Origin of the sequence: Pseudomonas sp. LSJ-87 (assembly GCF_032971465.1) — a bacterium.
Lineage (GTDB): Bacteria > Pseudomonadota > Gammaproteobacteria > Pseudomonadales > Pseudomonadaceae > Aquipseudomonas > Aquipseudomonas putida_Z.
Window position 1 is genome coordinate 1 of sequence record NZ_JAWJYQ010000025.1, and the last position, 115,343, is coordinate 115,343.

Genomic DNA, 115,343 nt, shown 5'->3' on the forward strand with positions numbered 1-115,343 from the left:
GACACAAGGCCGCTCCCACAGAGTTCGCGCAAGCCTTTGACGCTTGCGCAAGACAGCAGGATCAGGCAGAAGCAAACAGCTCGTTGGCAATCTGCGCCTGGGCAGCATCGATCGCCTGGCTGCGGTGCTCAGGGCCATAGGCCAGGCCATGGGCGCGGACGATTTCCAGGTCGGTGACACCGATGAAGCCCAGGAATACCTTGAGGAAGTCCTCATGCCCGGCGCCAGTCGGCTGGCCAGCGTGCAGGCCACCGGCGGTGGACACCAGCACTACCTTCTTGTTGCCGCACAGGCCTTCCGGGCCGGCTTCGGTGTAGCGGAACGTCTTGCCAGCGACGGCAACGCGGTCGATCCAGGCCTTGAGCTGGGTCGGCACGGTGAAGTTGTACATCGGCGCACCAATCACCACGGCATCGGCAGCCAGGAACTCTTCCAGGGTTTCCGCGCTCAGCTTGGCTTCGAAGGCCTGGGCTGCGTCGCGCATGTCTTCCGGGGTGCCAGCCGCTACCAAGGTAGCCGCGGAGAAGTGGGCGATGGCGTCAGCGGCCAGGTCGCGGTACACCACTTCCACGCTCGGGTCGGCGGCTTTCCAGGCTTCGACCACTTCGCGGCTCAGTTGGCGGGAGGCGGAATTGTCGCCCAGGATGCTCGAATCGATATGCAACAGTTTCATGGGACTCTCCTGTGAATGAAGACCGCGACGTTGGGCGATCACGATGGGGAGAATCCTACCGACATCAACAATAGCTGATAAGGCAGCAAAAATGCGTTAGTTTGTCCTATAGGTGGAACAGTGAGACATTCCCATGCAAGACCTCAACGACCTCTTCTACTTCGCCCGCGTGGTCGAAGCCGGCGGTTTCGCCGCAGCCGGCCGCCAGCTGGGCATCCCCAAGTCGCGCCTGTCGCGGCGTATCGCCGAGCTTGAAGAACGCCTGGGCACGCGCCTGCTGCAACGCACTACAAGGCAACTGAAGCTCACCGCGGTGGGCGAGCGCTACCTGCACCACTGCCAGGCCATGCTGCTGGAAGCCGAAGCCGCCGACGAGGCCGTGGCCAGCATGAGCAGCGAACCGCGCGGGCGCTTGCGGGTGTCCTGCCCGGTGGCATTGGCCCACGCCTTTCTGCCGGATGTGATCAGCCGCTTTCTCGCGCAGTACCCGCTGGTGCAGCTGGACATGGTGCTGCTCAACCGCCGGGTCGACCTGATTTCCGAAGGTATCGACGTGGCGCTGCGGGTACGCGACCTGGGCGATGAAGACCCGGCCCTGGTCACCCGCCGCCTGCGCCAGGCGCAGATGCAGCTGGTTGCAGCGCCCGGTTTCGCCGACCACATCCGCGAACCGGGCCAACTGGCATCATTGCCGGTGCTGGGCGCTGCCGAGGCGGACCGGCTGGTACACTTCCGCCTGTTCGGCCCCCATGGCAAACAGCAGGAAATCGCCCTGGAACCGCGCCTCGCCATCGATGATTTCGTAGTACGTAATGCTGCTGTACGGGCAGGCCTCGGGTTTACCGCGCTGCCCAGCATGTTCTGTGAAGAAGAACTGGCGCGCGGCGAACTGGTGCGCCTGCTGCCGGACTGGTCGCTGCCGGGTGGCTACCTGCAGGCGGTGTACCCGCACCGGCGCGGCTTGCTGCCTGCGGTACGGGTATGGATCGACCACCTGGCGGCGTCGTTCGAGGCCTGTGGAGAAAAGTATGTCTGAGCGGAACATGAGCGAAGCCCAGGTGGCAGCGTTCTGCCTGAGCCTGCCGGGTGCGCGGGAAGACTACAAATGGGGCGGCATCCGGGTGTTCTCGGTGGCGGGCAACAAGATGTTCGCGGTGCTCGACCTGGCGGGTGCGGGGCTGTCGTTCAAGGTGGCCGACGAACTGTTTCTCGGCTATTGCGATCGCCCGGGGGTGCGGCCTGCGCCGTACCTGGCGCGGGCGCGGTGGATCAGCATGGCATCGCCCTACCCCATGGGGCGTGAGGAGCTGTGTGATCTGTTGCAGCGCTCGCACCAGCTGGTGGTGCGGCGGTTGCCTAAGCGATTGCAGGTGGGGCTGGTGTTGTGAATTCCCTGTGCTGGCCCTTTCGCGGGTAAACCCGCTCCCACAGGGTTCTCCACTGGCCTCAAGACTTGTGCTGTACCTGTGGGAGCGGGTTTACCCGCGAAAGGGCCAGCACAGTCAAACATCAACTGAAAGGCAGATACCGCCCACCAAGAAACAGCCAGTCCGCCCAGAACAACTGGTGCACCAGCACAATCCCCCAGAACACCAGCTGATACGACACCTTGCGCGTCTTGTGCCGATACAGCTGCTGCGCCAGCAGTGCCCCCGGCCAGCCGCCCAGCAGCTCACTGGCATGCAGCACCTTCTCGGGCGTACGCCAGGCCTGGGTACGCGCCTGCTGTTTGTCCTGCCAATACAGCAACAGGCTGATCAGGCTCATTGCCGGGTACAGCGCCAGCGGCCACCAGGCCTGGTCGACCCAGGCCATGCGCGCCGCGCCCAGGCCCGGCAGCAGGCACAGCAGGCCCAACAGCAGCAGCTTCAAGCGCACATTACGTACGCCCTCCCCCCTTTGCCCCCGCGCTGCCTCAGCCATGTGCCGTCGCCCAGTCGACCCAGCCGAACTGCCAGGTCGCCAGGATCAGCAGGCCAAAGGCAATGCGGTACCAGGCGAACACCGCGTAGCTGTGGTTGGCAATGAACTTGAGCAAGCCACGCACGGCAATCATGGCAAAGATGAACGAGGTCACGAAGCCGATGGCAAATACCGGCAGGTCGCCGGGCTGGAACAGGTCGCGGTACTTGTAGCCCGAATACACCGCCGCACCGACCATGGTCGGCATCGCCAGGAAGAACGAGAACTCGGTCGCTGCCTTGCGCGACAGGCCGAACAGCAGGCCACCGATAATGGTCGAGCCGGAGCGCGAAGTGCCCGGGATCATCGCCAGGCACTGGATGAAGCCGATCTTCAGCGCGTGGCTCCAGCGCATGTCGTCCACGTGGTCCACCTCCACACGGTGCTCGCGGCGCTCGGCCCAGAGCATGATCACCCCGCCCACCACCAGCGCAGCCGCCACGGTGATCGGGTTGAACAGGTATTCGTGAATCAGGTCGGCGAACAGCACGCCCAGCACCACTGCCGGCAGGAACGCCAGCAACAGGTTACCGGTGAAACGCCGCGCCGTGGGCTGGCTGGTCAGGCCGAAGACCACATCGAAGATCTTGCCGCGAAACTCCCACACCACCGCCAGGATCGCCGCCAGCTGAATGATGATGTTGAAAGCCATGGCCCGTTCGCCACCAAACCCGATCAGGTCGGCGACGATGATCTGGTGGCCGGTACTGGAGATCGGCAGAAACTCCGTCAGCCCTTCGACCACGCCTAAGATGATTGCCTGGAAGGCAGTCCAAAAATCCATCGTTCCCCCGATGGAGCGCTGCTCGTGCAGGCCCCTTGTTCTTGATTTGCTTGAAGTTGCCGCACGCGGCCCGGCTGTTTTACAGCGACTGTTGGGCGCAATGCCAGTAGAAAAGTTCACGCCGCCTAAAGGTTTCATCTTGCGCGGCCGAAATCCTGGCAGAGCGCCTTTGCAATCGCCTTGTACAAACTGCTGCAGACTATTGGATGGATAGCACTTAGCCATTAGTCGAGTGGGGGCGTGGCGCAAAGCATGCTTGGATGCGCCTGAATAAAAAGAACAATGCGGGAGCTGTGGTATGAAAACCCTGAGATCGATGTCTATCAGCCGCCGTCTGTGGCTGATCCTTTTGGTGGCGGTGGCCATGCTGGTGGTATTGGGCCTGCTGATGCTGCGCCAGATCCACGGTGACCTGTACCAGGCCAAAGCGGAAAAGACCCGCCACGTGGTACAGACCGCAGCTGGTGTGTTGGCCTATTACCAAGGCCTGGAAGCAGCCGGCACACTCAGCCGCGAAGCGGCCCAGCAACAGGCGCTGCAAGTGGTACGCGCGCTACGCTACGACCAGAACGACTACTTCTGGATCAACGACCTGGGGCCGAAGATGATCATGCATCCGGCCAACCCCAAGCTCGACGGCCAGGACCTGTCGGCCATCCGCGACCCCGACGGCTTTGCCGTGTTCAACGAGATGGTCGCCCTGGCCCGGCAGCAGGACGCCGGGCCGGTCAACTACCGTTGGCCCAAGCCCGGTGCCAGCGAGCCGGTGGCCAAGACGTCCTACATCCAGCTGTTCAAGCCCTGGGGCTGGATCATCGGCTCAGGCGTGTATGTCGACGATGTACAGGCCGAATTCGCTCGCCAGTTGCGTGACGCCTCGCTGGTAGGCGTGGCCATTGCCCTGCTGATGGCGCTGGTGGTCATGCTGATTGCCCGCAGCATCGCCCGCCCGCTGCAGGAAGCGGTGCAGGCCATGGGCAACATCGCCAGCGGCGAAAGCGACCTGACCCGGCGCCTGGACACTCACGGCCGTGACGAAATCACCCACCTGGGCGAACACTTCAACCGCTTCAACGGCAAGCTGCAAGGCGTGGTCGGCCAGTTGCAAGGGGCGGCCCATGCCCTGGCCCGGTCCGCCGGGCATGTCGGCGACAATGCCGGTGCCGCGCAACAGCACAGCGCCCAGCAATCGCTGCAGATGGACCAGGTGGCCACTGCGGTCAACGAAGTGACCTACGCCGTGCAGGACGTGGCCAAGACCGCCGAACAGGCCGCTGGCGAAATGCGCACCGCGCAACAGCAGGTGGCACACGGCCAGGAGGCCATTCACGGCAGCCTGGCGCAGATCGACCGGCTGTCGCTGACCATCGACCAGGCCGTGCAGGTGATCCGCGACCTGGCCGGGCACAGTACGCGCATCGGTGGGGTGCTGGACGTGATCCGCTCCATCGCCGAACAGACCAACCTGCTGGCGCTGAACGCAGCCATCGAGGCGGCGCGGGCCGGCGAGCAAGGCCGTGGCTTTGCCGTGGTCGCCGACGAGGTGCGCCTGCTGGCCCAGCGCACGGCGCAGTCGACGGCCGAGATCCATACCATGATCGAGCACCTGCAAAGCCAGTCGGACGCTGCGGTCAAGGCCATCGACACCAGCAGCGAGGCCTCGCGCCAGACCGTCGAGCAGGCCCGCGAGGCCGGTGCCAGCCTGGATGCCATCAACCAGTCGCTGAACAACCTCACGGCGTTGAATGCCTCCATTGCCAGCGCCACCTTGCAACAGTCGCACGTGGTCGAAGAGATCAACCGCAACGTGCTGGATACTGCCGGGTTGTCCCAGCAGACCGCCGATGCGGCACGGCAGTCCAGCGATGCCGGGATGGCGCTGGGGCAGCTGAGCGAAGAGCTGGAGCAGTTGTTGCGGCAGTTCCGGGTGTAAGACCAGCCCCTGTGGGAGATGGCCGAGCCCTTTGGGCTGCGCTGTCGCCTAGATAACTGAAATTGCAAGCAATCCGCGTACCCTGTGGGAGCGGCTTTAGCCGCGAAGAATCCAGCGCGGTGCTTGGCACCGGCTGCGCCGGTGTTCGCGGCTAAAGCCGCTCCCACAGAATCCCTGCTGACTCAAAGCTATGTGCAGTCCTGTGGGAGTGGCCTCAAAAGCCCCAACGCCCTACACCTTCGCCGGCCGACCCGCTACAATCGCGCCCCTCCCCCGCAGTCTCCAAGGATCGCCGATGTCCGGCCTTGAACTCATCGCCGCCGTCCTCGGCGTCACCGCTGTCTGGCTCACGGTCAAGCAGAACGCCTGGTGCTGGCCGATCGGCCTGGTCATGGTGCTGATCTATGGCTGGCTGTTCTACGAGGTGAAGCTGTACTCGGGCATGCTGCTGCAAGTGGCCTATGCCATCCTGCAGGTCTACGGCTGGTGGCAATGGAAGCGCCCGGGCCATGCTGAAGACGCCCGCCAGGTCACCCGCCTGCAGCGCCCGGCATTGCTCGCCGGCCTGGCCGGCGGGGTGCTGCTGAGCGCCGCCCTGGGCGCGGCGATGGCCACCTGGACCGACGCCGCCCTGCCCTGGCTGGACGCTACCCTGACCGGCTTCAGCCTGGTGGCACAACTGTGGATGGCGCAGAAGCGCCTGCAGTGCTGGCCGCTGTGGGTGGTGGTAGACATCATCTACGTGGGCCAGTACCTGCACCAGCAGCTGTACTTCACCGCAGGCTTCTTCGCCGTGCTCACCCTGATCGCCGTGCGCGGCTGGCTGGAATGGCGCCGTGACCCGGCGTTGGTGCAGCCATGAGCGCGGCACAATCCATGAAAGTACTGGTGCTGTGCGGCCCGGAATCCAGCGGCAAGAGCTGGCTCAGCGGGGTGATCCAGGCGCATTTCGGCGGCGTGGTGGTGGCCGAATACGTGCGCCACTTCATCGACCAGGAATGCCGCGACACCTGCTATGCCGACATCCCTGCCATCGCCCGCGGCCAGCTGGCCTGGGAAGACCACGCCCGCGAGCAGGCACCACCGCTGCTGATTCTCGACACCCATCTGCTCAGTAACATGCTCTGGAGCCACGCCCTGTTCGGCGACTGCCCGGCCTGGCTGGAGCAGGCGCTGCTGGCACGGCATTACCACCTGCACCTGCTGCTGAGCCCGCAAGGCGTGGATTGGGTTGCCGATGGCCAGCGCAGCCAGCCCGAACTGCGCGACCGCCAGCGCTTTTTCGACGACAGCCTGCACTGGCTGCAACGGCATGACCAGGCGTACAAAATAATTGAGGGCAATTGGCCACAACGCCAGTTGCTGGCACTACAAACAGTGGCTAAGCTCATTGGTAGCGATGCGCCATCCTGCCCTACCGAGTGTTAATCCACCGACACACCCCTGTGGGGCGAAGCCCCTGAAAACATGGGTTTTTGCGGGGCGTCAAAGGTAGTGTCAAGGCGCTGAAACAGTCCTGCAAAAACCCTTCCAATCAAGGCCAACACTGGCTTTGCCTGCACCGATCGCCGCTGCCTGTTTCAACCCTGAGACAGAATACGCCGCAGCTTGTCATGGTACACACCTTAAGCTTTTGATCTGAAAACGCTTCTCAAAAGCGGCACACCTTCTGCTGCCTGGTTCGCATCGCTGAACCGGGCCAGCGCTCATTGAAGGAGTTGCCGTCGTGAGGAAAACTGACAAACGCCTCTATTACCTGTTGCTGATGGGCTCTGTGCTGGGCTCGTTGAGCCTGACGGCCCAGGCCGACAACGGCATTATCGTGATAACCCGTGACGTGCAGACACGCAACGCCGTTGTCCCGCCGTTACGACCCGACCCCAACCCCACCACCGTCAATGCCAACCCTTCCGCGCACATCCTCAAGCAAACCAACGAACTGAGTGATGGCGACTTCGCCGACATCACCAGCGGTGCGGGTATCAGCACCTTGATTACCCAGCAGACCAACAACCTGGGCGGCAACCTAAACAACCAGACCCAATTGCCCAACCTGGCCGGTGGCCGAGGCACGGGCTCGGGCAATGGCATCTCGAACATGGTCAATTCGAGCGTGCAGCGCGGCCTGGCGCCGCTGCAGATCCTGACCGGAGGCAAGTGAGATGAAGCACACGCTGCTGATCCTGATCACGCTGTGCAGTACATCGACCTTCGCGCAATCCCCGGTTCCCGTGATCAACAACGCCGATATCGACAATTCGGGCAGCCGTTACCAGGGCAACCTGTCGGTCAATCAAGCGGCCGGTGACCAACAGCAACAGGCCAACGCGCGCGCCTTCGCCGTTGGGCCCGAGGCCAGCGCCACCACGCAGATCCGCCAGCGCCTGAACACCCCTGCAGACCCCGCAATGAACGCACGCTCGACCATACAGGGCGACGCCTTCAGCAACGGTAGCGGCGCCCTCGGGATCAACCAGAGCGCCGGCGCCAACACCCAGCAAGCGAACGCACTGAGCATCAGTATCGGTGCCCAGCCGCAAAGCATCGACGACAGCGTCCTCATGCAGCAGAACGTGGCGCTGCTCAACAACTCCGGTCCGATTGACACTTCAACTGGCCATCGCCAGGTCACCACCAGTGACCAGGCCTTCACCGGTAGCCGTGGAGTGATTCAGTTGAACCAGAGTGCCGGGGTGGGAAACCGCATGGCCAACACCCTGAGCATCCGGGTCGCGGATTGACCCTACCAGTCAAGAACGACACTTAACCTAAACGTACGGAGAATCACCATGAAACCCTCGATGGCAATCAAGCCTCTGGTTTTCGCAATTGCTGCGGTCATGGCTGTTGCTGTACAAGCTGATCAGAACGACCGGCGTGGCGGGCACCACAACGGTCACCATAACAACGGGCAGCACACGCCTCCTCCCACCAGGATCCCTGTGTATGCCACTGCCAATGCCATTGACAGCCAGAGCAGTACGGGCAATACCATCACCAACCAAGGCACCATCAACGAAGCCGAGATGAGCAGCTCGGCTTCGGGTGCCAGCGGCAACGTAGGTGTCAACGTGGCGGCCGGTAACGGCAACCAACAGGACAACGCTGCGGCCATTGCCAACGCATCGTCCGAATCCAGCCTGGACAACAGCTTCGTGTTCGGCTCCGCCGAAGCCACCGCTGACGTTCGCCAGTTCAGCAACAACAACCGTGTCGACAACTGGTCCACCCAGAACTCGGCGGTCATGACTGGCTCGGCCGATGGTGCAGAGGGTAACGTCGGCGTCAACATCGCTGGCGGCGACCTGAACCAGCAGAAAAACACCATGGCCATCGCCAACACCGGTGCCCCACTGGGCAATGCCACTGCCACCGCCTCTGCCGACCAGAACGGCCCAGGCCTGACGGTGAACAACGGCGCCGACCGCACCTACCGGGTGGATACGCTGACCATCACCACCACCAAGAGCGGCTCCAGCTCGCGTGAGGGCACGTTCAACTCGACCGACGACCGCAGCTCGTCCTCGAGCTTCAGCGTGGCCGGCTCGCAAAGCGCCAGCTCCAGTGGGGCCAGTGGCTGGAACTCCAGCGGTTCGAGCAGCATGAACGCCAGTGGTTCGCGCAGCTCCACTGCCAGCGGCTCCAATAGCTGGAATGCCAGTGGTTCCATGGCCAGCAACGCCAGTTCGTCCAGCAGTTCCAGCCTGAACGCCACCCTGGCCGCTGCTGCCGATGCGACCCGTACCGTGACCACCGATGACGGCCGTCGCGAGCGCACCCGCACCGATAGCTTCGATGCCTCGCTCAATGCCTCGCTCAATGTAGATGTCGACCGTTCGCGGGAAAGCTCGCACGACGCGTCGTTCGAGAAGGCGTTCGACTCGTCGTACGACAAGGCCCGCCAATCGAGCTACGAGAAGTCTCGCGACTCCTCGTATGAGAAGGCTCACGAGTCGTCCTATGCCAATGCATCGGAATCGGCGTTTGAAAAGTCTGGCGAGAAATCGTCTCAATCGTCGAACGACGTGTCGAAGAGCTACAGCGAAAGCAGTGCCTACGACTTGAGCAATACCGTGTCCTTCCAAGTGCTGACCCCGACCGGCTGGGCCAACCCTGTTACCAACACTGCAACCCTTAGCGGTTCGGTGAACGGTGGCAGCGGCAACCTGGGCGTGAACGTGGCAGCCGGTGTGGGCAACCAGCAGAGCAACTCGCTGGCCATCTCCAACACCTCGTTCTGATCGCTGTGCTTGAGGCCCCCTTCGGGGGGCCTTTCTTCAACAGAACCGGAAGGCATCCGATCATGCGCATCATTGCCCTGGCGTTTTTGCTGTGCCTGGCCAGCGTGAGCGAAGCGGCGCAAATGCCGCTGTCCGTGCTGCCGGGCGGTGCCGTGGTGTTCAAGCCCATCCAGAGCGTACGCGAGCGCAAGTTCGCCGACCTGGTGCAACAGAAGACCGACTTCAGCTGCGGCGCCGCCGCGCTGGCCACCATCCTGCGCCAGGCCTACTGGCTGGACGTGGACGAGCAACAGATCATCGAAGGCATGCTGGCCCACGCCGACCAGGACCTGGTGCGCACGCAAGGCTTCTCGATGCTCGACATGAAACGCTACGTGGAAAGCCTGGGGATGCGAGCCCGCGGCTACCGGGTGGCGCCCGAGACCCTGCACAGCGTGCGCATCCCGGTCGTGGTGCTGATGGATGTGCGCGGCTACAAGCACTTCGTGGTCATGCAGAAGGTCGACAAGGGCTGGGTGTATATCGGCGACCCGGTACTGGGCCACAAGCGCTACAAGGTCGACGACTTTCTCAAGGGCTGGAACGGCATCATCTTCGCCGTGATCGGCCAGGGCTACGACAAGAACAATGTGCTGCTCGACCCGCCCCTGCCCCTGACCGCCAAGGGCCGGGTGAGCAACTTCACTCCGGTACGCGATGCAGAACTGCTGGACTTCGGCTTCATCAAAAGCGACTTCTTCTAACGACGCTTGCAACGACAAGGAGCACGAGGCTCCGGGGAGCACCCCAATGAAGAATGCATTCTGGCTTGCAATCGCATGCCTGACCGTCAGCCTTCCTACCCAGGCCGAAACGTTCAAGCCCATCGAGCTGAAGGACCATGAGCTGGCGACCTTGCGTGGCCGCTACGTGATGCCGGGGCGGATCGTGAGTTTCGGTATTGTCATGTCCAGCACCTGGCAGAATGCCAAAGGGGACGTGATCGGTGCGACGAGCACGATGCAGATTCAGCAGTCGACCATCAAACCGCAATTCTACGTGTCGTTGATCGACGAAAGCGGCACTGGCACAGCGTCAGCTGGAGCCACGGCACCGGGCACCGGTACCGTTACAGGCGGTGCCGGCCTCAACACCACAGAGGGTGTTACCCAGGTGGTACGCGCAGCTGGCGACAACAATACCGCCTACAACAATGTCGCCATCAATGTTTCCAAGGCCGACCAGGCGCCCACCGTGCAGCCACAGGGCCAGGCACTGGCCAACGGCCAGACACTGACAGGCGCAAACGGCGCAGGGGCGCTGAGTGTGTCCGCCAGCGGCGTAGGGGTGCAGTTCAATATCAGTGCCAGTAACAACCAGGGCAGCAGCGTGCAGCGCCTGGCGCAGGGTGGCCTGATGCAGAACTCGACGCTGCTGGGCAATGGCAATCGGGTCAATAACGTCACCACGCTCAATGTGGTGATGCGCGAAAGCGTGCCGACAGCCGCTTCGCTGAACGGTAGCCTCGATCAGCTCAAAGGTCTTCGCACATTTGGATACTGATCTACGCTCAGTCTCATCAAAAGTAGTCGGCAGGGACGGCAATTCCATGCACCGATCTTTATCGCTCAAAGCTTTTGTGTGTTTGACCACCTTGACCCCGGCCACATTGCTTTACGCCGCAGCCGACCCTCAGGTCGAGGCTCTCAAGCAGGAACTGATGGAACTGAAACAACGCTACGAAGCCCAGCAGCAAGCGCTGATGGTGCTGGAGCAGCGCGTGCGGCAGGTAGAAGAAACCCCGGCAGCCCCCCCACCCAAACGCCTGGTCAGGTCCCCGGCCGAAGGGGTCAAGGGCGCACAGACGGTGGCTTCGGGCGCACCGGGCACCACCGGCAGCTCCTATGGCCAGGCACTGACCGACGACGCGGAGCCTGCGCAAAGCGTGTCCAACCTGTACGACGAGGCCAGCGGCTTCTTCGGTGGCGGCAAGTTCAGCTTCGAGACCGGTGTCACCTATACCCACTACGATACCCGGGCGCTGGTGCTCAACGGCTTCCTGGCACTGGACTCGATCTTCCTCGGCAGTATCAACCTTGACCGGGTGAAGGCAGATAACTGGACCCTGGACATGACTGCCCGCTACAACCTCGCCCAGCGCTGGCAGTTCGACATCAACGTCCCGGTGGTGTACCGCGAATCCACCTACTCTTCCGGCGGTGCGGGCGGCGCCGGGGCAAGCACCTCGGACGAAACCGTAACCCGCGACCCGGAAATCGGCGACGTCAACGTCGGTGTCGCCTACAAGTTCCTCGACGAAGACGAGACCTGGCCTGACGCCGTCGCTACCTTGCGCATCAAGGCGCCGACCGGCAAAGACCCCTATGGCATCAAACTGCGCCAGGTAGAGGGCAACGACAACCTGTCGGTACCGGAAAGCCTGCCGACCGGCAACGGCGTCTGGTCGATCACGCCGGGCATCTCGCTGGTCAAGACCTTCGACCCCGCCGTGCTGTTCGGCAGCCTGTCCTACACCTACAACATGGAAGACTCGTTCAGCGACATCAGCCCACAGGTCAACAGCAAGGTGCCGGGCGATGTGAAGCTGGGCGACTCGTGGCAGATCGGCGGCGGTATCGCCTTTGCCCTGAACGAGAAGATGAGCATGTCTTTCTCGGTGTCCGACCAGTTCGCCCGCAAGAGCAAGATAAAACCGGATGGCGGCGACTGGCAGTCGATCTCCAACAGCGACTACAACGCGGCCAACTTCAACATCGGCATGACCTTCGCCGCCACCGACAACCTGACCATCGTGCCCAACCTGGCCATTGGTCTGACCGATGACGCGCCGGACTTTTCCTTCAGCCTGAAATTCCCCTACTACTTCTGATACTTGCCAGCGGCCGGGCCCTCGCGAACGGGCCCGGCTTTTGGTTACCAGCCTTGTCCCGGACCGCCTTCCCTGCCACGGCCTGTTATCATCAAGCACAGTTGCATGACGATTTAATGGCAAAAGGGATGTTTTTGTGAAGAACCTGTCAGATTACCCACGTACCCGGCTTGTCGCCCTGGCGACCCTGGTACTGGTGATCCCACTGGGTACGCGCGCCATGCTGGGTTGGTCCAACCCACTCGGTTACCTGTCCGACCTCGCCCTCGGCAGCTTGCTGGTCTTGCTGCTGCACCGTCGGCCGTGGTGGCTGGCGTTCCCCGTATTGCTGGCCTGGGCGGCCCTCTGGGTGGCTTCGGCCGAACTGGTGAGCGCGGTGGGCCGGTTGCCCACCAGCGCCGACCTGACGTACCTGCTCGACCCGCAGTTCATGGAAAACTCGACCGGTGGCGGCCTGGCCCATGCCTGGCTGCCCTGGGCCATGGGCGCCGGCCTGCTGGCCTGGCTGGCCAGCGCCTGGCGCAGCCGTACCCAACCCAGCCAGCCGCTGCCACGCACGGCCTGGACCATTCCGCTGCTGCTTTTCGGCGCGCATTGGGGCAGCCAGCAACTGGTACCTTCCGACGCCGACCAATGGCGGCAATACAACCTTACCCACCAGCTGCTGTCGGCCGGGGCCGGCAACCTGCAGCGCCAGGTCGAAGGCTGGATGGGCCGTACACAAACCTTCACCCCTCTGACCAGCACCGGCCTGACCCAGTCCGACCTGCATGGCCAGCGCCTGCTCGCCGGGCCAGGCAACGCCCGCAACCTGCTGGTCATCACCGTTGAAGGCATCCCCGGGGCCTACCTGCGGCCCAACCGCCAGGCCCTGCACAGCCGCTTCGACGAAGAGCTGATGCCCAAGCTCAGCCAGTGGGCCGAGCGCGGCATGAACACCCCGGACTATGTGCTGCATACCCACCAGACCATCCGTGGCCTGTACGCAATGCTGTGCGGTGACTACGACAAGCTGGCCAACGGCACGCCCAAGGGCATGGAACTGCTGACCCAGAACGAACGCAACCAGGCCTGCCTGCCGGCGCAGTTGCGCCAGGCCGGCTTCACCACCCACTACCTGCAGGGCGCCGGCCTGCGCTTCATGGCCAAGGACCGCATCATGCCGCACATCGGCTTTGACGCGGTGCACGGCCAGGAGTGGTTTCGCAACAAGAACTACCTGGACTTCCCCTGGGGCAAGGATGACCGAGCCTTCTTCGAGGGTGCGCTGGATTACGTCGGCCGGCTGCAAAAGCAGGACAAGCCATGGATGCTGACCCTGCTCACCGTAGGCACCCACCAGCCCTACTCGGCACCGGCCGAGTACCTGGAGCGCTACGACACGCCGAAACAGGCGGCAGTCGCCTACCTGGACGACGCACTCGGTGCATTCCTCGACAACCTCGAACGCCAGGGCGTACTCAAGGACACCCTGGTGGTGGTGACTTCCGACGAATCCCACGGCATCGACGGTGTGCGCCTGGCCTCGTCCTGGGGCTTCAACCTCACCCTGGCGCCGGAGCAGGCGCAGTTGCCACGGATCAAGCGCGGTACCTATGGCCATATCGACCTGGCCACCTCCCTGCTCGACTACTTTGCCCTGCCCATCCCCATGGCGCTCGGCGGTCGTTCGCTGTACCGCGACTACGACAGCGGTCGCGAGATGATCTCCTACACCAACGGCATGCTGCGTTATCACGACGGCCAGGGTGTGTTCACCGAATGCGACTTCCAGCAGCGCTGCCGGCGTTACGCCAGCGAGGGCTTCATCGCCGACCAGGCACGTTACCTTGGCCCCGGCGACAGCCTGCTCGGCCAGCAGCTCGGTGCCCTCGCCGGGGTGCTCGACCAGTCCCTGCTGCAGACACCACTCAACCTGCGTTACCAGTTCGGTGGCCCATCGCCGATCCGGCTGCGCAAGCGCATCAAAGATGACTGGGCCGACAACCTGATCGGCGCCCAGTACCTGGAAATGCCAGAGGGTTCGCATACCCGCGTACGGGTCAAGGTACGTTCGCTGGACCCCAAGCGAGCAGCCTATATCCAGCTCAAGGCCAAGCAGCTGGAGCAGGACGTACCGCTGGGCTTGCCTGACGAAGTGAAAGTCACCGCCGACGAGCCGCTGGAGATGGAGTTCAGCTTCGACAACCCGACCGCGCGCAAGGCGTTTTCCTTCCATTTGCTGGGCTATGGCGGTGGCCAGGTGGAAGTCAGCGACTTCAGCGTGATCACCGCGCTGCCTGGGGAAGACGAAGCAGCGGATGAACTGACCGAAGGGCATATCGCCCATTCGGGCTGAACAGTACCACTCATCGCCCGGCCGCCGCGGCCTGTCGATTCGACCCGCCCGTGCTCGACTAGTGTGTGAATCCCCCAATGTGGAGACAGCACCATGAGCACGAGCGAAAGCAGGCACCCGGTGGTTTCCCGCAGCCAGTGGCTGGCGGCCCGTCGGCAGCTGTGGCTGCACGAAAAAGCGTTTACCCACCACCGCGACGCGCTGTCCGCAGCCCGTCGCGCCCTGCCCTGGGTCAAGGTGGAGCACGACTATCGCTTCCAGGGGCCGGACGGCGAACTGAGCCTGGCCGACCTGTTCGCGGGCCGCAGCCAGTTGCTGGTTTACCACTTCATGTTCGCCGAGGGCTGGAGCGAAGGCTGCCACGGCTGCTCGTTCCTGGCCGACCACTTTGACGGCGCCAACCTGCACCTGGCGCATCACGACGTATCGCTGGTGGCGGTATCACGGGCACCGTATGCCGAGTTCCAGGCCTTCCGCGGGCGCATGGGCTGGCAGTTCCCCTGGTATTCGTCACATGGCAGCGGGTTCAACGAGGACTTTGGCGTCAGCGTTGGCAGCGAGGGCCAGCGGCAGTACAACTATGAGCCATACGAGGGCGATGAAAGCGAGCTTCCCGGGCTGAGTGCGTTCTATCGCGAGCCGGATGGCAGCGTGTACCACACCTACTCGACCTATGCCCGCGGGCTGGACATCCTGGTCAACACCTACAACTTCCTCGACATTGCGCCACTGGGGCGCAATGAGGCCGGGACAATGGACTGGGTGCGGCACCATGACCTTTATGAAGGGCAGCCGGACAAGCCCAACTGCTGCCACAAATAACGTGAGGCAACACATATCCCTGTGGGAGCAACTGTCTTGCTCAAATTCCCAAAGGCGGCGCGACCTCTGTGGGAGCGGCCTTGTGTCGCGAAAGGGCTGCAAAGCAGCCCCAGCAATTTCAACTGTTGTGAATCAACCCTGGGGCCGCGTTGCGGCCCTTTCGCGACACAAGGCCGCTCCCACAGGTATAGCGACAACCTCGAGAGCAACGCTGTACCTGTGGGAGCGGCTTTAGCCGCGAAGAAGCCAACGCGGTGGGTGGCACCGGCTGCGCCGGTGTTCGCGGGTAAACCCGCTCCCACAGGAATTGCGCCATGATCCAGACTGCGCCCGTTACATCACCCGCGCACGCCCAGCATCCCGCGCTCGACAATGAAGTCGATCACCGCCTGCAGCCCCTCACCCTTCTTCAGGTTGCTGAAGGTCCATGGCCGCTGCGGGCGCATGCGCTGGGTATCGCGCTCCATCACTTCCAGCGAAGCCCCCACATAGGGCGCCAGGTCGGTCTTGTTGATCACCAGGAAATCCGACTTGGTAATCCCCGGCCCACCCTTGCGCGGGATCTTCTCGCCTTCGGCCACGTCGATCACGTAGATGGTCAGGTCGGCCAGCTCCGGGCTGAAAGTGGCACTCAGGTTGTCACCGCCGCTTTCGACGAAGATCACCTCGAGGTTGCCAAACTTGCGCGCCAGGGCTTCGACCGCCGCCAGGTTCATCGAGGCGTCTTCACGTATCGCCGTGTGCGGGCAGCCGCCGGTTTCCACACCGACGATGCGCTCCGGCTCAAGGGCCCCGGCTTCGGTGAGGATGCGCTGGTCCTCCTTGGTGTAGATGTCGTTGGTGACCACTGCGATCTGGTAGTGATCGCGCATGGCCTTGCACAAGGCTTCGAGCAGCGCCGTCTTGCCGGAGCCGACCGGGCCGCCGACACCGACGCGCAGGGGTTGTTGATAGCTTTGCATGCAGGCAGTCCTCAGGAACGGAACAATCGGGTGTATTGGGTTTCGTGTCGCGATGAGGCAATGGCCAGCAACGGCAGGCCGCCGCCAAGCTGGTCATCACCCAGGCCCAGTGCCTGGTCGAGGGCCGCGGGCAGCCCTGCCCCCAGGTCGCGCAGCAAGGTCTGGGCAGCCTGCTGGCCGAACGGCACCAGCTTGACCCCGGCCATTACCGCGCCTTCCAGCCAGGCAAAGCCATGGCCCAGGGCCAACTGGCGCAGTGGGATCGCCCAGTGCGCAGCCAGCCAGGCCATACCGCCCAGCTGGGTGAGTTCGAGGCTGGCCCGCCAGGCCGGTGCCTGGCCCAGTTGCCAGCCGTCCAGCAGCCGTGCCAGCGCCGCGCCGCGCTGCTGTTCTTCCAGGCGCAGCTCGGCGGTTTCGCGGTTGGCCAGCAGAAAGCGGCTCCAGTGGCCGAAGGCTTCGGCGTCCTCGGCCTGGCAGGCGTGGTACAAGCGCGCCAGCACCGGCCAGTCGAGGCAGGCCAGGGTGTCGTCGATCTGCTCGCGCTGCCAGGCAGCGAAACCATCCACGCCCCGTACCCAGCCCGCCTCGACCGCCCACTCCAGGCCTTGCGAGTAGGTGAAGCCACCCACCGGCAAGCCAGGGCTGGCCAGCTGCAGCAGGCGCAACAACGCCAGGTCACTGTCCATCAACCGGCCAGTACCAGCGCGGCGCCGGCCAGCAGGCCACCACCAAAGGCCTTCTGCAGGCCGCTATGCCTGCGCAACAGGCAACCGACCGCAAAGCCGGCCGCCAGCAACAGGCCGCTGACCGTGACGAAGCCGGCGCTGAACTGCCAGAACGCGCTTGGCGTGGCTTCCACGCCATGGGCCCAGCCATGGAACAGGGCGAACACCGGCATGGCCATGGCCAGCAGCAGTTGGCGGCTGGGCAGCAGCACGGCACCGGCAGCCACCAGCAGCGACACGGCGATCAGGGTTTCCATGCCCAGCACATCGCCGAACAGGTGGCCGCACACCGCGCCGCCGAACATCGCCACCAAGGTTGCCAGGGGTAGCGTCAGGCTGCGCCGGGTCAACGCGGCGAGTACACCGGTGCCCAGCAGCATCAGCAGGTGGTCAAGACCGGTCAGCGGGTGCAGCAGGCCGTCCTGCAGCGGGTTGGCGTCGTGCCCGGGGTGGGCGAAGGCAGGCAGAGCCAGCATCAGCAGAAACAGGGCGAAAGTCTTTTTCATCGGTTGCTCCAGGCAGTTCAGGAATGGGCAGGCAGGCGCACGAACGGGTGATCGTGGCTGTGGGCATGGCTGTGGCTGTGGCTGTGGCTGTGGCTGTGGCTGTGCGGCGCGCTCTGGTAGGCGCCCGCTTCAGGCTCGAACGGCGCCTGTTCGGCCTCTACTGTCAGGCCCAGGCCGCGCAACATGTCGTCCAGCACGTGGTCGTGCTGGAAGCGCAACAGGCCGGGTTCGATCTGCAGCGGCACATGGCGGTTGCCCAGGTGATAGGCCGCGCGGGCCAGCAGGTGCGGGTCGGCGCAGCGCACCGTGGACACCGCCTCGGGCGCCGCCAGCACGCGGATCAGCTGGGTGCCCTCGGCATCGGCCAGCAGTTCGCCCCCGCGCAGCAGGTGGCCGCGCTCGAGCATCAGCCCGGCCTCGCGACCATCATCCAGGGTCACCCGCAGGCGGCTCTTGATGCGGCTGTCCACGTCCAGGGTAACGGTGCCGGTTTCGCCCAGCTGGCCGGGGTCGGTGATACGGCGGGTCAGGACAATCATCGGGGCTCCTTCAGAACAGGAAGTAACGCTGGGCCAGCGGCAGTTCGCGGGCCGGCTCGCAGACCAGCAGTTCGCCGTCGGCACGCACCTGGTAGGTCTGCGCATCGACTTCGATCAGCGGCTGCAAGGTGTTGTGGACCATGTCGGGCTTGCGCACCTGGCGGCAGCCGTGGGCCACGCCGATCAGGCTGCGCAGGTTCAGCTCCTCGGCCAGGCCACGGTCCATCGCCGCCTGGGGCAGGAAGGTCATGCGCGTGGCATGCCGTGCCGCGCCCAGGGCGCCGAACATTGGGCGGTAATGCACCGGTTGCGGCGTGGGGATGGAACCGTTGATATCCCCCATGGGCGCGGTGACGATCATTCCGCCCTTGATCACCAGGGCCGGCTTGACCGCAAAGAACGCCGGCGCCCACAGCACCAGGTCGGCCAGCTTGCCGACTTCCACCGAGCCCACTTCGTGGCCGATGCCGTGGGTCAGCGCCGGGTTGATGGTGTACTTGGCGATGTAGCGCTTGACCCGGAAGTTGTCGCTGTAGCTGGTGTCCGGCGCCAGTGGCCCACGGCGCAGCTTCATCTGGTGGGCCACCTGCCAGGTGCGCAGCACCACCTCGCCAACCCGGCCCATGGCCTGGGAGTCGGACGAGGTCATGGCAAAGGCGCCCATGTCGTGGAGGATGTCCTCGGCGGCGATGGTTTCGCGGCGGATGCGCGACTCGGCAAAGGCCACGTCTTCGGCGATGCTCGGGTCCAGGTGGTGGCAGACCATGAGCATGTCCAGGTGCTCGTCCACGGTGTTGACCGTGTACGGCAGGGTCGGGTTGGTCGAGGACGGCAACACGTTGGCCTGCCCCGCCGCGCGAATGATGTCCGGGGCGTGGCCGCCACCAGCGCCCTCGGTGTGGAAGGTGTGGATGGTGCGGTCGCCGATGGCCGCCAGGGTATCTTCGATGCAGCCGGACTCATTGAGAGTGTCGGTGTGGATCGCCACCTGGATGTCCATTTCCTCGGCCACGCCCAGGCAGCAGTCGATGGCTGCTGGTGTCGAACCCCAGTCTTCGTGCAGCTTGAGGCCCACGGCGCCGGCTGCGATCTGCTCGCGCAGCGCTTCCGGCCGCGAGGCGTTGCCCTTGCCCAGCAAGCCGATGTTGATCGGCAGGCTGTCGGCAGCCTGGAGCATGCGCGCCAGGTACCAGGGGCCGGGCGTGCAGGTGGTGGCGTTGGTGCCGGTGGCTGGCCCGGTGCCGCCGCCGATGAAGGTGGTGACACCGCTGTTCAGCGCCTCGTCCACCTGCTGCGGGCAGATGAAGTGGATGTGCGAGTCGACGCCACCGGCGGTGACGATCTTGCCCTCGGCCGCGATCACCTCGGTGCCGGGGCCCACGGGCACGTTCACGCCCGGCTGCACATCAGGGTTGCCAGCCTTGCCGATCACCGCGATACGCCCGTGCTTGATGCCGATATCGGCCTTGACGATGCCCCAGTGGTCGATGATCAGGGCATTGGTCAGTACCAGGTCCATGGCTTCGGCAGCCAGCATCTGGCCCTGCCCCATGCCATCGCGGATGACCTTGCCGCCACCGAACTTTACCTCTTCGCCATAGATGGTGAAGTCGCGCTCCACCTCGACCCACAGCGCGGTGTCGGCCAGGCGTACGCGGTCGCCTACCGTGGGGCCGAACATGTCGGCATAGGCCTGGCGGGAAATGCGGCTCATGCCCTGCCCTCCAGCGCGCCCATCACCTTGCCCTGGAAGCCATGGACCTCGCGCTTGCCGGCGTAGGCCACCAGTTGCACGGTACGCGCCTGACCCGGCTCGAAACGCACGGCGGTACCGGCGGGAATGTCCAGGCGAAAGCCCAGGGTCGGTGCGCGCTCGAACACCAGCGCCTCGTTGACTTCATAGAAGTGGTAGTGCGAGCCGACCTGCACCGGCCGGTCGCCATGGTTGGCCACGCTGACGCTGACCGTCGCACGGCCGCTGTTCAGCTCGATGTCGCCGGCGGCGACCTGGATTTCACCTGGGATCATGCGGGGCTCCTGGGCAGTTTCAGACGATGGGGTCATGCACGGTCACCAGCTTGGTGCCATCCGGGAAGGTCGCTTCGACCTGCACGTCGTGGAGCATTTCGGCAATGCCAGGCATCACCTGCTCGCGGCTCAATACTTCGCGCCCCAGGCTCATCAGCTCGGCGACGGTGCGGCCATCACGGGCGCCTTCAAGCACGGCGGCACTGATCAGCGCCACCGCTTCCGGGTAGTTGAGCTTCAGGCCACGGGCCAGGCGCCGCTCCGCCAGCAACGCGGCGGTGAACAGCAGCAGTTTGTCTTTCTCTCTCGGGGTCAGCTCCATGGCGCTCTCTCAGGTGGCCCAGATACGCGGCGGGCAGGCCGGCAGGCCGAGGACGGCCGGGCGCAGCACATGCCACAGGCGTTGCAGGGTGCGTTGCAGGTGTTGGTTGTCATGGTCGAGCACGCGAATCACCAGCAACGACCCAAGCAGGGTCGCGCCGGCCGGGTTGGCCACCTCGTCGAGCAGCGGGCGCACCAGATCCAGCACGGCCTGGTCGGCGGGTGCGGCGCAGAAGGTGGCCAGCAACGGATGCCCGCCAAGCTTGTCCAGGCGCCCGCCTTCGACGCGCAGGCGCTCGTGCAGGCCCACTTCGTCGGGCAGTTCGATGTGCAGGCGGCTGTCGAGGGCACCCTGCTCGAAACGCTCGTTCATCACCGGGCGCCCCAGGCACAGGGTTTCCCAGGCCAGCAGGCGCGCCCCCGGTTCGAGGGTGAAACGGCTGTCGAGGCTGGCGCGGGCGCCGGAGAAGAAGATGCTGTCCTGCGGCAGCCACTCCAGGGTGCTGCCGGCGGCCAGGTGAAAGCGCTGGGCCAGCCGCGCGGTCGGGCCGATGCTGCGGTAGAACTTGCTGGCGCCGGGCATGGTCAGCAGCGCGTGGCTGCCCGGCTCCAGCTGGATATCCAGCTCCAGGCGGTCGCCGGCGACGATCCCACCGGGTGGGTGCAGCACGTAGACATGGCACGGTGCACCTTCCGGATAGAACGGTCGCTGCACCAAAAGAGGTCCGAAATGCCGCCACGCACCAAGGCGGGTCACCTCGTCACGCCTGACGAAACGCAACTGCAGGTGAGCGCTCCAGCCGGCATCGTCGTGTTGTTGTTCGATCTGCTCCGCGAGCGACATCCTGCGGCCCCTGAAATCCGTGGCCTGCTGGCCGTTTAGAGGGGCAGGCACGCACGGCTACGGCGCGCGCGGCCTGACCACTCGATCAAATTCGCAGGCTGGATATAGCAGGTTGCGGGCCAACTCCGCAGGTGAACGAAGATGAAACTTTTGCCCAAGCCGCTCTGGCATCGGGCATACAGGGGGATGGCGCACAAAGTGGGGGCGCACTCAGGCCCTGTTTAGGTGCTGGACTGAGAGAATGCTGGGGCCGCTACGCGGCCCATCGCCGGCAAGCCAGCTCCCACAGGGATCGCGCATGGCTTGAGGTCAGCGCGGTCGGCGTGGGAGCTGGCTTGCCGGCGATGGGCTGCACAGCAGCCCCAAGTGTGACGAAACTCAGTAATCGAAGCGGTCCACCGCACGCCGGCGTTCGTTGTCATCACGCCGGTCATAGATGGCGGTGGTCTGGATATTGGCGTGATGCGCCAGCTTCTGCGCAATCGACAGGTCGTGCTCTTCGATCACCCGGGTGATGAACGCCCGGCGGAAGTCGTGCGGCATGATCTTCACGCCCACCTGCGCACCACGCTGGCGGGCGATGTAGTAAATGGCATGCTTGGTGATGCGCGCCCGGGTGATATGGCTGCCACGGCGGATGCGGTTGAACAGGAACGGGTCGTCTTCGGCCCCTGCCGGCAAGTCCTGACGGCGCAGGTCCAGCCACGCCTGCAACTTCTCGAACGCCCATGGCGGGGCATACTTGATCAGCTGGCGGTTGCCCTTGCCCAGCACCTGCAGGCTGCGCGCCTCGAAGTCGACCTGGTCCAGGTCGATGTCCACCGATTCCGACTTGCGCATGCCGGTACCGTACAGCAAGGCGATGATCGCCGCGTCACGCACACCCTGCGGCCGTGGGTCGGCCGCGCACACATCCATCAGCTCGCGAATCAGGCTGCGGCGCAGGTTGCGCCCCGGAGGCAGGCGGCTGCCGGTGGCCGGTTTGACCTCGCGGATGCGCAACAACTGCTCGTGATCGATCAGGCCCTGGCGCCAGGCTTCGTTCATCACACCGCGGATTGCGTTGACGTACAGCGACGAGCTGTTGGGGGCGTAACCGTCGGCACGCAGCGCCGCCACCAGGGCGATCACATGGCCGGGCTCGAGCCGATGCCAGGGCACATCGACGATATTGCAGTCGACAAACCCCAGCCGGTCGGCAGCGTCCTGAAGGATGTAGCGCATGGTTTGCTGGCTGGATGGGGCCAGGCGGGCCATGTACTGCAGCAGCGGATTTTTCGAGAGGTCGGACAAAACGTGAATCCTGTAGCGAAGCGTTGGCCAGCGGCGAACCGGCCAGACCCTGAAGCAAGTCAATACGACATACAAGCAGGTCCAAATAACAGCAGGAAACGCATGTCATTCGGACCCGGAGAGGTGCCATCACCTTGATATACAAGGGGTTCGGAGCTGGCACGGATCGTGATCTTACCCCAATTGAGCCTACTGAACGAACGAAGGTCCGCCCATGCTTGTGCAGCCGATCGCTTCACGCCCACGCCAGGCCGTCTGGGGCCTGGGTTTCCGCCCATTCTTCCTGGGTGGCAGTTTGTTTGCGCTGCTCGCCTTGCTGTTGTGGGCCGGCGTAATGGCCGGGGCGCTGGAGCCCACGCCACCCGGCGGCATGCTCGCCTGGCACCGCCACGAGATGCTCTATGGCTTTGCTGCCGCCATCATCGCCGGTTTCCTGCTGACTGCCGTGCAGAACTGGAGCGGCACCCCAGGCTTGAGCGGGCGTGCACTGCAGGGTTTGTTCCTGCTTTGGCTGCTGGGCCGGGCGAGCTGGTTCCTGCCATTACCGGGCAGCTTGCTGGTGGTGATCGAGGGCAGCTTCCTGCCACTGGTGGCACTGGCCCTGGCACGGCCGATCGTGCAACGGCGCTTGCGTAACAACTACCCGATCGTCGGCCTGGTGCTGTTGATCGCCGCCTGCCAGTGGCTGACCCTGGTCGGCTGGCTGCGCCAGGACGAACTGTGGCAGCGCCGCGGGGTGTTTGCCGGGTTGTGGCTGGTGGCCGCGATGATGACCGTGCTTGGCGGGCGGGTGATCCCGTTCTTCACCCGGCGCGGCCTGGGCAACATGGCCCCGGCCCCTGCCCGCCCCTGGCTGGACCGGGCCTGCCTGCTGCTGAGCGTGGCGGTACCGCTGGCCTTTGCCTCGGGCTTGGCCGATACGCCACATATCGGCCTGGCCGTGCTGTTCGGCGCCTTGTTCGCCCTGCATACGGCCCGCCTGGCCTTGTGGCATGACCGTGGCTTGTGGCGGGTGCCCCTGCTGTGGTCGCTGCACCTGGCCTATGCCTGGATTGCCATTGCCTGCCTGGGCATGGCGCTGTGGCATGCCGGGGTGGCGGTGAGCCCGAGCCTGGTGACCCACGCCCTGACCGTGGGCGCCATGAGCGGCTTGATCCTGGCGATGATGGCACGGGTCAGCCTGGGCCACACCGGCAGGCCGCTGCAGGTGCCGACCAGCATTGCCTGGGCCTTTGCCTTGATACAACTGGCGACGCTGGCGCGGGTGGTGCTGCCGCTGTTCACGCCGCTGGGGGTGAGCCTTTCAGTATTGTGCTGGAGCCTGGCGCTGCTGCTGTTCCTGCAACATTACCTGCCCATCTTGCTGCGGCCACGGGCTGACGGTATGCCTGGCTAGCCTTGATGCCCAGATTGGGGCCGCTTTGCGGCCCATCGCCGGCAAGCCAGCTCCCACAGGTACAGCGCAGGCCTTGAGGTCGGCGCGGTCGTTGTGGGAGCTGGCTTGCCGGCGATGGGCTGCGAAGCAGCCCCAAGGTTTCAGCGCAGACGCACAAATTGCCGGGGCCGCGTTAACCTCCCGGCGCTGGCCACCACCCCGGGAACATCTGCTGCACCCGGGGTTCGGCGAAGCGCTCGTCAATCAAGACCAGAACGCCACGGTCCTGGTCGCCCCGGATGACCCGGCCTGCCGCCTGGATGACCTTGCGCACGCCCGGGTAGAGATAGGCGTAATCGAACCCCGCACCAAACTGCCGCCCCAGGCGCTGCTTGAACTGCTCGTTGACCGGGTTGACCTGGGGTAGCCCGAGGGTGGCGACAAACGCGCCGATCAGCCGTGTGCCCGGCAAGTCCACCCCCTCCCCGAATGCACCACCCAACACCGCAAAACCCACCCCGCGGCCATCCGCCACAAAACGGTCGAGAAAGCCCTGGCGGGCCGCTTCGTCCATGCCCGGTTCCTGGGCCCACATGGGTATCTGTGCATGCCGCTCGGCCAGCAGCCCGGCCACCTGTTGCAGGTACTCGAAACTGCTGAAGAACGCCAGGTAGTTGCCCGGCATGCGCTCATACTGCCGGGCGATCAGCTCGACGATCGGTGCCAGCGAAGCCTGGCGTTGCTGGTAACGGGTGGATACCTGGCTGGCGATGCGCACTTCCAGCTGTTCGGCGCGAAACGGCGCGGCCACTTCCAGCCAGGCGGTATCGGCCGGCATGCCCAGCAGGTCGCTGTAGAAGTGCCGTGGGCTCAGGGTGGCGGAAAACAGGGTCACGCTGCGCGCCGCCTGCATGCGTGGGCCCAACAGGCGCGCCGGGGTGACATTGCGCAGGCACAGGGTGGCCAGCCGCCGCTTGCGCGGGCCCTGGCGCTGGCTGATGTCGAACAGGAAGTGCTCGTCGAACAGCTCGGCAACCCGGCTGAACTGCAACGCCTGGTAGAAGAACTGCAGCACCTGCGGGTCCATTTGCGCAGGCGTCTGGTTCATTTGTTCCTGGATCAGCCCGATGCATTGCTGCAGGGCACGCAGCAAGGCCTCTGGCAGCGACTCGCTGGCCTGGTACGGCGCACGCTGCTCCTTGTAGAGGGCGTTCCACTGCCGGTTCAGCCGGTCCAGCGCACTGACCAACCCGGGCGGTTTGCTCTGGCGCAGGGCCTGCAATTGCCCCTGGTCGAGACTGGCGCTGTACATGCCGCGGCCGCGCTCGACCAGGTTGTGCGCCTCGTCCACCAGTACCGCGACCCGCCACTGGTTGGCTTGGGTCAGGCCGAACAACAAGGCATGGGCATCGAAGTAGTAGTTGTAGTCCGCCACCAGCACGTCTACCCAGCGCGCCATTTCCTGGCCCAGGTAATACGGGCACACCTGGTGCGCCAGGGCTACCTCGCGTAGCTGGGCGCGGTCGAGCAAGGGCAACGCTGCCGCTGCCTGCCGGGCGGCCGGCAGGCGGTCGTAGAAGCCTGCGGCCAAGGGGCAGGATTCGCCATGGCAGGCCTTGTCGGGGTGCTCGCAGGCTTTGTCGCGGGCGATCAGCTCCAGCGTGCGCAAGGCCGGCTGCGGCGTGGCATCGGTGATCTGGCGCATGGCATCCAGGGCCAGGGCCCGGCACGGGGTCTTGGCGGTGAGAAAGAACAGCTTGTCCAGCTGCTGCGGCACCATGGCCTTGAGCAGAGGGAACAAGGTACCGACGGTCTTGCCAATTCCGGTGCTGGCCTGGGCCATCAGGCAACGGCCGGTACTCACGGCCTTGTACAGGGTTTCCGCCAGTTGTCGCTGGCCCTGGCGGAACGCCGGATAGGGGAAGCCCAGTGCTTGCAGGCCAAGGTTACGCTCGGCCAAGCGCTGCTCCTGCCCTTGTGCCCAAGCCAGAAAGCGTTGGCACTGGGTTTCGAAGAAGGCCTGCAGTTCGGCTGCCGTGCAGTGTTCACTGATCAGCGTCTGGCCATCGCTGTCCACGTCCAGGTAAACCAGTGCCACCTCGATGGCCGGCAGTTGCCGTGCCTGGCACATCAACCAGCCGTAGACCTTGGCCTGCGCCCAGTGCAACTGACGATGGTTGGCCGGTTGGCGCGACAGGTCGCCACGGTGGGTCTTGATCTCTTCCAGGCGGTTGCAGGCGGGGTCGTAACCGTCGGCGCGGCCACGCACTTTCAGGATTTCGAACTGGCCTTCAAGGGCAATTTCCGACTCATAGCCCGCAGCGCGTCGCGCCACCACCCGCCGATGCCCCTCGATCCCCTCCTGGGCGGTGGGTGATGGCGTGAAGCGCAGATCCAGGTCGCCGACCTTGGCGCTGAATTCACACAAGGCGCGTACCGCCACGCTGTAGCTCACGGTGTTTCGCTCCAGCGCACGTGGCACACCGCGACAGGTAGGCCGTGGGCCCGGCAGAACTCCAGCCAGCGCAGCTGGTTGTCCTGCAGGCGGTCGCCAGGGCCCTTGACCTCGACCATGCGGTAGCGGCCTTGCTCGGGCCAGAACTGGATCAGGTCGGGCATGCCGGCGCGGTTGTTGCGGATGTCCTGCAGCAGGCGCAGGAAGCACTGTTTCAAATGGGCCGCCGGCAGGCAGGCCAAGGCTTGCTCAAGCAACGCTTCACTGAGCACGGACCAGAACACGAACGGCGACTGCAGCCCTTGCTTGGCGGCGTAGCAGTCGAGAATCGCCCGGTGATGGCTGCCATCGTCGAGCCGCCCCAGGCAACGTTCGAACAGAGCACTGCGGCGTTGCTGGAAGTCGCTGTCATGCAGGTCCTGCGGGGCGGCCTGGAACGGGTTGAAGAACGCGCCGGGCACCGGGGCGAAGATCGCCTCCCAGCACAGCAGGCCGAACAGGCTGTTGAACAGCGTGTTCTCCACGTAATGCACCGGTCCACCGGCTTCGGCCAGGTGCTGGCGTACCGCCTCCTCCACACCCAGCGCTGCCAGTTCCCGGGGCAGTTCCAGCTCGATCAGCTCCAGGGGCGCGACACGCTGGCGCCGCTGTGGCGGGCCACCGAGCTTGCGTGCCAGGCGTGGCAACATGCGTTCCAGCGCCTGCACTTCCAGGGCGTTGGCCGGCGCCGCCGCCAGTTGCAGCGCCAGTGCATGGGCCTGGGGCCACTGCTCGCTGCGCTCCAGCACCCGCACCTGGCGGATGCGCGCCTGGGCATGGCTGCACTGCGTGTACACAGCCATGGCCTGCGCCCAGTCGCCCAGGCGCTCGCATTGCTGGCCCAGGGCGAATTGCAGGCGCGCATGGCGCCGGGCCAGCCATGGGTTGTCGCTGTGCAGGCCCTGCATGGCTGCCAGGATCGACAGCGGGTCGTCGCCCTGCTCCAGGCGCTCGGCGCACTGGTGCAAGGCCATGGCCAGGTCGACTTCGGCGCGTTGCTGCAGGGCACGCGAATCGGTGCTGAACGGCACCTGTTCGTAGCGCAACAAGCCGAGGTCGGCGAGGACGAAGTCCGACCAGTCCTGGTACAGGTTGCCGAAGAACAGCAGGCGCATGCGGTCGCACAAGGGTTGCAGGCACCACTGGAGGATGCGCACGCCACTGTCCGGAAACCACTCGGCCAATGAACGGGCTTGCAGGCCCAGGGGTTGCAGTTGTGCAAGCAGGTCATGCTTGGCAGCGCGAGGGCGGCTCAGCTGCGGGGCAAAACAACGGGCAAGTTCGTCCTTGCGCAGCAGGGCGAACAGCTGCTGCAGTTCCAGTTGCGCGGGCTCCCGTACCCAGCCTAGGGCCAGCAACGGCTGCAGGGCCTGCCCGGTATCGCCGATTTCGGCATAGTCGAGGCGATCGCTGCGAAACAGCTCGCCCTTGCGCATGACCATGCGCACCATCAGGGCCTGTGCCGGGGCGCCCAGTTGGCTGAAGGTGCGGATGAAAGCGAGTTCCTGATCGTCGAGCAGGTCTTCGTAGCGCTGTTCGACCCACAGCAGCACCTGGCGGAAATTGTGCAGGTAGTAGAACGGGTCGTCGACGGAATGGGCGATCACGGGCTGGGGGTCAGGCGGCTGGAATGGATACTGGTTATACATACAGACCAGTATGCCTGGCAAGTGCCGTGGGTCGCTCAACGATCGGCTGTCGGCTTGGGGGCTGCTTTGCAGCCCAATCGCGACGCAAGGCCGCTCCCACAAGGTATTGCAGTGCTGCTGAAACCAGCGCGATACCTGTGGGAGCGGCCTTGCGTCGCGATTGGGGCGCAAAGCGCCCCCCGGAATTCACACCTGTTCCGTCGCCCCGACCATCTCCGCCGCCTTGACCTTGGCACTGCCAATCGGCGCCTGCAGCAGCAGGAAGTAAGCCACCGCCGAACACAGCGCCACTACCGCACTGATCATGAACGCCGTGGTGAACGAGCCCGAGTACTGGATGCTGAAGCCGGTGACGATCGGCGCCACCGAGCCGGCAATGTAGCCGCCGAAGTTCTGGATCGAGCCAAACGAGGCCACGCGCTGGCTGTCGACGATGGTGTTGACGATCATCCAGGCAGTGGCACTGGCCATGTTGATGCTGAACAGCGCCAGGCACAGCAGGACGATGCAGCCGGTCAGGCCGGTGACGAATGACAGCGGCAGGGTAAACAGCGCCGCCAGCACCAGGCCGGTGATGACGCTGAACTTGCGGCTGGCCAGCACGCTCATGCCGCGCTTCACCAGCAAGTCGCAGAAGCGCCCGGCAACGATCGTGCCCGCTGCGCCAAAGCCATAGGCCAGCGACACTACCCAGGCGGTCTTGTACAGGTCCAGGCCGTGCTCACGCTCGAAGTAGCCAGGCAGCCAGGTCAGGTGCAGCCAGAGCATGTAGATCACGCCCATGAAGCCCAGCACCGCCCCCCAGGTACTGCGGTGCTTGAACAGGTCGAGCCAGCCGGCGAAGTACGAGGCCTTCGGCGCTTGTGCAGTAGCTGCAGGCACCTGCTGCCCACTCGGCAACGGCTTGCCCTCGGCAGCAAGCTCCGCCAGGTAGCGGGCCTTGCTTTTGTAGAAGGTCAGCCAGCACAGCGCCAGCACCACGCCGATCACGCCGGTGATAATGAACATGCCGCGCCAGCCGAAGTTGACCATGAACAGCGTCAGCAAGGGTGGCGCCAGGCACGGGCCGAGGCAGGTCGAGGACCAGACCACGCCGGTCGGGGTGCCGCGTTCGTTGGCATCGAACCACTCCGACAGGGCCTTGGCCGCCGACGGGAACATCGGCGCCTCGCCAATCCCCAGCAGCACCCGCAGGCCCATGAAGCCGGCAAAGCTGTTGACCATGCCGAACGCTGCCTGGGCCACCGACCAGCCCAGCAGCGAGGCGCCGAGGGCGATCTTGCTGCCCAGGCGGTCGATGATCATGCCCATCGGCAGCTGGGCAAAGGCATAGGCAATGGAGAACGCCGACAACAGGATGCCCATCTGCGACGGGCTGATCATCATGTCTTTCTGGATCGAGGTGTTGGCGATCGACAGTGCACTACGGTCCAGGTAGTTGACGATGCCGATCAACAGCAGGAACACGACGGTGATGCGTTGGTACTTCTTCATAGGGTTCATGTGATGACCTTTATTATTATTGTTGCCGCGCTGTCAGCGCCTTGGCGGTCCTTCGTTCATGCTGCGCCCTCCCTGACGCAGCGCGCCGCTCAAGGCTGGCGCGCGGTTGTTGCAACATCCAGCAGCCCGCGCCGGCCGAGGCTGTCGATCAGCGCACGCAGGCCAAAGTGCCACTGCGGTGCCAGGTCGCTGGTGGTCACGCGGTTGCACAGGGTACCCAGTTGCGGGTTGCTGATACTCACCACATCGCCCGGCTTGTGGGTGAAGCCGTTGCCCGGTTGGTCGCGGTCCTGCTTGGGGGCGAACAAGGTACCGAGGAACAGCACCAGGCCGTCGGGGTACTGATGGTTCTCGTTGAGGGTTTGCTGCACCAGGTCCTGCGGGTCGCGGCTGATCTGGCGCATGGAGCTGCGGCCGGCGAGGATGAAACCGTCTTCGCCCACCACCTGCAAGTCCACTTCTGCGGCGCGTACGTCGTCCAGGCCGAAGCTTTCGTCGAACAGGCGCAGCAGCGGGCCAAGCGCGGTGGAGGCATTGTTGTCCTTGGCTTTTGACAGCAGCAAGGCGCTACGGCCTTCGAAGTCGCGCAGGTTGACGTCGTTGCCGAGCATCGCGCCCTTGATGCGACCATCACTCGACACCGCCAGCACCACTTCAGGCTCCGGGTTGTTCCAGCTCGACTTGGGGTGGATGCCGATGTCGGCGCCGTGGCCGACCGCCGACAGCGGCTGGGCCTTGGTGAACACCTCGGCATCCGGGCCAATACCCACTTCCAGGTACTGCGACCACAGGCCCTGCTCCACCAGCACCTTGCGCAGCGCTTCGGCCTGGGCCGAGCCCGGCACGATCTGCGACAGGTCGGCGCCGATGCGGCTGGCCAAGGTGTCACGGATCGCATCGGCCTTGGCCGGGTCGCCCTTGGCCTGCTCTTCGACTACGCGCTCCAGCAGGCTGGTGGCGAAGGTCACGCCAGCGGCCTTCACCGCCTGCAGGTCGATGGGTGCCAGCAGCCATGGCTGGCGTGGGTCGCGCAGGGCCGGGTCGCTGTTGCCAAGCAACGCTGGCAGCCCGATCAGCGGCTCGGCCAGCGGCAGGCTGCGCAGGTAGGCCACCGGGTCGGCCACTTCCAGCAGGGCCGAGACGGTGGCTACATGGGCGCTGATATCGTGCACGGCGCCGGCCTTCACCAGCACCACCGCAGGGCCCTGCTCCGGCAGCCAGACCCGCCCTACCCAACTGCCGCTGTCGAACGCGCTGGCATCGTGATTCAGAGGCAGCGGTCGCTTGCCGTTCGCTCGATCAGTCATCTGTGTACCCTTACTGTCATTCATTGGGAAAGTGCCGGCAGTTGCAGCTGCCCGGCCAGGCGGTCAAGGTCGGCCACCAGTTGTGACGAAAGGCTTGCGCCCTGCTCCAGGGCCTGGCGGCGTAGGGCAAGGCCAGCCTGCCCAGGCAGGCGCACCGGGCGCTCGGGGTCGAGTGGCCGGCTGGCCAGGACCAGCCGGCCGAGGAAGCTGGTTTCGTCGGTGAACGCTTGCAGGCCGCCGAAGAAACGCGGGTCGATGACCACGGCGGTGGCCGAGGCACCCCACTGGTCTGGTGCATCCTTGCGGCCATGGCCGGCCAGCCCCGAGGTCAGGGCTTCGACCAGCAGCGCCAGGGCGAAACCTTTGTGGCCAAAAGCCTGGCCACCCAAGGGCAGGATGCTGCCTTGCGGGCTGGTGAAGAAGTCGCGCGGGTCGTCGCTCAGTTGCCCGTCATTGCTCACCAGCACCGGGTGCGGCAGGCGGCTGCCGGCATCGCGGCACTGGCCGACCAGGCCGAGGGTGACGGTGGACATGCTGACGTCCAGCAGAATCGGCTCGCCCTGGGTCGGGATGCCCGCGGCAATCGGGTTGGGGGTGTACACCGGGTCGGCGCCACCATGGGCGCAGACCAGCCCTACCGATGGGTCCGAGGAATACAGCATGGCTACCAGGCCCTGGTCGGTGTAGGGCTTGAGGTAGGCTGCCAGGCAGCCGATATGCGCGGCACGGCGCACCACGGCGATACCGATGCCCTGCGAAGTGGCGCCCTTTGCCGCGCAGTCCAGGGCACGGCTGACGCAGTACGGCCCCAACACGTAGTGGCCATCGAACAGGCTGGAAATGCCACTGTCCGATACCTGCTCCAGTACCTGCGCGCGGGCCTTGACCTGGCCGCCGAGCATGCCGTCGATGTAGCGGCTGACCAGGTTCAGGCCATGGGTGCGATGGCCCAGCAATTCGCCTTCGAGCAGTACCCGGGTCACTACCTGGGCGACTTCGGCATCGGCGCCGGCCTTTTCGAACAGACGCTCGACGAAGGTGGTGAGCGCTTGCACGTTGTAATGTGTGGTTTGAGTCATTGCGGTTGCCTCGGAAATGGAACAGGGCTGGCGATCAGGTCACGGCACCGATCTGCCATGGCACGAATTCGTTCTGCCCGTAGCCGTGCAGCTCACTCTTGCTGCGCTCACCGGAAGCGATGCGCAGCATCTGTTCGAAGATGAACGCGCCGCGCTCCTCGATGCTGGTGGAGCCATCGGCGATGCCACCGCAATTGACGTCCATGTCTTCTTCCTGGTGCTCGAACACCCGGTTGTTGGTGGCCAGCTTGATCGACGGCGCCGGGGCGCAGCCGTAGGCCGAGCCACGGCCGGTGGTGAAGGCGATCAGGTTGGCCCCGCCAGCCACCTGGCCGGTGGCCGAAACCGGGTCGTAACCGGGGGTATCCATGAACACCAGGCCCTGGGCGCGTACCGCTTCCGCGTACTGGTACACATCGACCAGGTTGCTGGAGCCGGCCTTGGCCACCGCACCGAGGGACTTCTCGAGGATGGTGGTCAGGCCCCCGGCCTTGTTGCCGGCCGAGGGGTTGTTGTTCAGTTCGGCGTTCATGCGCTGGCAGTAGTCTTCCCACCAGCGGATGCGGGCCACCAGCTTTTCGCCGACCTCGCGGCTGACCGCACGGCGGGTGAGCAGGTGCTCGGCACCGTAGATTTCCGGGGTTTCGGAGAGGATCGCGGTACCACCGGCGGCCACCAGGCGGTCGACGGCATTGCCCAACGCCGGGTTGGCGGTAATGCCGGAATAGCCATCGGAACCGCCACATTGCAGGCCGACCACCAGGTGCCGCGCACTGACCGGCTGGCGCTGCACCTGGTTGGCCTCGACCAGCAGCGCCTTGACCTGCTCGATACCGGCGGCGATGGTTTTGCTGGTGCCGCCGATACCCTGGATGGTGAAGGCGCGCAGCTGGGCGCTGGCCTGCAGGCCCTGGGTTTCCAGCAGGCTTTCGATCTGGTTGGTTTCGCAGCCCAGGCCGATGATCAGCACGGCAGCGAAATTGGGGTGTACGGCGTACCCGGCCAGGGTGCGACGCAACAGGCCCAAGGCTTCACCGCTGGGGTCCACCGCACAGCCGGCGCCGTGGGTCAGCGCTACCACGCCGTCGATGTTCGGGTAATCGGCCAGTACTTCAGGGTGGATGTCGCGGCGAAAATGGTCGGCCACGGCCCGGGCCACGGTCGCCGAGCAGTTCACCGAGGTGAGGATGCCGATGTAGTTGCGAGTGGCGACCCGGCCATCGGCGCGCACGATGCCCTGGAACTGCGCCTCGCGGCCGGGCTGGCTGCGGGTGTCGACACCGAAGGCGTAGTCACGGGCGAAATCGCCCATCTGCACGTTGTGCACATGCACGTGTTCGCCGGCGTCGATGGCCTGCGAGGCAAAACCGATGATCTGCCCGTAACGGCGCAGGGGCTGGCCCTGCTCCACACGTTCGGTAGCGAGCTTGTGGCCCGAGGGGATCGGCTGGCGCACGGTAATCGCCTCGGCGTCCAGGCGCAGGCCTTGCGGCAGGGCCTTGCGGGCGATGAGCACGTTGTCCAGCGGGTTGAGGCGGATGACGGCAAGGTCACCGGACTTGGCAATCAGTTGCATGGGACCTCTCAGGGCGGTGCGGCTGGCTTCTTGTTATGGCTGCGACCACTGTAAGAAGCCTTGGGCAACATTCCCAATGAGATGATCCGATCGTGCGATAACCTTGGGTTATCAAAAACAGGTATCAGAGCGCGTTTATCAATCACATTTGAGGGCCATTGGGGCCGCTGCGCAGCCCTTCGCGGGCTTGCCCGCTCCCACACCGACTGCATTGGCATCAAGCCATGCGCTGTCTTGCTCAAATTCCACAAAGTGGCGCGATCGCTGTGGGAGCGGCCTTGTGTCGCGAAAGGGCTGCAAAGCAGCCCCAGCAATTTCAACTGTTGCGCATCAATCCTGGGGCCGCGTTGCGGCCCTTTCGCGACACAAGGCCGCTCCCAAAGGTACAGCGACAACCTCGAGAGCAACGCTGCACCCGTGGGAGCTGGCTTGCCTGCGATGGGCTGCGCAGCGGCCCCATGGGATTTATCTCTGCTCCTGCTGACGGCGCCGCGCGCCCTCCAGCAAAATCTCGACAAAAGCCCGGGCCGAAGCGCTCAGCGGCTCGTCCTTGCGGGTAACCACGCCGTACTCCAGCGCCGCCAGGTGCAAGGGGCTGCGCAGTTCTTTCAGTTGGCCGCTGGCCAGCTGCGCGGCAACCATCGAGCGCGGCAACATGGCGATCATCGGCGCCGCCTGCAGCAATTGCAGGAACATCGGCATGGAGATGGTTTCGACGCTGTCGGCAGGCGTGGCGATGCCGGCAACCCGGAAGGCCTGCTCCAGGCGGTTGCGGATCGGCGTGCCCACCGGGTACAGCACCCACGGCCAGTCGCCCAGCGCTGTCAGCGGTGTGCTTTCCAGCTGGTTGAGCGGGTGCTCGCTGTTGACCACCAGGCTGAACGGTTCCGGCTCCAGGGGCTGGAAGTCGAACAGCTGGCTGAAGCGTTCTTCAGTGAAGCGGCCAATCATGATATCGAGCTTGTTCTGCTCCAGCATGGTCAACAAGTGATCGCTGGAATGCTCCACCACTTCGATCGACAGCAACGGGCTGCGCGCCTTGATCGCGGCGATGGCCTGCGGCAGCACCAGTGCGGTGGCGGCAAAGATCCCGCCGACGCGGATAAAGCCGTGCCCGCCGTTGCGCAGGCGGTTTACCTGGTCGACGAACTGTTGCGACTCGGCCAGCGCGCCTTGGGCATAACGCACCACATATTCGCCCAGTTCGGTGGGTGGCATGCTCCGCGGCAGGCGCTCGAACAGGGCGAAGCCGAACTGCTCCTCAAGGTCACGCAACATCTTGCTCAGTGCCGGCTGGCTCAGGTTCATGCGCGTGGCGGTGGCGTGCATGTTGCGGGTGCGCGCCAAGGTGTCGATCAGCACCAGGTGCTTGTAGCGGATCCAGTTGCAAAAGCTGGAATGGGTCATGTCCGGCGGCATTGACGCAGGGCCTCAGGCAAGTGAAAAGGCAGGGCTATTGCGCCCGCAGGTAGTGCAGCAAGGTGTCCAGGGCAACCGAGTTGGGCCGCGAGCGCAGGGTCAACACGCCCAGGTTGGCCATCGCCAGCGGCAGTTCCACCGGCAGGATGGCGACCATGCCATAGCGGGCATAATGCTTGGCCACGTCATCGGGCACCACCGCAATCATCTCGGAGGCTTCGAGCATTGCGGTGGTAGCCAGGATCGAGGCGGTTTCGACGATATCCAGCGACTGCACCATGCCGCCGGCCTGCAACGCGCTTTCGACGCGGCGGCGCATCGGGCTGCCGATGGGGTGCAGGATCCAGGTCAAGGCCACCAGGTCGGCCAGTTGCAGCCCGGCGGCATTGGCTAGCGGGTGGCTGGCGCGGGCGATCACGCGCATCTGCTCACCGCCTTCGAACAGTTCGATGTTCAGGTCCTGGCTGTCGCTCTGGTCCGGCAGGCGCCCCACCACCATGTCGAAGTCGCCACGCAGCAAGGCCGGCAGCAAGGTGTCGCTGGTGCCGACCTCCAGGGAAATGCGCACTTTGGGGTGGTCGCGCTTGTAGGCCAGTACCGCCTTGGTCAGCACGCCCGGCACCGGCCCCATGACGCTACCCACCCGCACCAGGCCCTGGGCCCCGCGCGCCAGCTCGGCAATCTGCGCCTGGGCGTGCTCGAACTCATGCAGCGCATTCTGCGCATAGCGGATCATCACTTCGCCATACAGCGTCGCTTGCATGCCCCGTGGCAAACGCTCGAACAAGCGTACGCCAAGGCGCTCCTCGAGCTGTTGCAGCAACAGGCTCGCTGCCGGTTGCGTGGTGTGCATCGCCGCGGCCGCACGGCGCAGGTTAGCGAACTCGCCCAAGGCGTTGAGCAGCGTGATCTGCCGGCTGGAGATCTTCAATGCGCCGAGGCTGGCAGGCGCCTGGGCGCTGTCGGGTGGCAAGCGAGACATATCGAATCCGGTATCTCTGGTTAAGATTTGGCGATTATGCCTGTATCGCTCGACAACCTACAGTCAGGCCTCCCAGTGCTTGAACAGAACAAGAGCCGACCATGAGCATACGTATTACCCACCTGAGCGTTCGCGACATTCGTTTCCCCACTTCGCTGTCGCTGGACGGCTCCGACGCCATGAACAGCGCCCCCGATTATTCGGCGGCCTACGTGGTGCTGCACACCGACGCCGAGGCCCTGGAAGGCCACGGCCTGACCTTCACCATCGGCCGTGGCAACGAGATTTGCGCGGCGGCGGTGCAGTCGCTGGCGCCGCTGATCGTCGGCCTCACCCTGGAGGAAATCACGGCCGACATGGGCGGTTTCTGGCACCGCTTCACCGTCAGCGACAGCCAGTTGCGCTGGCTGGGCCCGGAAAAGGGCGTGATCCACCTGGCCACCGCCGCGATCATCAATGCCGTGTGGGACCTGTGGGCCAAGCACGAAGGCAAGCCGGTGTGGAAGCTGCTGGCCGACATGACGCCCGAACAGCTGGTGCGCTGCCTGGACTTCAGCTACGTCACCGATGTGCTCACCCCTGAAGAAGCCATCGCCCTACTGCGCCGCCAGGCCCCGGGCAAGGCCCAGCGCGAAGCGCAGATGCTGCGCGAAGGCTACCCCGGCTACACCACCGCGCCGGGCTGGCTGGGCTACAGCGAAGAAAAGATGCGCAAGCTGGCCCGCGAGGCGGTGGAAGATGGCTGGACCCACATCAAGCAGAAGATCGGTGCGGACCTGGAGGAAGACATTCGCCGCGCCAGCATCCTGCGCGACGAAATTGGCTGGGAGCGCACCCTGATGATGGATGCCAACCAGGTATGGGGCGTCGAGGAATCCGTCGCCAACATGCGCCGCCTGGCCGCCTTCGAGCCACTGTGGATCGAAGAGCCGACCAGCCCGGACGACATCCTCGGGCACGCCACCATCCGCCAGCGCATTGCCCCGATTGGCGTGGCCACCGGTGAACATTGCCACAACCGGGTGATGTTCAAGCAGATGTTCCAGGCCGGCGCGCTGGACTTCTGCCAGCTGGACGCGGCCCGCCTGGGTGGCCTGAACGAAGTGCTGATCGTGCTGCTGATGGCGGCGAAGTACGACGTACCGGTGTGCCCGCACGGCGGCGGTGTCGGCCTGTGCGAATATGTGCAGAACATTGCCCTGTTCGACTACATCGCGGTATCGGCCTCGCTGCACAACCGGGTGCTGGAGTACGTCGACCACCTGCACGAGCATTTCATCGACCCGGTGGTGATCCGCCGGGGGCGCTACATGCCACCGCAACGCCCAGGCTACAGCATCGAAATGCATGCCGAGACCCTGGAGCGCTACCAGTACCCCAACGGCGCGGTGTGGCTCGACATCAACCGTTCCTGACCCACCTACCTGGGTGCGCCGCCTTTGCGCGGCACGCCACCAGCACTTTTCACGGGGAAAAAACAATGACAATCCTCACCGGTACTGCAGCGGCGCCCGCCCCTGCCGCCACCACCGAACAGCGCCTGAACGGCCTGCTGCTGCGCAAATTGATGCCACTGCTCATCGTTGTCTACGTGATGAGCTTCCTTGACCGGACCAACATTGCCCTGGCCAAGGCCAGCATGGGCATCGACCTCGGCCTGTCGGCAGCGGCCTACGGCCTGGGCGCCGGCCTGTTCTTCCTCACCTATGCCCTGGCCGAAGTACCCAGCAACCTGATCATGCATCGGGTGGGCGCACGCTTCTGGATCACCCGCATCATGATCACCTGGGGTCTGCTCTCGGCGGGCATGGCCTTCGTCCAGGGCGAAACCTCGTTCTACGTCATGCGCCTGTTGCTCGGGGTCGCCGAAGCGGGCCTGTTCCCCGGCGTGATGCTGTACCTGACCTACTGGTTCGATCGTGAACAGCGTGCCCGCGCCACGGGTTACTTCCTGCTGGGCGTGTGCCTGGCCAACATCCTCAGCGGCCCGCTGGGGGGTGCCCTGCTGGAAATGGACGGTGTGCTGGGCTGGCACGGCTGGCAATGGCTATTCGTGCTCGAAGGCCTGCCGGCAGTGGCCCTGGCCTATGTGGTATGGAAGAAACTGCCCGATGGCCCGGCCTCGGCGCCCTGGCTGTCGGCCGCCGAAGCCGAGGACATCGAGCGCCGCCTGGCTGCGGAGCGGGCCGCCGCACCGCAGCAGAGCAAGTTGGGGCAGATGTTCCGCGACCGGCAGATCTGGCTGGCGATCGTGGTGTACTTCGTGCACCAGATCACCATCTACACGGTGATTTTCTTCCTGCCGGGCATCATCGGCACCTACGGCGCGCTGTCGCCCTTCCAGGTCGGCCTGCTGACCGCCGTACCGTGGATTGCTGCCGCCATCGGCGCCGCCACCTTCCCACGCCTGGCCACCTCGCCGAGTCGTTGCCGCACCCTGCTGTTCGGCGGCCTGCTAACCATGGCGGCCGGGCTGCTGCTGGCGTCGCTGGCCAACTCGTTCATCGGCCTGATCGGGTTTTCGCTGACTGCCCTGATGCTGTTCGTGGTGCAGTCGATCATCTTCGTCTTCCCCTCCAGCCGCCTGAGTGGCAGCGCCCTGGCGGCAGGGCTGGCCTTTGTCACCACCTGCGGCCTGTTTGGCGGTTTCGTCGGCCCATCGGTGATGGGCCTGATCGAGCAGGCCACCGGCAGTACCCGCAATGGCTTGTGGATCATCGCTGCGTTGCTGGTGGTGGCAGCGCTGGTCAGTACCCGCTTGCGGCAAGGGCAGGAGCAAGCGAATCGCTGACAGGAGGCGTTTGTCTGCCAGGGCCTAATCGCCGGCAAGCCGGCTCCCACAGGTACAGCGACAACCTTGAGTTCAACGCTGCACCCGTGGGAGCTGGCTTGCCGGCGATGGGTTGCAACGCAACCCCGGCGGCTCAAGGTGTAGCGCCGGCAGGCCGGCCACAGCGCAGTTCCAGCACCTGAGCCAGGCGCTCTACCGCCTGTTGCAGCTCCCCCGGGTGATCACCCAGCCACGCCATCGCCAGACACTGCTGGTAGCGGCCCTGCAGGCTGAACTGCTCGCCCGGCAGGGCATGCAGTGCTGAACCAGCCAGCGCTGCTGCAATACCCTCCCACGGCAGCGGCTGGCGAAAGCGCACCCACAGTGTCCGGCCACCCTCCGGCGTTTCCAACACCACCCGCTGGCCGAACTGCAGCTGCAACTCACGCGCCAGGCATTGCATGCGCTTTTGCAGGTCGGTGCGCAGCCGCACCAGTTGCGCCTCGATTTCGCCTTTGCCCAGCATGTGCGCCAGCGCTTGCAGGCGAAGCGGTGCAAGCCGAAATGCACGCTCAGCGAAAGCCCGGGCCAGCACGGCATCATGACCCAGCAGGTAGGCATAGGGCGCCTCGCCCCCCACTGCGGCATCGAACGCCCCCATCACCAACAGCCAACGCGGGTCGACCCAATCGCGCAGGCGCGTATTCGGCGGCCCGCTGTAACAGTGCTCGCTGTCCAGATCGTTCTCCAGCAACCATACAGGGTGCTGGCCCAGCAGCTGGCCAAGCTGCTGCTGATAGTGCAGTGAAACCAGCCGCCCCTGCGGCATGCCAAGGCACGACGGCATGACCAGCATGCACACCGGCTCGTTGGCCAGCAGCCGGGCCAGGGCGCGCAGGTCCGGGTTACCGCGGGTATCCAGTGGTACCTCCAGCACTCGCATGTCGGCACGGGCCAACGCACGCAGCACCTGCCAGCAACAGGGCGAGTGCACCACCACGGTCCCGCCTTGCAGGACCAGCGCCGCCAGCAAAGTCTCCAGCAACGCCTGCACATCTGGCGCCAGCTGGACGTCCTCGGCACGCCAGTACTGGTTGGAGGAACGGGTATAGCGTTCGGCGACGGCATTGCGCAGGCGGGCGCTGCCGGGCGCGTCCCACGGGGCGACACTGTGCGTGCGCTGACGTGCCAGGCGCCGCTCGTGGGTGAACAGGGTGCGCTCAAGCATCGGCTGTGCCGGCAAGGGTGCCTGCCGGGGCATGGCCGCAGCATCCCCCTTGGCAGCGCCCTGTACGTAGTAGCCCGACCTGGGCAGGCACTGCACGCGCCCCTCTTCTTCCAGCAGGCTGTAGGCACTCTGCACGGTGGCCAATGACACCCGTAACCGCCGGGCCAACACGCGCAACGACGGCAATCGGCACGGGCCACTGCGTGGCGCCTGGTCGATCAGGGCTTCCAGGTAGCGATAGACCTTGCGATAGGCGAACTCGCCGGAGCCCGATTGCTCCATCAAGGCGGCCCCGCATGACCACGCCGCCGCCCCGCTGCCCGCCGTGGCAGCAACCTCAGCTGTACATCGCGACGGGCCAGGTGGCTCATGAGGCGCCAGGAGGCCAGCGGCAGGCCTCCGCCATAGATCAACCGGAGTTGCCCCAGCGGCAGGCCGCTGGTATTCACCAGCCAGTTTTTCACCGCTTCAGGGCAGGGTTTACCCTGCAAGGCTCGATGCAGGTACGGCAGCGCCACCAGCATGTCGGCATGCCAGCACTGCAGAAAACGCTCCAGGTTCTTCCCCTGCCGGGCAAACGGGCTGAACAGCAGGCACACCTGTTGGATCTGGTTGATGCCGTATGCCTTGCCGAACTGCAGCTGATGCGTGTCGCGCCGCTTGTTGGCGCCCGGCTGGCCAGCCAGCCGCAATGCCGGGCGACTGCCCTGCGGCTCGAGACTGCGTGCGTGCAGCTCCCGCAGCTGCACCGGGGCCAACCGCTCGACGAACGCGGCCAACGGCCAGGCGTCCTGGCCCCCCTCAAAGCGACAACCGAGCATGAGGTCCAGCTGCTGCTCTTCGAGCAATGGCGGCAGCAGGTCGTCAATGGCAATCAACCGCACCGACGTACTCTGCGGCACGCTCGCCGAGCTCGGCCCCGCCAAGGCCCCCGATGGCAACCCGATACTGCCGTGCAGGCGGCTCAGCCCCTGTGCCAGCGTCGCCAGGCACTGGTGCACCACATGCGGACCACGCTCCCCTGCCAGGCGCAGGCTGCGCCGTGCCCAGGCCAGGTACCGGCGGCGCTGGCGCGCAGGGATGGCGGTGATAAATACATCCGCAGGTGAATGGGCCTGCAGCGCAAAGCCCACGGCCGCCGCCAGTTCCAGGTGCAGGCGACACCCCAGCAGCGCTTCGGGCCTGGCGTCGACCAGGTGACCGAACATCAGCATGGCGTCCCTCGCCAACAGCCAGTTGTCGGGCGCGGCAGGGGCATGCCGGCTGAACGGCACCACTTCACGCCCCTTAATCATCTGCAGTTGCACCCGCGGGTCATCCTGCAAGAACAGCGCATTGAAGCTGCGCTCATGGCATTCGAGCGTGGCACTGTCAGCCACGGGCAGGCTCACCACCAGCACCCGCAGCTGGAAGGTTACCGGCGCACGCAGGGCGATACTCAGTTGTGCGGCACGCAGCATGGCCAGCAGCCGGGCGCTGCGGCGATCATTGCCTTGCAGCACCAGCAAGCGGCAGGTACCGATGTAGTCGGGCCCGCCTGCAGCAACCAGCAGCCGTTGTATCAGCAATTGCAAGGAAGCACGCTGCGCTTGTGACATATGACTGAGCAAGCGCTCGAGTACTTGCTGGTAGATATAGTGCATTGCCTGGTCGTGAATAGCAGTCACGAGATCACCTCATCAACTTCATGCAGTCAGCGCACGTTGATCAGAGGACCTGAACATCAACATGCCCCGAACTTTTCCAGAAGAAATTTCCTACAACTAATTGGAAGTAATGACGTAACCATCACTGTCGCCATGACATCGAGAAAAACCCATCGTCGCGACGCCCCGCCGCTGCCATACACCGCCCTGGCCTGGGCATAGCCATGCTCATTCCACGCTCCTTGCGCAAACTATCATTGAGCCATTATCGAGGGATGCAAAGCGAATAGAAGATACAGATCAGGGTAAAAAAACCATTCAGCGGAAGTGAGAAAACACATTGACTGCCAGGCGGGAACAGTACAAGACAAAAAACTTGGCGGGATATTTCGGCAAGCCACGGAGCAATCAGCTCAAATATAGTCCGCGTCGTATTTAATTGTAGGAAACTTCTTTTTTTAACGTAAAACCAGTCTCTATTAGGCACAAAAAACCCGGGACTCTGCCCGGGTTTCCTGATAGATGCAGACCGCTGTCAGTGCTGCGCCATGTCCAGCACCACACGCCCGCCGCACGGGCATTGGTCCATGTAGCGATGCGCCTCGACCACCTGCTCGAACGGGTACACCTTGATGATCTGCGGTGTCAGCAACTGGTCGGCAGTGAACTGGTTGATATCACGCAGGGCGCGCTGCAGCGCCACCTGGTCCTGGCTGATACCCAGCTCCGGCTTGCCGGTGAAGTTGCCAATGCAGTGCACATAGAACTGGATGTTCTTCTGGAACGCCGCGCAAGCCGGGAACGGCGTCTGATTGCCGCCTTGCAGGCCATACAGCACCAGGCTGCCACGCGGTGCCAGGACATCGCCCAGCAGCGACATCTGCGGCCCGCCCATGCCATCGAGGACCATGTCCACGCCACGGCCATCGGTGTACTTGCCAACCTGCAGCAACAGGTCCTGCTCTTCGGTGACAATCACCTTGTCGGCGCCCAGGCCCAGCAGGTACTCACGCTGATCCGCCTCTTTTGTGGCGGCAAACACCTTCAGCCCCAGGGCCTTGCCCAGTTGCACGAAGGCAGGGCCCGCGCAGTGGCTGGCATCGGTGACCAGCGCAGTCTGCCCGGCCTTGGCCCGGGCCAGGTCGACGTAGGCGAAATAGGCGATCAGCAGCGGCGTGTAGTGCACGCTGGCCTCGATCGGGGTGAGCACATCCGGATAACGGGTAATGGCCGAACGCGGCAGCACGATGACATCGCCATACACCGGGTGGTCGTTGGCACTGGTGGCCGGGAAGCTGGCAACCCGGTCACCCACCGCAATATCCTCGACCCCTTCGCCGACCGCGGTCACCACCCCGGCCATCTCGTGGCCGATCCCCGCCGGCAGGCGCGCCTGAGACGGTGCCAGGTTCTGGCGCCAGAGCACGTCATACCAGCTGACGCCAACCGCCTCGACGCGGATCTGTACCTCGTCCGCAGCAGGTGACGGTTCGGCCTGCTCCTCGCAACGGAGCACATCGGCAGCGCCGAACTTGTGGAAACGGATCATGCGGGACATCGCATACCTCGCCTTTGTGAACCTCTAATTACCACGGACTTTATCCGGGCTTTGCCGGTTAGACCATCAGTGGTCATTAATAGTCGACATGCTTGTCATCGATTGGGCACCTGACTTTCCCTGCGATTGGTCCCCCTAAACCCGTGCAGGGTACCAGCCTTTGGCCTTAAGATTCACCTCTGCCCCACTTTAGGCGAAGCGCACCGATGAATCGAAACGACCTGCGTCGCGTAGACCTCAACCTGCTGATCGTGTTCGAAACGCTGATGCACGAGCGCAGCGTGACCCGTGCCGCGGAAAAACTGTTCCTCGGCCAGCCCGCCATCAGCGCGGCCCTGTCGCGCCTGCGCAACCTGTTCGACGACCCGCTGTTCGTGCGCACCGGCCGCAGCATGGAGCCCTCGGCCCGGGCCCACGAAATCTTCGCCCTGCTGTCCCCGGCGCTGGACTCGATTTCCACCGCCGTCAGCCGCGCTGCCGAATTCGACCCGGCCACCAGCAATGCGGTGTTCCGCATCGGCCTGTCGGACGACGCCGAATTCGCCCTGCTGCCGCAGCTGCTCAAGCGCATCCGCGCCGAAGCGCCGGGTATCGTGCTGGTGGTGCGCCGGGTCAATTACCTGCTGATGCCGACGCTGCTGGCCTCGGGCGAGATCTCGGTGGGGGTCAGCTACACCAGCGAACTGCCAGCCAACGCCAAGCGCAAGGTGCTGCGCCGCAGCATGCCGAAACTGCTGCGCGCCGACAGCGTGCCCGGCGCCATCACCCTGGACGACTTCTGCGCGCGGCCGCATGCGCTGGTGTCGTTTGCCGGGGACCTGTCGGGGTTCATCGACGAGGCGCTGGACGAGATTGGCCGCAAGCGCCACGTGGTGCTGGCGGTGCCGCAGTTCAACGGGCTGGGGAGCTTGCTGGCGGGCACCGATATTGTCGCTACGGTGCCGGATTACACGGCGGATGCGTTGACCGCGGCGGGTGGGTTGCGGGCTGAGGATCTGCCGCTGGATGTGCGCAGTTTCGAGCTGCACATGGCCTGGCGCGGGGCGCAGGACAATGACCCGGCAGAGCGGTGGTTGCGGTCGCGGATACAGATGTTCTTCGGCGACCCTGACAGTCTTTAGGGGCTTCGCGCCGATCGCGTCCCTGGAAGTGGTGTAACTCATCCTGCGGCGCTATTGAGCGTCCTCCCCGCCTATCCTTGATCAGCAGAAACCAAGATTGACCGAGTAAGGATTATTCCTTACCATCCGATCAATACATCCGGGAGAACACTCATGCCTGCCATCCACGAAATCGCCACGTTGACCTCGAAGGGACAGGTCACACTGCCAAAATCCGTTCGCCAGCTACTGGGCGTTGACACAGGTGGCAAGATTGCATTCGACGTGCGCGGGGGTGAAATCGTGGTCAGCCGCGTAGAAACCACCCACGAAGACCCTGCCATCGGTGCGTTCCTGGGTTTGCTGGAGGCTGATATCCGAAACGGACGCAACCTCACCACCCTGCCGGAAGACTTGGCGCAAACCATGCTCGCCAATGCAAACCACCCTGTAAACCTGGACGAAGATATCGACGGTGAGGTCGCGATCTGATGCTGCGACATGGCTGGACACTGTTGTTCCATGAGGGTGTGACTTTACAGCTACGCAAATTGCAAGAAGCCGCCGCCCGGGCCGAGCAGAACGATCCGCAAGGTTTTGAAAGCAACGCCAACGTCAAGCTGCTTCGGGCATTGAGCCATCTGATCATGGAGGCTGTGCCTGCCGACCCGGGCCGTGATGAGTTCCGCCAAGGCAACACGCTGGGCACCGCCTACAGACATTGGCGCCGCGCAAAAATCGGCAGGCGCTTTCGGCTGTTCTTTCGCTACGACTCAAGGTCCAAGGTCATCGTCTATGCATGGGTCAACGACGAAAACACCTTACGGTCCGCAGGCAGCAAATCCGATCCCTACGTCGTATTCGAGAAGATGCTCGGCCGCGGCAACCCTCCTGATGACTGGGATGCGCTGATTACTGCAACGCGTAGCGACTGGGATGAGCCCAAAGCATGAGCTGCGCGACTGGTGAGGGATTGCACGTTTGACACCGGCCCTCCCCTCGGTGCGTGCACTGTAATCCACTCGTAGCTGCTGTAAAAAAGGGTACATCTGGGGTACAAAATCAACTCCCCATTCATAACCTTTTGATTTATATGGATGTCCAAATGTTCTTCGGGGATCCTGACAGCCCCTGAGCACGATCCCCAACACCTCATCGCGCAAATGGCCCAGGCTATGGATCAACAGTGCATAGTGCACCACACAAAGCCCGGCATCATTCGCCAACAGGGCATTGTGCTGGCGCACGAACAGCGGCACGCCGAGACGTTCCTCGATGGTGCTTAATGCACCACACCAGCCAATACAAGCTGACGAAAGTCACCCACAATCGGTCGCAGATCAACACGATGCCAGGCGGCCCAGCGGCCGATGCTTTGCTGCAACCTTGGCCCAGCATGGGCTTTCACGCTTGGCCGGCAAGAACGCCACGCCCCCTGGGGGAGCGGCTTCAGCCGCGAAGCAGGCGCCGCGGTATCACATGGATTTCATCAGTCCCGGTCAATCTTGGCATTTGACAAGGCTAAGGACAGGGTCGATACCAATGACATCTCTGCCAAAGGAGTCACCCATGTCGAAGCTTTATCCCAGCATTGATCCTGAGGGGCTGGTCGAGTACTCGGTGGTGTACAGCGACCGCTCGCTCAATCACATGTCGCAGACGTTTCAAGGCGTGATGAAGAACATTTCCAGGACCCTGAAGCGGGTCTATAACGCCCAGGCTGTTGCGGTAGTGCCCGGCAGCGGTACATTCGGCATGGAATCGGTAGCGCGCCAGTTTGCCACCGGTCAGCAATGCCTGGTGATACGCAACGGCTGGTTCAGTTATCGCTGGAGCCAGATCCTTGAGATGGGCAATATCCCGGCGGCCACCACGGTGCTGAAAGCCCGACCGGTCGACACGGGTCGCCAGGCTGCCTACGCTCCGCCCCCTCTGGACGAAGTGCTGGCGGCGATAAAGGCGCACAAGCCGCAGATTGTCTTCGCCCCCCACGTTGAAACCTCATCCGGGATTATCCTGCCCGACGATTACCTGCGGGCCGTCGGCGACGCTGTGCATGCGGTGGGCGGCCTGTTCGTGCTCGACTGCATCGCCTCAGGCACGATCTGGGTTGATATGCAAAAGTGCGCAGTCGACCTGCTGATCAGCGCTCCACAGAAAGGCTGGAGCGCCTCCCCTTGCTGCGCCCTGGTGATGCTCAGTGCTTTGGCCCTGGAGCGCATCGAGCAGACGCAAAGCAGCAGTTTCGCCTGCGACCTGAAAAAGTGGCTGCAGATCATGCAGGCCTACGAACAGGGCGGGCATGCCTACCATGCGACCATGCCCAGCGACTCTCTCGCGCGATTTAACAAAGTAATCAACGAGATGCGAGCCTACGGTTTCGACAAGGTCCGCGGCGAACAGCAGGCTCTGGGCGATCGAGTGCGCGCCATGTTGACCGGCAAAGGCATCAAGAGCGTGGCCGCCGCCGGCTTTCAGGCCCCGGGCGTAGTGGTGAGCTACACCGATGATGCCGATATCAAGAGCGGTAAGAAATTTGTCGAGCACGGCCTGCAGATAGCCGCCGGAGTGCCGTTGCAATGTGACGAGCCGGCCGACTTCCAGACCTTCCGCATCGGTCTGTTCGGGCTCGAAAAACTGCACGATATCGAGCGCACGGTCAGCACCCTTGAGCAGGCACTGGACGAAGTGATGGTGAACTGAGGCCTCATCCTGGCATTTGCCGCTTTCGTGTCCTCGGTGATCGAAAGCGGCACGCCACCGGCACAGATGGCGGCGATTCGCGAGCGTCTGCGTAAACTTGGCCTGGAACCTTGCGACTGCTTGTTGCCCCCACTCATGGATGCACTCGCGGTTCACGCCGCCAAGCAAAAAGGCACCTACCGCGAATGATGGTGATCTGAACCCTTAAACTGCTTGCAGTTGCCGGTCAGCGTGGTAGGACGAGCGCACCAGCGGCCCGGAGGCCACGTTTCTGAACCCCATCGCCAAGGCCTGCTCGGCAAGCATGGCGAAGGTGTCAGGGTGCACGAAGCGCTGCACCGGCAGGTGGCTGCGAGACGGTTGCAGATACTGCCCCAGGGTCAGCATGTCAACCTGATGCTCACGCATGCGCTGCATCACCTCGACCACCTCGGCATCGGTCTCGCCCAGGCCGAGCATCAGGCCGGACTTTGTCGGTACCGCCGGCAGGCGTTGCTTGAAGCGCTCCAGCAGGTCCAGCGACCACTCGAAGTCCGAGCCCGGCCGTGCCGCCCGGTACAGGCGCGGCACGGTCTCCAGGTTGTGGTTGAACACGTCTGGCGGCTCTTGCGCAGTGATGTCCAGAGCAACGTCCATACGGCCACGGTAATCCGGCACCAGGGTTTCCAGCTGAATACCCGGCGACAGCCTGCGGATCTCGCGCAGGCAATCGGCGAAGTGGCGGGCGCCACCATCGCGCAGGTCGTCACGGTCCACCGAGGTGATCACCACATACTTCAGGCCAAGGTCGGCAATGGCGATGGCAAGGTTCGTCGGCTCATCGGCATCCAGTGGCTTGGGCCGGCCATGGCCGACATCGCAGAACGGGCAACGGCGGGTACAGATGTCGCCCATGATCATGAACGTCGCCGTGCCGCCCGAGAAACACTCCCCCAGGTTCGGGCAGGACGCCTCTTCGCACACGCTGTGCAGCTTGTGCTTGCGCAGCAGGGCCTTGACCCGTGCCACTTCCGGCGTGGTGGGAATCTCCACGCGAATCCAGTCGGGTTTGCGCGGCACCTGCTCGGTGGGCAGGATTTTCACCGGGATGCGCGCCACCTTGTCGGCGCCGCGCAGTTTCACCCCAGCCTGCAAGGGCTGCGAGCGCGTAGGGGCAGTCTGGATTTCACTCATGCTCATGCTCCGACAGTCTGGCCTTTAGCCACGGTAGTAACGTTGCGCCACGAACGGTGTGCGCACCACCTGCATCGGCACGTGCTTGCCGCGTACCAGGGCGAACACTTGCGTGCCCAGCGCTGCCTGCTCGCTCTGCAGGTAGCCCATCGCCAGCGGCGCGCCCAGGCTGGGTCCGAAACAGCCACTGGTGACCCGGCCGATCACCTGCTCCCGAGCATCGACGATCTCTGCCCCTTCACGCACCGGCACGCGCTCTGCAGGCAGCAGGCCCACGCGCTTGCTGGCCACGCCTTCGTGCTGCTGGGCAAGGATGCGCTCGGCGCCGGGGAAGCCGCCAGCGCGCTCACCCTCGGCACGTCGGGCCTTGGAGATCGCCCAGCCCAGGCTGGCCTCGATCGGCGTGGTGTGCACCGCCATGTCATGGCCGTACAAGCACAGCCCGGCCTCCAGGCGTAGCGAATCACGGGCCCCCAGGCCGATGGGCTGGACCTCGGCTTCGGCCAGCATCGAACGGGCAAGCATGGGCGCCGCCTCGACCGGTACCGAGATTTCGTAGCCGTCTTCGCCGGTGTAGCCCGAGCGGCTGACATAACAGTCGACACCCAGCAGCCTCACACTGGCGAACTGCATGAAAGTCATGCCGGCAACCTGGGGCGCCAGTCGCGCCAGTACCTTGGCCGCCGCCGGGCCTTGCAGGGCCAGCAAGGCCCGGCTGGCAAACAGCGACTCGACCTCGCACTGCCCTTCCAGGTGCTGGCGCAGGTAGGTCAGGTCCTGCTCCTTGCAGGCGGCGTTGACCACCAGCAACAGCTCGTCGTCACCCAGCCTGGCCACCATCAGGTCGTCGAGGATGCCGCCGTCGTCATTGGTGAACAGCGCATAGCGCTGCATGCCCACCGGCAGGTCGATGATGTCGACCGGCACCAGCGCTTCCAACGCCCTGGCGGCCTCTGCGCCACGCAGGCGGATCTGGCCCATGTGCGAAACGTCGAACAGACCAGCCTGTTCACGGGTGTGCAGGTGTTCCTTGAGCACACCCAGCGGGTACTGGACCGGCATGGCATAACCGGCGAATGGCACCATGCGTGCCCCCAGCGCCAGGTGCAGGTCGTGCAGTGGGGTTTGTTGCAATTGTTCTGTGGTCATGGCTGGCTCCTGGCCTTCGATGATATGGGCTGCCGGCACACTGCCGGCAGCCGCCAAGCCCTGAGGTCAGGCCGGATAGACAGGGAACAGCTTGCACAGCGCTGCCACCTGGCGCGCCACCTGGGCCTCGACGTCGGCATCACCGAGATGGTCGAGGATGTCGCAGATCCAGGTCGCCAAGGCGCGGCATTCCGCCTCCTTGAGCCCACGGGTAGTCACTGCCGGGGTACCGATGCGCAGGCCCGAGGTCACGAACGGCGACTGCGGGTCGTTGGGCACCGCATTCTTGTTCACCGTGATGTGCGCGCGGCCCAGGGCGGCGTCGGCATCCTTGCCGGTGATGCCCTGGCGGATGAGGCTGACCAGAAACAGATGGTTGTCGGTGCCACCGGAAACCACGTCGAAACCGCGCTGCATGAACACCTGCGCCATGGCCTGGGCGTTGCTGATGACCTGGCGCTGGTAATCCTTGAAACCAGGCGCCAGGGCCTCCTTGAAGCACACCGCCTTGGCCGCGATCACGTGCATCAGCGGCCCGCCCTGCCCGCCTGGGAACACCGCCGAGTTGAGCTTTTTCTCAAGCTCCGGGTCGGCCTTGGCCAGAATCAGGCCGCCACGCGGCCCGCGCAAGGTCTTGTGGGTGGTGGTGGTGACCACATCGGCATACGGCAGCGGGCTGGGGTACAGGCCTGCCGCGACCAGCCCGGCGACGTGGGCCATGTCGACGAACAGGTAGGCCCCGACCTTGTCGGCGATCTGCCGGAAACGCGGGAAGTCGAGGGTCTTCGAGTAAGCCGAGAAACCAGCCACGATCATCTTCGGCTGGTGCTCGACCGCCAGGCGCTCGACTTCGTCGTAGTCAATCAGGCCGTTGGCATCGATGCCGTATTGCACGGCGTTGTACAGCTTGCCCGAGGACGACACCTTGGCCCCGTGGGTCAGGTGGCCGCCGTGAGCCAGGCTCATGCCCAGCAAGGTATCACCGGCCTGCAGCAGGGCCAGGTAGACCGCCGCGTTGGCCTGGGAGCCCGAGTGTGGCTGGACGTTGGCATAACCGGCACCGAACAACTGCTTGGCGCGGTCGATGGCCAGCTGCTCGACCACATCGACATGCTCGCAGCCCCCGTAGTAACGCTTGCCCGGGTAGCCTTCGGCGTACTTGTTGGTCAGTTCGGTGCCCTGGGCCTGCATCACCTGGGGGCTGGTGTAGTTTTCCGAAGCGATCAACTCGATGTGGTCTTCCTGGCGCTGCACTTCACGGCCGATGGCCGCGGACAGTGCAGGGTCGAAATCGGACAGGGTCAGGCTCTTGTGGAACATGGGTGAGATTCCTTGTTGTTCGGTCGGCAAGCACGGCCCGGAAGCGTCCGGGCCAGCAGGGTCAGGCATCTTGATAGCTCGACAGCGGCGGGCAGGCACAGGCCAGGTTGCGGTCGCCGTAGACGTTGTCCACGCGCCCCACCGGCGGCCAGTACTTGCTGTCGCGCAGTTCGGCCAGCGGGTACACCGCCAACTCCCGGGCATAGCCGTGGGGCCATTCGCCCACCAGCTCGGTGGCGGTATGCGGGGCGTTCTTCAGCGGGTTGTCGAGCTTGTCCAGGGTGCCGTTTTCCACGGCGCGGATTTCCTCGCGGATGCAGATCATCGCTGCGCAGAAGCGGTCCAGTTCTTCCTTGGACTCACTCTCGGTCGGCTCGACCATCAGCGTGCCAGCCACCGGGAAGGACATGGTCGGGGCATGGAAGCCGAAGTCGATCAGGCGCTTGGCCACGTCCTCGACGCTGATGCCGCTGCTTTCCTTGAGCGGGCGCAGGTCGAGGATGCACTCGTGGGCGACCAGTCCGTTCTCCCCGGTGTACAGCACCGGGTAGTGTTCCTCCAGGCGGCGGGCGATGTAGTTGGCATTGAGGATCGCCAGCTGCGAGGCGCGCTTGAGCCCTTCCCCGCCCATCATGCGGATGTACATCCAGGTGATCGGCAGGATGCTGGCACTGCCATAAGGCGCCGCGCTGACCGCGCCCTGCGGGTTCGCCAGATGGGCGTGACCGGGCAGGAACGGCGCCAGGTGCGCCTTGACGCCAATCGGGCCGACACCGGGGCCGCCACCGCCATGGGGGATACAGAAGGTCTTGTGCAGGTTCAGGTGCGACACGTCGCCACCGAACTTGCCCGGGGCGCACAGGCCGACCATGGCGTTCATGTTGGCGCCATCCAGATACACCTGGCCGCCGTGCTCGTGAATGATGTCGCAGATGCGGGTGATGGCATCTTCGAACACGCCGTGGGTCGAGGGGTAGGTGATCATCAGCGCAGCCAGCTGCGCCCTGTGCTGCTCGGCCTTGAGCTGCAGGTCGGCGACATCGACGTTGCCACGCTCGTCGCAGTTGACCACCACCACCCGCATGCCGGCCATCTGCGCCGTGGCCGGGTTGGTGCCATGGGCCGACGACGGGATCAGGCATACATCGCGCCCTGCCTCGCCACGGCTGGCGTGGTAGGCGCGGATCGCCAGCAGGCCGGCATACTCACCCTGGGAACCGGCATTGGGCTGCAGCGACATGGCGTCATAGCCGGTGGCCGCGCAGAGCATGGCCTCCAGTTCATCGGTCAGCTGGCGGTAACCCTGCGACTGCTCAGCCGGGGCGAATGGGTGCAGGGCGCCGAACTCGGGCCAGGTGATCGGGACCATCTCGCTGGCGGCATTGAGCTTCATGGTGCACGAGCCGAGCGCGATCATGCTGCGGTCCAGGGCCAGGTCCTTGTCGGCCAGGCGGCGCAGGTAGCGCATCAGTTCGGTTTCGCTATGGTAGCGGTTGAACACCGGGTGTAGCAGGAACGGGGTCGCGCGCAGCAGTGGTACGGGCAGGCAATCGCTGCTGCCGGCGGCCAACGCGGTGAAGCTTGGAAGCGCCTGGCCGGGTTCGGCGAACACCTGCCACAGGGCCTCGACACTGGCCTGTTCGCAGGTTTCATCCAGCGACACACCAACCCGCAGTTCGTCAATCAGGCGCAGGTTCAGGCGTGCCGCATTGGCGGCAGCCAGCACATCAGCCAAAGGCCTCGCGGTGACCACGCTGATGGTGTCGAAGAAGTGCGCCTGCTCGACCTTGTGCCCGAGCTGTTTCAGCCCTTGCACCAGGATCGCGGTCAGGCGGTGCACCCGCCGGGCGATCTGCTCCAGGCCCTGGGGACCGTGGTAGACCGCATACATGCTGGCGATGTTGGCCAGCAGCACCTGCGCGGTGCAGATGTTGCTGGTGGCCTTTTCGCGGCGGATGTGTTGCTCGCGGGTCTGCATGGCCAGGCGCAGGGCCGGCTTGCCGAAGCGGTCGATGGATACGCCCACCAGGCGGCCGGGCATGTCGCGCTTGAACGCATCGCGGGTGGCGAAGTACGCCGCATGCGGGCCGCCAAAGCCCAGCGGCACGCCGAAGCGCTGGGCGCTGCCCAGCACCACATCGGCATCGAACTCACCCGGTGGGGTCAGCAAGGTCAGTGCCAGCAGGTCGGCGGCCACAGCCACCAGCGCACCCGCCGCATGGGCGCGTTGCACCAGGGCGCGGTGGTCGGTGATGGCACCCGTGCTGGCCGGGTACTGCAGCAACAGGCCGAAATAGCCGTCCAGGGCTTGGCCATCCAGCAACGCTTCATCAGCGATGACCACTTCGATACCCAGTGGCTGGGCACGGGTACGCAGCACATCGAGGGTCTGCGGGTGGCAATGGCTGGACGCGAAGAACGCCGGGGCCTTGTTCTTCGCCAGGCGCTTGCAGAAGGTCATGGCCTCGGCGGCGGCGGTGGCTTCGTCGAGCAACGAGGCGTTGGCGATCTGCATGCCGGTGAGGTCGCTGACCAGGGTCTGGAAGTTCAGCAACGCCTCCAGGCGGCCTTGGGAGATTTCCGGCTGGTACGGCGTGTAGGCGGTGTACCAGGCCGGGTTCTCGAGCAGGTTGCGCAGGATCGGCGTGGGCGTGTGGCAAGGGTAATAGCCCTGGCCGATGTGGTTGCTGAACAGCTGGTTGTTCGCAGCGATGGCCTTGAGTGCGGCCAGGGCTTCAGCCTCGCCCTGCCCCTTGCTCAGCTCGAGCACGCTGGTGCCTTTGATGCTGGCGGGGATGACGCTGTCGATCAGGGCTTCCAGTGAGTCATGGCCGACCAGCGCCAGCATGGCGTCGATATCGCCCTCGCGCGGGCCGATGTGGCGGGCGATGAATTCGTTGTCAGTGCCCAGCGGGATGGATGCGTTGGTCATCTCTGCCCCCTGGCTCAGGCGTTGTCGGCCAGGAAGCGGTCGTAGCCGTCCTGGTCCATCAGGCTGTCGAGCTCCGACGGGTTGGCCGCCTGGATGCGGAAGAACCAGCCGTCCTGCATGGGCGAGGTGTTGACCAGCTCGGGGTCGTCGGCCAGGGCCTGGTTGACAGCCACCACGGTGCCGCGCAAAGGCATGGTGATGTTGCTGGCGGCCTTGACCGACTCGAGCACCGCGACTTCGTTGCCCTCTCCGTACTCGCCCGGCTCCGGCAGTTGCACGAACACCACGTCACCCAGGGCCTGCTGGGCATAGCTGGTGATGCCGACGGTCAACTCGCCAGTCGCTTCCAGACGCAGCCATTCGTGTTCAGGAGTAAAACGCAGCGTGCTCATGGATCTTCCTCTCTTGTTATCAGATAGGTCCTGATGCAGGACCGACTGATACAGAGCAAGGCTGATGCCAACTCACTAAAACCCTTATACATCAATGCCTTACTGTTTTATTTCGGTCCATCCCAAGCCTGCGCGATGGAGCGTATTCACTCCGCGGCCTGGGCCCGGCAGCCAACCCTGACAGCACGGGCCAATGAACTCGGGACCACGCCCGCCTGGAGCATAATCACTCCAGCGGAGCGTATTCGCACCGGGCCGGCTACGAGACCCGACTGGCGATGCCGTACTTGCGCAAACGCTGGCCGATCGCCGTGTGCGAAGTCTGCAAGCGCACCGCCAGTTGCCGGGTCGAGGGGTAGCTCGTGTACAGCTTCTCCAGCAAGGATTTTTCAAATGCCTGCACGGCCGCTTCGAGGCTGACGATCTCCTGCCCCTCGGCTTGCTGGCTGCTCAGGGCGGTGCCAGCCAGCTCCAGGTCATCGCAGTCGATCACATCCCCTTCGCTGATGGCCGCCGCGCGGAATATCACGTTCTGCAACTGGCGCACATTGCCGGACCAGCGATTGCCCAGCAGCAGCGGATGGGTGGCCAGCGCCAGCCGGCAAGGGGCGCGCTGGATCTGCGCACAGGCCTGGCGCAGGAAATGCTCGGCCAGCAGCAGGATGTCCTTGCCGCGCTCACGCAGCGGCGGCACCTGCAGGTTGAGCACGTTGAGGCGATAGTAGAGGTCTTCGCGAAAGCCGCCCTCGATCACCATGTTTTCCAGGTTGCGGTGGGTGGCGCAGACCACCCGCACATTCACCTGCACCTCGCTGCCACCGCCCACCCGGCGAAAACTGCCGTCATTGAGAAAACGCAGCAGCTTGGCCTGCAGGTACGGCGACATCTCGCCCACTTCATCGAGAAACACCGTACCGCCATCGGCCAGTTCCAGCAGGCCCGGTTTGCCGCCCCGCTGGGCGCCGGTGAAGGCACCGGCGGCGTAGCCGAACAGCTCGCTTTCGGCCAGGCTCTCGGGCAACGCCGCGCAGTTCAGCGCCAGGAACGAGGCATCTCGCCGGGCACTCAGCGCGTGGCAGGCACGGGCCACCAGTTCCTTGCCCGTACCGGTCTCGCCCTGGATCAATACCGGCGCCTCCAGGCTCGCCACCTTGTGCAGGCGGGCCTTTAGCGCCTGCAGCGCCGCCGACTCGCCCAGCAACGCCCCCAAGCCTTCGCTGTTGTCATGCAGCAGCGAGGCCAGGCGCTCGCCGATGCGGCTGGGTGGGTACAAGGTCAGCAGGCCACCCACCAGGCCATCGGCGCCACCGCTTATCGGCGTGGCCTCCAGCAGCAGGGCCTGGCCCTGAAAGCCCACCTCGCACATTGGCAGGCGGAAGCCCTTGTCGATCAGGGTCTTGGCCAGGTCCGGCTCGGCAAACAACCTGTTCAACGCCTCACCGGCCGGCTCGCGCCCCACCAGGGCGACCAGGGTCGGGTTCGCCAGCAGCACATGACCGCCAGGGTCCACCGCCAGCACCGGGTCGCTCATCGCCGCCAGCAATGCCTCCAGCTGCAGGCGCCGGCGGTGGCCGGGGAGGAAGTCGACCAGCGCCACCTTCTGCACGCCGTCCACGTCCATCAGGGCAGCGTAGAGTTCGTCCAGCACCACCGGGGACAAGGTTGGGGCATCGATGTAGACGTTGGGCGGAATCATCTCCACCGCATCAAGATTGAGGTTGCGCGCCCCAAGCAGCGAGAGGATTTCCTGAGTGATACCGACACGGTCGACAAAGTTGACGTGGATTCTCATAAAGATTCCCTGCTTGGCAAAAAGACGACAGGGGGACAGCGCAGCGCGCCGTCCCCCTTGGGCAGAACGTGAATAGGGTGATCAATCGGCATCGAATGACAGCTGCATGGCCTGCTGCCTTTTCCGCCGGATCGATCGATAGGCCAGGCCCAGCACGGCAAACCAGACCGGCATCAGGTACAGCGCGCTGCGGGTGTCGGCCTCCAGCGCCAGCAAGGCCAGGATGAAAGCGAAGAACACCAGGCACACCCGGCACATGAACGTGCCGCCCGGCATCTTGTACCTCGACGCCTGGTGCAACGGGTCACGCTGCTTGCGGTATGCCAGGTACGACAGCAGGATGATCGACCAGACGAACATGAACAGCAGTGCCGACACCGTGGTGATCAGCGTGAAGGCCTCGAGCATGTTCGGCACCAGGTAGATGACCAGCGCCCCGCCCGTCAGGCACACACAGGAAAAGATCAGGCCGTTGGAAGGTACCGCGCGGCGGGACAGCGCACCGAACTTGCCAGGCGCATCGCCATCCACTGCCAGGCCGTAAAGCATGCGGCTGGTCGAGAAGACGCCGCTGTTGGCCGACGACATGGCCGAGGTCAGCACCACGAAGTTGATGATGCCCGCGGCTGCCGGCAGACCGGCCAGTACGAACAGCTCGACGAAGGGGCTCTTGTTGGCCACCACTTCACGCCAGGGCGTGACGGCCATGATGGCGACCAGCGCGAGCACGTAGAAGACGATGATGCGCAAGGGAATCGAGTTGATCGCCCGTGGCAGGTTGCGTTCCGGGTTCTTGGTTTCGGCGGCGGTGGTCCCCACCAGTTCGATGCCGACGAAGGCAAACACCGCAATCTGGAAGCCGGCAAAGAAGCCCATGGCGCCATGGGGGAACATGCCACCGTCATTCCACAGGTTGGCCAGCGATGCCGCATGCCCGGCCGGCGACTGGTAAGCCAGCGCCACCATGTAGAACCCGGTGCAGACCAGCGCGCAGATGGCGACGATCTTGATCATGGCGAACCAGAACTCCATTTCGCCGAACATCTTCACCGTCATCAGGTTCAAGCTGAGCAACAGGCCGACACACGCCAACGCCGGTATCCACAAGGGGATGTCGGGGAACCAGAACTGCGAATAGGCAGAGATGGCGATCACGTCGGCGATACCGGTGACAATCCAGCAGAACCAGTAGGTCCAGCCGGTGAAGAACCCCGCCCACGGGCCGAGCAGGTCAGCCGAAAAATCGATGAACGACTTGTACTTCAAGTTGGACAACAACAGTTCACCCATTGCCCGCATGACAAAGAACAGCATGAAGCCGATGATCATGTAGACAAAGATGATGGAGGGCCCCGCCAGGCTGATGGTCTTGCCAGAGCCCATGAACAGGCCGGTGCCGATAGCACCGCCAATGGCGATCAACTGGATATGGCGGTTGGACAGGTTACGCTTGAGTTCGTGTGCGTCACCATCAGGCGGGCGGTGACCGTGGGGCAAGTTATTCATTGTTTTCTACCTTGCTAGTCTAATTGTTTTTATAACGTCACAAGTTCAAACCTCGAGACCGGATGAACAACTTTCAAGTCCGATCGCGTGCAAGGTAGCGAGCAAGCTCTGTGCCAAACGCCAATAGCGCTAGTTGGCGGGGTTTTATTCAATCAGGGCTTTCGTGCCTGTAAAGAAGTCACTCCAGAAAACCGTGCCAATCAGGCGTTCGAGCAGCCCCGGGCACACTGAGCGCTGCCCCTCCCCATTTCTGTATCGAAATCATTCCAATGGAGCGCATTCAGTCCGCCAGGCTGACGCGATCCCCTGCAGGAGCGGCCTTGTGTCGCGATAGGGCCGCAAAGCGGCCCCGGCAATGTTCGCTTCTGCGCTGAAATCCTGGGGCTGCTGCGCAGCCCTATCGCGACACAAGGCCGCTCCTACACCGAACGCGTCAGCCCGGCTATTTAGCGGACAGGCATCTCGCGCAGCGGCGCACGGCTGCGTTGCTGCTCCTCCCAGCCCCCCACCAGGCCAACCGGCACATCGCTCGGTGCCAGCGGCTGGCGCCCGCGCACCAGGTCGGCAGCGCGTTCGGCCAGCATGATGGTCGGCGCGTTGAGGTTGCCATTGGGCTCGCTCGGGAACACCGAGGAGTCGATCACCCGCAGCCCCTGCAGGCCATGCACACGCAATGTCGAATCGACCACTGCCATGTCATCCTCGCCCATCCGGCACGAGCCGCACGGGTGCATGGTGCTTTCCATGTTGGCGCGCACGAATGCGTCGATCTGCTCATCGGTCTGCACCTGCGGCCCGGGCGCCAGCTCCTCGCCGCGGAAACGGTCCATGGCCGGCTGGGCGATGATTTCGCGGGTCAGCCGCACACAGCGGCGGAAGCCCTCCCGGTCTTCCTCGCTCTCGAGGTAGTTGAAGCGGATTTCCGGATGTTGGTACGGGTCGGCCGACAACGCCCGCACATGGCCACGGCTCTTGGGCTTGTTAGGCCCGGTCAGCACCATGAAACCATGGCCCTTGAACGGTTTGTCGCCGTCATAGCGCATGGCCGCCGGCAGGAAGTGGAACTGGATGTCCGGCCAGCGCAGGCCCTTGGATGAGCGGATGAAACCGCCCGCCTCAAAGTGGTTGCTGGCGCCCAGACCGTCCTTGAACAGCAACCAGCGCAGGCCGATCATCGCCTTGCCCAGCAGGTTCATCTTGCCGTTGAGGGTCACCGGCTCCTTGCACGCATACTGGATGTAGATTTCCGAGTGGTCCTGCAGGTTCTCGCCCACCCCAGGCAAGGGGTGGCGCACCTCGATTCCAGCCTTCTTCAGCACGGCCTCGGGGCCGATGCCGGAGCGTTGCAACAAGTGCGGCGAACCGATCGGGCCGGACGCCACCAGCACCTCGCGGTTGCACAGGACCTTGTGGGCCTGGCCGCCGTGATCATATTCCACGCCCACCGCCCGCTTGCCATCGAGCAGGATGCGCCGGGTCATGGCATGGGTGATCACGGTCAGGTTCGGCCGGCTCATGGCCGGGCGCAGATAGGCGTTGGCCGTGGACCAGCGCACGCCATCCTTGACCGTCATGTGCATGGCACCAAAGCCTTCCTGCATGTAGCCGTTGCAGTCGTCGGTCTTGATATAGCCGGCTTCGGCACCGGCCTCGACCCAGGCGCCGTACAGCGGGTTCTGCATGTTGTTGCCGTTGTTGGTGGCCAGCGGCCCCATGCCGCCGCGGTAGTCATCACCGCCAAACTTGTACTGCTCGGCACGCTTGAAGTACGGCAGGCAGTTACGGTAGCTCCAGTTCTTCGCCCCCAGGCTTTCCCATTCATCGAAGTCGCAGGCATGGCCACGGATGTAGACCAGCCCATTGATCGAGGACGAGCCGCCCAGCACCTTGCCCCGCGGGCAATGCAGGCGGCGGTTGTCCAGGTGCGCTTCGGCGACGGTCTCGTAGCGCCAGTTGTACTTCTTGGTGTTCATCGGCAACGAGAAGGCACTGGGCATCTGGATCAGCACACTGCGGTCGCTGCCGCCGAACTCCAGGACCAGCACCGAGGTACCGGCGTCTTCGCTCAAGCGGTTGGCCAGGACGCAGCCAGCAGAGCCTGCGCCGATGATGATGTAGTCGTATCGCTTGGTCATGGTTCTAGTCCTGTACACGAAGGCCGGCGGCCTGGATGTTGTGTTCATTACGCTTTGGGTAGCCGCCCCAGCCCAGGCGCGTCGCCAGCAGCCGGGTCAGGCCGTAGTGCACCAGCCCGGCCAGCAGGCAGGACGGCAGCGAGGCGGTGGCGAAGGTGAAGAAGTCGGTATGGGCCAGGGTCTGCGGGTTGAACACCACCACATAGATCGCGAAGCCCGCCACCAGCGCCAGCAGCGCGATGGGGTTGAAGCCTTTGCAGTAGCGCAACGGCGACACGCTCTGTTCGGCGTAGAGCTGGCGCAGGTTCAGGCGCTGCTTGCGCAGGAAGAAGTAATCGGCGATGCCGATGCCGGCCAGGGCGCTGTTGAGCGCGGATGTCCACACCAGGAAGATGAAGAAGCCGTCGTAGATCCCCGGCAGGAACACCACGATCAATACCGGGATGATGCAGAACAGCCCGATCAGTACCCCCCAGCCCACGCTGCGCAAGCGCTCGCCGCCCAGCTGGCGCAAGCCGATCACCGCGGTGTAGAGGATGTTGATCATGCCGGTCAGGTTGGCCAGCGCCAGGAAGCTCAGGGCGATGACGCCGAACCCCATGCCGCCGGCCAGGCGCATCCACGCGGTAGGGTCGCTGCTGCCCAGGGTAGTGGCGGCGAACAGGCTGATTGACTCGCCCAGCGACGCCGCAGCGAAGATGCCCACCAGGTTGGGCCAGAAGGCCGTGCGCTGGTTGCTGCACAGGCGCGACAGGTTGCCGATGTAGGGCCACCAGGAGAAGCCCGCGGCGATGTTGATCTCCACCGCGACCATGAAGTTGACGTGCGGGTTCTCGAACGGTGGCTGCAAGGGCGGCATGGCCAGCAGTTCGTCGAAGCTGTAGCGACCGGAGATGAAGTACATCAGTGCCAGCATGATCAGGATCAGGCTGGGCGCGATCACCGCGCTCAGCCGGCGGATCATGTCCGGCCCGCGCATGGCCACCAGCGCCGCCAGCACGATGGCCAGCAAGCCTCCCGCGGTTACCAGCCAGCCATCACCGTTGGGCTGGCTCTGCTGCACCAGGGTTTCCAGGTTGTCCAGCGCCCGCCCGCACATCAGCCCCAGCACCGCCAGCCAGCCCATGGTCAGCACCACCACCGAGAGGAAGTACACCAGGCGGCTACCATTTAGGCCGAACATGCTGCGCAGGAAGGTGAACTGCTCGACGCCGTACTTGCCACACGGCAGGCAGGTGGACGACGCGGCGAGGACCACGCCGATGATGTTGCCGATGATGATTGCGGCAATCCCTTGCAAGGGCCCGACGAACAGCGCGGTGGCGCCGCCGATCAGGAACACCCAGGTGGCCACCGCCAGCGCCGAGTTGGCGTAGGCAAACCCCCAGAAACCCCAAACCCGCTCATTGGGCAGCAAGGGGGTGTCGCCACGTTCCGCGCTCAGGCGAAATTCTTGCTCGCGGGAAGCACTCATGGCTGGCCTCCCAGGTAGTACGCGCCGGCAACCATCACCAGCGTCAGCAGGGCCAGTGCCACCACGTCGGCCACCGTCAATGCGCCCGGCCAGTGCGCTTTGTTCTCCAGTTCTTCATAGGCACGCAAGCGCCTTTCCAGGTCTTGCGCTCGCTCGATATCCACTTGGCTGTTCATCGGCATCACCTCGACAGGTTCTTGTTCTTGAAATTCGATGCATTCGATAACCTGCGCCGCTCGCCAACCTTCAGCGGCGCAGGACGGCCCTGTTACCTCAGGGCAAGGTGATCCAGACCGCCTTGGTCTCCAGCAGGAACTCCAGTTGTTCTGCGCCCATGTCCTTGCCATAGCCCGACTGCTTGTAACCACCGAACGGCATGGACGGGTCGAGGGTGCTGTGGGCATTGACGTACACCGTGCCCGCACGCAGGCGCGGAATCAGCCCATGGACCTTGCCCAGGTCGTTGGAGTAGATCGCCGCCGCCAGGCCGAACTCCGAATCGTTTGCCAGGGCCAGCGCCTGTTCCTGGGTGTCGAACGGTTGGGTCACCAGCACCGGGCCGAAGATCTCCTCGCGAACCACGCGCATGTCGTTGCTGCAGTTGGCGAAGATCGTGGGCTGCACGAAGAAGCCCGGGCCGTCGAGCGGCTCGCCGCCGTAGTACACCTGCGCGCCTTCGGCCTTGCCCAGGGCGATGTAGTCCAGCACCCGCTGCTGTTGCTGGAGCGACACCATGGGGCTGATGAAACAGCCCGGGTCCAGGCCCGGGGCGATCTTCAGGGTGGCGGTGTACCTGGCCAGCGCTTCGAGGAACGCCGGGTAGACACTGCGTTCGACATACGCACGGGTGCCGGCGTCGCACACCTGCCCGGAGTTGAAGAACACCCCGTTGGCCACGGCTTGCGCCGCTGCCTCGATGTCCGCATCGGCGAACACGATCACTGGCGACTTGCCGCCCAGCTCCAGGGTCAGGCGTTTCATCTGGTCCATCGCCGATTTGCCCACCGAGCAGCCGACCGGTGTCGAACCGGTAAAACTCAGCTTGTCGATGCCCGGGTGACGGGACATCGCCTCGCCGACCACGCTGCCGCGCCCGGTCACGATGTTCACCACCCCGTCGGGAATACCCGAGGCCTGTACCAGCTCGGCAAAGCGCAGCGCCGACAACGAAGTCAGCTCTGCCGGCTTGACCACCACCGTGCAACCGGTCGCCAGCGCCGCGCCGAGCTTCCAGGCCATGGTCTGCAGCGGGAAGTTCCACGGCACGATGGCACCGACCACCCCCACCGCCTCCTTGCGCGTGTACGCCAGGTAATTCCCAGGCAGCGAAGGCTCGACCGTGCGGCCGTGGATCTTGCTGGCCCAGCCGGCGAAATAGCGCAGGGTATCGACCGTGCCCTGGATATCGACCGCCCGTGCCTGGGCGACCGACTTGCCCATGTCGATGGCTTCGATCTGCGCCAGCTCGTCGCCGTGGGTCTCGATCAGGTCGGCCAGGCGATGGATCAGGCGCTCGCGCTCCAGTGGCTTGAGCTGGCTCCAGGCACCGCCATCGAACTGCGCACGTGCTGCGCGCACGGCGCGATCAAGGTCATCCGCAGTGGCCATGGGGATGCGCGTCAGCACACCCTCGGTGGACGGCTCGACCACCTCGGCACTGCCGCCGTCGCTGGCCTCGAGCCAGGCGCCGGCAATGAACATGCGCTGCGGTTTGCCGAGAAAGTGCTGGGTCGCCTCGGATACACCAAAGGCCTGCAAGTAGTCTTTTACCTTGTGGTCCACAGGACAGTCTCCGGGTCAGCGGGCTTTGGCGCGCGCGTGGAAGATGAAGCCGATGCTGTTCATCAGCAGTTGCGCGGCGAGGATCGAGGTCATGCCGGTGGGGTCGTAGGCCGGGGCCACTTCTACCAGGTCCATGCCGACAATCCGGCCGTGGCTGCGCTGCGCCAGAGCCTGGATGATTTCCAGCACTTCGTAGTACAAGAATCCGCCATGGCTCGGCGTGCCGGTGCCCGGGGCGATGGACGGGTCGAAGCCGTCGATGTCGATGGTGATGTAGTAGTTGCGGCCTTCGGGGATTTCCGCCAGCACGCCCGCGCAGCCCAGGCGGCGCACGTCACGTACCGACAGGATCTGCGAACCGGCCTCACGTGCGGCATCGTAGTCGTCGCGGTTGGAGGACGACACGTTGCGGATGCCCATCTGGGTCATGCCGACAATGTGTTCCAGCTCCGAAGCGCGGCGCAGCGGGCTGCCGTGCCCGTAGCGCACGCCATGGCGCTCGTCGACGAAATCCAGGTGGGCATCGAAGTGCACGATATGGATCGGCCCATGGCCTTCGAACGCCTTGATGACCGGGGCGTGCACCGAATGGTCACCGCCCAGCACCACCGGCATGGCCCCCGCTGCAAGGATCTGCCGCACCGCCGACTCGATGTTGGCGTTGCTGCTGGCCATGTCGGTGTGCACGATATCGGCATCGCCAACGTCGACCATGCGGACCTGGTCTTCGGTCAGGTAGGTGGCGTCATCCTCGAAGTCGTAGGCGCCGGCATGGCCGAAGGAGAACAGGGTCGATGCCTCGCGAATGCCGCGGGGTCCGAAACGTGCCCCCGAACGCCACTGGGTGCCCATGTCGTTGGGCGCGCCGAGGATTGCCACATCGGCGTCGATCGCCGCCCAGTCGGTGCACACCGGGGCCTTGGCAAACGTGCAATGGCCCACGAAGGGCAGGTTCAGGCGGCCGGACTCGTAACCGTGCTTTGCCATGTTCTGGTTTCTCCAGTTCTTGTTCTGTTTCAGGAGACGGGGCGACTGCTCGACCACCGTTGCGATCCACTATGGCAACCGTGCCAGCGAGGAAAAATGCGCAAGTGCAGATACATACATCGCCCTATCCGAAGTATCTGCCGGTGGTTGAACCCGGCGATACCAGGCATTGCAGCGGCCAGGTACTCATGGTTAGCTTGCGCGACAAGAACAATGCACGGGTGTTCATATCAGCACTGGCGATGTGACACCCGGCCGGGAGGCTACGGTGATCCAGCTGCACGATGTCGACCTTAAACTGCTCAGGGTATTCACCACGATCGTCAGGTGCGGCGGCTTTTCTGCGGCACAGGCCGCGCTCAATGCCGGCCAGTCGACCATAAGCGAACAGATGTCGCATCTGGAAACCCGCCTGGGGGTCAAGCTCTGCCAGCGCGGGCGCAGTGGCTTTCGCCTGACCGAGCAAGGGGTGGCCATCCATGAAGCGACCCTGCGCCTGCTCAGTGCCGTGGAGAGCTTCTGCATGGACGCCGATGTGCTCAAGCAGCACATCAGCGGCAAGCTCAACCTGGGCATCATCGACTCCACCCTGACCGACCCCGTCTCGCCCCTGCCGCGCACCACCCAGCGCTTTGTTTCGCGTGGGCACGATGCCCACCTGCACATCTATATCGGTGCCCCGGCGAAACTCGAAGAGCGCGTGCTCGACGGCAGGCTGCACCTGGCCATCGGCCACTTCCCATTGCGGGTCGCGGGGTTGTCCTACCAGCCGCTGTATGACGAGGCCCTGGGACTCTACTGTGGCCGGCGCCACCCGCTGTTCGCCAGCAACGCGAGCAACGGTCGGCTGATGGAGGACGTGCGCCAGAGCCGGATCGTGGTGCGCGGCTACATGCAGCAGTACGACCTGGAGCAGTTGGGCATCACCAAGGCCGATGCGACCGTGGAGAACATCGAGGCAGCGGCGATCCTGATCATTTCCGGCGCCTATATCGGCTTCTTGCCGGTGCACTTCGCCGAGCAATGGATCAAGACCGGCGACATGCGCCGCCTGGGTGCCAGCCTGCTGGACCTCTGCTCGCCGTTCGATGTGGTCACCCGCCGCGGCGTGTCGCGCCCACCCATCCTGCAGGCGTTCCTCGAAGACCTCGATGCCTGCGCCTCCCAGCCCGGCTCCCCCTGATTCACCCCGCTACTCGAAACGGACGATCCCCGCCCGCCAACACTGCGCTGCCGGCGTTGCCACCCCCCTGCCCGCCGCCCCAACATCAATGACTGAAGAACCTATGAGGGTATTGGTAAGCGTCAAGCGAGTGGTCGATTACAACGTCCCCGCCTGTGTCGCCGCTGACCGGCTACAGGCCGCAGGTAGCTGATCGCGACCGACCGCTTTCGACCCAGAGCGGACACTGATCCAAAGCTCTGTTGTCAGTACCGGCCTCATCGCCGGCAAGCCGGCTCCCACAGGAATATCACCAGCTTTCAGGCATGCGCTGTACCTGTGGGAGCCGCGCTTGCCGGCGATGGGCCGCGAAGCGGCCCCGGTTACAGGTGTCCGCAATGGGTCGATAGCAGCCGTTCGTGAAAGCCTCTACCGCTAACCGGCAACGCTTGACTCTACCGTAAGGGGCAGACTTTACCCTTGGCACTTCATTACCTGGAGTTTGTCATGAAGAGCAAACGCATGCTCGTAATCCTCGGCCACCCTTCGAACGACAGCTTTTGCGGCGCTGTGTCCGAACGTTATGTCGAGGCCGCCACGCAAGCAGGCCATGAGGTGCGCCTGCTGCGCCTGGACACCCTGGATTTCGATCCGGTCTTGCACGATGGCTATAACCAGGTCCAGTTGCTTGAGCCCGATTTGATCAACGCACAGAACGACATTACCTGGGCCGAACACCTGACATTGGTGTACCCGATCTGGTGGGGCGGCATTCCGGCGTTGCTCAAGGGGTTCTTCGACCGCGTGTTTCTGCCCGGTTTTGCCTTCAAGTACCGCAAGGGCTCGCCCTTCCCGGATAAGCTGCTCAAGGGCCGCACGGCTCACCTTCTGGTGACCATGGACACGCCGCCGTGGTACTACCGGTGGGTGTATCGCATGCCGGGCCTGCACCAGATGCGCAAGACCACCCTGGAGTTCTGCGGCATAAAAACCCTGAAAACCCTGACCTTCGGTCCGGTATTGGGCTCCAGGCCGGAACAGCGTGAAGCCTGGCTCAAACAAGTCCAGGCAGTCGCCAGCCGCTGATCGGCCCCGGTCGTGCCGTGCCCCCGGCACTGCCCAGCCGAGCCTCCCTGCTGCGACACCCTGTCCAACTTGGTTTCCCACCCCCCTGACGCTTGTGCAAAGATGTCGCGCGCCAGTGAGCGCGCGACATCTTTTCGCTTCTGATGCGTCAAAAAAGGGATTTTCATGTACATCGGCAAAGCCGCCCAGCTGTCGGGCACCACCGTCAAAAGCATTCGACATTACGAAGAAATCGGCCTGTTGCCCCCACCGCAACGCGAAGGCAAGTACCGCATCTACAGCCAGCAAAGCGTAGAGCTGCTGACCTTCATCAAATGCGCTCAGCAACTCGGTTTCAAGCTCAAGGAAATGCAGGCCATTCTGCAGGATCATCGCGGCCAGGAGCTGCCCTGGGATCTGGCCATGCAGGCCATCAATAACAAAAAGCAGGAATTGATGGGGCAGATCCAGGCCTTGCAGCAAGTGCATGACGGCTTGGTAGAGTTTGAGCTGAGCCTCAAAGATGCTCAGATGCAATGCCAGTTCGAACACCTGGAAAAAGCCCGCTGAATCCGCACCGCCGCCGCTGAACGGCCATTTCGTCAACGGAGCCGACGGCGGCCAAGCGCAAATCTAACGAGTAAGGCCGCGACAAATGCGGCCTTCCCTCACTATTTGAGGAAGCCTGTCGGTGTCGTCTCGGCCGCCCTCTGGACATTGCACCTTACCTCGAAACATTAAGAAACATCTTTGCTGGAATTTAAGTTGTACGACATCCTATCTACTGTGATCGACTACGCTCCGCTCTCACAAAAAAAACAATGGAGTCACCATGTCGAGCATACCTTCTGTCGAGGGGAAAACTGCCGTAACCCCTCAAAATCGCCTGTCAAAGCTGATCAAATTGCTTGGCCCCGGCGTCATCGCGGTTCTGTCGTGGTTGGGGGCAGGAGATCTGATAACCTCATCTGTCGCCGGGGCGAACTACGGTTACGCCATGATGTGGGTGCTGGCCGTTTCGCTGCTGCTCCGGTACCTGATCGTAAACATCATCGCCCGCTTCCAGCTGTGCAATAACCAAGGGATGACCATTCTGCAGGGCTATGCGCAGCTGCACCCGGTGTTCGCCTGGTTCATGTTGGCCTATGCCCTGTTGATGGGGCACCTGATGAACGCCTACATGATCAAGGGTGCGGGGGAAGCGCTGGCGATGTTGCTGCGGATCGACTACCCACTGCTGTGCTCCATGGCCGTGGTGCTGGCCGTGTGGATGCTGGTGGGGCGCAACATATACGCAATGATCGAAGGCGTCATGAAAGTACTGTTGGCGGTGATGACCTTGGCCTTCCTGGCGCTGGCGGTGATGTCCGGCCCCGACGTGGCGGGCATCGTCAAAGGCACCATCGGTTTCAGCATTCCAGCCGATGAAGGCGTTCACGGCGCACTGCTGGTAGCGGTATCGGTGATCGGTGCCGTGGCAGGTTCTGTAGCCAACTTCGTGCACCCTTATGTCATGCGTGAAAAAGGCTGGGTCGGCCCGCAACACAAACGCATCCAGCGCAACGACCTGCTGTTTGCGGTATTCGTCGGTATCGTCATCAACCTGGCGATCTGGATCGTCGGCGCGGAAATCCTGCGGCCCAACGGCATCGAGGTGAAAACGCTCGGCGATCTGGGCAAGGCATTGGAACTGTTCTTCGGCCCGATCGGCTGGTACATCTTCTTCGTCGGCGTATTCGCCACTTTGTTCGCCAGCATTTCTGGCAAGACCACTGCGTTCCCCATGCTGATCACCGACGCTTTCCAACATGTGAAGCCCGAGCGACGCGAACGCTATGGAAAGGAATTCCACAACGACCCGATGCACAAGTGGTTCATGTTGTTCATCCTGGTGACGCCACTGGTCTGGTCGATCCCGGGCATGCCCGACTTCGTGACCCTTACCATCGGTGTCAGCGCGCTGAACATCATCGGCCTGCCGGTGATCTCGCTGGGCCTGCTGATCATGTCCAACCAGAAATCGCTGCTGGGCAAGGCGTACCGCAACAACTGGTTCGAAAACATCGCGCTGGCATTCGCCACTGGCCTGGCGCTATGGGTAGCCTTCCAGCTGGCAGTGGACCTTATCGCCTGAAGGTAACGCACAGCCCTGGCTCAATGCCGGCCAGGGCTGACCGGCGCTGCGCCTCGGCCTGATACCGGCGTGACCGGTATTTTTCTGCCTGCATTCCAATACGCAGCCTACCACCGGACTTGTTGGTCTGAACTTTGCGGCCCGCCTTGGATTCCCCTGCATATCCATCACGCAAAGATGCCTAGCACAGCAAAGGCTGACATTTTCGAGATCTTCAGGGGTTCGCAAAATGATCGATCAAGCGACAGGTATGAAATCTGGTGAACGCTATCGCGTGGAAAACGTGGAGCGGGCACATCAGTTCCCAGGTTTCTTCCAGGACGGGAAGTACTACCTCGGCCCTGAGCTTCTGACCGCCGTCGGTTGGATCGAGGGCACGCGTTTCATCTACGACAGCGTGGATGCCGAAGGGGAACCCGTGTTTCCGAACCGGGAGGCTGGCACGGTTGAAGGGCTGACGTTGACCCTGGTCGACGGCACCGCTCTTGAAATCTCTCGGATCGAAGCCAGCGAAACGATCGCGCCAGTTGACGACCAGACTACGTCTGGCAAAGAGCGGGAATCGCCCCGGGAGGGCTATCCGAGCAGAGGGCCGCTGCGCGGCAAAGTCGTGGTGATCACTGGCGCTTCCAGCGGGATCGGCCGTGCCGCCGCACACGCATTTGCCTGCAAGGGTGCTCGCCTGGTGCTAGCTGCGCGCGATGAAGAGGCGTTGTTCGAGGTGCTGGATGAATGCACCGACTGCGGTACGGATGCCATAGCAATCACGACCGACGTCACCCACAACGACCAGGTGCAAGCGCTGGCCGCACAGGCAGCAGCATTTGGCCACGGACGAATCGATATCTGGATCAACAACGCCGGCGTTGGGGCGGTCGGCAATTTCGAAGAAACACCACTGGAGGCCCACGAGCAGGTCATCCAGACCGACCTGATGGGTTACCTGCGCGGCGCTTTTGTAGCCCTTCCCCTGTTCAAGGCCCAAGGCAGCGGCATCCTGATCAACACGCTGTCACTGGGCAGTTGGGTGGCCCAACCCTATGCAGCCACGTACTCGGCGAGCAAGTTCGGCTTGCGTGGGCTGACTGAGGCGCTGCGAGGGGAATTGACGGCGTTCCCCGAGATCCACGTGTGCGATATCTATCCGGCCGTCATGGACACACCGGGCTTCCGAGACGGCGGCAACTACACAGGCCATGCGCTGACGCCTCCGGGCCCTGTATATGATCCCGAACTGGTGGCGAAGGCCATGGTGGCCTGCGCAATATCACCACGCGCCCACACCACGGTCGGTGCCACGGCCCGCCTGGCGCATCTGGCCAGTTACCTGGTACCAGGCCTGCCCCTGTTATCGGGGTGGCTGACGCGTCGGGGAATAAACCGCAGTCCCAAAGCCGAAACATCATCAGGCAACCTCTTTGAGCCGCCGAGTGGCAGGAGGAGTATCGACGGGGGCTGGAGGAAATCAAAAGACAAGACGCCTGTACTGATCGGCGCAGCGGCGCTTGGAATGATCGTAGGTTTTGCAATCACCCGTTCACGACGCAGGAGCTGAACGATTGGGCCGTCAAACTCGGCGCAAGGCAGGTCCTTCCCAAAGGTTGGCGTACAAAGCTCTGTGGCGCCACAGTCGCCCGCACGGGTTCTTTCGCGCAACCCGTCGGGACGAGCAGAAAGCAGTGGAGCAAACGCCCCCCTGCCTGACGTCCGAGTTGAACACAGACTTTCCTGTGTGACGACATGAGGTGAAAGATCATGGCTGACAACCAATCCAATCGTGGCCACCAAGGTGGTACCGCACAGAACAACCCAGGCAACTTTGCCAATGACCGTGAGAAGGCATCGGAGGCAGGTCGCAAAGGCGGCCAGAGCTCTGGGGGCAATTTTGCCAACGACCGTGAGCGCGCCTCCGAGGCAGGACGCAAAGGCGGACAGAACAGCCACGGCGGCGGTCGTGGTAGCGAAAATCGCTAACTTGAAATGAGCTCGGCCAGGGTGCACGGCGCCCTGGCTTTTTTTCCAAATTGAACGCAGTGGCCACCAGACGTGCCGCGTCGGTTTCAAATTACACCGAAGCAGTGAGCAGCCCCTTCCACGCTTCGTATCTGGCAAGCAGCGGTTGAACGCTCAAACCGTGCAGCAGAATGCTTAGCGCCACCACCGATAGAACCAGGTTCATGCTCTGCGCGGCTGACGTGGCAAGCAGCCCGTGATTGAGGGCGTAGAACAGATAGTAGAAGCTGCCGATTCCTCGAATGCCAAACCATCCCAATAGCCCACGCTGCCGGATATCCAGCATTCCTCGAGCCGGGAACAGGAGGATGCTCAAGGGACGAATCAGCAGGAAAAGCGCTGCGGCTACGATCAAGGCCCGCCAGTCCCAATGTTCGATGAGTACTACCCCGAGCATGGTCACCAGAAACACCTCCATTGCCCGTTCGATCAAGCTGCCGAAAGCCAGCATATCCCCCAACATGATGCCTGCTGCCACCTGCGAGTCGTCGAGGCCTTGCACATCACCTTTGACGGCCAGCTCCGGGGCCACGTGCTGGTGACCTACCACGGGCTGTACCAGGTGTTCAGCAGCCGGCTCTTCGGGGCCATTGGAGGTCTGAACCTCTGCCTGGCGTAAACCGAGGCCAGCAGCGAACACCGCTAAAAACCCATAGGCCTGAATCGACTCGGCGCTAACATAAGCCAGCGCAATCAGGGCAAGGGCCAGGTAGTCATTGGGCGACACGGTACTGTCGTCGTTGCGCAGGCGCAAAAAGAGCGTGAGCTTGCCCAGGCCGCGCCCCATCCAGTAACCAAGCAACAGGCCTGCGGTCACTGCCCACAGCATGTCCTTGAACAACCAGTCACTGAACCATGCCTGGCCGGTATCCTGCTGAAGGAACAACCCGAGGATGACGAAGGGGAACGCCACGCCATCGTTGAGCCCTGCCTCGCCAGACAAGCTGAAACGCACCGGATCATCATCCCGGGCATCAACCACCTGTACCAGGGTGGCAAGCACGGGGTCTGTGGGTGCGAGTATCGCCCCGATCAATACCGATATGCCCCACCCCAGGTTCAGGCCATGATGCAGCACCAGCGTTACCCCACCGATGCAGACCAACATCACCGGCCCCGCCAGGTAGAAGGCGCCCCACCATCTGCGGTCATGCAAGGGCAGGCGCAACTTCAAGCCACTGAAGAACAGCGAAAACAGCACAGCGACTTCGGTGAGGTGCTCCATCCAGCCGCTCGCCTTGCTCAGGTCCAGATGAAGAAAACCCAACCCCGATGTGCCCAGGCCGATACCCAGGGCAAGGCACACCACGGACGAAGTCACAGGGATCCATCGCAGGTAGGAGGATGAGAGCGCCAGTAGCAGCAAGACGGCGCCCAGCATGGCGAACCAGACGATGAAGGTCATCTGCGCACAAGCCTTGAAAGAGTTTTCGACTACTTTTGGACTTTCTGGCGAAACAGGTCGTTCCGCTGCATTGCACGTAACTCATTGGGCAATGTACCCCGCACCGCTCATCGTACCGAATGCAGATTGAAATCAACAAAACCAGGGCCAATCGTTTCAAACCGGTATTAACGTTCTCAACTGCAGGAGCGACTACCGTGCGAGACTTCCCTACTCCGCCCTTCCCCTCCCAGCCTCAAGACGTCCCCGGTTCTCAGCGGAAGATGGAGCCGTATCCAGACTGCGGAGAGCAGTCGTATACCGGTCAGAACCGACTGGAAGGCAAAATTGCACTTATCACTGGAGCGGACAGCGGTATCGGCCGAGCGGTAGCCATTGCCTACGCCCGCGAAGGAGCCGACGTTGCCATCGCCTACCTCAATGAGCATGAAGACGCGCAAGAAACCGCGCGCTGGGTTAAGGCAGCGGGCCGACAATGCCTGCTGTTGCCAGGGGACTTGGCGCAGAAACAGCACTGCTACGACATCGTCGAAAAGACAGTCGAACAGTTCGGGCGTATCGACATTCTGGTCAATAACGCGGCGTTCCAGATGTCCCACGAAACCCTGGAAGAAATCGACGATGATGAATGGGTAAAAACCTTCGATACCAACATCACCGCCATCTTCCGAATCTGCCAGGCGGCAATCGCTTCCATGCCAAAGGGGAGTTCGATCATCAATACGAGCTCGGTCAACTCCGACGACCCCTCTCCAAGCTTGCTGGCCTATGCAACGACCAAAGGTGCGATTGCCAACTTCACTGCTGGCTTGGCTCAACTACTCGGAAAAAAGGGAATCCGAGTGAACAGCGTGGCACCGGGGCCTATCTGGACGCCTCTGATTCCCTCCACCATGCCAGACGAAGCGGTCAGGAACTTCGGCTCGAAAACACCGTTGGGCCGTCCTGGGCAACCGGTGGAAGTCGCCCCGATCTATGTATTGCTGGGCTCCGACGAGGCCAGTTACATCAGTGGTTCACGTTACGGAGTTACTGGCGGCAAACCGATCCTCTAGAAAACCGTTGGGAAAACATGCCGTACAGACGCATCCCGTACGGCACCCGGCAGCCATAACGCCTAAACAGCGCGCGGATGCATCGGTCATAGCAGCTCGGGGAATGCAGCGCCAAGCAGGCCCGGGTCCTTCAGGATCGATGCGCTGCTGGCGATATCCGGAGCCAACCAACGGTCCTGGACATACGCCGGAACCCGTTCGCGCAACAACCGCCAGGCAACGTTGGTACCCGCGCCAAAGCGCTGCTCCTTGAGGAACTCGAATGCCTGGGCCGCCAGCAGGTATTCGATGGCGAGGATCTGCGTACAGTTCTCCAGGGCGCGGTGCAGCTTCAACCCTGCATTGGTGCCCATGCTCAGATGGTCCTCCTGCAGGCCGGAGGTCACGTAATTGTCGACGACTGCCGGTTGTGCCAGCTGACGGTTTTCAGCACACAGTGAAGCGGCCACGTACTGGACAATCATCATCCCCGAATTCACCCCCGGCTGGCTGACCAGGAAGGCCGGCAAACCGCTGACCAACGGGTTGATCAGGCGATCGAGACGACGCTCGGCAATCGCCCCGATCTCGGCCACCGCGATGGCCAGCAAGTCGGCCGCCATGGCCACCGACTGGCCGTGCGGATTCGCCTGGGAAACTACCCTATACGACTCGGGTGTACCCAGCAGCATCGGGTTGTCGGTGGTGGAGTTGAGTTCGGTTTCGATCTGCCGCGCAGCGTGTTCCAACTGATCGCGCGCGGCGCCATGAACCTGCGGAATCGAGCGAATGCTCAAGGCATCCTGGGTGCGAATGCCTTGGCTGCTGGCAATGATTTCGCTGCCGTCGAGCAGGCGCCGCAGGTTACTGCCCACGCGCTGCATGCCGGGGTGCGGTTTCATCGCGATGATTTCAGGGTCGAAGGCATCGAGCTGGCCGCGCAGGGCCTCGAAGCTCATGGCGCTGATAACGTCCGCCCATTGGCTCAACCGAGTGGCGTCGTCCAGGGACAGGCAGCTCAGGCCGGTCATGCAAGGGGTACCGTTGACCAGGCACAGGCCATCCTTGGCACCCAGTTTGACCGGCGCCAGGCCGACCTCGGCCAAGGCCTGCTGCGCCGGCATGATCTGGCCGCGATAGCTGACCTGGCCGACGCCCAGCAAGCTGATGCTGATATGCGCCATGTGGGTCAGGTACCCCACCGACCCCTGCTTCGGCACCTGCGGGGTGATGTGCTGGTTGAGCAGGGTCAGCAGCGCCTCGACCACCTTGCGCTGCAGGCCGGAACGGCCCTGGCAGAAATTGATGATTGCCGCGCACATGATCGCCCGGGTCTGTTCATCCGACAGCGCCGTACCCACGCCACAGGCATGGCTGAGCAAAGTGTTGTGCGACAGCTGGCTGAGTTGTTCGTCCTGCAACGAGACATTGCACAAGGCGCCAAGCCCGGTGTTGACGCCATAGGCGCGGTCACCGCTGGAAACGATGCGCTGGACAATCGCCTGGGCGTTCTCGATCCGCGCCCAGGCCGATGGGGCCAGCTCAAGCTTCGCGCCATGCCGGGCCACAGCCACCACGTCCTGCCAACGCACTGGCGCCTCGGCGATGATGATTCTTTCGGCAAACGACATACACGCGTTCCTTAAAGCGAAGCTACGCGACGCTGCACGAAACGATCGACGTATTCGTCCGCAGGCTGGTAGAGGATTTCTTTCGGTGTGCCGACCTGGACCAGGCGACCGTCCTTGAGAATGGCAATCCGGTTGCCGATACGCACTGCCTCGTCCAGGTCGTGCGTGATGAAGACGATGGTCTTGTGCAGGGTCTTCTGCAGCTCCAGCAGTTGGTCCTGCATTTCGGCGCGAATCAGCGGGTCGAGCGCACTGAAGGCTTCGTCCATCAGGATGATGTCGGTGTCGGCAGCCAGGGCGCGGGCCAGGCCGACGCGCTGACGCATGCCACCCGACAACTGGTGCGGGTACGACTTTTCGTAACCCTTGAGGCCCACGGTGTTGATCCAGTGCAGGGCACGCTCTGTGCACATGGCCTTGCTCTCGCCACGAACTTTCAGGCCGTAGGCGACGTTGTCCAGCACGGTGCGGTGCGGCAACAGGCCGAAGCTCTGGAACACCATGCTGATCTTGTGCCGGCGGAATTCGCGCAGGGCTTGCATGTCGTACTGCAGAATGTCTTCGCCATCGACCAGGATCTGGCCGCTGGTCGGGTCGATCAAGCGGTTGAAGTGGCGCACCAGGGTCGACTTGCCCGAGCCCGACAGCCCCATGATCACGAAGATCTCGCCGCTGCCGATGGACAACGAGAGATCGTTGACCCCGACCACGCAGCCGGTTTCGGCCAGGACCTGATCCTTGGCTTTTTGCTGGCGGATCAGTTTCAGGGCATCTTCGGCGCGAGCACCGAATATCTTGAAGACATTCTTGACTTCGATCTTGTTCATTGTCTGTTTGGCGCTCATTTGCCCACCCCATGCCGTGGTCGGCCATAGGCCTGGGTAATGCGGTCGATCACGACCGCCAGAATCACGATGGCCAGGCCCGCTTCGAGGCCGCGGCCCACATTCAGGGTCTGGATGCCGACCAAAACGTCTTCACCCAGGCCGCGGGCACCGATCATCGAGGCGATGACCACCATCGACAGGGCCATCATGGTGGTCTGGTTGATACCGGCCATGATGCTCGGCAACGCCAGTGGCAGCTGCACGCCGAACAGTTGTTGCATGCGATTGGCACCGAAAGCGTTGATCGCCTCCATGACCTCGCCATCCACCTGGCGAATGCCCAGGTCGGTCAGGCGAATCAACGGCGGCGCGGCATAGATGACGGTGGCGAAGATCGCCGGCACCTTGCCCAGGCCGAACAGCATCAGCACAGGTATCAGGTACACGAAGCTGGGCATGGTCTGCATGATGTCGAGCAGCGGCATCAACACCGCCCGCAGGCGATCGTTGCGCGCCGACAGCACACCCAGCGGAATGCCGACCAGGACCGATATCAGCGTTGCGACCAGCATCAGCGCCAGGGTCTGCATCAGCTTGTCCCAGAGGCCGACCGCGCCGACCAGGAACAGCAAGCCGACGATCACGGCAGTGGTCACGACTTTGCGGGTGGCGTGCCAGGCGATACCGGCGACGATGGCCAGCATCAGCCACCAGGGTACTGCGCGCAGCAGGCCTTCGAGGTTGACGATGGCCCACAGCAGGGTGTCGGAGATGTGCCGGAACACGTCACCGTAGTTGGTTACGAGCGCATCGACCCAGCCATTGACCCAGTCGGCAATGGAAAACGTGAAGTTCTTGGGAAACATGGAATTCTCTCGAGCAAGTGCATGAAACGGACTGTCGCGTGCCTTGTCCGGCAGGAGCCGGACGAGCCCACACGCTCAGAGTGCCGCGTCGACCTTTTTGGCTGCGTCTTCGCTGACCCAGCTGTGCCAGACCTCGGGGTGTTCCTTGAGGAACAACTTGGCCAGTTCCGGCGACTCGATGCGATCTTTGCTCATGCGCGCCAGGTTCTGGTTCAGCAGGTCGATCGGCAGATTGACCTTTTCCAGCACCGCCACCAGTTCCGGCGCCTGCTCGTGGAAGGCCTTCGACAGGCCCACTTTGATGGTCAGGGATTTATCCACGCCTGGCTTCTCGTCCAGCTTGACCAGGTCGACCAGGCCCATCAGCGGCGTCGGCGACCAGTAGTAGAACAGGATCGGCTCGCCACGCTTGTAGCTCGACAGCACGGCGGCATCCAGTGCCGGGCCGGTGCCCGGACGGAAGTTGGTGTAGCTGCTTTCCAGGCCGTAGTGCTTGAGCATCTCGCTGTTGTCCAGCTCGCAGGTCCAGCCGGCCGGGCAATTGTAGAAGCGCCCCTTGTCCGGTTCTTCCGGGTCCTTGAATACCTGGGCGTATTGCCCAAGATCGGCGATGGTCTTGAGGTTCGGCGCCTTGGCTTCGAGTTTGCGCTTGGGGTCGCCTTCGATCACGTAACGCGGCACATACCAGCCTTCGACCGCGCCAACGACCGGCGCGCCGACGCCAACGACCTTGCCGGCAGCGGCAGCCTTGTTCCAGACCTCGCTGCGCCCTACCCACTCTTCGGCAAACACCTGAATGTCGTTGCTGCTCAGGGCGTTTTCCATGGAGATGGAGTTGCCCGGCAGGCTGTCGGTTTCACAGCCATAACCATTTTTCAGCACGAACTGCATCACGTCCGTGAGCAGCATCCCGCTTTCCCAGTTCAATCCGGCGAATTTCACCGGTTTGCCAGACTCGCACCAGCCGGCCGCCTGGCTGGCACCAGCGGCCGCCAGCAGCCCGAAAGATAGTGTCGTGGTCAGCAGAGCCTTTGTAATTTTCATTGTGACGCTCCCAAACAAGAACATGGATTGCAGTAGTCGAGGGCATCCGGCCCAAAGAGGGTCGCCAAACTGGCTGATCAGCCTTGCAATCGGCATCGGCGTGGCACCTGTGATCGGTGGCCACTGCACAGAGGAAATATTTCACAACCTCAAAAAAGGATAAAATAATATGTCCTGATGTATCACAACGGAAAAACCTATGAAGTTCACACTGCGACAACTGCGCTACGCGCTCGCAGCGGCCAAGCACGGGAACCTGACGACTGCCGCCATGGAGCTTCATGTTTCGCAGCCCTCCATTTCGGCGGCCATCAGCGAATTGGAAGAGGTGCTGGGTCAATCGATTTTCGTGCGCCAACGTGGCCTCGGCATATCGCTGACCCCGTTCGGGCGTACCGTCATGGTCCAGGCCCGTCGCGTTCTGAGCGAGGCTCGGACCTTTGCCGAGATCAATGCCAATGCGGGAGAGTGTGTCGGAGAGTTGGTAGTCGGGTGTTTTGAAGACCTGGCGCCCTATTGCCTGCCACAGATCGTGCGCCGGATGCAGGAGTCCTGCCCGAGGGTCACGGTCGATATGCGCGAAGGCAGCTTCGATTATGTTGGCAAGCGGCTGAGTGAGGGCGCGATAGAGCTGGCGATCACCTACGATCTGGGTCTGCCGCCGAACACTCAATGCACCCAGCTGTGCCAGCTGACCGCTCAGGTACTGCTGGCTGCCGATCACCCGTTGGCCAAGGAATCGCGCGTCAGCCTCAAAGCGCTATCCGAATACACACTGGTAGTCACCGATCAGGTCCACAGCTGGCAGCATGTGCTGGACCTGTTCAGCTTCTACGATCTTTCGCCCGCCGCTGTACACCGTGTGCGCACCTTCGAGATGCAGCGTAGCCTGGTCGCCAACGGGTTTGGCGTGGCGCTGATCTACACCCGGCCATTTGGTGACCGCAGTTATGATGGCCAAGCGTTGGTGTGTCGGCCGACCGAGGAGAAATTGCCAACGCACAGCATCGTGCTGGCGCATGATCAGCGCTATCCGCTGACGCCTTCGGCTGAGGCGTTCAAGGACCTGGCGGTGGCATGGTTCGCGGAGCGGCCGTCGTTTGCATCCGAATGAAACTGCCCTCCTCTGCGAGGCGTCATTGCGCTAACGATACCTGGTCTTTCATCATCCCCATCAGTACCTCGTTTTCCAGCGGTTTGCTGAGCAAAAAGCCTTGTACTTCATGGCATTGGTCATCGCTGAGCAAGGCCAGTTGCTCGGCGGTCTCGACACCTTCGGCAGTCACCGTCATGCCCATTGCATTGCCAAGGTTGATAATGGCCTGGACCACGCTACGGTCGCTGCCACTCTTTCCCAGGTGCTGCACGAAACGCTTGTCGATCTTGATGCTGTCGAACGGGTAGGTACGCAGGTAGCCCAACGAGGAGTAACCGGTCCCGAAGTCGTCCATGTTCAGGCGCACGCCCAGCTCCTTCAGTGCAAGCATGGTGTGCAGTGCGCCTTCGACATCGTTGAGCATGACGTTCTCGGTAATTTCCAGCTCCAGGCGGTGGGCTGGCAGCCCGGTGGCGCGCAACGCGTTGCCAACGTCGCGGACCACATCGCTGCGGCTGAACTGGGCCGGCGACATGTTGACCGAGACCATCACCGCCTGCGGCCAGCCCCGCGCCTTGATACAGGCTTCCTGCAGCACCCAGTTGCCAAGCAGCACGATCAGGTCGGACTCTTCGGCAAGCGGGATGAAACGATCCGGGCGGAGCAGGCCCAGCCGCGGGTGTTGCCAGCGCACCAGGGCCTCGGCCGATGCGATCGAGACCCCATCGACCTTGAAGCGCGGCTGAAAATGCAGCACCAGCTCGCCACGCGGTATGCCCTCGCGCAGCTCGCTTTCCAGCACACGCTTCTCCATCAAAGCGGCGTTCATCTGTGCCGAAAAGAAGCGCCAGGTGTTCTTGCCCGCCTGCTTGGCGCTGTAAAGGGCCACGTCGGCGTGCCGGATCAGGTCGCTCGGCGTACCGGGGTACTCGGCCGACAGCACTACACCCAGGCTTACCCCCACTTGCACGACATGCCCCTCGACCTGAATGGGGCGTTTGATCGCCTCGATCACGCGCATGCAGAATCGGTCCATGTCCTGGTGATCGCCTGGCCGGGTCAGGACGACGATGAACTCATCGCCTCCCAGACGGGCGACCAGATCACTGTCGCGGGTAACTTGACCGAGGCGGCTCGCTACCTCGAGCAGCACCGCGTCGCCGGCCGGATGCCCAAGGCTGTCGTTGATTGGCTTGAAGTTGTCCAGATCGAGCATCAACAGCGCCACCTTGGGTAGCTCAGCGCCAGGGGCTGATTGTTCGAGGAAACGGAACAGCTTGTTGCGATTCGGCAGGCCGGTCAGGGCGTCGTGCAAGGAGAGGTGCTGAATCTGGGCATGGGCGGCCACTTCGTCGGTGATGTCGCTACACGTGCCACGAAAGCCGGTACACACGCCCTCGGCCACGATCGCGCGCGAAGCGATCCTGCAGATACGCTGCTGGCCTAGATGGTCCTGGTACTGGCAGCGCAGCGTGCCGGTAGAGCCTGTCGCGGCCAGGCTGTGCAGCGAGGTCCGGAGGTTGCTGGTATCACACGATAGCAACTCGGTAATCGGGCGCTGTCGCCACGCTTCGACGGGGTGCCCGGTGAGCTCGGTGAACCGGTCCGAAAGGTAGGTCAGGCGAAGAAGCGCATCAGTTTCCCAGATCCAGTCCGAGGCAGCTTCGGCCACGGCCTTGAAGCGCTCTTCACTTGATTGCAGGGCAACCCTTGAAGTCACCAGCGCACGGTGGCTGCGATCGATTCTGGTGCTGGCGCGGATCGCATAGCGTGCAAACAATGCCATGCTCAGCGCGATGAATAGAACGGCGATAGCCAAGGGCGCGATTACCGTGTGGATCAGTTCGGTGCCGGGCTGCGGTATATCCCATGTCAAGGTGTGGCCGCTGCCTTCGAGTGGCAAGGCACCGCGCCCTTGGCGCTGATCGGCCGAATCGCCCACGGCCAGGCCGGACAACCCCGCCGCCTGGCCCAGCGGCAAGAGCACCTGTGGCGATAGAACCCGAATGAACACCAACACCGCAGTTGGTCCCGGCGGGCGGGCCGGCTGGGTCTGCGGGCGAATCAGTGCAGCGACGTACACCGCCGGTTGGCCACGAAAGACCAGATAGCCTGAAGACGCCTGTTCGTGCTGCGCTGCTTGCCGAGCCTCCTGCAGGATCTTGCCGGCACTGACGGTATGCTGCTCCAGGCCCTGCTGGCTGAGCTGACCGTCCAGTATTGCGTACCGCGTACCGTCGTCATCGAGCACATATACGCCTTCGTACCCATCGGAGGTATAGAGCGTGGCGCCGACATTGTCCTCGTCGTATGCCCAATGTGCATCGACCTGCCCGCCCAAGTGATCATAGGCGGCCTGCCAATTGGCATGGGTCAGCAGGAACGTCTTGTCGTTCTTCTGCAGCTGGGCCATGGCGGATTCTGCATAGAAGCGGCTTTGCTCCACTTCTCGAGCATCCAGCGCCCCGGCGAGGCGGTAGAGGGAGAACAGCCCCAGCAACAAGGCCAACAGCAGAATCAGGGAAAACGCCACGATCAGTTGCCCGACCACATCACTGCGGGTCGACATTTCATTGTCAGCAAAGACGTCCATTGGTTCACCATCGCGGCCTAGGGTCTCCCGGTTGACCGGGCGGCAGGCTTGGAGGTCGATGGAGCTGACGATCGGTGGTTGGCGAAAGGCAACCTAGAGCCTGATACGGGGCTATGGTCAGTACAGCGCGGGGGCCTGCCAGCGGTGAACGACTGCCAGGTTGGATAACCGTTCTGGTGCGTACCGCGGATAACGACCCATAGCTGTCGCTTTGCCCAACGGCGATCATGGTGGGAGCGGGTTTACCCGCGAACACCGGCACAGCCGGTGCCATCCACCGCGGCGCCTGCTTCGCGGGTAAACCCGCTCCCACAGATACTGCGCGGGCTTCGAGTTGACGCTGAACCTGTGGGAGCGGGCATGCCCGCGAACACCGGCAAAGCCGGTGCCATCCACCGCGTCGTCTGCTTCGCGGGCACGCCCGCTCCTACAGGTACTGCGCGGGCTTCGAGTTGGCGCTGTACCTGTGGGAGCGGGTTCACCCGCGAAGAGGCCCTCAAGGTCAATCACGGCTGCCGCTTGAATCAAACAAAGCCCAAACGCTCGTCAGACACCCGGTACCGTCTTCCGCCCAACCAGTTGCTGTCTCTCCACCCCATCCAGCAACGCCTCCACCACCGCCTTGGCCGAATCCAGCCCATGGTCATTGCTCAACAACAGATCACGACAGGTTCCCTTGGCCAGCTCCAGTGCCTTGAGATTGGTCGCAAACGCGCCTTTGAGCAGCGTGGACAGATGCACCAGCGCATCTTCGTAGTCCACCCCAGAACGCACGGCAAACAACGGTGGATGGCTGCATTCGCACGTGGAGAAACTGGAGGACGCCGTGGTGGCGCGTACGGGAGGATCGGGTAAGCCTTTTGTCATTGTGTCGCTCCTTGATTCACTGGAGCCGCCACACAACGTGACCAAACGAATGGGTGGCGACTGTACGCGGGTTGGTCAACCGGGAATCAAGGAAACCGGCGCGCACGGAGGCGCCCCACGCACAGCCGCCATAAAACGAAACAGCCGGGCACAAAAAAGCGCCAACTGTATCGCATAGCGGGCGCTTGTGCGCCTTGATTGTAAGGTCCACTTTGGGCCAAAAGCGATCGACCGCGAATGGCGGCTAACGACCCACGGCGGACACTGATCCAAAGCTCTGTAGTCAGTACCGGCCTCATCGCCGGCAAGCCGGCTCCCACAGGAGTATCACCAGCCTTCAGTCATGCGCTGTACTTGTGGGAGCCGCGCTTGCCGGCGATGGGCCGCGAAGCGGCCCTGGTTACAGATTTCCGCTATGGGTCGTTAGAAGCCATTCCCGACTGACGACCCAAAGCGGACGCTTTAATCGGTCTTTTCTGCAGTATCCAGCCACCAACCTGCGTCGGACATCAAAGCCGGACGGATGACTTATCGGGTATCGCTCGCTACCCTGAAAGCCCCGTCACCTGACGGTTTCCAGGTCAAGTCCCATTTCACCAGACGAGCATGTCATGAAATCCCCCACAGGTTTGCTGCTGTCGGCTATCGAACTGGACCGTGCCAGTGCCATACCCCTGTACCGCCAGCTGTATCTGCAGATCCGCAAACAGATACTCAACGGCAGAATTCAGGGGGGCGTGCGCCTGCCGTCGACCCGGACCTTGAGCATCGAGTTGGGGCTGTCGCGGATCACCATCCTCAATGCTTTCGATCAGTTGATTGCCGAAGGTTTCCTGGCCTCGCGCACGGGTGCAGGTACGTATGTCGGTACTGAGTGGGAAAACCGGAGTATCGAGGACGAGCAACCGCGCCAGCCACCGCGCCTGTCCGAACTGAGCCAGTCGATGCTGTCGCTGCGCAGCGATCATTTTCGCGGGGTGTCCTATGCCGACTGGGATCCCGCGACGCCGACCTCCTTCCTGCCCAGTCACAGCACCTATGAAGAATTTCCGCAAGCCATCTGGCGGCGCCTGATGAACCGTCATTTGCTCAAGCCGACCAAGGCGATTCTGGGTTATGGCGAGTTGCAAGGTTTGCAGGCGTTTCGCACAGCGATTGCCGAATACGTCTTCGATGCACGAGGTATCGACTGCAATGCCGAGCAAGTGGTGATCGTTTCCGGCGCGCAGCAAGCGTTCAACCTGCTGGGCATGCTGCTGCTCAATCCGCAGGACAGTGTCTGGATGGAAGACCCTGGGCACATCGCCGCGCGAATTGCGCTGCAAGCCCAAGGGGCCAAGATCATTCCGTTGCGTATTGACGAACAGGGGATCGATGTCCAGCAAGGCCTTGACGAGTGCCCTGATGCACGCCTGGTATTTTGTACGCCTTCGCGTCAGCATCCTTTGGGTGTCACCCTGAGTTATGTGCGGCGCCAGGCACTCATCGACTGGGCTGCGCAGCATCAGAGCTGGATCATCGAGGACGATTGCGACAGCGAGTTTCGCTACAGTGGTCGACTTCTCCCGGCACTGTATGCCTTGGACCAGATGGCCCGGGTGATCTACGTCGGCACGTTCAGCAAAGTGCTCTTTCCGTCACTGCGACTGGGTTACGTGATTCTGCCGCAGGCTCTGGTCGAGCCCTTCTGCACCCTGCGCGCGGTCATGGATCGCAGCCCGCCCACGCTGCTTCAGGCCACAACGGCGGACTTCATGAGCGAAGGCCACTTCCTGGGGCACATCCGCCGCATGCGTGCACTGTACAAGGCGCGCCAGCAGGCATTGATCGAACAACTTGAAAAGCAGATCGGCAGCTTTTTCAGGATTACTCCGACGGATGCCGGCATGCACCTGATCGCCTGGCTGCCCCCCGAACTGAGTGACACTGACATCGCCCGGCAACTGGCCCGACACAACATTCACACCTACGCCTTGAGCGACTACCGCATCAAGCATGACCTGCCGCCTGCCCTGTTGATCGGCTTTGCCGGCACGCCCGAAAAGCAGGCCCGAGAGCGTGTCGAGGAGCTGGCCCAGGCCTTGCGCACGCTGGGTTACCTTCCGCCAGCCACTTGATGCGAGGCAAGTGGCCTTATCAATTAGTTGATAATGGATCTATCGAGAGTTCCTGACTGGCGCGATAAAGGCTGCGCCGGTAGACCCGGAGTCTGAACCAGGAACGACTCTAATGAACAACAAGATCCAGGAACGATTCAACGCCTTGCTGAGCCACAAGGTGGTCGAACACGTAGCTGCTCCAGTGCTGACCGAAGCACTGGCCCAGCGGTTGCTTGAGCGTCTCGGGCAATTGCGCCTGTTTGCCCACGCCTACCCGCTGCTGACCAACCTCACCCACGGTCGTGTCACCCCCGCCGACCTGCTGGATTTTGCCTATCGCCACGAGCTGCAAGGCCTGAGCCTGCACTTGCTCGACGGCGAGGAAAACAGCCTGAGCCAGATGTCGCCAGAGCAGCTCCTGGCGTTTGCCAGCAAGGCCAAGGCGCTGGGGCTGGATGTGCACCTGGAAATCAGCAGCACGCTGAAAAAGGATGTCGACCAGGTGATCGCCATCGCCAAGGCCCTGGGGGTGCGCAACATCCGTGTCTACTCACGTTACGAGGGCACGCTGTCGCGGGTGATGGACGTGATCGAGACCGACCTGCACTACCTCGCGCAACAGGCCGACGCCAACGATCTGTACTTTGACTTCGAGCAGCATGAAGAACTCAAGAGCAGCGAAATCGCGCAGTTGCTCAACCGTCTCAACCACCCTCGCCTGCATGCCCTGTTCGACTTTGGCAACATGATCAATGCCTGCGAACAGCCCCTGCAGGCCCTGCACAACCTCGCGCCGCACATCCGCCAGGCTCACCTCAAGGGCGTACGCATCGTCCCCGAACAGAACGGCTTCGGCCATTACGGCGTATTGCAAGGCAGCGACGAAGACGACCTGCCCAGCGCCCGCATGCTGTTCGAACTGTTGATGCTGGGCGAAGCAACCCCACAGGTGATCGCGTTCATTCTCGAGCAGGAAAATCACTACGTCGCCCCGGCCTTCCGCCAGAGCCTCGAAGCGGCCGATCCATTCATTGCTTACCGGGAGATGAGCGAAACGCCGCTCCCGAAAGGCTACTCGCTCGAGCGCATGCTGGCCGACGAACACCGCTGGGCGAACAATCAGGTGGCCTATGTCCGACGCTTGCTGGGCGAACTGCGCACCTTGGCTGAACTGACCCTGGCCACCCCTTCCAACGCCTGAACCTGACGACCCGATTACGCCCGGAGAACAATAATGACAACTCAAAACAAGGCCAAATGGCTCAGACTCCTGATTCTCATCCTCGGTGGCGGCACCATTTACAAGTTGGCGAACCTCAAGGATGCCTTCTATGTCCCCATGCAGGAATTCATGGGCCTGAGCCACACTGAAATCGGCGTGCTGTTGAGTGCCAACGCAATCATCGCGACTGCACTGTTTGTGGTTGGCGGCCTGCTCGCCGATCGCTACGACACGCGCAAACTGATCCCCCTCGGCCTGATCGGGACCGGAGCTCTTGGGTTGTACCTGGCAACCTTTCCGCCCTTCAGCAGCTTGCTGATCGTGTTCAGTCTGTTGGCCGTCTGTGCCGACTGCCTGTTCTGGCCATCGCTGCTCAAAGCCATCCGTAATCTGGGTGACGATCAGGAGCAAGGCCGGTTGTTCGGCCTGCTGGAAGGCGGGCGTGGCGTGGTTGATACGCTGGTGGCCTTTTCCGCACTGGGCGTGTTCGTCGCCATGGGCTCCGGGGAAACCGGCCTGAAGTCGGCGATCCTGTTCTACTCGGTCATCGACATTCTGGCCGGCACCCTGACCTGGCTCCTGCTCAAGGGCGGTAACGCCCAATCGGCCGCCAAGCCGAAAAACGGTCTGGCGAACCTGATGGAAGCGATCAAGGTACCCGGTATCTGGTTGGTCAGTCTCAACGTGTTCATGGTCTATATCGTCTACTGCGGCCTGACCTATTTCATTCCCTACCTCAAGGAAATGTACGGGTTGCCCGTGGCGTTGGTAGGTGCCTACGGCATCATCAACCAATACTTCCTGAAAATCCTCGGCGGGCCTGCCGGTGGTTTCATTGCCGACAAGCAGTTCAAGAGCACCAGCCGTTACCTGAAGTGGGCATTCCTGGCGTTATTGCCGCTGATGGGCGTGATCATGCTGATTCCCAAAAGCCCGGGCTTCATCTATGCGGGGATGGCGGCCACCCTGTCCTTCGCGTTGATTGTGTTCTCGATGCGCGGCGTGTTCTGGGCACCCATGGGCGAAGTCGGCATTCCCCAGCACATCACCGGCTCAGCCTTCGGCATCGGTTGCCTGATCGGCTATGCCCCCGGCATGTTTGCCTACGTCATCTATGGCGCGCTCCTCGACCACTTCCCTGGTCAACAGGGCTACAACTATGTGTTCACCTTGATGAGCATACTGGCCATCGTGGGCTTCATGGTGTCCAGCCTTCTCTATCAAGCGGTGCGCAAAAAATCCATGCCCACTGGCGGGGTCAATGCGGTACAAGCCTGATCATCGCCATCGGCTTCAGGAGGAGGGATCGTCCATCATGCCGAGCCCTCCTCCGCCCACAATGCCGGCCTGGGCGTTGCTCTCGAGGTTGTCGCTGTACCTGTGGGAGCGGCCTTGTGTCGCGAAAGGGCCGCATCGCGGCCCCTGGATTGATGCGCGATAGTTGAAATTGCTGGGGCTGCTTTGCAGCCCTTTCGCGACACAAGGCCGCTCCCACAGAGGATCGCGCCACCTTTGGGAATTTGAGCAAGACAGTTGCTTCAGGCTCCTGCTGATTCAATGAGTTATGTGCAGCTCCATGAGAGATGACAAAAGCTGAGTTGCTTGCCAAGGTCGACCGTTAGCCATTGCAAACAGGCCTGAAGGTGCCATAGGCTGCCTTTCCATGAATCGGCCACTGACACTGGATAAACGATGATCGAACTACAAGGATGTGGAGAGTTTTCAGGCTTGGAGTGCCGGCCTGTCGGGCCCGATGACGCAGAAATGATCTGCTCACATCGCCAGGAGATGTTTCTTGAGGCGGGTGGCGACCCTGAGAAACTGCAAGTCATGACTCAGCACTTTCGCCCATGGCTGGAAGAGCGACTCGGTGACGGTCGGTACTACGGTTTCAAGCTCATGGATGGCGACCAACCTGTCGCAGCCATTGGCTTGATGAGCATTGATTGGCCTCCCCATCCATCGCACCCGACCCTGGACAAGCGTGGGTACGTGCTGAATGTGTTCGTCCAGCCGGCCTATCGCCGCCGTGGCCTGGCTTCAGCCTTGATGCAGGCAGCCGACGCCGAGTTCGCTCGCCGAGGCATCACCTTCGCTGTCCTGCACGCAACCGAGACGGGTAAACCGGTCTATGAGCAAACCGGTTGGACTGGAACGTCGGAAATGGCCAAATCCATTAGTTGATAGTTACCGCTTTCGACCAAAAGCGGGGATTGGAAAAAAGACAGTATCCGGCAAGACGCGGACATCGATCTGTCGCAATGCTACGCTCGCTAGTTCCTCTCAAGGCTATCTCATGGAAATACCGGCTCGATTCATCATTCACGAATCCAGGTACTGGGTTCTCAACCACCGCATGGACAGTGCGTTGCCGGGCTATCTGATGCTCAGCGCGAAGCACATGACCAACTCGCTGGCAGCGCTACCGCTTGAGGCGCAATCGGAACTTGGGGTATTGCAGGCGCTAATCCAGAAAACCATTGAAGATCACCTCTCGCCCAAACACTTGTATATTGGCCGGTTCGGGCACGATGCCGGTTACTCCATCCACTTCCACTTCATCCCGGTGTATGACTGGGTTGAAGCCATTTTCTGGCAGGACGAAAGATACAGGCTGCTGCAAACCTTCGGCTCGGGGGACACCGCACCTCAGCAAACAGATGGCGCAGAACTGATGCTATTCATCTGGCGAGAGTTTTGCGAACGCCCCGTGCCGCCAGCGATACAAGGTCATCGTGTTGATGACGTTGTTGCTACCCTGCGTAGCTCATTTGAATCAAGACTTCCCGTTTAGCACACTGAGCTCAGCTCTCGTGTGGCACCAAGACGATAGTTCGAACCAATGCGGCGTTGCAGCTGTTGGCCGGCCTACACCGTGCCAACAATTTGCTTCGCAGAGGCACACACCATGCCTTTCACTTGGCCGTGAGCCCCCATAGCCCGCGAACCCTTACTGGCATGGCAGGTGCAGTTGCCGTGTTAAACGCCATTTTGATGCCGAGCCCATTGGTCCGTGCCCTGATGGTCGATCCTAGGTTTTCGGGGGTACATATTTATCGTGATAGATATATTGGCTCTTCCTCATGAGATTGAGGGCAATGGTCTACGCCTGCTTCGTCCTCGGCCAGAGTTCGCACCACTGCTGCATACGGCCCTGAAACGCAGCTATGAACTCCATAAAAATTTCCTCAGATGGCCAAACGCTGAAGTATCGCTTATCGACGTAAAGGAAAGTCTTCAGCGATCAGTTACCGCATCCAATTCATCTGATCCGACAGCAGAAAAGAAGTACTACATTTTCACTAGCGAATTGGACACCTTGGTAGGCTGTATTGGAGTTCGATACCTGCCAGAGCAGGAATGTAACTCCCTGGGTTACTGGGTAAATATTGACTGTGCTGGGCGCGGCTATATGACCAACGCGCTGCAGTTGGTCCTTCCATTTTTGAAGGCTCTGCCAACTGTGCTGTTTATTTCTGAGCGAAATGAATCCAGTAAAAAATTGGCAGTCCGGGCAGGTTTCGAGCTGTATGGCACAATCGTGGGTAACAGTGAGGATGCTCGAGACAGATCCCATAATACTCTGATCTATCGGATTGAAAGCCAAGGAAATCGATGACGCACCAGCCCCATGCCGGCCGTTCGCGGGCAGCGCGACAGTATTCCTCAGGCCGTCATAGAACCTACCCTGCTTGGTGGCCACGCCTTAGAGCGCCATATCCAGGGTAGGCTCCATCTACTTGGCCTTCTGGCCACCATCGCTCAGTAACCTTTGGTGTCGGCGTAGTTGGCAAGCTCGCTGTGGATCAGTTCGAGTTTTCCAGCGCCACCAGCATCGCTTTTGCCGGTTAGTCCAGCACCGGCAAAGCGACGGCAAGGCCAGGGCCTTCTTCGGGTTGTCGCGCAGGCCACCGATGTCATACGGACGCTCGAAACGAGCATCCAACACTAGTCTGCAACCGGCTGATACAAGCTCACCGCCTTGGCATCCACCGCCTTGGGCAACAGCCCCTCGCGGTAGAACGCATCGGCGATACGTTGCTGTTCGGCCAGGTTCTCCGGCTTCACCGGCTGCACGTCGTAGCTGCGCCGCGCATTGGCCTGCTGCACCGTGGCACTGTCCAGGTTGCCCCACAACGGCCCGAGGATGCGTGCTGCGGCCGCCGGGTTGGCCTTGGTCCAGACACCTGCCTCACGCAGGGCCTGGTACACCTGCTGCAGCACCTCGGGGTGGGCCTGGGCATAGTCGCTGCTGGCCAGGTAGTAGCGCTGGTAGCTGGCCAGTTCGCTGCCGTCGGCCAGGATGCGAGCATTCTGCTGGCGCTGGGCGCTGGCCACGTAAGGGTCCCAGGTTACCCAGGCATCGACCTTGTGGTTCTCGAAGGCGGCGCGGCCGTCGGCAGGGATCAGGTAGGCCGGGGTGATGTCCTTGAAGGTCAGCCCGGCCTTGGCCAGGGCCTGGATCAGCAGGTAGTGGCTGCCAGCCGCCTTGGTCACCGCCACGCGCTTGCCCTTGAGGTCGGCCAGGGTCCTGAGTGGCGAGTCCGCGGGCACCAGGATGGCCTGGGCCGTTGGCGAAGGCGTCTCCCGGGCGAAGTAGGTAAGCCTGGCGCCAGCAGCCTGGGTGAATACCGGAACGGTGTCGGCAACATCCGCCGACAGGTCGACATTGCCCAGGTTCAGCGCCTCCAGCAATGGCAAGCCGCTGGGGAACTCGTGCCAGCTGACGCGAATGCCCTCGGCCTGCAGGCGTTGTTCGAGGCTGCCGCGGGCCTTGAGCAGGGTGAGCAGGGTCGAGGATTTCTGGTAGCCGATGCGCAGGGTCTGTTCGGCGCTGGCCAGGCTCGGCAACAAGGCGCTGGCCAGCAGCGCCAGGCCAAGCTGGCGCAGGGGTTTGAAGGACATGTAGAGGTCTCCGGAGTCAGGGTTGCGCGGCCAGCGTGGCGGCATCGGGTAGGGTGAAGCCGGTGGCGAAGGTCGGTGCCACATCGAGGCGTTCGCTCATCAGGCCGTGGGCGTGGTAGAAGTCGGCGGTGTCCTGCTGTTGCGCCACGGTCTGCGGGTCGATCACCTGCCAGCGCAGCTGGCGGCGATCGAACTGCAGGCGGGCGGCGTCCTCGGGGAAGCCGATGATCGCGGCCAGGGTTTTCGAGTAGCTGTCCAGGTGCTGGTTGGCCCAGACCTGCGCCCCAGCCAGGCGGTTGAGGTAGTCCTGCAACGCTGCACGACGCTCGGGTTGATCCAGCGCCTTGTCGGTGGCGGCGAGGAAGCTGTTGCCGCTGGAAAGGCCGCGGCCGTTGACCAGCACCCGGCCCTGCCCGCTCAGCTCGGCCAGCGCGGTGTAGGGTTCCCAGGTCGACCAGGCGTCCACCGAGCCGTTGGCCAGGGCGATCTTGGCGTCCACCGGCCCGAGGAAGCGGAACTCCACGTCCTGCTCGCTCAAGCCGACCTGGTCCAGTGCCTTGAGGGCCAGATGATGGCCGATCGACCCGCGACCGGTGGCGATGCGCTTGCCCTTGAGCTCGGCCGCGCTGTGCAGCTGCGCGTCAGGACGCACCAGCAGCGCCGTGCCATAGGGGTCGGACTTGTCCACGGCAATGGCCTTGACCGGTGCCCCCGAAGCCAGCACGAACAGCAGCGGCGCATCGCCAATGATGCCGGCATCGATCGCCCCGGCATTGAGCGCCTCGGCCAGCGGCGCGGCAGCGGGGAACTCGGCCCAGTGGATGTCGTACGGCAGGTCGCGCAATGCGCCTGCGGCTTCCAGCTGGGCGCGCATGTTGCCCTTCTGGTCGCCGATGCGCAGGGTCAGGCGCTCGGCGGCGCCGGCCTGGCTGGCCAGCAGCAGGGCCGCGGCCAGGGTCAGCAGCTTCGATCGGATGGACATGGCGTTCCTCGGTGTCTGGGCGGGCAGCATCATGCGGCCCGTGCCAGGCGACTCTAGCGAGATCCGTCAAATAAATTAAATTGATTTTAGGAATATCCTAATATGCGTTTTCATCTATCGAAACAGAACCGATGGCATTACCCGCCAGGCAGATTATGCTAATGCCTTATTTTCCATCCGACCCTGTGAGCGCCAGTTATGAAAATCGATGATATGGACGCCTTCGTCGCGGTCATCCGCTGCCAATCCACCAACCTCGCCGCCGAGGCCCTGCAACTGACGCAACCGGCGATCACCCGCCGGGTGCAGAACTTCGAGGAAGACCTTGGCGCCACCCTGCTCGACCGCAACACCAAGCCGCTCAAGCCCACCCCCATGGGCCTGCGGGTGTACGAGCAGTGCAAGGCGATCCTGCGCGAGATCGACTCGCTGCGCGAACTGGTGGCCAACGATGGCGCGCCTTCGGGCACCCTGCGCCTGGGTGTGCCGCAAACCCTGGGTGATGTGGTGCTGCTCGATGCCCTGGCGCAGATTCGCGAGGCCTACCCGCAATTGCGCACCCAGGTCAGCAGCGGTTGGGGCAGCAGCCTCATCGCGCGCATGGAAAACGCTGAACTGGACGCCGCCGCCGCGCTGTTCCCACCGGGCAAGATCTTCCCCGAAGGCATCGCCAGCCGTTCGATCGCGCGCATGCCGCTGAAGGTGGTAGCCGCCAAGGGCAGCGTCACCAAGCGTAGCTACAAGCTCAAGGACTGCTACACCCGTGGCTGGGTGCTCAACCCCGATGGCTGTGGTTTCCGCGCCGGCCTGCAGCGGGCGCTGAGCGAACAGGGGCTGAGCCTGTCGATCAACCTGGAAACCTTCGGCACCGAGTTGCAACTGGGCCTGGTCGCCAACGGCCAGGGCCTGGGGCTGGTGCCCGAACCACTGCTGCAGGCCAGCCGCCACCGCGATGCGCTGGATGTGATCAACGTCAGTGATTTCAAGCCGCAAGTAGACCTGTGGCTGTTCCATCCACGTTACCTGGGCAACCTGCAGGAACCCGTCGAGCTTTTCGGTGAGGTGGCTGGGCACAGGCTGCTGAGTTGAGCACGCAGGGGCGCCTGGCGCCCCGCCAATAAATGCAATTCATGCATAACAGTAAAAACAATAAATTCTTAAAACAAATAATTAGCATAGAACCAAAAAGACTTTTACAGCGTTCATCCATACGAATACGGTCTTAGCAACACACCGTCATTCAGGGATGAAACCCCATGAGTCACCCCTCCGACAGCGCCCTCGCCGAGCTGACGCAGGCCCTCGCGGCCAACGCCGAACGCTACGACCGCAGCGCGCAGTTCCCCCAGGACAATTTCGACCTGCTGCACCGCCACGGCCTGCTCGCCTTCACCGTACCCCGCGCACTCGGTGGCACTGGCGCGGACCTGGCCAGCGCCCGTCGGGTAATCGGCGCGGTCGGCAAGGGCGACCCGGCTACCGCGTTGATCCTGGTTATGCAGTACCTGCAGCACTTTCGCCTGCAGGACGAGGCCCGCTGGCCCGAACACCTGCGCCAGCGCGTGGCCCGCGATGCCGTGCATCAGGGCGCACTGATCAATGCCCTGCGCGTTGAACCCGAACTCGGCACCCCGGCCCGCGGCGGCTTGCCCGCCACCGTGGCGCGGCGCACAGCCGAGGGCTGGCGCCTGAGCGGGCGCAAGATCTACTCCACCGGCAGCCACGGCCTGACCTGGTACCTGGTCTGGGGCCGTAGCGACGACGCCGACCCGCTGGTCGGCGGCTTCCTGGTGCACCGCGACACGCCCGGCATCACCATCGTCGATGACTGGGACCACCTGGGCATGCGCGCCACCTGCAGCCATGAAGTGCGCTTCGATGACGTGCTGATCCCCCTCGACCATGCCGTCAGCGTCAGCCCGGCAAGCGCACCGAAGGCCGAGCTCGACGGCGAGAGCCTGCTGTGGATGGCCGTACTGCTGCCGGCGGTGTACGACGGCGTGGCCCGTGCCGCCCGCGACTGGCTGGCGGGTTTTCTCAAGCAGCGTGCCCCCTCCAACCTGGGCGCGCCGCTGGCCAGCCTGCCACGCTTCCAGGACGTGCTGGGGCGCATCGACACCCTGCTGTTCGCCAACCAGGGCCTGCTTGACGCAGCCACCGCCGGGCAGGTTGCTGCGCAGCATGCCGGGCAACTCAAGCACCTGGTCAGCGCCAATGCCATCCAGGCCGTGGAGCTGGCCATCGAGGCCGCCGGCAACCCCGGGCTGTCGCGGCGCAATCCGCTGGAACGGCACTACCGCGACGTGCTCTGCAGCCGCATCCACACCCCGCAGGACGATGTGGTGTTCGGCCAGGCCGGCCGCGCGGCGCTGGCGGAGGTGCACGCATGAGCCATTCGATCATCGCCAGCCAGCTCGACGCCCAGGCCAACCAGCATCTGCGCGAACACCTGCCGGACCATGAAGTCATCGATATCGCCCCCGGCCAGCTGGCCCTTCAAGCCCCTGCCGATGTATTCATCCTGCGCCCGATCAACGTGCGCGGGCAGCGCATCGACACCCCGCCGCCAGGCTGGCCCTGGGGCCTGAAGTGGGTGCAGCTGGTGTCCTCGGGCATCGACTTCTACCCCGACTGGGTGTTTCAGGGCACACCGGTCACCAGCGGCAAGGGCGCCAATGCCGAGCAGGTGGCCGAATTCGCCCTGGCCCTGGTGTTCGCCGCCGCCAAGCAACTGCCGGGGCTGTGGGTCAAGGATGCCGACTGGCGCCTGACCCCGCTGGCGCCGTTGCGCGGCCGCACCCTGGGCATTCTCGGTTTTGGCAGTATCGGCCAGAGCCTGGCGCGCAAGGCAGTGGCCCTTGGCATGAAGGTGCTGGCCTTGAGTCGCCCCGGCCAGGCGATCGCCGAGGTGCCCGGGGTGGAGCGCGCCGCCGACCTGCAGCAGTTGTTCGCCGGCAGCGACCACCTGGTGCTGGCCGCCCCACTCACCGCCGCCACCCGTGGCCTGGTCGACCGTCAGGTGCTGGCCCATGCCCGCCCTGGCCTGCACCTGATCAACATCGCCCGCGGTGGCCTGCTCGACCAGCAAGCCCTGCTCGAGGCCCTGGACAGCGGCCTGATCGGCCGCGCCAGCCTGGATGTTACCGACCCCGAGCCACTGCCCGCCGGCCACCCGCTGTATCACCACCCACGGGTGTTCCTGTCGCCGCACACCTCGGCCATTTCCGAGGACGGCTACCCGGCCCTGCTCGAAGCCTTCATCGCCAACTTCCACCGCTACCGCGAGCAGGCGCCCCTGGCCAACCTGGTCGACACCGCGCGCGGCTACTGATTACCGGAGAGCACACCATGAGTTCACTGTCTGCCGTCACTACCAACACCGACAAGGTGCGCGACCGGGTCAGCGCCGAAGAGTGGGAGGTGCGGGTCAAGCTGGCTGCCGCCTACCGCCTGGCCGCCCTGTTCCGCTGGACCGACCACATCTACACGCACTTTTCGGCCCGCGTGCCGGGGCCGGACGAACACTTCCTGATCAACGCCTTCGGCCTGCTGTTCGACGAAATCACCGCCTCCAACCTGGTCAAGGTCGACGTCGACGGCACCATCATCGACGACCCGCTGGGGCTGGGCATCAACCAGGCCGGCTACGTGATCCACAGCGCAATCCACCGCGCCCGCCCCGACCTGAAGGCCGTTCTGCACACCCACACCCGCGATGGCGCAGCGGTATCGGCCCAGCGCGACGGCCTGCTGCCGATCTCCCAGCACGCCTTGGCCTACTACAGCCGGGTGGTTTACCACGACTACGAAGGCGTGGCCCTGGACCTGGACGAACAACAGCGGCTGGTGGCCAACCTGGGCGACAGCAACATCCTCATCCTGCGCAACCACGGGTTGCTCACCGGGGGGATCAGCGTCGAGCACGCGTTCCGTGAGCTGCATGGGCTGGAGCGGGCCTGCAACATCCAGGTGGCGGCCCAGGCCGGGGGCAATGACCAGCTGCTGCATGCATCGCAGGCGGCGATTGCCAAGGTGCATGAACAGTCGAAGCGGTTTTCCGATGGCAAGGGGGAAGGCATCCAGCGGCATTGGGATGCGTTGATCCGGCAGCTGGACCGCGAGGGCCGCGATTACCAGGACTGACTGGAAGGCAGCTGTCGCCTGTATCGGCCTCTTCGCGGGCATGCCCGCGAAGAGGCCGGCACAGGTAACCCCAATTCAATGAAGGACCATCCCATGCCCCCACTGCACCGCCTGTTCGCCATCGGCTCCCTGGCCCTGGCCCTGGCCCTGACCGCCTGCTCCCCAGCCGACAACACCTCGGCCAGCAACACCCTGAACATCGCCTTCTGGGGCGACAACACCACCCTGGTCAGCGTCGACCCCTTCCAGGTCTACTGGCTGGAGCACCGCGTGCTGCTGCGCAACGTGGCCGAGTCCCTGACCGACCAGGACCCGCAAACCGGCCGTATCATCCCCTGGCTGGCAAAAAGCTGGGAGGTCAGTGCCGATACCCTGAGCTACACCTTCCAGCTGCGCCAGGACGTCACCTTCAGCAACGGCGAACGCTTCGACGCCCACGCCGTGAAAACCGCCTTCGACAGCAACAAGGCCTTCGCCACGCAGCTGCCGGCCACCTTCGGTGCTACCTACCTGGCTGGCTACGACCACGCCGAGGTGCTGGACGACTTCACCGTGCGCCTGGTCCTGGCCAAACCCAACGCCGGTTTCCTGCAGGCCACCTCGACCACCAACCTGGCCATCCTTGCGCCGGCCTCCTACAAGCTGACTGCCCAGGCGCGCTCGCTGGGCAACATCATCGGCACCGGCCCGTTCATCCTCGAGCACTACACCCCGGAGGTCGGCGCACGCCTGGTCAAGCGTGCCGACTACGCCTGGCCATCAGCCAACATGCACAACCAGGGCCCGGCGCACCTGGATGCCGTGGACATCAGCTACATCCCCGAGGAAAGCGTGCGCAACGGCCTGTTCCTGCAGGGCAAGGCCGACATCCTGTGGCCGCGCAACCCGTTCTCGGAAGTCGACCTGAAGCTGTTCCAGTCCAAGGGCGCGACCATCCAGAGCCGCTCGCTGCCGGGCCCGGCGCTCAACCTCTACCCCAACACCCGCAACGACCGCCTGCTGGCCGACCGCCAGGTGCGCCTGGCACTGCAGAAGGCCATCGACCGCACCAGCTACGCGCATACCGTGTACAACGCCGCGTTCCCGGTGGTGAGTGGCGTTTACGACGTCACCACGCCGTACTTCAAGCCCCAGGCCGACAAGCTCGCCTATGACCCCACGGGCGCCGAGCAACTGCTCGAGGCCGCCGGCTGGCACAAGGGCGAGGACGGCTACCGGCACAAGAACGGCCAGCGCCTGACCCTGCGCTACAACCTGACCCCGGCCGAAAGCGCCGGTGACGTGCTGGTGCAGGACCAGCTGCGCAAGGTCGGCATCGACCTCAAGCTCAATGTGCTGACCCGCGCCGAATGGGTGGCCGGGAACGCGTCCGGCAACTACGACCTGACCTCCACCTACATGACCCGCGCCGACCCGATCATCCTGCAGACCATCCTCGACCCGCGGGCAGCAAGCAGCACCACGTTGGCCACCAACACCTACGAACCGCACACCCTGGCCAGGGCCCAGGCGCTGTTCGACAGCGGCATCACCGCCACCGCCGCCCCGCAACGGGCCCAGGCCTACGGCCAGCTGCAGGACCTGCTGGTCGACGAGGCGTCGGCGTTCCCGCTGTACGAGCGCGTCTGGCAAGCCGCCACCGCGCCGCGGGTCAAGGACTTCCGCTGGACTGCAGAAGGCTTCGCGCTGCTCAGTGACATCCAGGTCGGCCAGCCATGAAACGCTACCTGATCGGCCGCATCGGCCAGGCCCTGTTGGTGCTGTGGGGCGCCTACACCATCACCTACTTCATCCTCTACCTGCTGCCGGGCGACACGCTGGCGATCATGCTCAGCGCCTCGGGCATGGAGGCCGATGGCCTGTCACCCGAGGACCTGGCCAAGGCCCGTGCCTACTACGGGCTGGACAAGGGGCTGCTCGAGCAGTACTTCGACCTGCTGTGGCGCGCCCTGCACGGTGACCTCGGGCAGTCGCTGTCGCTGGGCCGGCCGGTCACTGCGCTGCTGGCCGAGCGCCTGCCGCAGACCCTGGCCCTGGCCGGCGCGGCCATCGCCCTGTCGCTGCTGGCCGGGGTCGGCCTGGCCTACCTGACCGCCTACCTGCAATGGCGGCCACTGAAGACCGCCCTGGCACGCCTGCCGTCGCTGGGTTTCTCGGTGCCGGTGTTCTGGATGGGCCTGCTGCTGATCCAGGTATTCGCCTTCGCCCTCGGCTGGTTCCCGGCCACCGGCAGCCAGGGCCTGGCCAGCCTGGTGCTGCCGGCGATCACCTTGGCGATCCCCAGCGCCGCGGTGTACGCCCAGGTGCTGCAGCGTGGCTTCCAGGGCGTGTGGCAGGAACCCTACATCACTACCGCCTTCGCCAAGGGCCTGAGCCGGGCCCAGGTGCAGGCGCGCCATGGCTTGCGCAACGCGGCCTTGCCGCTGTTGACCCTGATCGGCCTGCAGGTCGGCAATACGGTATCCGGCGCGGTGCTGGTGGAAACCATCTTCTCGCGCAACGGCGTCGGCCGCCTGGCCCAGGAGGCCGTGCTGCGCCAGGACATCCCGGTGGTGCTGGCGATCGTCGCGGTATCGGCCACCGCCTTCGTGGTGGTGAACCTGATCGTCGACCTGCTCTACCCGTACCTCGACCCACGCATCACCCACACGGCCAAGGTGAGCTGAGATGACCATCGACCTTTCCCTGTCCCCGATCGACACCCAGCCCACGGGCGAGGTGGCACATCCTGCCAGCGCCTGGAAGCGGCGTACGCACCTGCAGCGCGCCCGGCAGGCCCTGCTCCCGCTGCTGCGCAGGCCCGGCTTCAGCCTGGCGCTATTGATCGTGCTGTTCGCCCTGTTCGCGGCACTGGCCCCACAGCTGCTGACCAGCTTCGACCCCTACGCCACCTCGCCCGCCGACAAGCTCAGTGCCCCCGGCGTGGTGCACTGGTTCGGCACCGACGAGCTGGGCCGCGACCTGTATACCCGGGTGGTCTATGGCGCGCGCCTGTCGGTGCTGGCCGCATTGCTGGCGGTGGCCATCGCCCTGCTCGGTGGCCTCGGCCTGGGCGTGCTGGCCGGCTTTGCCGGTGGGCGCGTCGACGCGGCGCTGATGCGCCTGATCGACGTGTTGCTGGCACTGCCCGGCCTGTTGCTGGCATTGGCCATTGTCACCGCGATCGGCTTCGGCACGGTGCCGGTGGCAGTCGCCGTGGGCGTCGGCATCATCCCGGGCTTTGCCCGCACCACCCGCGCCGAAGTGCTGCGCATCAAGACCCTGCCCTATGTCGAGGCCGCCCGCCTGGGCGGTGCCAGCTGGGCGCGCACACTGCTGCGCCATGTGCTGCCCAACGCCTGGGGCCCGGTGGCGGTGCTCGCCACCCTGGACTTCGGCGCAGCCATCCTGGCCACCGCCGGGCTGAGTTTCCTCGGCTTCGGCGCGGCGCCGCCGGCGGCGGAATGGGGCACGCTGATCGCCAACGGCCGCCACTTCCTGATCACCGCCCCTTGGGTCTCCCTGCTGCCAGGGCTGTTCGTGGTAGCCGTGGTGTTCAGCCTCAACCACCTGGCGCGCAGCGCCGAGGAGCATGCCCGATGAGCCTGCGCCCCCTGATCGAGGTCCGCGACCTGAGTGTCAGCTACACCTTCGCCGGGCAACCCATCCAGGCCTTGCGCCAGCTGTCGTTCAGCCTCGCCCAGGGCGAGACGCTGGCCATCGTCGGCGAGTCCGGCTCGGGCAAGTCGACCCTGGCCAATGCCCTGCTCGGCCTGCTGCCGGGCAATGCCCGCATCGAGCAGGGCCAGCTGTGGGTCGACGGCGTGGATGTGGCCCGGGCCAGCGAGCGTACCCGGCGCCAGTTGCGCGGGCGCACCATCGGCCTGGTACCGCAGGACCCGATGGTCAGCCTCAACCCGACCCTGCGCATCGGCCGGCAGATTGCCGAGGCCTTGCTGCTGGCTCGCGGCCGACGCTACCCGACGGTGGATGCCGAGGTGCTGGAACTGCTGGCCCAGGTCGGCCTGGACGACCCGGCGCTGCGCGCCCGCCAGTATCCCCATGAACTTTCCGGCGGCATGCGCCAACGGGTGCTGATCGCCATCGCCCTGGCCGGCGAGCCGCGGCTGATCATCGCCGACGAGCCCACCAGCGCGCTGGACGTGACGGTGCAGCGGCGCATCCTCGACCACCTGCAACGGCTGGTGGCCGAGCGCGGCATCGCGCTGCTGATCATCACCCATGACCTGGGCATGGCCTGCGACCGCGCCGACCGCCTGCTGGTCATGAAACAGGGTGAGCTCGTCGAGCAGGCCACGCCCAGGCAGATCCTCTGGGGCGCACGGCAGCCCTACACCCGCGACCTGCTCAACGCCGCGCCGGCCTTCGTGCCACGGCGCAGGCCTGGCGCGCCGAGGGGCCAGGCAGCGCTGCTGCGCCTGAGCAACGTCGGCAAGCACTTCGCGTTGCCCGGGCAGGATGCCCACTTCACCGCCCTGCATGACCTGAACCTTGAGGTGCATGCCGGGCAGACCCTGGCCATCGTCGGCGAGTCGGGCTCAGGCAAGAGCACCGCCCTGCGGATCGCCCTCGGGCTGGAAAAGCCCAGCCACGGGCGGGTGGAGTTCGCTGGCGTGGACGTCAGTGCCTGCAGCTGGCGGCAGTTCCGCCCCCTGCGCCGGCGCATCCAGCTGGTGCAGCAGAACCCGTTCGCCGCGCTGGACCCGCGCTTCACCGTGTTCGACAGCATCGTCGAACCGCTGGTGTCGTTCGGCCTGCTCAAGGGCGAGGCCCTGGAGCGCAAGGCTCGTGAACTGATCACGCAGGTGCAGCTGCCGGTGCACTTCCTCGACCGCCTGCCCCGGGAGCTGTCGGGCGGCCAGCGCCAACGGGTGGCGATCGCCCGGGCATTGGCCCTGGAGCCCGAGGTGCTGCTGCTCGACGAGCCGGTCAGTGCGCTGGACGTGTCGGTGCAGGCGCAGATCCTCGCCCTGCTGGATGAGCTGCAGCGCGAGCTGGGAATGGCCTACGTGCTGGTCTCCCACGACCTGGCGGTGGTGGCGAGCATGGCCGACCAGGTGCTGGTGCTGCAGCGCGGCCAGGTGGTCGAGCAAGGGCCGGCGGTGCAGGTGTTCGGCCAACCGGCCAGCGCCTATACGCGGGCGCTGATCGAGGCGATACCCGGGCATTCGCGCAGCGTGCTGCCCGTGGCGGTTTGACCGTTTTGCCGTGCGGCACGGGCGTGCCGCGCGGATCAGACATTGAGGCCTATCTGGCAAGAGGTATTGAACATGAGCAAAAGACAGATCCATCTCGGCGCAATGATCCACGGTGTCGGCCACGGCTGGGGCGAATGGCGCCACCCCGAGGCGCTGGCCGACGCCAGCGTCAACTTCGGTTTCTACAAGCAGCAGGCGCAATTGGCCGAGGCGGCCAAGTTCGATTTCGCCTTCATCGCCGACAGCCTGCACATCCATGCCCGTTCCAGCCCCCACTACCTCAACCGCTTCGAGCCGCTGACCATTCTCTCGGCACTGGCGGCGGTCACCACCCATATCGGCCTGGTGGCCACGGTCACGGTCAGCTATACCGAACCGTTCCAGGTCGCCCGCCAGCTCGCCTCGCTGGATTTGATCAGCGGCGGCCGCGCCGGCTGGAACGTTGTCACCTCATGGCTGTCGGGCACCGCCGACAACTTCGGCAAGGACCAGCACCCGCCCCACGCCGTGCGCTATCGCATCGCCCGCGAGCACGTCGAAGTGGTCAAGGGCCTGTGGGACTCATGGGAAGACGACGCCTTCACCCGCGACAAGCAGAGCGGCGAATTCTTCGACCCGGCCAAGTTGCACACCCTGGGCCACAAGGGCGAGTTCTTCAAGGTCAAGGGCCCGCTGAACATCCAGCGCTCGCCCCAGGGCCAGCCGCTGATCTTCCAGGCCGGCGTGTCGGAGGACGGGCGCAACTTCGCCGCGCAGAACGCCGATGCAATCTTCGTCAACCCCGAGTCGTTCAGCGATGCCCGCGCCTACTACCAGGATTTGAAGCAACGCGCCGCAAGCCATGGCCGCGACCCGGACCAGCTGTTCATCCTGCCGGGCATCCGCCCCATCGTCGGCCGCGACGAAGCAGAGGTGGAGCGCCGCTACCAGCAGGCCGTCGACCTGGTGAGCATCGAGGACGCCCTGGTCGCCCTCGGCCGCCCGTTCAACGACTACGACTTCAGCCAGCACGAGCTGGATGCACCGTTCCCCGACCTGGGCACCCTCGGCGACAACAGCCACAAGGGCACCGCCGACCAGTTGAAGCAACTGGCCCGCGACGAAAGCCTGAGCCTGCGCCAACTGGCCTTGCGCTTCTCGCGCCCAAGACGTGACTTCACCGGCACCCCCGAGCAGGTCGCCAACGCCTTGCAGGACTGGTTCGAAGACGGCGCTGCCGACGGCTTCATCATCAACTCGCTGCTACCCGATGGCCTGCAGTATTTCACCGAGCTGGTGGTGCCCCTGCTGCAAGCGCGCGGCCTGGTGCGCAGCGAATACAGCGGCAGCACCCTGCGCGACAGCTTTGGCCTGAGCGTTCCGACCAACCGCAACACGCTGCGTCGCGGGCAGATCGCAGCTGCCTGAATCCGCCCCACACGAAAAGGAGTTCCATTGCATGAGCCTAGAATTCATCGGCCTCATCGGCCCCCAGGAAAGCAGCGAATCACAGGCCCCGCGCGGCCCGCTGGTCGACCTTGATTTCATCAAGGCCTTCGCCCAGGCCCAGGAATACGCCGGCTTTGACAAGGCCCTGCTGGCAGTCAACACCAGCGCGCCGGACTCGATGATACTGGCCAGCTACGTAGCCGCGCTGACCGAGCGCATCGGCCTGCTGGTGGCGCACCGCCCCGGCTTCCAGGCGCCAACCTTCGCCGCTCGCCAGTTCGCCACCCTCGACCAGCTCAGCCGCGGCCGCGCCTCGATCAACGTGATCACCGGCGGCGACAGCGGCGACCTGCAGCGCGACGGCGACTTCCTCGACAAGGACGCCCGCTACGCCCGCACCGACGAATACCTGCAGGTACTACGCAACACCTGGACGCAGACCACACCCTTCGACCACCACGGCGAGCATTACCGGGTGGAAGACAACCTGACCCTGGTCAAGCCGGTGGGCAACCTGCCGGTGTACTTCTCCGGCGCTTCGGACGCGGCGGTGGAGGTCGCGGCGAAACACGCCGATGTGTACATGATGTGGGGGGAGCCACTGGAGCAGGTGCGCGAGCGCATTGCCCAGGTGCGCAAGGCCGCGGCCCGTCACGGGCGGGAGAATCACATCCGCTTCAGCCTGTCGCTGCGGCCGATCCTGGGGGCCACCGAGGAAGAGGCCTGGGCGCGGGCCGAACGCATCCTGGCCGATGCCAGGCAGCGCATCGGCATCCGCCAGGGCAACCGCCGCGAGAAGAATTTCGGCAAGAGCAATGTCGGCTCCGAGCGCCTGGTACAGCTGGCCGGCCAGCGCAAGGTGCACGATACCCGGCTGTGGACCGAAATCGCAGCTTTGGGCGGCGGGGCCGGCAATTCCACCTCACTGGTGGGCACGCCCGAGCAGGTGGCCGAAGCGGCGCTGGCCTACTACGAACTGGGTGTGAGCACCTTCCTGTTCCGTGGCTTCGAGCAATTGCGCGATGCCGTGGAGTACGGGCAGGAGCTGATTCCGCGGATCCGCGCGCTGGTGGCCCAGCGTGAGGCAGGACGCGGTACGCGTTCTGCATAGGCCCTGCCGCCTGTGCAGGCCCTTTCGTTGCCTTGGCAGGGACCTTGTGGGAGATTGCCCAGCCCTTTGGGCCGCGCTGTCGGACAGATAACTGAGTTCGCGAGCGATCCTCGTACCCTGTGGGAGCGGCTTTAGCCGCGAAGAATCCAACACGGTGCATGGCACCGGCTGCGCCGGTGTTCGCGGCTAAAGCCGCTCCCACAAGGCCCCGCTCAAAAATCAGCATTACGCATTTATACTGATGTGGTTTATCAGTAATAAACATAATTAACATAGAACCAAAAAGCCTTTCACAGCACCGTGAAAGTCCATTAGGTTCTGTAAACCGACCCCCAACATGGCGGAGGCAAATGGATTTGTGCCAGCCGCCGTCGGGTCCGTCCCTTCGATCCGCCCGTTGCGCACATCCGAACCCAACCTTCTCGGAGCATGCGACATGGGATTGTCCCGTAGAGACCTGATCACCCGCCTCGCCGCCATTGGCGGCTATTCGGCAGCCCTGGGTGCGCTGGGGCAGAATGCCCTGGCTGCCACCTTCCAACCCCTGCAACTGGCCGCAAGCGGCGGCAACGGCAAGCGCGTGGTGATTGTCGGGGCTGGTATTTCCGGCCTGGTATCCGCCTACGAGCTGCGCAAGGCCGGCTTTTCGGTCACCGTGCTGGAGGCCCGCGAGCGGGTCGGTGGCCGGGTCTGGACCTTGCGCCAGGGCGACCGCGTCGAGCACAACGACGGCAGTTCGCAAACCGTCGAGTTCGACCAGGGCCACTTCTTCAACGCCGGCGCCGCGCGCCTGCCCAGCCATCACCTGACCATCCTCGGCTACTGCCGTGAGCTGGGCGTGGAGCTGCAGGTGCTGGTCAACAGCAGCCGCAACGCCCTGGCCCAACCAGACCTGGCTCGCCCACCGCTGCTGCTGCGCCAGGCAGTCAACGACACCCGCGGGCACTTCAGCGAACTGCTGGCGCGCAGTGTCAGCCGCAACTCCCTCGATGCCGAGCTCGACAGCAGCCAGCGCAAGGCCTTGCTGGACTTCCTCAAGGTCTACGGCGACCTCGACAGCCAGCAGCAGTACCGCGGTTCGGTACGCGCCGGCTACACCCGCTTCGCCGGCGCCGGCGACCAGACCCCGATCCAGCGCCAGCCGGTGCCGCTGGACCAGCTGCTGGACAGCAACCTGCTACTGCCGCTGGTGTTCGACGAAATCCCCGAGTTCTCCTCGACCATGTTCCAGCCGGTCGGTGGCATGGACCAGATTCCCAAGGCGTTCTATCGCCAGGTCAAGGACAGCGTGCGCCTGGGCGCCGAGGTGCTGGGGGTGGATACCGGTGACAACGGTGCCAAGGTGGTCTGGCGCGACCGCAAGAGCGGCCAGCAGCACATCGAACAGGCCGACTACGCCATCGTCACCCTGCCCCTGCCGCTGCTGGCCAAGCTGCCGAACAACTTCGACAAGGCCTTCAGGCAGGCCATCGCCAGCGCCGAAGGCGACAAGGCCAACAAGGTGGCCTGGCAGTCGCCGCGCTTCTGGGAAACCGACTTCCAGATCTATGGCGGGCTCAGCTACATCAACCACGAAGCCCGCACCCTGTGGTACCCCAGCGATCACCTCAACAGCGCCCAGGGTGTGCTGGTCGCCACCTACAACACGGGCGCGGTGGCCCAGCAGTTTGCCGCCAAGCCGCTGCAGGCCCAGGTCGCCTCCTCGCGCCAGGCGGTGGAATCGCTGCACCCGGGCCACAGCCACAAGCTGGCCAGGCCGGTGGTGGTGAACTGGTCGAAGATCCCTTTCAGCGAAGCGCCGTGGATCGTCCACGACGAAGTCGCCCAGCCCGGCTACGACCTGCTCAACCAGCCCCAGGGGCGTACCTGGCTGGCCAGCGACGCCCTGGCCCATGGCGGCGTGGGCATCTGGCAGAACAGTGCCGCCGAGTCCGCCCGCCGGGTGGTCGGCCTGATTGCCAAACACGCCAGCCAGACCACCCGAGGCGTTGCCGCCTGACCTGCAAGGAACCGCCCCATGCCTCGTCTTCTTCTGATTGCCGGAGTACTCATGTCGCTCACCCTCAACGCCCACGCCGACGGCATCAAGCGCGTCGCGCCACCCGGCTCGAACTTCCCCATCTCGCAGCTGGTCACGGTACCGGCCGGCAGCCAGCTGACCTTCATCAGCGGCACCCTGCCGGACGTGGCCGACCCAAAGGCGCCCAAGGGTAGCGTTGCGGCGCTGGGCAACACCGAAACCCAGGCCCGCTCGGTGCTGAACAAGCTGCGCACGGCGCTGCGCAGCCAGGGCCTGGACCTTGGCGACATCGTCCAGTTGCGGGTGTTCCTGGTAGGCGACCCAGCCAACGGCGGCGCCCTCGACTTCGCCGGGCTGCAGGCGGCCTACACCGAGTTCTTCGCCACCGCCGAGCAACCCCGTACACCGACCCGCACCGCCATCCAGGTGGTGGCCCTGCCATTGCCGGGCGCGCTGGTGGAAATCGACGCGATCGCGGCCAAGGCGCCGTAAGTGCGCCAGCCATGCCAGACAAGGAACTGCGTGCATGAAGCCAGCTTTTAAAACTGCCTCTTTTTTCGGCGTGGCCCTGGCCGCCGGGCTGCACAACGCACCCAGCCTGGCCGAGGAACCCGCCGCCCAGGCCCTGGGCACGGTGATCGTCACCGGCAACCGTGGCAGCGAGAAACGCACCGTAACCAGCAGCCCGGTGCCCATCGACGTGATCAGCGCCAAGCAGTTGCAGGAAACCGGCAAGCCCGGCCTGATGGAAGCCCTCAGCGCCAGCGTGCCGTCGCTGACCTTGCCGGAAAAGACCGGCTGGGACGCCAGCGGCATGGCCCGCGCCCCTAACCTGCGCGGCCTCAACGCCGCCCAGGTACTGGTGCTGGTAAACGGCAAGCGCCGCCATACCAGCGCTACGCTCAACATCAGCGGCATCAACGCCGGCGCAGCCCCCGCCGACCTCGACCTGATTCCCATCAGTGCCATCGACCATGTCGAGGTGCTGCGTGATGGTGCGGCCGCCCAATACGGCTCCGACGCCATCGCCGGGGTGATCAACGTGATCCTCAAGGCCGACGCCAGCGGCACTGCCGTGACCACCGCAGGCCAGGGCTACGACGGCAAGAAGCAGACCGTGCAGCAAAGCCTGAACAAGGGCTTAGAGATCGGCCGCGACGGCATCGTCCAGCTGGCACTGGACGCCCGCAGCCAGAACGACGACAACAAGGCCAGCGCCAATGGCTACAGCCAGGCCGAAGCCCTGGACCGCGCCGGCAAGGTTACCTACGGCGGCTATGGCACGCCGAAGATCAACCTTCTGACCCTGGGCTACAACGCCGAACTGCCGCTGCAGGACGACCTGACGCTCTACTCGTTCAGCACCTGGTCGTACCGCAAGGCCGAGCAGGGCCAGAACTTCCGCCTGCCGACCATCGTCAACACCATCACCACCGGGCCCAACGGACGCCCCTCGGGCTACACGCCCACCTGGTACATCGAGGAATACGACTACCAGGCGGCGTTTGGCGCCAGGGGCCTGGCCGGCGAATGGGACTGGGACCTGTCCAGTACCTACGGGCGCAACGAGGCCGAACAGGGCACCTGGAACAACCAGAACCCGTCACTGGGCGAGGCCACGCCCAACCATTTCGAATCCGGCACCTGGGTCAGCTCGCAACTGACCAGCAACCTCGACCTGCGCCGCAGCTTCGAGGTTGGGCTGACCAAGCCGCTGGACTTCTCTTGGGGCCTGGAACAGCGCCGCGATACCTACCAGGTGCAGGCTGGCGACTGGGCCAGCTGGGCCGACGGCGGCTACTGCAAGGCGCCCGGCAATTGCGCCGCCTCCGGTGCCCAGGTCACCAACGGCATCTCCCCTGCCGAGGCCGCCAGTGCCAGCCGCAACAGCTACGCCGGTTACCTGGACGTGGGTTTCAACCCGCTGCCGCAGTGGTACTGGGGCGCTGCCCTGCGCTACGAGCACTATGATCGCAATATCGGGGCCACCCGCAGCGGCAAGCTGACCACCCGCTACGAGCTGACCCCCGAACTGGCCGTGCGGGCGACGGTGAGCAACGGCTTCCGCGCGCCGTCCTTGGCCAACAACCTGTTCAGCGCCCGCTCCACCACCTACGGCGTGGTCGACGGCGTGTACCAGTCGATCAACTATGGCGTGCTGCCGGTGGATTCGGCCGCCGCCAAGGCGCTGGGCGCCGAACCACTGAAACCGGAAAAGTCCACCAACTACAGCCTGGGGCTGGCCTGGCAGCCCGGCGAGCGCCTGGCCTTCACTGCCGATGCCTACCTGATCAACGTGCGCGACCGCATCACCCTCACCGGTACCCTGCTCGGCCCCGAGGTCACCCAGGCCCTGCTCGCCAACGGTATCGACTCGACCTCGGGCGGCCAGTACTTCACCAACGGCGCCGATACCCGCACCAAGGGCCTGGACCTGGTGGGCAGCTACGACCAGGACCTGGGCGGTGCAGGGACGGTGAAGTGGACGGCGGCCTTCAACTGGAACGACACCGAGATCCTCGACTACAAGCAGAGCGTGAACATCCTCGGCACGCCCTACGAGCTGATGAATCGCCAGGCGCGCAACCTGCTGACCGAGGTACAACCGCACACCAAGCTGATCCTTGGCGGCAACTGGCGCCTGGACCGCTACCGGGTCAACCTGGGGCTGACCCGCTACGGATCCTGGCGCGAGGTGAATGCCGCCAACGACCGTTCGCTGGACCGGGAGTACAAGGCGCGCTGGATCACCGACCTGGATGCAGGCTACCAGCTGACCAAGGACCTGGAGGTGGCGATCGGGGCGCGCAACCTGTTCGATATCTACCCCGAGCGCCAGGCACCGAGCAGCAAGACCATGGTCAAGGGATATGGGGTGTATTCGCCCTATGGCTTTACCGGCGGGTACTACTTCGGGCGGGTGACCTACACCTTCTGAATCATGACAAGCCGGCCGACGATGTCGGCCGGCAACCGGTATCAACCACGCAACATATGGACCGCCACCCCGGCCAAGGCGCAGCTGAACAGTACCTGGATCACGCCACGCTTGAAACGGAACAGGGCCACTGCGGCAGCAATGGCGATCAACGCCGAAGGCCAGTCGAACGCCCCACTGAAACCCTTTGGCCAGAGCACGTGATAGCCGAAGAACATGGCGAGGTTCAGGATCACCCCCACGACCGCGGCCGTGATCCCCGTCAGCGGTGCGGTGAACTTCATCTCGTTGTGGGTCGACTCCACCAACGGGCCACCGGCGAGGATGAACAGGAACGACGGCAGGAAGGTGAACCAGGTGACGAGGCTGGCCGCGACTGCACCGGCCAGGAACGGGTTTTGCTCACCGAACATCGGATGCACGTAGCCACCGACGAAGCCGACGAAAGCCACCACCATGATCAATGGCCCTGGCGTGGTTTCTCCCAAGGCAAGGCCATCGATCATCTGAGTGGGTGACAGCCAGCCGTAATGCCCAACGGCGCCCTGATACACATAGGGCAGGACGGCGTAGGCGCCACCGAAGGTCAAAAGTGCGGCCTTGGTGAAGAACCAGCCCATTTGCGTCAGGGTGCCGGCCCAGCCAAACGCCAGTGTCAGCAGCCCCATGGGCAAGGTCCACAGTACTGCGCCGATCAGCACCAGACGCAGCAAATGCCCCACCCGAAAACGCGCATGCTCAGGCGTTGGTGTGTCGTCGTCGATCAGGGCCGGGCCGTAGCTGTTCCTGGCAGCCCCATGACCACCACCGATCACGAATTTGCCGGGGGCGAAGCGACCGCCCACATAGCCTGCGATACCGGCAACCAGCACGATCAACGGGAACGGCACATCGAGGGCGAAGATGGCCACGAACGACGCTGCGGCCATTGCCCACAGCCAGCCGTTCTTCAGCGCGCGCGAGCCGATCCGGTGAGCCGCGTGGACGACAATGGCCGTGACTGCAGGCTTGATGCCGTAGAAGACCCCCGCCACCACCGGGACCTCGCCAAAGGCGATGTAGACCCAGGACAAGCCAATCAGGATGAACAGCGAGGGCAATACGAACAATACGCCGGCAATCACTCCGCCCCAGGAGCGGTGCATGAGCCAACCGATGTAGGTGGCCAGTTGCTGTGCTTCGGGGCCTGGCAACAACATGCAGTAGTTCAGCGCGTGCAGGAACCGCTTCTCGCTGATCCAGCGCCGGCGCTCGACCAGTTCCTGGTGCATGATCGAGATTTGCCCGGCGGGCCCACCAAAACTGATGAAGCCCAGCTTGAGCCAGAACAGGAATGCTTCGAACAGTCCGATCGGCCGCTGAACCGCTTGCGATGGTGGCTGTTCGCCCACTGCGGAGGTGCTATCAACCATTTTGCGCTTCCTCACTCGCGAAAGCCGTCAGAAGGCCATCGAAGATGCCCCCGGCGACCGTTGTCAGTTGATCGTCATCGCCAATGCTTTGTCTCAAGCCCGCGAGGACACGTTCGATACCTGGTGCTTCCGAGGGCTGGTTGCCTCCCACATCCAGGTAGTGAATGACCGCGGCCAAGCGTGCCAGGCCCGGCTGCTGTAGGGCAAAGCTGTCGATGAGGGTTTCGAAGGACACCCGCTGGCCGACATGGCTGAACCTGGCCCCATCAAAATCGAAGCCCAGCGCATCGCCCGGGCAGTCTTCAGGCCTGTCCAGCCAGATGAATCGAGCGTCGGCATCGATGAAGCGACGAATCAACCAGGCACATGCCAGCCGATCCACCCATGGGCGCTTGCGGGTGGCCCAAAGGCGCCCCTGGTAGTCGTTGCGTTCCAGTCGGGTGATCGCCTCGTCGTGGGCACTCGGCTCATCGGAAGACAGTGCGCGGCCAATCGCTGCTTCGAGCTCTTGCAGCGCCGCATCGGCTTGTGCCTTGGGCACGCCTGGGAAAAAATCGGTCGCCGCCAACTGGCTGAAGGCCTTTCTGAGCTTGCGCACCTGCCGTGCGGTCTGCAGCGCATTCTCTGGCGCCAGCTCGGCCCTGCAGCCTGCAATTTCTTCCATCAGGCTGGCGTACTCGTCGCTCCTGTCGAACAGCCTGCTGAAGCGCTCTTCACGCTCAGGCAGCGACAGGAGAAATGCGGTGCCGTTGATAGCCAGCACGTCGCGCTCGACTGCCTCGAAAACTTCCCGACCCGCACATTGTTCGGGCAGCAGGTAAACACCATCCCTCAGCACTGCGGCTCCGGAGGCCTTCAGGCTCCTCCAGGCACGCATGCGCTCGGTGGCATTGGCCGTCGGCAATCCGAGGATCAGTAGCGACCAGTGGATCATGTAGAGTACTCAACACAACATGTTTGTATCTCTACATTAAGCTGAAACTGTGCAAAATCAACAGGCCCGTAGCTTTTGGGGCTGCTGCGCAGCCCATCGCCGGCAAGCCGGGCTCCCACAGGGACCGCGAAAATCTTGAGGTCTGCGCCGTACCTGTGGGAGCCCGGCTTGCCGGCGATGGGCTGCAAAGCGGCCCCAAATCGCTCAACTGACTGGCACTAGGGTAAACCCGCTCTCACAGGGTCCCCGCTAAATCAAGGCGTTATGTGGAGTTCCATAGGAGCGGGATCCTACTCCAGTGGAATGGTCAGGCGATCGATCACGGCACGGGCTTCAGGCCGCACCCCGCGCCACCAGGCGAAAGCCTCCGCCGCCTGCTCGACCAGCATGCCGACACCGTCGGCCAGGCGCGCCACACCCTGCGCCTTGGCCATGTGCAGGAACGGCGTCAGGCCTTTGCCATACGCCAGCTCGTAAGCCAGCCGCGTCTCGCCCAGCACACCTTCAGGTAGCGGCGGCAGCTCGCCGGTGAGGCTCGCGGAGGTGGCATTGACCACGATGTCGAAGGACTGCCCCTCCAGTTCCTCATAGCGGCTGATGCGCAGCCTTGGGTGGTCCAGTTCGTTGCGCAGGCTGAGCGCCTTGGCCATGTCACGGTTGGCAAGCACCAGTTCGCTTGGCCCCGCCTCCAGGAACGGCAGCAATGCACCACGTACCGCGCCACCGGCGCCGAGCAACAGTACCCGCCGATTGGCCAGTGGTTCACCGAGGTTTTCCTCGATATCCCGCAGCAAGCCGATTCCGTCGAAGTTCTCGGCAAAGATACGGCCATTCTCGAACTTCAATGCATTGGCCGCCCGCGCCAGCTGTGCGCGCTCGCTGCGTTGGTCAGCCAGCTCGAAGGCGCGCAGCTTGAACGGCGCGGTGATGTTCATGCCCAACCCGCCATCGTTGCGAAACTTCAGTACCTGGGCCTCGAAGCCCTCTAGCTCGCCCTCGATGGCGCCGTACTCCAGGCACTGGCCACTGGCCTGGGCGAACAGGCCATGAATCAACGGGGACTTGGTGTGGTTGATCGGTCGGCCGATCACTGCATAGCGGTCGCTCATCGTGCATCTCCATGGGTGAACAGCACACCGTCTGCCTGCATGGCGGTGATTTCTTCAGGGCTGAAACCTAGGCCGGCGGCCACTTCGGCATTGTGCTGACCGAGGTCCGGTGCCACTTGGTGGATCGTGGTGTCGCACTCGGAAAAGCGGAACGGCAGGTTGGGCAGGCGCAAGGTACCGTAGCGCGGGTGCTGCTGCTCGATGACCATGTTGCGCGCCTGGATCTGCGGGTCAGCCACGACCTCGTCGATGCGCTGCACCTTGGCGCTGGGGATGTCGATGCCATCGAGCAATTGCAGGATATCGGCTACCCGGCGCGTACCGACCCAGTCACGCACCACGGCCAGGATCGCCTGGCGGTGGGCGTTGCGGCCATTGAGGCAGTGGTAGCGGCTGTCGCTGCCGAACCCGGGCGGGCCACCGTTGGCTTCGAGCATCGCGGCAAAGCGCTTCCAGGCGTCGTCGACCTGGGCGGCGATTACCAGGTCGCCATCAGCCGCACGAAACACGCCGTACAGGGTGGAGGTGGGCATGTCATGGCCGGTCTGCTCGGGCAGGACGGTGCCGTCGGACAAGGTGTAGCACTGCACCGCGTACTCATGCATCGATACCAGCGTGTCGTAAAGGGCCATGTCGATGTGCTGGCCCCGGCCGCTGTTCACTCTGCCCAGCAGCGCCGCGTTGATCGCCGCCACGGCATGGATGCCGGTGTACATGTCGCCCAGGGAAATGCGCAGCAACGGCGGCGCTTCGCCCGGCACGCCGACCATCTGCATGATCCCGCTCTTGGCCTCGGCGATCAGCCCGAAGCCGGCGCGGTGGGCATCCGGGCCGGTATGGCCGTAGGCGGAGATGGAGCAGTACACCAGACGCGGGTTGCGCGCTGACAGCTCGGCATAGCCCAGGCCCAGCTTGTCCAGGGCGCCGGGGCGATAGTTTTCGATGAACACATCGGCCGAGTCGGTAAGGCGCTGCATGAATGCTTTGCCACGCGGGTCCTTCATGTTCACGCTGACGCCCTGCTTGCCCATGTTCAGCTGCAGGAAGTAACCGCTCTGCTGTTCATCAAGGGTAAACGCGTGCTGGCGGCCGGCATCGCCGCTGCCCGGCCGTTCGACCTTGATCACCTCGGCGCCCAGTGCTGCCAGGCAGCGGCCCACATAGGGCCCGGCCAGGAAGTGGCTATAGTCGATGACGCGAATACCCGCCAATGGCAATGCCTGGCTCATGCCTGCACTCTCCTCGGCACCATCAACCGGTGCTCGCCACGCTGCACGACTTCGCCATGCTGGTTGATCAGCTCCGACGGCAAGACCACGATGCCCCAGCCAGGTCGGCTGTTGCTCGGGCGCATCGCCCCCACGCGCATGCGCACGTGCAGCACATCGTCGACCTTGATCGGCAGCACGAAGTCCCAGGTCCAGCCCAGCGACATGCCCGGTACAAAGCGGTATTCGCACTGGGTCTTCAGGCCGTCGGCGATCGACAGGCCGAACAGGCCATGGGCAACCAGGCAGCCGAAGTGGCTCGCGTTGGCGTACGCCTCGTCTACATGCACCGGGGTGTGGTCGCCGGTGAGTTCGGCGTAGGCCAGGATGCGTTCGCGGGTAACGGTGTAGGTGGGGCTGATGCATTCATCGCCTTCGCAGGCATCGTCCCAGTATTTTTCCACCACGCTCATGCCACCACCTCTGCACGTGGATCGATGGCCAGTGCCTGGGCGACGCATTTCGCCGGCAATGCCTGAATGAACTCGACCGCCAGGCCGTCAGGCAGGCGCAGCCAGTTGCGGCCCTGAGGCATTTCGCTGACGCCGAACCGCTGTGCGGCGGCCAACGCGGCTTCGAGGTCCTCGCACATGATGCCCAGGTGTGCCATGCGCCCTTCCGGGCCGGCAAAGTCCGGCTGGTGGATGAACTGCAGGCCACCAAGGGTCCAGTACTGCGCAGGCTGCTCGGCGTCACCCTGCATCTCGCGCATGGTCATGCCGCACACCTCGCTGAAAAAGCGGATGTGCCACTGGATGTCCCGCACCCAGAACGCAACGTGTTCAAGGTAGGCTTTCGGCTGGCTCATGGATTACTTCCCTTCTGCTGATCGGCCATGGCGCGCTCGATACCCTTGATGCAGGCAACCAGGGTCGCGTTGACCGGCGTAGCCACGCCGTGGCGCTGGCCCCAGCGCACGACGGAGCCGTTGATGAAATCGATCTCGGTGACCGAGCCCTTTTCCAGGCTCTGCAGCATCGAGGTACGGAAGCTTGCCGGCAGGCCTTCAGCTGCCAGGCACCACGCAGCGTCCGGGCTGGTGAGGCTCAGGCGGATGCCGGCCCGCTCGGCGACGGCGATGGCTTCGCTGACCGCTGCCTTGGCGGTGCTTTCCAGTAGCGGCTCGCTGTACAGCTGGCCATAACTGAGCATGGTGATGCCGCTGAGCGCGCCTGTCGCGACGTTGACCAGCAGCTTGTCCCACATGGTGCCGAGAATGTTGTCGCTGACCGTGGTGGCGAGCCCGGCGCCATTGAAAGCCTCGGCGATGGCCTGCACACGCGAGGTCCGTTGGCCGTCGAGCTCGCCGATGAAGGTGTGTTTGCCTGCCACGCCGGCACGGATCGAACCCGGCGCCAGCAGCACGCCACCGACGTAGGTCTTGCCGGCCAATACCCGCTCACGCCCCACGGCCTCGGCCAGGATGTCTTCGTGGCCAAGACCGTTCTGCAGCGATAGCACCAGCGTCTGCGGCCCGATCAGCGCCTTGGCACCGGCAATCGCCTCGCTGGTGTGGAACGACTTGACCAGCACCACTACCAGGTCGGCCACGCCCACGGTTGCTGCGTCGCAAGCCGCCTTCACCCGGACCTGCCGCTCGCCGCGTTCATCCTGTACCCGCAGCCCGCGCAAATTCATCGCCTCGACATGCGCCTGGCCACGATTCAACAGCCAGGTTTCGTGCCCCGCCTCGCTCAAGGCCGCACCAATGGCGCAACCCAGGGCGCCGGCGCCCAGAATGCAGATTTTCAAATCGCTGACCTCCTGTGGTTTGCGACCACCTTATGCAGCGAGGCTTATTTCGGCTATACAATGGCCTCAATACACTTATTGAGTTTCGCAATAATGAGCACGCTCGATGCCTTGCCTGATCCCAAGCTGCTGCAGCTGTTCGATGTGCTTTATCACTGCCGTAGCGTGACCCGTAGCGCTGAACAGCTCGGCCAGAGTCAACCTACCGTGAGTATCTGGTTGGGGCGCTTGCGTGAAGAACTGAACGACCCGCTGTTCGTGCGCACCCCCGGGGGCATGGCCCCTACCCCGCGGGCAGACCAGTTGATCGGGCCATGCCGCGAGGTGCTGGAATCGCTGCGGCGCCTGACTACCTGGGAGCCGCAATTCGTTCCGGCCACGGCCCAGCGTCGCTTTCGCCTGTGCGTCAGTGATGCCAGCCATATCACCCTGCTGCCCAGCATCCTCAACCACCTGCGTACCCATGCGCCGGGTATTCGCCTGGAGGCGGCGCGCATAGATGGCAACACCGAAAGCGCGCTGGAGTCCGGCGAGGCGGACCTGGCCATCGGCTTTGTGCCTTGGCTGGGTGCGGGGATGTATCAGCAAGTGTTGTTCGAACAGGACTGGGTCTGCCTGAGCAACCCACAACACCCTCGTTTGGGCCAAGGCATGAGCGTGGCGCGCTACCAGGGCGAGGGGCATGTACAGATCAGTGCCGGGACCGGGCAAAAGTTACTGGAGGCTGGTTTGGCGCGGGCCGGCATCGAACGCAGGATCATGCTGGAGCTGCCGGCATTTCTAGGGTTGGGGATGATTGTCGGGTCGACCGACCTGGTGGCTACGCTGCCACGGCACATCGGGCAGACACTTGCCGACATGCATGGTCTGCAGGTGCACGATTGCCCGTTTGCAGTGGAGGGCTTCACGGTCAAGCAGCACTGGCACGCGCGCTACCAGCAAGACAGCGGGAATCGCTGGATGAGGGAGGTGGTTCGGGGCTTGTTTCAAGCAGGTGCCAGCTAGCACACCAGACGAACGCCTCCCTCGCCGAGCTTCCTTGCCTGAAAGTATCGGGGTGCGAGTCAGGCAGCAGGCTTGAGCACCACCTTCGTCCAGCCATCGTCCCGCGCATCAAAGTGCTTGTAGGCATCGGGGCCTTCAGCAAGCGTCAAACGATGGGAAATTATCTGGGAAGGCTTGGCGCGCCCATGATGAATGAGCTGCGCCAGGCG

Annotated in this window: 100 protein-coding genes and 2 pseudogenes (1 of these 102 running past the window's edge); 50 read left to right on the forward strand and 52 right to left on the reverse strand. The window is 63.8% G+C overall.

Annotation, left to right across the window (positions count from 1 at the left end; all coding sequences use genetic code 11):
• Positions 1-61: 61 nt before the first annotated feature.
• Entirely contained in the window at positions 62-673 is a 612-nt protein-coding gene (locus RYH74_RS16535) for an FMN-dependent NADH-azoreductase (protein WP_075045389.1), read from the reverse strand.
• Positions 674-806: 133 nt separating this feature from the next.
• Here RYH74_RS16535 and RYH74_RS16540 point away from each other — a divergent pair, with 133 nt between their 5' ends.
• Together RYH74_RS16540 and RYH74_RS16545 are read left to right on the forward strand one after the other, a co-directional pair.
• Positions 807-1,709 (forward strand): LysR substrate-binding domain-containing protein, encoded by a 903-nt coding sequence (locus tag RYH74_RS16540; protein ID WP_013972466.1) that lies wholly within the window; start codon positions 807-809, stop codon positions 1,707-1,709.
• Positions 1,702-2,061: an MmcQ/YjbR family DNA-binding protein gene (locus tag RYH74_RS16545; RefSeq protein ID WP_084785196.1), complete on the forward strand. Its 360-nt coding sequence runs from the start codon at positions 1,702-1,704 to the stop codon at positions 2,059-2,061. The genes RYH74_RS16540 and RYH74_RS16545 overlap by 8 nt, the downstream gene beginning before the upstream one ends.
• Positions 2,062-2,182: 121 nt before the next feature.
• Here RYH74_RS16545 and RYH74_RS16550 read toward each other — a convergent pair whose 3' ends face one another.
• On the reverse strand, positions 2,183-2,596 hold the full coding sequence (locus tag RYH74_RS16550) for a DUF1294 domain-containing protein (RefSeq protein WP_317409768.1): 414 nt from the start codon (positions 2,594-2,596) through the stop codon (positions 2,183-2,185).
• On the reverse strand, positions 2,589-3,419 hold the full coding sequence (locus RYH74_RS16555) for an undecaprenyl-diphosphate phosphatase (protein WP_025339410.1): 831 nt from the start codon (positions 3,417-3,419) through the stop codon (positions 2,589-2,591). The genes RYH74_RS16550 and RYH74_RS16555 overlap by 8 nt, the downstream gene beginning before the upstream one ends.
• Before the next feature lie 388 nt (positions 3,420-3,807).
• Here RYH74_RS16555 and mcpP point away from each other — a divergent pair.
• The 12 genes and pseudogenes from mcpP to RYH74_RS16610 form a co-directional block, all read left to right on the forward strand.
• A pseudogene (gene mcpP / locus RYH74_RS26530) lies at positions 3,808-4,479 on the forward strand (methyl-accepting chemotaxis protein McpP); the annotation flags it as partial.
• 138 nt (positions 4,480-4,617) lie between these two features.
• A complete protein-coding gene (locus RYH74_RS26535; protein ID WP_410902999.1) occupies positions 4,618-5,352 on the forward strand; it encodes a methyl-accepting chemotaxis protein in 735 nt (244 codons plus the stop codon).
• Positions 5,353-5,647: 295 nt separating this feature from the next.
• Positions 5,648-6,214 (forward strand): nicotinamide riboside transporter PnuC, encoded by a 567-nt coding sequence (gene pnuC / locus RYH74_RS16565; protein WP_025339412.1) that lies wholly within the window; start codon positions 5,648-5,650, stop codon positions 6,212-6,214.
• Positions 6,211-6,780, forward strand: coding sequence for an AAA family ATPase (locus tag RYH74_RS16570; RefSeq protein WP_075045391.1), 570 nt, complete (start codon positions 6,211-6,213; stop codon positions 6,778-6,780). Before pnuC ends, RYH74_RS16570 begins: the two co-directional genes overlap by 4 nt.
• A 298-nt stretch (positions 6,781-7,078) precedes the next feature.
• Complete coding sequence (locus tag RYH74_RS16575; RefSeq protein ID WP_286099988.1) at positions 7,079-7,513, forward strand: hypothetical protein; 435 nt, start codon at positions 7,079-7,081, stop codon at positions 7,511-7,513.
• A gap of 1 nt (position 7,514) precedes the next feature.
• Positions 7,515-8,093: an adhesin gene (locus RYH74_RS16580; protein ID WP_075045393.1), complete on the forward strand. Its 579-nt coding sequence runs from the start codon at positions 7,515-7,517 to the stop codon at positions 8,091-8,093.
• 48 nt (positions 8,094-8,141) lie between these two features.
• A complete protein-coding gene (locus tag RYH74_RS16585) occupies positions 8,142-9,593 on the forward strand; it encodes a heme utilization protein (protein WP_317409769.1) in 1,452 nt (483 codons plus the stop codon).
• Between the two features lie 62 nt (positions 9,594-9,655).
• Complete coding sequence (locus RYH74_RS16590) at positions 9,656-10,336, forward strand: C39 family peptidase (RefSeq protein ID WP_075045395.1); 681 nt, start codon at positions 9,656-9,658, stop codon at positions 10,334-10,336.
• Between the two features lie 46 nt (positions 10,337-10,382).
• Positions 10,383-11,135, forward strand: coding sequence for a hypothetical protein (locus RYH74_RS16595; RefSeq protein ID WP_085591262.1), 753 nt, complete (start codon positions 10,383-10,385; stop codon positions 11,133-11,135).
• A 46-nt stretch (positions 11,136-11,181) separates the two neighbouring features.
• Positions 11,182-12,462, forward strand: coding sequence for a hypothetical protein (locus RYH74_RS16600; RefSeq protein WP_286919078.1), 1,281 nt, complete (start codon positions 11,182-11,184; stop codon positions 12,460-12,462).
• Positions 12,463-12,598: 136 nt separating this feature from the next.
• Complete coding sequence (locus RYH74_RS16605; RefSeq protein WP_286919077.1) at positions 12,599-14,800, forward strand: LTA synthase family protein; 2,202 nt, start codon at positions 12,599-12,601, stop codon at positions 14,798-14,800.
• 93 nt (positions 14,801-14,893) lie between these two features.
• Positions 14,894-15,622, forward strand: a complete 729-nt coding sequence (locus tag RYH74_RS16610; RefSeq protein ID WP_317409770.1) for a thioredoxin family protein — start codon at positions 14,894-14,896, stop codon at positions 15,620-15,622.
• 338 nt (positions 15,623-15,960) lie between these two features.
• Here RYH74_RS16610 and ureG read toward each other — a convergent pair whose 3' ends face one another.
• From ureG to xerC, 9 genes are all read right to left on the reverse strand, one after another.
• A complete protein-coding gene (ureG, locus tag RYH74_RS16615) occupies positions 15,961-16,584 on the reverse strand; it encodes an urease accessory protein UreG (protein ID WP_010953755.1) in 624 nt (207 codons plus the stop codon).
• An 11-nt stretch (positions 16,585-16,595) separates the two neighbouring features.
• Positions 16,596-17,270, reverse strand: a complete 675-nt coding sequence (locus RYH74_RS16620) for an urease accessory protein UreF (RefSeq protein WP_075045400.1) — start codon at positions 17,268-17,270, stop codon at positions 16,596-16,598.
• Positions 17,270-17,815 (reverse strand): HupE/UreJ family protein, encoded by a 546-nt coding sequence (locus RYH74_RS16625; RefSeq protein WP_317409771.1) that lies wholly within the window; start codon positions 17,813-17,815, stop codon positions 17,270-17,272. The genes RYH74_RS16620 and RYH74_RS16625 overlap by 1 nt, the downstream gene beginning before the upstream one ends.
• Positions 17,816-17,832: 17 nt before the next feature.
• On the reverse strand, positions 17,833-18,354 hold the full coding sequence (gene ureE, locus RYH74_RS16630; RefSeq protein WP_317409772.1) for an urease accessory protein UreE: 522 nt from the start codon (positions 18,352-18,354) through the stop codon (positions 17,833-17,835).
• A 10-nt stretch (positions 18,355-18,364) separates the two neighbouring features.
• Positions 18,365-20,068 carry an urease subunit alpha gene (ureC, locus tag RYH74_RS16635; protein WP_317409773.1) on the reverse strand — a complete coding sequence of 568 codons (1,704 nt, stop codon included), beginning with the start codon at positions 20,066-20,068 and terminating at the stop codon, positions 18,365-18,367.
• A complete protein-coding gene (locus RYH74_RS16640; RefSeq protein WP_025339426.1) occupies positions 20,065-20,382 on the reverse strand; it encodes an urease subunit beta in 318 nt (105 codons plus the stop codon). Before RYH74_RS16640 ends, ureC begins: the two co-directional genes overlap by 4 nt.
• Positions 20,383-20,401: 19 nt before the next feature.
• Positions 20,402-20,704: an urease subunit gamma gene (locus RYH74_RS16645; protein ID WP_003256923.1), complete on the reverse strand. Its 303-nt coding sequence runs from the start codon at positions 20,702-20,704 to the stop codon at positions 20,402-20,404.
• Between the two features lie 9 nt (positions 20,705-20,713).
• On the reverse strand, positions 20,714-21,547 hold the full coding sequence (locus RYH74_RS16650) for an urease accessory protein UreD (protein ID WP_317409774.1): 834 nt from the start codon (positions 21,545-21,547) through the stop codon (positions 20,714-20,716).
• Positions 21,548-21,925: 378 nt separating this feature from the next.
• A complete protein-coding gene (gene xerC, locus RYH74_RS16655) occupies positions 21,926-22,840 on the reverse strand; it encodes a tyrosine recombinase XerC (protein WP_015270152.1) in 915 nt (304 codons plus the stop codon).
• 214 nt (positions 22,841-23,054) lie between these two features.
• On the opposite strand from xerC, the gene RYH74_RS16660 reads away from it, so the two are divergent.
• Positions 23,055-24,236 carry an NnrS family protein gene (locus tag RYH74_RS16660; protein ID WP_317409775.1) on the forward strand — a complete coding sequence of 394 codons (1,182 nt, stop codon included), beginning with the start codon at positions 23,055-23,057 and terminating at the stop codon, positions 24,234-24,236.
• A gap of 172 nt (positions 24,237-24,408) precedes the next feature.
• Here the strand turns inward: RYH74_RS16660 and RYH74_RS16665 are convergent, their stop codons facing one another.
• The 8 genes from RYH74_RS16665 to RYH74_RS16700 all read right to left on the reverse strand — a co-directional run bounded on the left by RYH74_RS16665 (position 24,409) and on the right by RYH74_RS16700 (position 36,224).
• Positions 24,409-26,670: an ATP-dependent DNA helicase gene (locus tag RYH74_RS16665; protein ID WP_317409776.1), complete on the reverse strand. Its 2,262-nt coding sequence runs from the start codon at positions 26,668-26,670 to the stop codon at positions 24,409-24,411.
• Positions 26,667-28,316: a VRR-NUC domain-containing protein gene (locus RYH74_RS16670; RefSeq protein ID WP_317409777.1), complete on the reverse strand. Its 1,650-nt coding sequence runs from the start codon at positions 28,314-28,316 to the stop codon at positions 26,667-26,669. The genes RYH74_RS16665 and RYH74_RS16670 overlap by 4 nt, the downstream gene beginning before the upstream one ends.
• A gap of 228 nt (positions 28,317-28,544) precedes the next feature.
• Positions 28,545-29,852, reverse strand: a complete 1,308-nt coding sequence (locus RYH74_RS16675; RefSeq protein WP_317409808.1) for an MFS transporter — start codon at positions 29,850-29,852, stop codon at positions 28,545-28,547.
• A 98-nt stretch (positions 29,853-29,950) separates the two neighbouring features.
• Positions 29,951-31,168, reverse strand: a complete 1,218-nt coding sequence (locus tag RYH74_RS16680) for a fumarylacetoacetate hydrolase family protein (protein ID WP_085663700.1) — start codon at positions 31,166-31,168, stop codon at positions 29,951-29,953.
• Between the two features lie 20 nt (positions 31,169-31,188).
• The gene (locus RYH74_RS16685; protein ID WP_084785199.1) at positions 31,189-32,247 is read right to left on the reverse strand and encodes an Ldh family oxidoreductase; all 1,059 of its coding nucleotides are present in this window, start codon (positions 32,245-32,247) and stop codon (positions 31,189-31,191) included.
• Between the two features lie 34 nt (positions 32,248-32,281).
• Positions 32,282-33,823, reverse strand: coding sequence for an altronate dehydratase family protein (locus RYH74_RS16690; RefSeq protein ID WP_317409778.1), 1,542 nt, complete (start codon positions 33,821-33,823; stop codon positions 32,282-32,284).
• 465 nt (positions 33,824-34,288) lie between these two features.
• Positions 34,289-35,242 carry a LysR family transcriptional regulator gene (locus RYH74_RS16695; protein ID WP_025339435.1) on the reverse strand — a complete coding sequence of 318 codons (954 nt, stop codon included), beginning with the start codon at positions 35,240-35,242 and terminating at the stop codon, positions 34,289-34,291.
• Positions 35,243-35,276: 34 nt separating this feature from the next.
• Positions 35,277-36,224: a LysR family transcriptional regulator gene (locus RYH74_RS16700; RefSeq protein ID WP_075045409.1), complete on the reverse strand. Its 948-nt coding sequence runs from the start codon at positions 36,222-36,224 to the stop codon at positions 35,277-35,279.
• 101 nt (positions 36,225-36,325) lie between these two features.
• Here RYH74_RS16700 and RYH74_RS16705 point away from each other — a divergent pair, with 101 nt between their 5' ends.
• Together RYH74_RS16705 and RYH74_RS16710 are read left to right on the forward strand one after the other, a co-directional pair.
• Complete coding sequence (locus RYH74_RS16705; RefSeq protein WP_023663021.1) at positions 36,326-37,639, forward strand: L-fuconate dehydratase; 1,314 nt, start codon at positions 36,326-36,328, stop codon at positions 37,637-37,639.
• 65 nt (positions 37,640-37,704) lie between these two features.
• Positions 37,705-39,015 (forward strand): MFS transporter, encoded by a 1,311-nt coding sequence (locus RYH74_RS16710; protein ID WP_317409779.1) that lies wholly within the window; start codon positions 37,705-37,707, stop codon positions 39,013-39,015.
• A gap of 133 nt (positions 39,016-39,148) precedes the next feature.
• Here the strand turns inward: RYH74_RS16710 and RYH74_RS16715 are convergent, their stop codons facing one another.
• The 3 genes from RYH74_RS16715 to RYH74_RS16725 form a co-directional block, all read right to left on the reverse strand.
• On the reverse strand, positions 39,149-40,504 hold the full coding sequence (locus RYH74_RS16715) for a GntR family transcriptional regulator (protein WP_317409780.1): 1,356 nt from the start codon (positions 40,502-40,504) through the stop codon (positions 39,149-39,151).
• Positions 40,504-41,889 carry a hypothetical protein gene (locus tag RYH74_RS16720; protein WP_317409781.1) on the reverse strand — a complete coding sequence of 462 codons (1,386 nt, stop codon included), beginning with the start codon at positions 41,887-41,889 and terminating at the stop codon, positions 40,504-40,506. Before RYH74_RS16720 ends, RYH74_RS16715 begins: the two co-directional genes overlap by 1 nt.
• Before the next feature lie 514 nt (positions 41,890-42,403).
• On the reverse strand, positions 42,404-43,426 hold the full coding sequence (locus RYH74_RS16725; RefSeq protein WP_038409469.1) for a zinc-dependent alcohol dehydrogenase family protein: 1,023 nt from the start codon (positions 43,424-43,426) through the stop codon (positions 42,404-42,406).
• Between the two features lie 206 nt (positions 43,427-43,632).
• On the opposite strand from RYH74_RS16725, the gene RYH74_RS16730 reads away from it, so the two are divergent.
• The 5 genes and pseudogenes from RYH74_RS16730 to RYH74_RS16755 form a co-directional block, all read left to right on the forward strand.
• The gene (locus RYH74_RS16730) at positions 43,633-44,547 is read left to right on the forward strand and encodes a LysR family transcriptional regulator (RefSeq protein WP_038409468.1); all 915 of its coding nucleotides are present in this window, start codon (positions 43,633-43,635) and stop codon (positions 44,545-44,547) included.
• A gap of 153 nt (positions 44,548-44,700) precedes the next feature.
• Complete coding sequence (locus tag RYH74_RS16735) at positions 44,701-45,018, forward strand: type II toxin-antitoxin system PrlF family antitoxin (RefSeq protein ID WP_075045414.1); 318 nt, start codon at positions 44,701-44,703, stop codon at positions 45,016-45,018.
• The gene (locus tag RYH74_RS16740) at positions 45,018-45,479 is read left to right on the forward strand and encodes a type II toxin-antitoxin system YhaV family toxin (RefSeq protein ID WP_075045415.1); all 462 of its coding nucleotides are present in this window, start codon (positions 45,018-45,020) and stop codon (positions 45,477-45,479) included. The genes RYH74_RS16735 and RYH74_RS16740 overlap by 1 nt, the downstream gene beginning before the upstream one ends.
• Positions 45,480-46,095: 616 nt before the next feature.
• Entirely contained in the window at positions 46,096-47,229 is a 1,134-nt protein-coding gene (locus RYH74_RS16750; protein WP_317409809.1) for an aminotransferase class V-fold PLP-dependent enzyme, read from the forward strand.
• Between the two features lie 15 nt (positions 47,230-47,244).
• A pseudogene (locus RYH74_RS16755) lies at positions 47,245-47,418 on the forward strand (glutathione-dependent formaldehyde-activating protein); the annotation flags it as partial.
• A 15-nt stretch (positions 47,419-47,433) separates the two neighbouring features.
• Here the strand turns inward: RYH74_RS16755 and lipA are convergent.
• The 12 genes from lipA to speB form a co-directional block, all read right to left on the reverse strand.
• Positions 47,434-48,408, reverse strand: coding sequence for a lipoyl synthase (gene lipA / locus RYH74_RS16760; protein ID WP_084785201.1), 975 nt, complete (start codon positions 48,406-48,408; stop codon positions 47,434-47,436).
• Positions 48,409-48,426: 18 nt separating this feature from the next.
• The gene (gcvT, locus tag RYH74_RS16765) at positions 48,427-49,551 is read right to left on the reverse strand and encodes a glycine cleavage system aminomethyltransferase GcvT (protein ID WP_075045419.1); all 1,125 of its coding nucleotides are present in this window, start codon (positions 49,549-49,551) and stop codon (positions 48,427-48,429) included.
• A 66-nt stretch (positions 49,552-49,617) separates the two neighbouring features.
• Complete coding sequence (glyA, locus tag RYH74_RS16770) at positions 49,618-50,871, reverse strand: serine hydroxymethyltransferase (protein ID WP_075045420.1); 1,254 nt, start codon at positions 50,869-50,871, stop codon at positions 49,618-49,620.
• A gap of 61 nt (positions 50,872-50,932) precedes the next feature.
• Positions 50,933-53,803, reverse strand: a complete 2,871-nt coding sequence (gene gcvP, locus RYH74_RS16775) for an aminomethyl-transferring glycine dehydrogenase (RefSeq protein WP_317409782.1) — start codon at positions 53,801-53,803, stop codon at positions 50,933-50,935.
• Between the two features lie 14 nt (positions 53,804-53,817).
• Positions 53,818-54,195 (reverse strand): glycine cleavage system protein GcvH, encoded by a 378-nt coding sequence (gcvH, locus tag RYH74_RS16780; RefSeq protein ID WP_075045422.1) that lies wholly within the window; start codon positions 54,193-54,195, stop codon positions 53,818-53,820.
• Between the two features lie 259 nt (positions 54,196-54,454).
• The gene (locus RYH74_RS16785) at positions 54,455-55,987 is read right to left on the reverse strand and encodes a sigma-54-dependent transcriptional regulator (RefSeq protein WP_317409783.1); all 1,533 of its coding nucleotides are present in this window, start codon (positions 55,985-55,987) and stop codon (positions 54,455-54,457) included.
• An 81-nt stretch (positions 55,988-56,068) separates the two neighbouring features.
• Complete coding sequence (cycA, locus tag RYH74_RS16790; protein WP_085663891.1) at positions 56,069-57,493, reverse strand: D-serine/D-alanine/glycine transporter; 1,425 nt, start codon at positions 57,491-57,493, stop codon at positions 56,069-56,071.
• A gap of 446 nt (positions 57,494-57,939) precedes the next feature.
• On the reverse strand, positions 57,940-59,628 hold the full coding sequence (betA, locus tag RYH74_RS16795; protein ID WP_075045425.1) for a choline dehydrogenase: 1,689 nt from the start codon (positions 59,626-59,628) through the stop codon (positions 57,940-57,942).
• A gap of 4 nt (positions 59,629-59,632) precedes the next feature.
• Positions 59,633-61,102 carry a purine-cytosine permease family protein gene (locus RYH74_RS16800; RefSeq protein ID WP_317409784.1) on the reverse strand — a complete coding sequence of 490 codons (1,470 nt, stop codon included), beginning with the start codon at positions 61,100-61,102 and terminating at the stop codon, positions 59,633-59,635.
• A complete protein-coding gene (locus tag RYH74_RS16805; protein WP_031325569.1) occupies positions 61,099-61,278 on the reverse strand; it encodes a hypothetical protein in 180 nt (59 codons plus the stop codon). Before RYH74_RS16805 ends, RYH74_RS16800 begins: the two co-directional genes overlap by 4 nt.
• Positions 61,279-61,375: 97 nt before the next feature.
• Positions 61,376-62,884, reverse strand: coding sequence for an aldehyde dehydrogenase family protein (locus tag RYH74_RS16810; protein ID WP_286100009.1), 1,509 nt, complete (start codon positions 62,882-62,884; stop codon positions 61,376-61,378).
• Between the two features lie 15 nt (positions 62,885-62,899).
• The gene (gene speB / locus RYH74_RS16815) at positions 62,900-63,871 is read right to left on the reverse strand and encodes an agmatinase (protein WP_317409785.1); all 972 of its coding nucleotides are present in this window, start codon (positions 63,869-63,871) and stop codon (positions 62,900-62,902) included.
• 268 nt (positions 63,872-64,139) lie between these two features.
• Between speB and RYH74_RS16820 the strand changes: the two genes are divergently transcribed.
• From RYH74_RS16820 to RYH74_RS16845, 6 genes are all read left to right on the forward strand, one after another.
• Positions 64,140-65,054 carry a LysR family transcriptional regulator gene (locus RYH74_RS16820; protein ID WP_317409786.1) on the forward strand — a complete coding sequence of 305 codons (915 nt, stop codon included), beginning with the start codon at positions 64,140-64,142 and terminating at the stop codon, positions 65,052-65,054.
• 486 nt (positions 65,055-65,540) lie between these two features.
• Positions 65,541-66,119 carry an NAD(P)H-dependent oxidoreductase gene (locus RYH74_RS16825; protein WP_084785203.1) on the forward strand — a complete coding sequence of 193 codons (579 nt, stop codon included), beginning with the start codon at positions 65,541-65,543 and terminating at the stop codon, positions 66,117-66,119.
• Positions 66,120-66,284: 165 nt separating this feature from the next.
• Positions 66,285-66,668 (forward strand): MerR family transcriptional regulator, encoded by a 384-nt coding sequence (locus RYH74_RS16830; protein ID WP_075045430.1) that lies wholly within the window; start codon positions 66,285-66,287, stop codon positions 66,666-66,668.
• Positions 66,669-66,930: 262 nt separating this feature from the next.
• A complete protein-coding gene (locus tag RYH74_RS16835; RefSeq protein ID WP_075045431.1) occupies positions 66,931-68,232 on the forward strand; it encodes an Nramp family divalent metal transporter in 1,302 nt (433 codons plus the stop codon).
• Positions 68,233-68,461: 229 nt separating this feature from the next.
• Entirely contained in the window at positions 68,462-69,787 is a 1,326-nt protein-coding gene (locus RYH74_RS16840) for an SDR family oxidoreductase (RefSeq protein ID WP_075045432.1), read from the forward strand.
• A 200-nt stretch (positions 69,788-69,987) separates the two neighbouring features.
• Positions 69,988-70,206 carry a general stress protein gene (locus RYH74_RS16845; RefSeq protein WP_003256807.1) on the forward strand — a complete coding sequence of 73 codons (219 nt, stop codon included), beginning with the start codon at positions 69,988-69,990 and terminating at the stop codon, positions 70,204-70,206.
• A gap of 91 nt (positions 70,207-70,297) precedes the next feature.
• Here the strand turns inward: RYH74_RS16845 and RYH74_RS16850 are convergent, their stop codons facing one another.
• Positions 70,298-71,650, reverse strand: coding sequence for a cation:proton antiporter (locus RYH74_RS16850; RefSeq protein WP_317409787.1), 1,353 nt, complete (start codon positions 71,648-71,650; stop codon positions 70,298-70,300).
• Positions 71,651-71,847: 197 nt separating this feature from the next.
• Between RYH74_RS16850 and RYH74_RS16855 the strand changes: the two genes are divergently transcribed.
• Positions 71,848-72,705: an SDR family oxidoreductase gene (locus RYH74_RS16855; protein ID WP_061305549.1), complete on the forward strand. Its 858-nt coding sequence runs from the start codon at positions 71,848-71,850 to the stop codon at positions 72,703-72,705.
• A gap of 86 nt (positions 72,706-72,791) precedes the next feature.
• Here RYH74_RS16855 and hutH read toward each other — a convergent pair whose 3' ends face one another.
• From hutH to RYH74_RS16875, 4 genes are all read right to left on the reverse strand, one after another.
• The gene (gene hutH, locus RYH74_RS16860) at positions 72,792-74,315 is read right to left on the reverse strand and encodes a histidine ammonia-lyase (protein WP_317409788.1); all 1,524 of its coding nucleotides are present in this window, start codon (positions 74,313-74,315) and stop codon (positions 72,792-72,794) included.
• An 11-nt stretch (positions 74,316-74,326) separates the two neighbouring features.
• Positions 74,327-75,160 carry a glycine betaine/L-proline ABC transporter ATP-binding protein gene (locus tag RYH74_RS16865; protein WP_075045435.1) on the reverse strand — a complete coding sequence of 278 codons (834 nt, stop codon included), beginning with the start codon at positions 75,158-75,160 and terminating at the stop codon, positions 74,327-74,329.
• Entirely contained in the window at positions 75,157-76,008 is an 852-nt protein-coding gene (locus tag RYH74_RS16870; RefSeq protein ID WP_015270115.1) for an ABC transporter permease, read from the reverse strand. The genes RYH74_RS16865 and RYH74_RS16870 overlap by 4 nt, the downstream gene beginning before the upstream one ends.
• A 75-nt stretch (positions 76,009-76,083) precedes the next feature.
• Positions 76,084-77,052: an ABC transporter substrate-binding protein gene (locus RYH74_RS16875; protein ID WP_015270114.1), complete on the reverse strand. Its 969-nt coding sequence runs from the start codon at positions 77,050-77,052 to the stop codon at positions 76,084-76,086.
• Positions 77,053-77,251: 199 nt separating this feature from the next.
• Here RYH74_RS16875 and RYH74_RS16880 point away from each other — a divergent pair, with 199 nt between their 5' ends.
• Positions 77,252-78,166, forward strand: coding sequence for a LysR family transcriptional regulator (locus RYH74_RS16880; RefSeq protein ID WP_054572910.1), 915 nt, complete (start codon positions 77,252-77,254; stop codon positions 78,164-78,166).
• Between the two features lie 22 nt (positions 78,167-78,188).
• Here RYH74_RS16880 and RYH74_RS16885 read toward each other — a convergent pair whose 3' ends face one another.
• Both RYH74_RS16885 and RYH74_RS16890 read right to left on the reverse strand, forming a co-directional pair.
• Positions 78,189-80,741, reverse strand: coding sequence for an EAL domain-containing protein (locus RYH74_RS16885; protein WP_317409789.1), 2,553 nt, complete (start codon positions 80,739-80,741; stop codon positions 78,189-78,191).
• Between the two features lie 546 nt (positions 80,742-81,287).
• The gene (locus RYH74_RS16890) at positions 81,288-81,524 is read right to left on the reverse strand and encodes a hypothetical protein (protein ID WP_015270586.1); all 237 of its coding nucleotides are present in this window, start codon (positions 81,522-81,524) and stop codon (positions 81,288-81,290) included.
• A 695-nt stretch (positions 81,525-82,219) separates the two neighbouring features.
• Between RYH74_RS16890 and RYH74_RS16895 the strand changes: the two genes are divergently transcribed.
• The 6 genes from RYH74_RS16895 (at position 82,220) to RYH74_RS16920 (ending at position 88,548) form a co-directional block, all read left to right on the forward strand.
• On the forward strand, positions 82,220-83,725 hold the full coding sequence (locus tag RYH74_RS16895) for a PLP-dependent aminotransferase family protein (protein WP_317409790.1): 1,506 nt from the start codon (positions 82,220-82,222) through the stop codon (positions 83,723-83,725).
• 112 nt (positions 83,726-83,837) lie between these two features.
• Positions 83,838-84,908 (forward strand): sugar phosphate isomerase/epimerase family protein, encoded by a 1,071-nt coding sequence (locus tag RYH74_RS16900; protein ID WP_075045439.1) that lies wholly within the window; start codon positions 83,838-83,840, stop codon positions 84,906-84,908.
• A gap of 33 nt (positions 84,909-84,941) precedes the next feature.
• On the forward strand, positions 84,942-86,207 hold the full coding sequence (locus RYH74_RS16905) for an MFS transporter (RefSeq protein WP_025339453.1): 1,266 nt from the start codon (positions 84,942-84,944) through the stop codon (positions 86,205-86,207).
• Between the two features lie 414 nt (positions 86,208-86,621).
• Positions 86,622-87,113, forward strand: coding sequence for a GNAT family N-acetyltransferase (locus RYH74_RS16910; protein ID WP_317409791.1), 492 nt, complete (start codon positions 86,622-86,624; stop codon positions 87,111-87,113).
• Positions 87,061-87,723, forward strand: a complete 663-nt coding sequence (locus RYH74_RS16915) for an HIT family protein (RefSeq protein ID WP_317409792.1) — start codon at positions 87,061-87,063, stop codon at positions 87,721-87,723. The genes RYH74_RS16910 and RYH74_RS16915 overlap by 53 nt, the downstream gene beginning before the upstream one ends.
• A gap of 264 nt (positions 87,724-87,987) precedes the next feature.
• Complete coding sequence (locus RYH74_RS16920) at positions 87,988-88,548, forward strand: GNAT family N-acetyltransferase (RefSeq protein WP_317409793.1); 561 nt, start codon at positions 87,988-87,990, stop codon at positions 88,546-88,548.
• A 329-nt stretch (positions 88,549-88,877) separates the two neighbouring features.
• Here the strand turns inward: RYH74_RS16920 and RYH74_RS16925 are convergent, their stop codons facing one another.
• Together RYH74_RS16925 and RYH74_RS16930 are read right to left on the reverse strand one after the other, a co-directional pair.
• The gene (locus tag RYH74_RS16925; RefSeq protein WP_075045444.1) at positions 88,878-89,834 is read right to left on the reverse strand and encodes an aliphatic sulfonate ABC transporter substrate-binding protein; all 957 of its coding nucleotides are present in this window, start codon (positions 89,832-89,834) and stop codon (positions 88,878-88,880) included.
• A 16-nt stretch (positions 89,835-89,850) separates the two neighbouring features.
• Complete coding sequence (locus tag RYH74_RS16930; protein ID WP_317409794.1) at positions 89,851-90,816, reverse strand: ABC transporter substrate-binding protein; 966 nt, start codon at positions 90,814-90,816, stop codon at positions 89,851-89,853.
• A gap of 198 nt (positions 90,817-91,014) precedes the next feature.
• On the opposite strand from RYH74_RS16930, the gene RYH74_RS16935 reads away from it, so the two are divergent.
• The 13 genes from RYH74_RS16935 to RYH74_RS16995 all read left to right on the forward strand — a co-directional run bounded on the left by RYH74_RS16935 (position 91,015) and on the right by RYH74_RS16995 (position 107,654).
• Positions 91,015-91,905, forward strand: coding sequence for a LysR family transcriptional regulator (locus tag RYH74_RS16935; protein WP_317409795.1), 891 nt, complete (start codon positions 91,015-91,017; stop codon positions 91,903-91,905).
• A gap of 167 nt (positions 91,906-92,072) precedes the next feature.
• Positions 92,073-93,206 carry an acyl-CoA dehydrogenase family protein gene (locus RYH74_RS16940; RefSeq protein ID WP_317409796.1) on the forward strand — a complete coding sequence of 378 codons (1,134 nt, stop codon included), beginning with the start codon at positions 92,073-92,075 and terminating at the stop codon, positions 93,204-93,206.
• Positions 93,203-94,147: a D-isomer specific 2-hydroxyacid dehydrogenase family protein gene (locus RYH74_RS16945; RefSeq protein ID WP_286100024.1), complete on the forward strand. Its 945-nt coding sequence runs from the start codon at positions 93,203-93,205 to the stop codon at positions 94,145-94,147. The genes RYH74_RS16940 and RYH74_RS16945 overlap by 4 nt, the downstream gene beginning before the upstream one ends.
• Before the next feature lie 17 nt (positions 94,148-94,164).
• Entirely contained in the window at positions 94,165-94,959 is a 795-nt protein-coding gene (locus RYH74_RS16950; protein ID WP_286100025.1) for a class II aldolase/adducin family protein, read from the forward strand.
• A gap of 93 nt (positions 94,960-95,052) precedes the next feature.
• Positions 95,053-96,678, forward strand: coding sequence for an ABC transporter substrate-binding protein (locus tag RYH74_RS16955; protein ID WP_317409797.1), 1,626 nt, complete (start codon positions 95,053-95,055; stop codon positions 96,676-96,678).
• Positions 96,675-97,625: an ABC transporter permease gene (locus RYH74_RS16960; protein ID WP_075045452.1), complete on the forward strand. Its 951-nt coding sequence runs from the start codon at positions 96,675-96,677 to the stop codon at positions 97,623-97,625. Before RYH74_RS16955 ends, RYH74_RS16960 begins: the two co-directional genes overlap by 4 nt.
• Before the next feature lies 1 nt (position 97,626).
• Complete coding sequence (locus tag RYH74_RS16965; RefSeq protein ID WP_286100027.1) at positions 97,627-98,541, forward strand: ABC transporter permease; 915 nt, start codon at positions 97,627-97,629, stop codon at positions 98,539-98,541.
• Complete coding sequence (locus RYH74_RS16970) at positions 98,538-100,157, forward strand: dipeptide ABC transporter ATP-binding protein (RefSeq protein ID WP_286100028.1); 1,620 nt, start codon at positions 98,538-98,540, stop codon at positions 100,155-100,157. The genes RYH74_RS16965 and RYH74_RS16970 overlap by 4 nt, the downstream gene beginning before the upstream one ends.
• 72 nt (positions 100,158-100,229) lie before the next feature.
• Entirely contained in the window at positions 100,230-101,564 is a 1,335-nt protein-coding gene (locus tag RYH74_RS16975; RefSeq protein ID WP_075045455.1) for an LLM class flavin-dependent oxidoreductase, read from the forward strand.
• A gap of 31 nt (positions 101,565-101,595) precedes the next feature.
• A complete protein-coding gene (locus RYH74_RS16980; RefSeq protein WP_286100029.1) occupies positions 101,596-102,696 on the forward strand; it encodes an LLM class flavin-dependent oxidoreductase in 1,101 nt (366 codons plus the stop codon).
• Between the two features lie 436 nt (positions 102,697-103,132).
• Positions 103,133-104,695 carry a flavin monoamine oxidase family protein gene (locus RYH74_RS16985; RefSeq protein WP_075045457.1) on the forward strand — a complete coding sequence of 521 codons (1,563 nt, stop codon included), beginning with the start codon at positions 103,133-103,135 and terminating at the stop codon, positions 104,693-104,695.
• Positions 104,696-104,713: 18 nt separating this feature from the next.
• Positions 104,714-105,208, forward strand: a complete 495-nt coding sequence (locus tag RYH74_RS16990; RefSeq protein WP_317409798.1) for a RidA family protein — start codon at positions 104,714-104,716, stop codon at positions 105,206-105,208.
• A gap of 34 nt (positions 105,209-105,242) precedes the next feature.
• Positions 105,243-107,654, forward strand: coding sequence for a TonB-dependent receptor (locus RYH74_RS16995; protein ID WP_317409799.1), 2,412 nt, complete (start codon positions 105,243-105,245; stop codon positions 107,652-107,654).
• Between the two features lie 41 nt (positions 107,655-107,695).
• On the opposite strand, the gene chrA is transcribed toward RYH74_RS16995, so the two are convergent.
• The 7 genes from chrA to RYH74_RS17030 all read right to left on the reverse strand — a co-directional run bounded on the left by chrA (position 107,696) and on the right by RYH74_RS17030 (position 114,129).
• Positions 107,696-109,066 (reverse strand): chromate efflux transporter, encoded by a 1,371-nt coding sequence (gene chrA / locus RYH74_RS17000; protein WP_317409800.1) that lies wholly within the window; start codon positions 109,064-109,066, stop codon positions 107,696-107,698.
• Positions 109,059-110,000, reverse strand: coding sequence for a chromate resistance protein ChrB domain-containing protein (locus RYH74_RS17005; RefSeq protein WP_317409801.1), 942 nt, complete (start codon positions 109,998-110,000; stop codon positions 109,059-109,061). Before RYH74_RS17005 ends, chrA begins: the two co-directional genes overlap by 8 nt.
• Positions 110,001-110,290: 290 nt before the next feature.
• A complete protein-coding gene (aroE, locus tag RYH74_RS17010; protein WP_317409802.1) occupies positions 110,291-111,109 on the reverse strand; it encodes a shikimate dehydrogenase in 819 nt (272 codons plus the stop codon).
• Complete coding sequence (locus RYH74_RS17015; RefSeq protein ID WP_317409803.1) at positions 111,106-112,338, reverse strand: CoA transferase; 1,233 nt, start codon at positions 112,336-112,338, stop codon at positions 111,106-111,108. Before RYH74_RS17015 ends, aroE begins: the two co-directional genes overlap by 4 nt.
• Entirely contained in the window at positions 112,335-112,790 is a 456-nt protein-coding gene (locus RYH74_RS17020; protein ID WP_075045462.1) for a MaoC family dehydratase, read from the reverse strand. The genes RYH74_RS17015 and RYH74_RS17020 overlap by 4 nt, the downstream gene beginning before the upstream one ends.
• Complete coding sequence (locus RYH74_RS17025) at positions 112,787-113,185, reverse strand: VOC family protein (RefSeq protein ID WP_025339475.1); 399 nt, start codon at positions 113,183-113,185, stop codon at positions 112,787-112,789. The genes RYH74_RS17020 and RYH74_RS17025 overlap by 4 nt, the downstream gene beginning before the upstream one ends.
• Positions 113,182-114,129, reverse strand: coding sequence for a ketopantoate reductase family protein (locus RYH74_RS17030; protein ID WP_025339476.1), 948 nt, complete (start codon positions 114,127-114,129; stop codon positions 113,182-113,184). Before RYH74_RS17030 ends, RYH74_RS17025 begins: the two co-directional genes overlap by 4 nt.
• 93 nt (positions 114,130-114,222) lie before the next feature.
• Here RYH74_RS17030 and RYH74_RS17035 point away from each other — a divergent pair, with 93 nt between their 5' ends.
• Positions 114,223-115,134 (forward strand): LysR family transcriptional regulator, encoded by a 912-nt coding sequence (locus RYH74_RS17035; RefSeq protein ID WP_075045463.1) that lies wholly within the window; start codon positions 114,223-114,225, stop codon positions 115,132-115,134.
• Positions 115,135-115,193: 59 nt separating this feature from the next.
• On the opposite strand, the gene RYH74_RS17040 is transcribed toward RYH74_RS17035, so the two are convergent.
• Positions 115,194-115,343, reverse strand: partial view of a glutathione-independent formaldehyde dehydrogenase gene (locus RYH74_RS17040; RefSeq protein WP_025339478.1) — the end only. It continues 990 nt past the right edge of the window; only the last 150 of its 1,140 coding nucleotides appear in the window; the start codon falls outside the window, past its right edge — the gene reads right to left on this strand; it ends in the stop codon at positions 115,194-115,196.

Excerpts from the sequence above, each read along its gene's own strand:
- cycA (WP_085663891.1), bottom strand. The coding sequence starts at position 57,493 with ATGAATAACTTGCCCCACGGTCACCGCCCGCCTGATGGTGACGCACAC.
- speB (WP_317409785.1), bottom strand. The coding sequence starts at position 63,871 with ATGGCAAAGCACGGTTACGAGTCCGGCCGCCTGAACCTGCCCTTCGTG.
- RYH74_RS16880 (WP_054572910.1), top strand. The coding sequence starts at position 77,252 with ATGAAGTTCACACTGCGACAACTGCGCTACGCGCTCGCAGCGGCCAAG.
- RYH74_RS16965 (WP_286100027.1), top strand. The coding sequence starts at position 97,627 with ATGACCATCGACCTTTCCCTGTCCCCGATCGACACCCAGCCCACGGGC.
- gcvH (WP_075045422.1), bottom strand. The coding sequence starts at position 54,195 with ATGAGCACGCTGCGTTTTACTCCTGAACACGAATGGCTGCGTCTGGAA.
- RYH74_RS16990 (WP_317409798.1), top strand. The coding sequence starts at position 104,714 with ATGCCTCGTCTTCTTCTGATTGCCGGAGTACTCATGTCGCTCACCCTC.
- RYH74_RS16995 (WP_317409799.1), top strand. The coding sequence starts at position 105,243 with ATGAAGCCAGCTTTTAAAACTGCCTCTTTTTTCGGCGTGGCCCTGGCC.
- RYH74_RS16680 (WP_085663700.1), bottom strand. The coding sequence starts at position 31,168 with ATGACTGATCGAGCGAACGGCAAGCGACCGCTGCCTCTGAATCACGAT.
- RYH74_RS16840 (WP_075045432.1), top strand. The coding sequence starts at position 68,462 with ATGATCGATCAAGCGACAGGTATGAAATCTGGTGAACGCTATCGCGTG.
- RYH74_RS16970 (WP_286100028.1), top strand. The coding sequence starts at position 98,538 with ATGAGCCTGCGCCCCCTGATCGAGGTCCGCGACCTGAGTGTCAGCTAC.
- RYH74_RS16590 (WP_075045395.1), top strand. The coding sequence starts at position 9,656 with ATGCGCATCATTGCCCTGGCGTTTTTGCTGTGCCTGGCCAGCGTGAGC.
- RYH74_RS16825 (WP_084785203.1), top strand. The coding sequence starts at position 65,541 with ATGAAGAGCAAACGCATGCTCGTAATCCTCGGCCACCCTTCGAACGAC.
- aroE (WP_317409802.1), bottom strand. The coding sequence starts at position 111,109 with ATGAGCGACCGCTATGCAGTGATCGGCCGACCGATCAACCACACCAAG.
- RYH74_RS17035 (WP_075045463.1), top strand. The coding sequence starts at position 114,223 with ATGAGCACGCTCGATGCCTTGCCTGATCCCAAGCTGCTGCAGCTGTTC.
- RYH74_RS16650 (WP_317409774.1), bottom strand. The coding sequence starts at position 21,547 with ATGTCGCTCGCGGAGCAGATCGAACAACAACACGACGATGCCGGCTGG.
- RYH74_RS16660 (WP_317409775.1), top strand. The coding sequence starts at position 23,055 with ATGCTTGTGCAGCCGATCGCTTCACGCCCACGCCAGGCCGTCTGGGGC.
- RYH74_RS16550 (WP_317409768.1), bottom strand. The coding sequence starts at position 2,596 with ATGGCTGAGGCAGCGCGGGGGCAAAGGGGGGAGGGCGTACGTAATGTG.
- RYH74_RS17015 (WP_317409803.1), bottom strand. The coding sequence starts at position 112,338 with ATGAGCCAGGCATTGCCATTGGCGGGTATTCGCGTCATCGACTATAGC.
- RYH74_RS16540 (WP_013972466.1), top strand. The coding sequence starts at position 807 with ATGCAAGACCTCAACGACCTCTTCTACTTCGCCCGCGTGGTCGAAGCC.
- RYH74_RS16870 (WP_015270115.1), bottom strand. The coding sequence starts at position 76,008 with ATGTTTCCCAAGAACTTCACGTTTTCCATTGCCGACTGGGTCAATGGC.
- RYH74_RS16535 (WP_075045389.1), bottom strand. The coding sequence starts at position 673 with ATGAAACTGTTGCATATCGATTCGAGCATCCTGGGCGACAATTCCGCC.
- RYH74_RS16620 (WP_075045400.1), bottom strand. The coding sequence starts at position 17,270 with ATGGACAGTGACCTGGCGTTGTTGCGCCTGCTGCAGCTGGCCAGCCCT.
- RYH74_RS17025 (WP_025339475.1), bottom strand. The coding sequence starts at position 113,185 with ATGAGCCAGCCGAAAGCCTACCTTGAACACGTTGCGTTCTGGGTGCGG.
- RYH74_RS16725 (WP_038409469.1), bottom strand. The coding sequence starts at position 43,426 with ATGTCCCGCATGATCCGTTTCCACAAGTTCGGCGCTGCCGATGTGCTC.
- RYH74_RS17020 (WP_075045462.1), bottom strand. The coding sequence starts at position 112,790 with ATGAGCGTGGTGGAAAAATACTGGGACGATGCCTGCGAAGGCGATGAA.
- RYH74_RS16865 (WP_075045435.1), bottom strand. The coding sequence starts at position 75,160 with ATGAGCGCCAAACAGACAATGAACAAGATCGAAGTCAAGAATGTCTTC.
- RYH74_RS16785 (WP_317409783.1), bottom strand. The coding sequence starts at position 55,987 with ATGAGAATCCACGTCAACTTTGTCGACCGTGTCGGTATCACTCAGGAA.
- RYH74_RS16585 (WP_317409769.1), top strand. The coding sequence starts at position 8,142 with ATGAAACCCTCGATGGCAATCAAGCCTCTGGTTTTCGCAATTGCTGCG.
- RYH74_RS16925 (WP_075045444.1), bottom strand. The coding sequence starts at position 89,834 with ATGTCCTTCAAACCCCTGCGCCAGCTTGGCCTGGCGCTGCTGGCCAGC.
- ureG (WP_010953755.1), bottom strand. The coding sequence starts at position 16,584 with ATGCAAAGCTATCAACAACCCCTGCGCGTCGGTGTCGGCGGCCCGGTC.
- RYH74_RS16980 (WP_286100029.1), top strand. The coding sequence starts at position 101,596 with ATGAGCCTAGAATTCATCGGCCTCATCGGCCCCCAGGAAAGCAGCGAA.
- ureC (WP_317409773.1), bottom strand. The coding sequence starts at position 20,068 with ATGAGCCGCATTTCCCGCCAGGCCTATGCCGACATGTTCGGCCCCACG.
- RYH74_RS16625 (WP_317409771.1), bottom strand. The coding sequence starts at position 17,815 with ATGAAAAAGACTTTCGCCCTGTTTCTGCTGATGCTGGCTCTGCCTGCC.
- glyA (WP_075045420.1), bottom strand. The coding sequence starts at position 50,871 with ATGTTCCACAAGAGCCTGACCCTGTCCGATTTCGACCCTGCACTGTCC.
- RYH74_RS16695 (WP_025339435.1), bottom strand. The coding sequence starts at position 35,242 with ATGCCGCCGGACATGACCCATTCCAGCTTTTGCAACTGGATCCGCTAC.
- RYH74_RS16895 (WP_317409790.1), top strand. The coding sequence starts at position 82,220 with ATGAAATCCCCCACAGGTTTGCTGCTGTCGGCTATCGAACTGGACCGT.
- RYH74_RS17005 (WP_317409801.1), bottom strand. The coding sequence starts at position 110,000 with ATGATCCACTGGTCGCTACTGATCCTCGGATTGCCGACGGCCAATGCC.
- RYH74_RS16935 (WP_317409795.1), top strand. The coding sequence starts at position 91,015 with ATGAAAATCGATGATATGGACGCCTTCGTCGCGGTCATCCGCTGCCAA.
- RYH74_RS16700 (WP_075045409.1), bottom strand. The coding sequence starts at position 36,224 with ATGTCTCGCTTGCCACCCGACAGCGCCCAGGCGCCTGCCAGCCTCGGC.
- RYH74_RS16600 (WP_286919078.1), top strand. The coding sequence starts at position 11,182 with ATGCACCGATCTTTATCGCTCAAAGCTTTTGTGTGTTTGACCACCTTG.
- RYH74_RS16690 (WP_317409778.1), bottom strand. The coding sequence starts at position 33,823 with ATGCAACTGATTGCCAAGTCCGGTGACCTTGCCGTCATCCGCCTCAAC.
- RYH74_RS16960 (WP_075045452.1), top strand. The coding sequence starts at position 96,675 with ATGAAACGCTACCTGATCGGCCGCATCGGCCAGGCCCTGTTGGTGCTG.
- RYH74_RS16930 (WP_317409794.1), bottom strand. The coding sequence starts at position 90,816 with ATGTCCATCCGATCGAAGCTGCTGACCCTGGCCGCGGCCCTGCTGCTG.
- ureE (WP_317409772.1), bottom strand. The coding sequence starts at position 18,354 with ATGATTGTCCTGACCCGCCGTATCACCGACCCCGGCCAGCTGGGCGAA.
- RYH74_RS16735 (WP_075045414.1), top strand. The coding sequence starts at position 44,701 with ATGCCTGCCATCCACGAAATCGCCACGTTGACCTCGAAGGGACAGGTC.
- RYH74_RS16715 (WP_317409780.1), bottom strand. The coding sequence starts at position 40,504 with ATGGAGCAATCGGGCTCCGGCGAGTTCGCCTATCGCAAGGTCTATCGC.
- RYH74_RS16730 (WP_038409468.1), top strand. The coding sequence starts at position 43,633 with ATGAATCGAAACGACCTGCGTCGCGTAGACCTCAACCTGCTGATCGTG.
- RYH74_RS16705 (WP_023663021.1), top strand. The coding sequence starts at position 36,326 with ATGAGCATACGTATTACCCACCTGAGCGTTCGCGACATTCGTTTCCCC.
- RYH74_RS16915 (WP_317409792.1), top strand. The coding sequence starts at position 87,061 with ATGAGCAAACCGGTTGGACTGGAACGTCGGAAATGGCCAAATCCATTA.
- RYH74_RS16910 (WP_317409791.1), top strand. The coding sequence starts at position 86,622 with ATGATCGAACTACAAGGATGTGGAGAGTTTTCAGGCTTGGAGTGCCGG.
- RYH74_RS16545 (WP_084785196.1), top strand. The coding sequence starts at position 1,702 with ATGTCTGAGCGGAACATGAGCGAAGCCCAGGTGGCAGCGTTCTGCCTG.
- RYH74_RS16675 (WP_317409808.1), bottom strand. The coding sequence starts at position 29,852 with ATGAAGAAGTACCAACGCATCACCGTCGTGTTCCTGCTGTTGATCGGC.
- RYH74_RS16885 (WP_317409789.1), bottom strand. The coding sequence starts at position 80,741 with ATGGACGTCTTTGCTGACAATGAAATGTCGACCCGCAGTGATGTGGTC.
- RYH74_RS16875 (WP_015270114.1), bottom strand. The coding sequence starts at position 77,052 with ATGAAAATTACAAAGGCTCTGCTGACCACGACACTATCTTTCGGGCTG.
- RYH74_RS16950 (WP_286100025.1), top strand. The coding sequence starts at position 94,165 with ATGAGTTCACTGTCTGCCGTCACTACCAACACCGACAAGGTGCGCGAC.
- RYH74_RS16640 (WP_025339426.1), bottom strand. The coding sequence starts at position 20,382 with ATGATCCCAGGTGAAATCCAGGTCGCCGCCGGCGACATCGAGCTGAAC.
- gcvP (WP_317409782.1), bottom strand. The coding sequence starts at position 53,803 with ATGACCAACGCATCCATCCCGCTGGGCACTGACAACGAATTCATCGCC.
- RYH74_RS16610 (WP_317409770.1), top strand. The coding sequence starts at position 14,894 with ATGAGCACGAGCGAAAGCAGGCACCCGGTGGTTTCCCGCAGCCAGTGG.
- gcvT (WP_075045419.1), bottom strand. The coding sequence starts at position 49,551 with ATGACCACAGAACAATTGCAACAAACCCCACTGCACGACCTGCACCTG.
- RYH74_RS16685 (WP_084785199.1), bottom strand. The coding sequence starts at position 32,247 with ATGACTCAAACCACACATTACAACGTGCAAGCGCTCACCACCTTCGTC.
- RYH74_RS16800 (WP_317409784.1), bottom strand. The coding sequence starts at position 61,102 with ATGAGTGCTTCCCGCGAGCAAGAATTTCGCCTGAGCGCGGAACGTGGC.
- RYH74_RS16940 (WP_317409796.1), top strand. The coding sequence starts at position 92,073 with ATGAGTCACCCCTCCGACAGCGCCCTCGCCGAGCTGACGCAGGCCCTC.
- RYH74_RS16740 (WP_075045415.1), top strand. The coding sequence starts at position 45,018 with ATGCTGCGACATGGCTGGACACTGTTGTTCCATGAGGGTGTGACTTTA.
- pnuC (WP_025339412.1), top strand. The coding sequence starts at position 5,648 with ATGTCCGGCCTTGAACTCATCGCCGCCGTCCTCGGCGTCACCGCTGTC.
- RYH74_RS16905 (WP_025339453.1), top strand. The coding sequence starts at position 84,942 with ATGACAACTCAAAACAAGGCCAAATGGCTCAGACTCCTGATTCTCATC.
- RYH74_RS16985 (WP_075045457.1), top strand. The coding sequence starts at position 103,133 with ATGGGATTGTCCCGTAGAGACCTGATCACCCGCCTCGCCGCCATTGGC.
- RYH74_RS16830 (WP_075045430.1), top strand. The coding sequence starts at position 66,285 with ATGTACATCGGCAAAGCCGCCCAGCTGTCGGGCACCACCGTCAAAAGC.
- RYH74_RS16595 (WP_085591262.1), top strand. The coding sequence starts at position 10,383 with ATGAAGAATGCATTCTGGCTTGCAATCGCATGCCTGACCGTCAGCCTT.
- RYH74_RS16570 (WP_075045391.1), top strand. The coding sequence starts at position 6,211 with ATGAGCGCGGCACAATCCATGAAAGTACTGGTGCTGTGCGGCCCGGAA.
- RYH74_RS16850 (WP_317409787.1), bottom strand. The coding sequence starts at position 71,650 with ATGACCTTCATCGTCTGGTTCGCCATGCTGGGCGCCGTCTTGCTGCTA.
- hutH (WP_317409788.1), bottom strand. The coding sequence starts at position 74,315 with ATGTCGTTTGCCGAAAGAATCATCATCGCCGAGGCGCCAGTGCGTTGG.
- RYH74_RS16955 (WP_317409797.1), top strand. The coding sequence starts at position 95,053 with ATGCCCCCACTGCACCGCCTGTTCGCCATCGGCTCCCTGGCCCTGGCC.
- betA (WP_075045425.1), bottom strand. The coding sequence starts at position 59,628 with ATGACCAAGCGATACGACTACATCATCATCGGCGCAGGCTCTGCTGGC.
- RYH74_RS16710 (WP_317409779.1), top strand. The coding sequence starts at position 37,705 with ATGACAATCCTCACCGGTACTGCAGCGGCGCCCGCCCCTGCCGCCACC.
- RYH74_RS16555 (WP_025339410.1), bottom strand. The coding sequence starts at position 3,419 with ATGGATTTTTGGACTGCCTTCCAGGCAATCATCTTAGGCGTGGTCGAA.
- RYH74_RS16805 (WP_031325569.1), bottom strand. The coding sequence starts at position 61,278 with ATGAACAGCCAAGTGGATATCGAGCGAGCGCAAGACCTGGAAAGGCGC.
- RYH74_RS16975 (WP_075045455.1), top strand. The coding sequence starts at position 100,230 with ATGAGCAAAAGACAGATCCATCTCGGCGCAATGATCCACGGTGTCGGC.
- RYH74_RS26535 (WP_410902999.1), top strand. The coding sequence starts at position 4,618 with ATGGACCAGGTGGCCACTGCGGTCAACGAAGTGACCTACGCCGTGCAG.
- RYH74_RS16835 (WP_075045431.1), top strand. The coding sequence starts at position 66,931 with ATGTCGAGCATACCTTCTGTCGAGGGGAAAACTGCCGTAACCCCTCAA.
- chrA (WP_317409800.1), bottom strand. The coding sequence starts at position 109,066 with ATGGTTGATAGCACCTCCGCAGTGGGCGAACAGCCACCATCGCAAGCG.
- RYH74_RS16845 (WP_003256807.1), top strand. The coding sequence starts at position 69,988 with ATGGCTGACAACCAATCCAATCGTGGCCACCAAGGTGGTACCGCACAG.
- RYH74_RS16645 (WP_003256923.1), bottom strand. The coding sequence starts at position 20,704 with ATGGAGCTGACCCCGAGAGAGAAAGACAAACTGCTGCTGTTCACCGCC.
- RYH74_RS16750 (WP_317409809.1), top strand. The coding sequence starts at position 46,096 with ATGTCGAAGCTTTATCCCAGCATTGATCCTGAGGGGCTGGTCGAGTAC.
- RYH74_RS16900 (WP_075045439.1), top strand. The coding sequence starts at position 83,838 with ATGAACAACAAGATCCAGGAACGATTCAACGCCTTGCTGAGCCACAAG.
- lipA (WP_084785201.1), bottom strand. The coding sequence starts at position 48,408 with ATGAGCATGAGTGAAATCCAGACTGCCCCTACGCGCTCGCAGCCCTTG.
- RYH74_RS16580 (WP_075045393.1), top strand. The coding sequence starts at position 7,515 with ATGAAGCACACGCTGCTGATCCTGATCACGCTGTGCAGTACATCGACC.
- RYH74_RS16945 (WP_286100024.1), top strand. The coding sequence starts at position 93,203 with ATGAGCCATTCGATCATCGCCAGCCAGCTCGACGCCCAGGCCAACCAG.